Raw genomic sequence first — 102,902 nt, forward strand, 5'->3', positions numbered from 1 at the left:
AAGTGGGGCCTGGACTACATGAACTCCCGCTACGGCTCCCCCGTCGGCGCCTGGAACTTCTGGCAGGCCAACCACTGGTACTAAACACCGGTGACCCCGCGGCACACCCCACGCCGCACCACGACACACGCAGGCCCCGGCGGCCGGCCTCCCCAGGCCCGGCCACCGGGGCCTTCCGCATCCACGGCGGGCCATGCTTCGCACGTGCCGGCACGCCCCGTTCCGTACCCGACACAGGCCGGCCCCGCCCACCGCCCGCACCCCGGCCGCCTGCCTGCCCGGCTGCTGTGAAAGCCTGCCGGGACCAACGAGAGCGACGGGCAGGGGGCGGAGCACGGTGGCAGCAGCGGTCGTCGGGCCTGCACGGTACGCGGTACGGGCCGTCCGGGCCGCCATCGGGAGCACGGCCTTGGCGATGGCTCTCCTGGTGCCGACTCCGGCGTTCGGAGCCCAGGGCCGACCGTTCGCGTCCCCAGCCGCGTCCCCACCGAAGTCCCCGTCCGCGTTGCTGGAAGGCCGGCGAGCGGACCTCTTCGTACCGTTCGACGACCCCGCTGCCACCGTCGCCGGCGGCGGTGCCCTCTTCCAGGTCGTGTCTCCCCTCCCGGCCGGCCTGCCGCACCTGGGTCTGAGGGCCGACTACGACCTCTCCGAGGTCGCGGACAGCGTCTCGGTCACACGAACGGACGCGGCCTGCGGGCGCGAAGGGAACCGGATCACCTGCCACCCCGGTGCGAACGGCCTGCTGCCCGACGTACCGTTCCTGCTCGTGGCGCGCCCGTCGGCGACGCCCGGGTACGCCGGTGCGGTGACGGTGCGCTTCACCGGCCGCGCGCAGCTCCCGCCGCCGGCCCGGACGCGGATCCATCTCGGGGTGCCGTCCTTCCGTCTCCGGCCGTACCCGGGGGTCATGACGCTCCCGGAGGCGGACCGCGGTGCGCCGCCCGCATTGCGACCGGCCTTCGTCAACACCGGCGGGCCGACGCCCGGCACGGTGGTCCTGCGCGTCTCGGTGGTGAGCACCCTGCCCCGCGACGAGGGCCAGGACCTGGCCTTCGCGCGCGCCTTCGGCAACTGCCACTACGCAGAACCCGGGGACGCCGTCTCGTGCGAGTTCCCAGGGCCACTGAGCCCCGGCAAGGGGTACGCCGTGGACGGCGAGTTCCGGGCGGTGAACCGGAAGTGCTGCCGGGCCGAGGGCATGTACGACTACTCCGTACGGCCGATCGAGGAGCTGTCCGCGGCCGAGGTCGCCGAGTACCGCGCGCTGCCGACCGGTTCGGGGCGCGCGCTCGGTCTGCGCGAAACGGACGCGGCCGCGCTGACCGGCGGTGCCGTCGAACGCCTCCGTTTCAGGTCGGCGGGAGTGCCCGTGGGGGTGTACTTCTTCCGGCCCGAAGGCGCGACGGTCACCGGCCGGGTCGGAGGCGGCGCCACGATGGAAGTGCCGCTGCCCACGACCACGGACGGCTTTCCCGCGCCCCATGACGAGGTACGGGTGGAGCTGCCCGAGGGGGTGTCGCCGGCGGCTCCGCCCGAGCCGGGCAACTTCCCGTCGGAGGAGGGCTGGTGCACTCCCGACGACCTCACGGCGCGGACGGTCCGCTGCCCCTCGCAGGGTTTCCGCATCATGCTCGCCCTGCACATCGACCGCGCGGTGCCCGGTGCCCGGGGCCGGGTCTGGGTGCCGGTCCCACCGGGCGACACCGAGCCGTCGGACAACGAGGTGCCGATCAAGGTCCTGGTCACCGGCACCACCAAGCCGACCGCACCACCCGGCGCCGCGACACCGCTCCCGGTCGGGATGACGGCGGTCGCGGCGAGCATCGTCGTCGTTCTCGTCCTCGTCCTCGTCCTCGTCAGGGCCGGCTTCCTGATCCGACGCCGCCGCCGCACTCCCTGACCGCGCATCAGCGGTCCACGGGCGTTGCCGGCCCGGCCGGCCTGCGCGGCGCCGCCCCGGTGGACGCAGCGGGGACACCGGTCCACTCGGTCAACTCGACCGGGGCAAAGGCGAGGGCGTGCAGACCCGGTGGCGTCGCAGCTCAGGCAACCGGTTCGGCTTCGATCTCGATCACCTGGGCCGGCCCCGCCCTGAACGCCGGGCTGGCGGCGTCAGCGGCAACCATGTGCGCGGTGACATCGTGAGCGGCCAACGCATCCCGCGACGCCCAGAGTTCGACGAGGACGAACCGATCCGGATCGTCGGCCACCCGGTGCAGGTCGTACTGCAGGCACCCCTGCTCGGCCCGCACGATCGGCGCGAGTCGCTCATAGGCATCGACCTGTTCCTGGCCGCGGCCCGGAAGGGTGGTGATCAGTATGTGAAGCCTCACGGGTTGTGACATGCGTGCGAGCGTAGATCAGCAGCCGCGGCAGGGGAACCGGGGTCTCAGCAGGCAAGCATCAGCCACACGGCCCGCCCGAACCCGGCCGGCAGCAAGCCGGACGAGCCCGTCTCCGGAGCGGGCAACCATGGTCCCGATGGAGCCGGAGATCCCGAGCGCGACCCGTCAGCGGCATCGGCGGGCGTTGAGCCGGGCGGCCTGGCGTGTCAGATGGTCGCGTTCGGCGAGGTTGGTCGCCCGCTGCGCCGCCTCGGCGTACAGCCGGGCCGCTGCCGCCAGGTCGCCGTCGCGCTCGTGGAGGTACGCCGCCACCGCGGCGTGGCGGGGCAGTGAGTCGTCCAGCTCCGCGAGCGCCGCCAGGCCGGCGCGGGGCCCGTCGGCCTCACCGACGGCGACCGCGCGGTTGAGCCGGACGACCGGGCTGTCGGTGAGGCGCGCGAGTTCGTCGTACCACTCGACGATCTGCACCCAGTCGGTCTCCTCCGCGGTGGGCGCGTCCGCGTGGAGTGCCGCGATGGCGGCCTGGGCCTGGAACTCACCCAGCCGGTCGCGCGCGAGGGCAGCCTGCAGGATCCCGACACCCTCGGCGATCAACGTGGTGTCCCACCGGCCGCGGTCCTGCTCCGCGAGTGCCACGAGGCTGCCGTCGGACGCCGTCCGCGCGGCGCGCCGCGCGTGGTGCAGCAGCATCAGGGCGAGCAGCCCCGCCACCTCCGGGTGGTCGATCGCGGCCGCGAGCTGCCGGGTGAGCCGGATCGCCTCCGCGGCGAGGTCGACGTCGCCGGAGTAGCCCTCGTTGAAGACCAGGTAGAGGACGCGCAGCACGGTGGCCACGTCACCGGGCTGGTCGAACCGTACGCCGGAGACGGTGCGCTTGGCCCGGCTGATGCGCTGCGCCATGGTCGCCTCGGGCACCAGATAGGCCCGGGCGATCTGGCGGGTGGTCAGCCCGCCGACGGCGCGGAGCGTGAGCGCGACCGCGGACGAGGGCGTCAGCGAGGGGTGAGCGCACAGGAAGTAGAGCCGGAGCGTGTCGTCGGCCGACGGCGCGGGACCGGCGGCCGGTTCCGCGTCGACCAGGCCCTCACGCCGGAGGCGGGCGGCGTCCGCCCGCCTCGCGTCGAGGAACCGGCGCCAGGCCACGGTGACCAGCCACCCCTTCGGATCGCGCGGCGGCTCGGCCGGCCAGACGCGGACCGCCTCGACCAGCGCGTCCTGTACGGCGTCCTCGGCCGCCGCGAAATCCGCTCCGCGGCGGACGAGGATGCCGAGCACGCTCGGCGTGAGGCTCCTCAGCAGGGCCTCGTCCATGGGTGGGGTCACTCCGTGATGGTGGGCGGCGCGGCCAGGAAGGGGCGGACCTCCAGCCACTCGTGGATCGGCTTCCCGCCTGCCCCGGGAGCGGCCGACAATTCCCCGGCCAGCTCGACGGCGCGCTCGTGGCTGTCGACGTCGATCACCATCCAGCCGGCGATCAGGTCCTTGGTCTCGGCGAACGGCCCGTCGGTCACCGGCGGCCGCCCCTCACCGTCGTACCGGACCCACGATCCCTCGGGCGCGAGGGCCTGGCCGTCGACGAACTCGCCGGTCTTCTCGAGCCGGTCCGCGAAGTCCTGCATGTACTGCACGTGCGCCGAGATCTCCTCCGGCGTCCACTGGTCCATCGGCACGTCGTTGACCGCCGCCGGGGCGCCACGGTAGTGCTTGAGCAGCAAGTACTTGGCCATCGTGATCTCCTCGCTGGCGCGACCCCTTGTGGTCGCGTTCATGGCGGGGACGGAGCCGGTCACAGGTTCTCGACATCGCCGTCCGAAGTTTTTTCTCGGCTCCCGAGGCGGCGGGACTCCGTGCCCTGTGGTTCACGCAGGCGTACGGCGAGGGCGGCGATGTCGTCGTCGAGGCGCCCTCTGCTGTAGCGGAGGAGCTCGTGGTGAAGAGCCGTGAGCAGTTCGCGGGGCGGTGTCGGGGGCTGTCGCCCCATCCAGGCCGTCAGCGGGAAGAACTCGCCGTCACGGGCGCGGGCCTCGGCGATCCCGTCGGTGTAGAAGAGCAGCAGGTCGCCAGGGGCGAAGTCGAAGGTGTCGATGTTGTAATGATCGCCGATCAGCTCCGCGAGGCTGAGCAGTGGTGAGGGGGTCGCGGGTTCGAGGACACGGAGTTTCCCGCGGTTCAGGAGCAGTGGCGGGGGGTGTCCGCAATTGAGGATGTCGATACGCCCGCCCTCGTGCGGGATCTCGACGAGGAGGGCGGTGGCGAAGCGCTCCATCGGCCCCTCCGGAGGAAACGAGGCGTTGTAGCGGGTGCTGCTGGCGTCCAGCCGCCGTGCGACGGCGACCATGTCGGTCTCGCCGTAGGCGGCCTCCCGGAAGGCATTGACGATCGCCGCGGCCGCCCCCACTGCCGGTAGGCCCTTGCCCCGCACGTCCCCGATGAGCAGCCTGACCCCGTAGGGCGTGTCGACCACCTCGTAGAAGTCGCCGCCGATGCGGGCCTCCGCCGCGGCGGCGAGGTAGAGCGACTCGATCTCGATATCGCCGAAGCGGCGTGGCATGGGGCTCAGCACCACCTGCTGCGCCGCGTCGGCGACGAGCCGTACCTGGAAGAGGGTGCGCTCCCGCTGCAGCCGGACGTGGCTTCCGTACGCGGCGGCCACGGTGACCGCGATGATCCCCGCGACCGTCCACCACGTCCCCAGGTCGGGGAAGACGAGGCTGAGGCCGATCATCAGAAGGAGGCAGACCGTTCCGAGCAGGACGGTGGGGAGTACCGGCCACATGGCGGCGGCGAGGGCCGGCGCCGCGGGCAGGAGGCGGCTGAAAGCCATTTCCGGCGGGGTGCTGTACGCCAGGCTGGCGATGACGACGGTCAGGATGACCGGCGACAGCCGCACAAGTCTTCCCGGGCCGGGGCGCCGACGGTGCCGCGGCCGTCCAGACTCGATCACACTTCACAGAATATCGACTTAATGAAGGCGAAGCGCTCTGACGAATCGGAGTCGGCCGCCTGCCCCGGACCGGCTCCCCGGCCTGCGGCGCCCGGCAGAGCCGCCACCCCGGGGTCTTCCTGGGTCAAGGTCCGGCGACACGGCACACGCGGGACCGGCCGGAGCCGAAGGTGCCACCGGCACTTGTAATCGAACATACGGGCGTAAGTCTTGCCGAACGGTGCGCGCGGATACTGTGGCTTACATGATCACTGACGCGGGGGGCGCGACCATGCCGGAAAACACCGATCGGCCTGTGTCGATCATGATCGGGGGCGGGCCCGCGGCCCTGGCCCGCCCGGCTGGGGCCGTGCTGGTCGACGACTGCGGCGGCCTGTTCCACCGAGGTGTACTCGCTGATCTCGGCCACACGCCCGATCAGCTACGAGGCCTGATCAGCTGCGGCTTCGACCCCTACGCGTACGCCGCTCCCACGGAACGGGTGCCGACGACGGCCGTCCGTATGTGGCTGGACCGGCTGGCCACCTCCGGCCCGGTGGTCAACGGCACCGCCGAGCTGGCGCTGGACCGGGAACGCCGTCTGGTCGTGGCCATCCACCCCGCAGGGGCCGCCGACCGGGTCGTCGTCGACGTCGAGGGCGTACCGACGCTCGCCCCGGGCCTGCCCGCACAGCTCGTGCCCGGCACCGACCCCGCGCTGCACTCCTTCGACCGGGCCGCCGGTGTGCTGCTGGCCGACCTGGTCAGGATGGGGCCGGTGGCGAGTGGCCCGGCGGCAGCCCTCGTCGACGTGCTCGACCAGCGGGGCGGCCCGGCGGAGGTGCTGGCGTTGCTGGACCGCGTCGATCCGGCGCTGTCGGCCCCGGTCGCGGCGCCGATCGAGGCGATCCGGGCGTTCGCCGCCTTCCTGCGGGCCACCGAGGACGCCGCCGGACCGTTGTGCTTCGGGGACGCCCTGGTGTACGGGCGGCTCGCGGTGACGGCCGCCGACAGCTGGATCGTGGCCGGCGGCGGAGACCACGCGCTGGCCACGGCCGAGGCCCTCCTCACCGGGAACCCGGCCGCCCGGGTCACCGTGGTCGCCGCGGCCGTCGAAACGGCAGCGCTCAACACGGCCCGGTACATCGAGCTGCGGAACCGCCACACCGCGGACGGCGGTGGTGACGGACGGCTGGAGTTCCGTACCGGCGCCGAGCCCGGCCCGATCACCCTCACCCGCGCGGGCCGCTTCGCCGAGGGCGGGGTGGAGGCCGACGGATACGCGGCGTCGATCGGTCGGGCACGCAGGCTGCCGCTCGCCGTGGCCAGGCTGGCGCGCTGGGCACGGGAGGCCCGCGGACAGGTCACCGGCACCCTGCTGTTCGACACCGACCTGCAGTACCTCGGCTACCGGCTGCACTTCGCCGCCGAGGGCCTGCTGCACCGGGTGGACGTCACCGGCGCCGCCTCGTGGTTCCTGCCCGCCGACGTGTTCCCGGCGGAGCAGGCCCTTCGGGTGGAACTGATGGGGCAGCGTGCCGTGCCGCCGGAGTCGGGCGGCACTCCCACCGATGTGCTGCCGGTCGCGGAGCAGGGTGCCCGTCTGGCAGCCGCCCGACACCAGGGGGCGGTGCGGGAGGCGGAAACGGTGCCGGCGCGCTGGGTACCGTCCGCCTGACCCGCCCGCTCAGCCGGCCGGTCAGCCGTCCGCCTGTGCAGACCCTCACCCTCTTCTTCCAGGCCGCCACCGCGGGCATGCTGCTGACCTCGCCCCTCGCCGGGGAGGTGCACCACGTCGGATCGCGCGTGAGGTACGGCGCGTCGATGCTGTACGTGCTGGCCGCGATCCTGGCCTGGCGCCCGGGCGGTGGGTCACCCCGCCCCGTCCTGTACGCCACGGGCTTCCTTCTGCTCGCCTCGGCACAGGTCGTGCTGGGCATCGCCCACGTGCCCTCGCTCCATGTCCCGCTGGGCGTGGTGATGTTCGCCCTCAGCACCCTGGCCCTCGTTCAGATGCTGTCCCGGTGCCTGCTGCTCCGCCCCACCCCCGGCCGTAGCCGCCGAGCCCGACCGTCAGGTCGAAGCCCCGTCGGTCGGCGGAGGAACGGTGCACGGACGCAGGACCATGAGCGAGTCCTCCGATGCCGCCACCATGGCGAAGGGGAACCGGTCGAGCTCAAGACAGAGTGCGACGTCATCAGGATGGGCTCCTTGACGCACACCCGCCGCCAGCTCGGCGGCGGCTCGCGATTCGGCGGCGCGGCGGAGGAACCCGGCCGCATCCGTCGCGGCACCAGTGGCTCTCCGGGCGATGTACTGAGCGCACGCCAGATCTTCGTCGGCCTGCCCGTCTTCGCCCGTGACCACGAAGGTGACACGGTCACACGTGCGTGTCCGCAAGAGCCGGGCCGTTGCCTCCGCCACCACGAAGCCGGCGCACAGCACCAGAGACGCCTCCTTGACCGCGAGGGCGCCGACCGTTCCCGCCGTGGTCTTCTGCACAACGGTGCGTCCGCCGAGGTCGAGAGACCTCAGCAGGCCCGGGGAGTTGACCGTGTCGAACCCGGTCGCCGGCGAACCGTCCTTGAGCGCCACCCAATCCGGGTGGCGAGCCTTGAGCGCCAGGGCTTCGTCCAGCGACCCGGCAAGCACGATCTTTTCCGCCCCCTGGGCAAAGGACCAGGCAGCCACCGTGAAAGCACGCATGACGTCGACCACGACCGCCACGGACGGGACTTCGACCACCTCGGCGATGCTTACAAAACGAGCGTCCATCCGGCCATGATCGGCCATGTCCGATCCGAAGCGCCGAGCCAGTGACGCGCATCACGCCGGCCGGGGCGAGTCGGGCCGGGCGGGCGCGGAGCGCTGCCGAAACGGGGCTACGCTCCGGGGATGGAACGAGCTGAGATCCTCAAGCGAGTGATCGGCATCCTGACCGAAGCCCAAGAGATCCGTCGTGCCGCGGAAGCCGGTGAGGACGAAGGGGGATCCGAGCTCGAATCGCTCGTGGTCACGCAGATGCTGAACGAAATGCTGCCCGCCATCAGCGTGCCCGCCGATGCCGCCCCGCACGAGGTGGCCCGCCTCGTCGCCCACGCCCTCGGTCCCGCTCTGCAGACCATGATCTCGGGCTTCACCCTGGCCTACACCAGCCTGGCCATGGCACATGACGGGGGGCATACCGACGTCTCCTCGGTCGAGGTGTTGCAGACGCTGGCCCTCCAGGTGGAGGCCGGGATGTTCGACGAAGGCCCCTGACCGCGCTCGGTGTGCGGCGTGCGGCGCTCGGTGTGCGGTGCTCCGTGCCGGCGCCCCCCCGCCGGCTACCCCGACTTCAGCCGACGGACCATCTCGTCGCTCACGTGCTTCTGTAGTTCGGCCAGCTCCTCAATGGTGTACTGCGTGAGGTCGCCCGCACTGCGAGGGCCGTTCGCCTGGCCCTCCTCCTGTGGCTTCTGCTGCTTCTGCTGCTCGCGACGCTGGAGTTCCCGTTCCTCCGGGGATCCGGGCGCCGCGTACCCACACCGGATCAGCGCACCGTCGGCGGCCTTCAGGCAGGTCGCCTCGCGCCCGGCGACCAGGCCCCGCCCCTCCACCCGGTAGCGGATGTTCTGCTCGCTGCCGACCGTCGCCGTCCACGTACTGCCGCCGGTGGGTATCACCTCGAAGACCTGATCGTCGTTGTAGCAGCAGACGTCCCGGTACTCGGCTTTGATCAGGGCGACGAGCGCCTTCGGGGAGGACCACGTCGGGTCGAGGCGGTGGATGGTCATCGGCGCGAGCCCGCCACCCCGATGGCGGGTGGGCACCGTCGACACGGCCACGACCGAACTCGCCTCCCCCTGCGGGGTGAGCGGCGTGACGTACGCGCTGCCCCCGCCCTCGTCCCGGTACCGCAGGGTGAACTCGGACTCGTTGCCCTCGTTGGCACCGTCCTCGGAGGCGTCCCACCCACTGCGCTCGAACCACCAGTCGCTGAAGCCGCCCACGGCGGCCGTGCCCTCGCGCTGCCGGGCCGCGATGCTGATGGGGTAGGACGGCCCCGGGACCGCGGCGGTGTCGTCGGTGATCGAGAGCCGGCCCGTCCGACCGTCGTAGAGCGCGACCCCGGCGGGCCGCTCGGTCACCACGAAGAGACCCGTCTGCCGCTTGAGGGGGACGACCACCACCGGTGTGCCGCCCGAGCAGGTCACGTACGCGTCGTCGGCCTCGAAGCGGACCCAGCCACGAACCCGGCCCCGGCGATGCCCAGCCCCACCCGAATGACCCGACCGCCCACCAGCGCCCCCGCCCTCCGCTGCCGCATCCCGGTCCGGTTCGATTCTCCACCCCCGAACGGTCCGTGTCACCAGACCTGCGGGCGGCCGGACCCGGCGGTCAGGCGGGGAGGCCGCCGCGGGCGATGACGGCCGCGTACCAGTGGGCGCTGTTCTTGAACGTCCGGCGCTGGGTGGGGAAGTCGACGTGGACGATGCCGAACCGCTTGCTGTAGCCGTAGGCCCACTCGAAGTTGTCCAGCAAGGACCACAGGAAGTAGCCGCGCACGTCGGCGCCGTCCTCGATGGCCCGGTGCACGGCGGCCAGATGGGCCTGCAGATAGGCCACGCGCTCGGGGTCCTTCACCTGCCCCGAGGGGTCGGCGTAGTCCTCGTACGCCGCGCCGTTCTCGGTGACCACCAGCGGCACGCCCGGGAGGTCGTCCCGCAGCCGGAGCAGCAGCTCGTGCAGTCCGCCGGAGTCGACCGGCCAGTCCATGGCGGTGCGCGGCCCGGGCACGGGGACGAAGCGGACGTACCGTTCCGCGCCGGCCCAGGGTGAGGGTGACGGGGAGGTGCCGGCCGCGACCATGGTGGGGGAGTAGTAATTGACTCCCAGTGAGTCGATCGGGGCGGCCGCCGTCCGGAGGTCCCCGTCCCGCACGAAGGACCAGTCGGTGAGCGCAGCCGTGTCGCTGACGAGGTCCTCCGGGAGGCGTCCGCGGAAGACCGGGTCGAGGAAGATCCGGTTGCCGACCGCGTCGATCCGTCGGGCCGCGTCGAGGTCCTGGGGCGTTCGGGTACGGGCGCGCAGGGAGTGCAGGTTGAGGGTGAGCGACACCTCGGCCGTTTCGTTCACGGCGCCGCGCACCGCCCGGACGGCCAGCCCGTGGGCCAGGTTGAAATGGTGCGCCGCCCGCAGTGCGTCGACGGCGCTGGTGCGGCCCGGGGCGTGCACCCCGCTGCCGTAGCCGAGGAAGGCCGCGCACCAGGGCTCGTTGAGGGTGGTCCAGGTCGCCACCCGGTCGCCCAGCGCTTCCGCTACGAGGCCGGCGTACTCGGCGAAGCGGTACGCCGTCTCCCGGTTCGGCCACCCGCCGGCGTCCTCCAGTTCCTGGGGGAGGTCCCAGTGGTAGAGGGTGGCCACGGGCCGGATGCCTGCCCGGCACAGTTCGTCGGTGAGGCGCCGGTAGAAGTCCAGGCCCTTCTGTACGGCGGGTCCCCGGCCGGTCGGCTGGACCCGGGGCCAGGCGATGGAGAAGCGGTAGTCGGTCACGCCGAGCCGCAGCATGAGCGCGATGTCCTCGCCGACGCGGTGGTAGTGGTCGGCGGCGATGTCGCCGGTGTCGCCGTTGCGCACCTTGCCCGGGGTGCGGCTGAAGGTGTCCCAGATGGACGGGGTGCGGCCGTCCTCGTCCGCGGCTCCTTCGATCTGGTACGCGGCGGTGGCCGTGCCCCAGCGGAAGTGTGCGGGGAACCGGAGTGTCGTCCCCGTGCGGGGACGTGCGTCGAGCGTGGTCATGAGGGTGGATCTCCCAGAGGTGAGAAGGTTCTTGCGCGTGTGTGGAAGCAGCGCGGCGCGCGCGGAGGCGGCGGCGGGGCGCCGGGTCCGGGTGGTGCGGGCCCGCGTCGTGCGGGTCCGGGTCGTACGGGCCCCGGCCCTCGCGTGCTCAGCCCTTGACCGCGCCCTGCATGATGCCCCCGACGATCTGCCGGCCGAGCAGGCCGAAGACCAGCAGTACCGGCAGGGTGCCGAGCAGGGTGCCGGCCATGACGACGGACTGGTCGTTGACGTAGCCGCCGCCGAGCTGGCGCAGGGCGACCTGGACGGTCGGCTCGGAGGACGTGAGGGCGACGACGGGCCAGAAGAAGTCGTTCCAGGCGGCCATGAAGGTCAGCAGGCCGAGCACGGCCATGCCGGGCCGGGCGACGGGGACGACGATCGACCAGAAGATCCGGGCGGTGGAGGCGCCGTCGACCCGGGCCGCTTCGATCAGCTCGTCCGGCAGCGCCTGGGCCAGGTACTGCCGCATGAAGAACACGCCGAATGCGGAGACCAGTCCGGGCAGGATGACGGCCTGGAGCTGGTTGACCCACTGGAGCTCGGCCATCAGCATGAACAGCGGGATGACGCCCAGCTGCGGTGGGATCATCATGGTGCCGACCGTGACCGCGAGCAGGGCGCCGCGGCCGCGGAAGCGCAGTTTGGCGAAGGCGAACCCGGCGAGGGTGGAGCACAGGACCGTGCCGAGGGTGACCGACCCCGACACGATGAGGGAGTTGACCAGCGCCTTGCCGATGTCGGCCTCCTCCACCACCGCCTGGAAGTTGCGCATCAGGTTCGGCCCGGGCAGGAGCGTCGGCGGCACCTGCGCCAGTTCGGCGTTGGAGCGGCTGGCCGCGACGATCGTCCAGTAGAACGGGAAGGCCGAAACGAGCACGGCCAGGACCAGGATCACGTGGGCGAGCCGTCCGCCCCGCATCGTGCGCCCGGCCCGCGAACGGCGGCGGCCGCCCCGCCGGGCGGGCGTTGCGGCGGCCGGGCGTTTGACCGGCGGATCGGCGAGGGCGGTCATCGGCCCGCCTCCTTTCGGGAACGGTGCCGCCCGATCACGGCGTTCACGCCTACGACCAGCAGGATCAGCAGGAACATCACCCAGGCGATGGCCGCCGCCCGGCCGAGGTGGAAGAAGCCCCAGCCCTGTTCGTACAGGTAGAGGCCGAGCGTCTGGTACTGGTGGGAGATGCCGCCGGAGACGGATCCCTCGAACAGCAGCGGCTCGCCGAAGAGCTGGGTCGCCCCGATGGTGGAGACGACGACGGTGAAGAGGATGGTCGGCCGCAGCCCGGGCAGGGTGACGTGGAAGAACTGCCGCCACCGTGAGGCCCCGTCCATCTCGGCGGCCTCGTAGAGTTCGTGCGGGATGGACTGCATGCCGGCCAGGTAGATCAGCGCGTTGTATCCGGTCCAGCGCCAGATGACGATGGAGGAGACGGCGATCTGGGAGGCGACCGTACCGGTCTGCCAGTCGACCGGATCGATGCCGGCGAACCCGAGCACGTAGTTGACCAGACCGAAGTCCCGGCCGTAGAGCTGGGCGAAGACGAGTGTGGCGGCGGCGACCGAGGTCGCGTACGGAAGCAGCATGGCGGTGCGGAAGAACGTCCGGCCGCGCAGCCTGTGGTTGAGCAGGTGCGCGAGGCCGAGGGCCAGCACCAGTTGGGGGACGGTGGAGAGCACCCCGATGGTGAAGGTGTTGCGCAACGAGATCCAGAAGAACTCGTCGCCGAGGAGCGCGGTGTAGTTGCCGAGCCCGCGCCACTGCAGGTCGCCGGGTGTCTGGAGCTCGACGCGGTAGAAGGACACGTAAGCCGTGTAGAGCAGTGGGAAGAGCCCGAAGGCGGCGAACAGGGTGAAGAACGGGGCGATGTAGGCGTACGGGGCGGCCTTGTGCCACGTGTGCCGGATGGAGGACGGCCGGTGCGGGGACGGCCGGCGCGGTGCCGTCCGTGCGTCTGCTGTCAGGGTCATGATGCGGCCCTTCGGGAGGTGCCCGGGGGAGGGAGGAAGGAGAAAGGAGAAAGGGAGAAGGCGAAGCCTTTCGAAGCGGTCGGCGGCCGCCGCCTGCGGCCGGCGGGCCGGTTCAGCCGATGGTGTTCGCCACGCCCTTCCTGGCGTTGGCCCACGCCTGCTCCGGGGCCGTGCCCTTGCGCTCGACCTCGCCCAGGGCATTGGTGATCTGCTGGGCGATGTTCTGGTCGTGGACGCCGAGGACCTGGACCGGGGCTGCCTTCGCGGCCTCCCCGAAGATCCTGCCGATGGGGGCGTCGGAGAAGTAGGGGTCGGTCGCGTCGGAGATCTGCGCGATGGCGCCGGTGGCGGAAGGGAAGTTGCCCTGCTTCCGGAAGAGCTTGGCCTGCTGCTCGGGCGCCGTGAGCCAGGTGACCAGCTCGTACGCCTCCTTCTTGTGCTTGGCGGCCCGCGGAACGGCGAGGTACGAGCCGCCCCAGTTGCCCGCCCCGGCGGGCAGCTTCGCGACGTCCCACTTGCCCTTGCCGGCGTCACCCGCCTGACCCTTGATGTAGCCGAGCATCCAGGCGGGGCAGGGGAGTGTGGCGAAGGAACCGGCGGCGAACGCCTGGTTCCACTGCGGCGACCACTGGTCCAGCTTGGCGCTCAGCCCGCCCTGAGCAGCCGTCACCGACGCCTCCCAGGCTTCCTTGAGGGCCGGGTTGGTCTCCCAGACCAGCCTGCCGGAAGCGTCGTAGTAGCGCTCCTTCTGCTGGCCGATCATGACCGAGTAGAGGCTGCCCACGCTGTCGAGCCATGCACTCCTGTCGGGGGCGTTCGCCTTGTACTGCCGGCCGAGTTCCAGGTACCCCTCCCATGTCGACCACTTCCTGGAGAGCTCCTCGCGGTCGGTGGGCAGGCCGGCCCGGGCGAACAGGTCGGTGCGGTAGCACATCGCCTCGGGGCCCACGTCGGTGCCCAGGCCGAGGATCTCGCCGTTCTTCCCGGTGGCCGCCGCCCAGGTGGCATCGGCGAACCGGCCCTTGAGCGCGTCCGCCCCGTGCTTGCGCAGGTCCTCGAACCTGTCGCCCTGCTGCTGGGCGACCGAGGCGATCCGGCCCACCTCCACGGCCTGGACGTCGGCGAGACCGCCCCCGCCGGCCAACCGGGTCTGCAGCGACTTCCAGTAGTCGGCCTCGTCCTCGGTGTCGGTCTGCTTGATCTTCACGCCCGGGTGCAGGTTCTCGTACTCGGCGTAGAGCCCGGCCTCCTCGTACCCGAAGGACCCGAACAGGTCCACGGTGATCGTGACCTTGCCGTCCGCGCTGCCGGAGGCGCCGCCCTCCGGGGAGCTGCCGCAGGCGGCGAGCAGGGCCCCGGCGAGAACGACCACCCCCAGACGGACGGCTGCGGTGCCGGCTGGTGTGCCGGCGGTTCTGGCGACGGGTCGGGCAGTGGGCATGGGAAGCCTCCCTTGACTCCGGGGAACGAACGAGAACCAGCGAGAACCGACGTGAACCAGCGCGAACGAATGAGAACCAGCGAGAACCAGCGAGAACCAGCGAGAACCAGCGAGAACGAACGGGATGGAGCGGGATGGAGCGGGAACGAGCAGGGACGAGCGTGAGCGAAGCCTGAGAGCGCTCTCAGTCGGCGAGGGGAGCGTGCCCGCGGCGGACGTGATCCGTCAAGACTCGAAGCCGCAATGGCCCGGAATCAGCCCCAACTTCCCTTGTTACGCGCTCCCTTGACACCCACGTTTCGGGAGTCTTACGTTTCCGGCCAGCTGAGAGCGCTCTCAGATACGAGTCCCGGACATGACCCACCGCGATGACATGAGGTGTTCCCCATGCCCGTCCCCCACTCGCGCCGAGCCGCCCCCCTCGTCCTGGCCGCCGCTCTGGCGGCCGTCGGACTCGGACCGGCCGCGAGCCCCGTGGCAGCCGCCACCGTTCCCGTCGGCGCCGGAAGCCATTCGGACACCCGCCCCGCCGGAACCTCCGGCCCCACCACCAACACCGGTACGCCCGTCACCCCCAAGGTCACCCCCGCCGCCGCGGACAAACCGGTGCCCACCAACGACTGGTGGTCCTCGCTCGCCTTCCAGCGCTACGGCGACAACCCGTACTCCACCCCCATGTACGGCCACCCGCTCACCTACCAGGCAGGCGCAGGCGGGCTGGACATCGGCTACCCCACCCATCCCGCCGTGGTCGGGGACGGCCGCCAGTACGAGTTCCCCCACAAACGCGACCTCACCGTCGGCCTGGCCGGCCTGAACTCGCCCGACACCAAGGCCGACTCCTGGTCCGACTGGACCGTCACCCCCTACTGGTCCGACGGCACCCGCACCCTGCGCACCACCATCGGCCACGGCAGCCCGTTCGTGTACGCCCAGGGCACCGGCGGCGACGCCCGCGTCACCACCGCCGGCACCCCCACCGTCTTCGCCGACCAGGGCAACGTCCTCGGCATCACCGTCGCCGGCCACCACTACGCACTCTTCGCCCCGACCGGCACCGACTGGAACATCGCCGACACCACGATCAGCGCCCGGCTCGGCGGCCGGAACTACTTCTCCGTCGCCGTCCTGCCCTCCACCGACGCCCTCGCGACCTACAGGAAGTACGCCTTCAGCTTCGTCACCGGGTCCCGCGTCGACTGGAGCACCACCGCCGGCACCGTCCGCGCCACGTACACCCTGACCACCGAGGCCAAGGAGGGCACCGAACGCGGCACGCTCCAGGCCCTCTACCGCCATCAGTGGCTCCACACCACCGACCCCCTCACCCCCTACACCTACGTCTCACCGCGCGGCACCATGAAGGTCCGTGAGGGCACCGCCTTCACCACCACCCAGAGGGCCGCCCCGGTCCTCCCCGCCCTGCCCCGCACGAGCGACGTCGACGCCGCCAGACTGCGCGGCCACCTGAACGAGGTCGCGTACGCCGCCGACCCGTTCTCCGGGGCCGTCGACACCTACTGGACCGGAAAGGCACTCGGCCGGCTCGCCCAGCTCGTGCCGCTCGCCGAACAGATCGGCGAGACCGCCACCCGCGACCGGCTCCTCACCCTCCTCAAGGGCCGCCTCCAGGACTGGTTCACCGCGGGCGGCGCCAACGAGTTCTCCTACGACCGCACCTGGAAGACCCTCACCGGCTACCCCGCCTCCTACGGCAGCGACACCGAACTCAACGACCACCACTTCCACTACGGCTACTACGTGTACGCGGGCGCGATCGTCGCCCAGTACGATCCGGGCTGGGCAGCCGACTCCGCCTGGGGCGGCATGGTGAAAACCCTGATCCGCGACACCGCCAACCCCTCCCGCACCGACAGCGCCTTCCCCTTCCTCCGCGGCTTCGACGTCTACGCCGGCCACAGCTGGGCCTCCGGACACCAGGGCTTCGCCGCCGGCAACAACCAGGAGTCCTCCTCGGAATCCACCAACCTCAGCGCCGCCCTCGTGCTCTGGGGCTCGGCCACCGGCGACACCGGCCTGCGCGACCTCGGCTCCTACCTGCTCGCCACCGAGGGCGAGGCGATCGCCCAGTACTGGTTCGACGCCGACGGGCAGGTCTTCCCCGCCTCCTTCGGCCACGACACCGCCGGCATGGTCTGGGGCAGCGGCGCCGCCTACGCCACCTGGTGGACCGCCAACCCCGAGGAGATCCACGGCATCAACGTGCTCCCGGTGACCGGCGGATCGCTCCACCTGGGCGGCCACAAGGACGCCGTCCGGCGCAACATCGCCGAGATGGAACGCGAGAACGGCGGACCCGCGGCCGAATGGCGTGACATCCTCTGGGAGTTCCAGTCACTGGCCGACCCGGGGACAGCGAAGGCGAAATGGGACGCGGGCAACACCGGATACACCCCGGAGGCGGGCGAGTCCAAGGCCCACACCTACCACTGGATCACGTCACTGAACGCCCTCGGCGCCCCCGACCCGTCGGTGACCGGGGACATCCCCACCTCCGCGGTCTTCAGCAGGAACGGCACCCGCACCTACGCCGCCCACAACCACGGCTCCGCCACCCGCACGGTCACCTTCTCCGACGGCAGGACCCTCAGCGTGCCGCCCCGTTCCACCGCCACCGCCACCGGGACGGGCACCGACCCCGACCCGGACCCCGAGCCCTCCGGCGGCGACACCTACCGCCTCCGCTCCGGCGGGGTGCTCACCACGGCCGCCGGGGGCACGCCCGGCAGCGACACCATCCCCTCGGCCGACGGCACCAACCACGACGGCACCCCGTACAAGCCGCTGGTCTACGAGGCCAAGGGCGTGAACGGCACCCTCCGGGCGGGCGGCACGACCGCGTTCCGCCTGCCGGTGGACGCCGGCCCGGCCGTCGGCCTCGGCCAGCAGGCCCGGGTCAGCTACGACCTCACCGGCGACGGCACCTTCGACCGGACGGAGACCTACCACTACTTCGCCACCGACCCGGTCGCGGGCTGGGAGGAGTACAACCAGACCCGAGGCCTCAAGTCCGCCACCGGCACGCTCGGCGATCTGCGCGGCGGAACGATCCGGCTGGAGGTCTGGAGCGCGATCGGCAGCGCCGACTCCCGGCTCCGGACGGGCACGGACACCGCCGTGCTGGTCATCCCGCACGCATGACCAATGACCAATGACCAATGACCTATGACCGATGACAGCGGGCGCGGGGCACGAGCCCCCGCGCCCGCCGCCGTCATGCCCTCATGCCATCAACCCAACAACCCATCAAGCCGACACCCTCCGGACCAGGCTCGTCGGCGTGATCACTGACGCCGATGCCGCGTCGGCCGCCCCGTCCAGCACGCGCATCAGCAACCTGACCATGAGCCGTCCCATGCCCTCGATGTCCTGGCGCACCGTGGTGAGCGCCGGCTCGGTATCCCGGACCACGGCGTCCATGTCGTCGAACCCGACCACCGCCACCTCCTCCGGCACCCGGATCCCCCGTTCCCGCAGGGTGCGCAGTGCACCCGCGGCCATCAGGTCATTGGCGGCGAAGACGGCGTCGAGGTCCGGCCGCCGGTCCAGCAGCGCGGCCATGGCGCGAGCCCCGCTCTCCCGCGTGAAGTCGCCCTGGCACAGCAGCGCCGGATCGGCGTCGACCAGCACGTCCTGGTAGCCGGCGATCCGGTCCAGCGCGGACGTCTGGTTGCGGGGGCCGGCGATGTGCCCGATCCGGCGGCGCCCCAGGGACACCAGGTGCTGCACGGCCGCCCGGGCGCCGCCGCGGTTGTCGCAGTCGACGAACGGCACGGCAAGTCCCGGTTCGAGCGCCGGGCGGCCCCCGAACACGACGGGGACCCTGCTCCGCGCGATGAGCGCCGGCAACCGGTCGTCGCTGTGCAGGGAGAAGGCCAGCGCCCCGTCCACATGGCCCGCTTCCAGATAGCGCGCGATGCGCTCGTGGTCGCCGAGGCCCTCCACCCAGAGCAGCACCAGTTGCGTGTCCCGGGCGGTCAGCTCCCGGCTGATCCCGCGTACCTGCTTCTCGAAGAACGGGTCCGAGAAGATCCGGAACTCCGGCTCCGCGATGATCACGGCGACCGCACCGTGCCGCCGTGTGACCAGCGAGCGGGCCGCGTGGTTGGGCACGTAGCCGAGTTCCCGGACCGCCTGGCGCACCTTGTCCACCAGCGGCCGGCGCACGCCCGTACCGCCGTTGACGACCCGTGAGACCGTTGCCCGCGACACGCCGGCCCGCGCGGCGACGGCTTCCAGCGTGGGGCGGGGGGAGGGCCCCCCGGTCAGCTCGGGCAAGGCAGGCCCTCCAGTTTCCGTCCGCGGCCTACGCCGCACCACCGCTCCGACGCCGAACAGGATAGACGCTGCGCCCTGACTTCTGAGAGCGCTCCCAGAGGCAGGCCCCCCGGTGGTGCGGTGTGGCGGTGAGCCCGCGGGCTAACGCCGGGCGCAGGTCCAGGCCCCCATGCCCTGGATCGAGGCCAGCCTTCTGGCAACGGCGATCTGCTGCGGCTTCGAGGCCAGGTCGGCTCGCGCGGCGTACTTGCGGCCACCTGCCGCCCGCCAGCTCGACTGGGTGAACTGCAGGCCGCCGTAGTGCCCGTTGCCGGTGTTGGCACGCCAGTTGCCCCCGGACTCGCACCGGGCGATCGCATCCCAGTCGATGCCGGGTTTCGATCGGTGGGCGGCCGCGTGGGCCCCGGATCCGGTCAGCGCGGTCTGGCCCAGCAGCACCGCACAGAGCAGTGCCAGCAGGGTGCTCCCGGTTCGCAGGCCGTACTTGGAACGAGACATCAGTCCTCCTCGGCTCTCTGACGGACCGGCCCCACAGGCCGGGCCGGTCCCGATCACGGCCATGCGGCCGTGGAGGCAGGACAGCACGCCTCCACGCCCGCTCCGGCCCTTCTCGGCGGGCGAACGAGCGACATCACCCGTACGGCGCCCCGGCCGGTACGGTCCGGGCACGGGCCCGCTCGCAGCACCGCACGTCCCGCAGCCGGGTCACCCTGACCGCGCGAGTCGGCCGCTCCCGGGTTGCGGAGCGCGTCAGCGAGGCATCCGACCGGCCGGAGGCTGCTCGACGCCGGGCCCGCCGGCGCGGGGCTCCCGGACGTAGCCCTTCGCCGGCGCGGGCAGCGCGTCGATGCATGTCGTCGAGCAGGCGTTGACCCGCCCGCCGGTCCCTCGTTCGCAGAGGAGGGGGCTCTGCGGTCCTCGGCGTGCCTGTTTCGTCAGCCGCTCGGCGGCGGTCGCAGCCGGAATGCGGCAGGTGTGTTCGCGTCGATCAGGAACCTCAACCGGCTTGTGGTGCGCCGTAGGAGAACGCGTACCCGGCGAAGTCGGCGACGTGGACGTAGCCGATGCGCTGGTAGAGGGCGTTGCTGGTGGGGTTGTCCGGGTCCGTGAACAGGACGACGTCCGTCGCGCCCGCGGCCAGCGCGGCATTGCTCGCCTCGACCGTCACGGCTCCCGCGTAGCCGCGGCCGCGGAGGTGGGCCGGGGTGTAGACGGGGTCCACCCGGACCATGCCGCCGACGATCGAGGTCGAGGCCGCCATGGAGAGGGGAGCGCCATCCGGGGTCTCCCAGAACGTGAAGTGCCTGTCCCCGAAACGCGAGTCGTTCCAGGATCCGGCGTCGATCAGGTCGATGGAGGGCTGTTCTCCGACGTCGACACAGAACTCACGGCACCAGCGCACAACCTGCTCACGGTCCGCACTGTCTGTCAGGCGTCCCCGGCCCTCCGGGCGCGGCTGTGGTGGGGTGAGCGTACCGAGACGGTAAAGATGCGTCCGCCAGAAAGGCACCGACGTCGCGCCCGTTGTCCGCCGCCATGACTCGGCGAATGCGCCGGCGGTGTGGTGGTCCGCGATGACGCTGGAGGGGGAGTGACCGAGTCCGGCCAGGTGAGCGGCGAGGGTGTCGGTCTGTTCGGCGGAGAGGGCCGTCAGGCCCAGGCGTCCGCGCGGAAGGAGATGGAAGGCCGCACGGACCTCGCTTCCTGACTGCAGTCGGCCGAAAACGGCGGCCTCGGCTCCGTGATCGGCCGCCCGGCGCATCCGCAGCTTCTCGATGTCCGTCAGAGACAGGTTGTGCAGCGCGGGGCGCGAACACAGGAAGTCCCCGGCTCGGGCGAGGAAATCGTCGACGTCGGGGGTGAGGTGCCAGTCATCCGGGAGCATGCTCCATGATCCCGGATGACCTCGACTCGGGGGCGGCCCGCCCACCGCCATTCAGCCATGTGACCGGCTGCTCCCGATCGGCCACCACCGCCGTCAGGCGCGGACGCTGATGACGGTCTTGCCGCGGGCGCCGCCCCGTTCCACCTTCTGCAGGGCCTCGGAGGCCTCGTCGAGCGGGAAGACCCTCTCGACGATCGGCCGGAGCTGTCCGGACTCCACCAGGCCGGCGAGGTGGGCCAGCTGCTCGCCGTGCGGGCGCATGAAGAAGCTGCGGGCTTCGACGTTCCACCGGGCCTTCCTGGCTTCGGCGTCCGCGATGACGACGATCGACACCAGCGTTCCGCCGGGCTTCAGTACGCCGAAGGACCGCTCCTGGGTCTCGCCGCCGATGGTGTCCAGGACGACGTCGACGTCCGAGACGAGCTCGTCGAACTTCTCGGCCCGGTAGTCGATCACTCGGTCGGCACCGAGCTCGCGGACCAGTTCCACGCTCCCGGCACCGGCAGTGGCCACGACCTCGGCGCCGAGCTGCTTGGCGATCTGGACGGCGGCGGAGCCCACACCGCCGGCGGCGCCGTGGATGAGCACGCGGGACCCGGCCCGTACGTCGGCCTGCTCGGTCAGGGCCTGCAGGGCGGTGAGCGCGACCAGGGGCAGCGAGGCGGCCTCCTCGAACGTCAGGCCGGACGGCTTGGCGGCGACAAGTGACTCGTCCACGGCGACGTACTCGGCGAAGGCACCGCCCACCCGGGGGTCGACGCGGGAGAAGACCTCGTCGCCCACCGCGAAGCGGGTGACCTCGCGGCCGACCTCGGTCACCACACCGGCGAGCTCGTTGCCGATGACCAGCGGCTGCGTCGGCTCACCCGCGCTCAGGAAGCCCTTGACGATCAGGTGGTCCACCGGATTGACGCCGGCCGCGCGGACCTCGATGAGCACCTCGCGGGGGCCGACGCCGGGGACGGGCGCGTCGGTGACCCGCACGACGTCGCGGACCTGGCCGTACTGGTTGATGACTGCTGCCTTCATGGGGATCTCCTTGATGAAGTCTGTGCCGGGCCGCCGGGCAGCCGGGCCGGGTAAGAGGGGTGGGAGGTGAGGGCGTGCGATACCCGCGGGGGAGGTGCGGGCACCGGCGCGCCGGGGTGCCGGTGTGCGGTGGATCAGGAGGTGCCGGCGGGGCTGCGGTCGGCCGCGACCCTCTCCAGGGCTGCGAGCAGCACCTCGGGGCTCTGGGCACCCTGGAGCACCAAGGCGCCGTCGATGACGAAGGTGGGGACCGCCGTGACGCCGAGAGCGGCGGCTTCGGCGAGTTCGGCGCGGACTTCGTCGGCTCCCTCGGAGGAGGCGAGGAAGGCCAGCGCCGCGGCGCGGTCGAGGCCGGCCGTCTCGGCGAGCCCCGCGAGCGCCTCGCTGTCGCCGAGGTCTCCGCCGTCGGTGAAGTAGTGCGCCAGCAGGAGCTCCTTCACCTCGGCCTGGCGTCCGTGCCGCCGGGCGAACCAGAGCAGCCGGTGCGCCCGGAAGGTGTTGGTGGCCAGGGCGTCGTCCATCCGGAACGTGATGCCCTCGGCGGCCGCGGCCCTGGTCAGCGGTCCGAAGACGGCCGCGGCGGGGCGACCGAACTTGCGCTCGTAGACGTGTGCGGAGGGCTCCGCCGCCTCGGAGGCCGCGGGGTCGAGCTGGAACGGCCGGTAGACGACGTCGACTCCAGTGGCCTCGGGAAAGGCGGCCAGGGCCTTCTCGAAGCGGCGCTTGCCTATGTAGCACCACGGACACACCAGGTCCGAATAGATCTCGACCTTCACTGCGCTGGCTCCTGACGGGGCTGTCTCGGGGGTGGGTCCGGTTCCGCTTCCAGGGTTCCGGACCGCTCGTTCCATAACGTAGCCCATTCTGGAACGAGCGGTCAAATACATGCTGCCCCGGCCGCCGACCTTCGCTACCGTGGGACGCATGGCGAGACCGCGCACGTTCGACGAAGAAGCGATCCTGGACCGGGCGATGATCCTGTTCTGGCGCAAGGGCTACGAGGCGACCGCGATGAGCGACCTCGTGGCGGAGCTGGGGCTGGGCCGCGGATCGATCTACGCGGCGTTCGGGGACAAGCACCAGCTGTTCATCCGGGCCCTCGGCCGCTACCTGGACCACCAGACCCGGCTGCTCGGCACCGCGCTCGACGACCAAGGGCCGGCGCTTCCGCGGCTGCGGGACGTGCTGGGCCGGCTGCTCGCCGCCGACGCGGCCCCCGGCAGCGCCGGGTGCTTCAGCGTCAACAGCATCGCCGAGCTGCTGCCGCACGACGAGGAGGTCGCGAAGCTGGCCCGGCGCAACCTCCGGTACGCCGAGGAGGCGTTCACCGCGCAGTTGGAACGGGCCGCGCGGGACGGGGAACTCGCTCCGGCCGTCACCCCGCGGCAGGGCGCGCAGCTGCTGCTCAACCTGGTCCAGGGCCTGCAGATCATGCGCAAGGTCGACCCCGACCCGGCCGGCGCCGCAGCCTGCCTGGACTCCACCTTCGCACTCCTGGGCCGGCCGCCGGGCACCGTCGCGGCATCCGGCGACGGCCCGGTCATGGCCTCGACGGCGCCGTAGCGCGGAGCCGGGCTGCCGTTCCCGTGGGTGCGGGTCGCTCCCCGGGATCCGCGGGCAGGCATCGCGCCGTACGTTCTCCTTCCGGGGCCCGGGCGCCCGCCCGGAGGTCGGTGGCCGACGTCGAGGCTGAGGCCGCGCGGTTGCAGGACGCTGCTGCGCGTGCAGAACACGGGCATGGTGCCGGCCGTCGGGCCGAGCCGATGCCGGCCGAGGACGGTCGCGGTGGCGATGACCATCGCGACCGTGCCGAGATGAGCCCCCGGACAGGTCCGTGGCCCGCCGCCGAACGGCATGAAGGCGTACTTGGGCAGACCGGCGTCGGCGGACCGATTGATCCATCGGTCGGGGCGGAACGCCGTCTGTCTTCCTTTCGGGTACCGGTCGGCGGGTCCGACCGGCTCATGCCCCTCATTCCGCCGGTCCGGGCACGAGACGCATCCACGAGAGCCGGATCGGCCTGAGAAAGCCCTGGTCACAGCCGGCAGGTGCGCCGAGCGGCATCCTGCCCGTGCCCGTGCCCGTGCCCGTGCCCGCGCCCGTGCCCGTGCCCGTGCCCGTGCCCGCGCCTGAGCGACTGCAGACCGTTGACCGAAGCGGTGGCACGTCCACAGGGCCGACATCCCCGGCGGTGCCCCCGGTCCACTCCTCCTTGCCCTTCGGGCTGCCGCGCCTGCGCACACCCGGCAGCGCCCTGCGGAGGGCCGCCGGCGATCCGGCGATCCGGCGATCCGGCCACCGGGTCCGGCCGGCCGGACCCGCTCAGGCCAACAGCCGGTTCCTGACCGCGGCGAGGACGTCCGCGCGGCTGCGCGGGCCGTTGTCGGCGGCGATCAGGTGGTCGCCGATGCGGAGTGAGAAGGTGATCAGGCAGCGGGCCTCGACATCGCCCTCGTCGGGACAGAAGGCCCCGTAGAGCAGGCGCAGATAGTCCATGCGCCGGTTGTCGGCCCGGCGAAGGCAATCCGCCACGCCCTCGTCGCGACGGGCCCAGTCGCGGATGGCCAGCTCGACCCCGGCGCTGGTCACGGGGGACTCACCCGACCCCACGAAGTCGAAGAGACGCCCGAGCCGCTCGCGGGCGTCGCCCCCGTCACGCTCGATCCGCTCGATGACCTCCTCGGTGACCCCGCGTTCCCAGGTGGCGAGCATCTCCTCCAGCAGGGCGGCCCGGTTGCGGAAGTAGCCGTAGAAACCGCCCTTGCTGACGCCGAGCGCCTGAGCGAGGACCTCGATGCGGACGGCCTCGGGCCCGCCGGCGGCGAGTGCCCGCAGCCCTTCCTCGATCCACTTCTCCCGCGGCGTACGAATCGCGCCCATCCCGTGTCCCTCCTCACACCCCCGGGCAAGTATACGGACCCGTATGTACGGAGCCGTATACACGAGGCTATGCTCGATCTATACGTCGCCGTATAGACAGGGGTCTGCCAATGAACGACCTGCGCCTCCCCGCAACCGACCACACCTCCCGCCCCTGGCGGATCCACGAGATCGCCGGCGATTTCCGGCTGGAGGACCTGTGGGTGCTGCCGACACCGGGCGGCCCGGACGACCTGCACCACCTGGTCCGTCAGATGGCGGACGGCCAGGACGGCCCGGACGGCGGCAACCCCGTGGGCCGCTTCCTGTTCGCGGTGCGCTGGAAGCTCGGCGCCCTGCTCGGCTGGGACAGGCCGGAGTCGGGCGTCGGCGGCCGGGTCGCGACGCTGCGCGACCGGCTGCCGGACGACCTGCGCGACGGACCGCGGGGCCCGGACCTCGGCACCGCTCCCTTCACCTCGGTCTTCCAGACGCATCAGGAGTGGGCCGCCGAGTACGCGAACAAGACCATGCACGGGGTGATGCACATCGGCTGGGTCCCCGACGGAAACGGCGCCTACCGCGGCCAGATGGCCGTCCTGGTCAAGCCCAACGGCCGCCTCGGCTCCCTGTACATGCTCGGCATCAAACCCTTCCGGTACCTGGGCGTGTACCCGGCCCTGATGCGCTCGATCGGCAGGGAGTGGCGAAAGAACGCCGCCCGTCGGGCAGAGCCGACCGAACAGCCAGAGTGAGGACGCGCACGACTGGTCGCGTCGTCCCGCCCGTGGCCGTTGACCGGCCGTCCTTCCCGAGGGGCGGCCGGGCTCCGCCGTGCAGGACACCGCACAGCCACGGCCGGGCATCGGGGGCGGACTCCGCCGTCCGGCCGATCAAGAGCACCGGCCACGACGCCGAAAAGGATCAGGCGGAGTCGCCCCACCCCCGCGTTCCGGTATGCCCTCCGCGCCCCACGCCGCCCCGATGACGGCGGTCCCGCACCCCGGCCGCCGAGGCCCGGAGGAGATCCCGCATGCGCGCCTTCCCGCCCCTGCCCGCTGTCGCCACCGCCGCGCTCCTGCTCGCCGCGGTCACCGTTGCGACTCCCGCCGCGGCGGACCGGAGCCCCGACGGCGCACCGCTGGTCAAGGTCTCCCAGGGCGACCCGTACGCGAACTGCACCATCGGCGCGAGGTCCCCCGACAGCATCGTCTATCCGGGCACCGAGGTCGAACCGTACCTGTCCGCCGATCCGCGCGATCCCAAACGCGTGGTCACCGTGTTCCAGCAGGACCGCTGGAGCGATGGCGGGGCCCGAGGCCTGGCGGCCGCCTGGACCACGGACGGCCACACCTTCCACCGGAGCACCCTGCCGTTCAGCCTGTGCGCCCCGGGCGGCGCGGACTACGAACGGGCCTCCGACCCCTGGGTGAGCACCGGCCCGGACGGCACCGTCTACGCCGGCGGGGAGGGAGTCGACTTCACGAAGAGCACGCGCAGCGCCCTCCTGGCCGCCACCTCCCGCGACGGCGGCCGTACCTGGCAGAACCTCACCACCACGCACGTCGACGAGCAGCCGTTCTTCAACGACAAGCCCTCACTCACCGCCGATCCGATCCGCAAGGGCACCGCGTACCAGGTCTGGAACCGCCTCGACAACGATCCGCCCGGCCCCGGTTCACTCGACGGTCCGGGGTACATCTCCCTCACCCGCGACGGCGGCCGCACCTGGAGCGGGGCCCGGCCGTTCGTCGACACCGGCACCGTGCCCAACACCCAGACCATCGGCCATGTGATCGTCGTCGACCGGCACACCGGCACCCTCTACGACTTCTTCGACCGGATCACCTACTCCGACGACCTGAGCACCGTCCTCGAAGCCCACTACCAGGTGGTCACCTCGACCGACGCCGGTGAGACCTGGAGCGCCCCGACCACCGTGGCCCGCGACAGCTCCGTACCGGAAGTCGACCCGAACGACCCCGCCAAGCCGCTGCGCGCCGCGGCCACCCTGCCCAGCCCGGCCGTCGACCCGGAGTCGGGCACGCTGTACATGGCCTACGAGGGCTCGGACTTCTCCGGCGGCGGGTTCAACTCCGTCCAGCTGGTGCGGTCCACCGACGGCGGACGCACCTGGGGGCCCCCGGAGCTGATCAGCCCGGAGGGCGTGCCGGCCTTCTCCCCGTCGATCGCGGTCGACGAGCGGGGCACCGTCGCGCTCACCTACTACGACCTGCGCTTCCTCAAGCCGGGGGACACCACCACCCTGCCCACCGCCTACCAGCTGGCCACGCTGCCGCACGGAGACCCGAGGCTACGGACCGAACGACGGATCTCGCGGGTCTTCGACTGGCTGCAGGCGCCGTTCGCCGGCGGCTACTTCCTCGGCGACTACCAAGGCCTGGTGGCAGCCGGCAAGGGAGTACGGGCGGTGCTGACCGAGACCCACTCCGGCGCGCCGCAGAACCGTACGGACGTCTACAGCGGCACCCTCCCCACCCGGTGACCGTCCCGGGCCCGGCGGCCCCGCCGGACACGGTTTCACCGCGGGCCCGGCAGGCTGATGCCCCGGGCGACGGCGGTGGTTCCCGGCCGCAGTGTCCATGGCACGGGTGAGGTATCGGTCAGCCATCCGTCCGCCAGGAGCCCACCCAGGATGAGGGACCGCACCCTTCGGCGCACTTTCCATCCCAGGCCGGTGCACAGCTGGGTGTACGAGGGGCCGTGACCGTGTTCCGCGCGGAACGTGACGGTGAACCGCGCGACCTGCTCGCCGCGGTCGGGGTGCTTGTCCTTCCACACGTCGTAGGCGCGGAGCGCGGAGTGCGTCGGCGGGGTGGCGTCCTGGCGGGTCATGAAGGCGGTGGCCACCCTTTCGAGCGGCAGGGAACAGACGGTGCAGCTCTCGACGGCCTCGGCGTGCTTCCGCAGCCCGGGGCGGGCCTCGGCCTTCCACCGTGCCCAGTCGTCCGCGGTGATCTGCGGCGGGTCGACGCGGGCCGGCGCGGGCGGCGCGGGCGCGAGCGCTTCAGCGGGATCGGGGAGCCTTCCGGCGAGGTGCTGTACCCCGGCACCGAGGCGGTACTCCTCACCGGAGAGCTCGGTGAGGAAGCCCTTCTCCAGCAGTTCGGGCAGCACGGCGCGGCAGGCTTCGGGGAGGTCGCCGGGCAGCGTCCCCTGGAGTTCGGAAGAGCTGTGGGCGGCCAGGAACAGGGCTGCGAGCCGTACGGCCGCGGTGGTCTTCCTGAGCGGCTTCGCGGCCAGCGCGCGTGTGGTCCAGCCGGACACCCGGGAACGCACCTGCCTGCCGAGGGGCAGCGGATGGTCCGTCTCGGCGGCCAGGTCCGGCACCGTCACCGCGACCGGGGTCTCGGGAGCGCCGTCGAGCAGCTGGGCGGGAATCTGCCAGCCCAGGCCGCGCAGTGCGTCGAGAGCCTCGGCCGGGTCCTGCGGCCTCAGCGACCGCAGGTCCTGGCCCGTGAGGTTCCCGGTGCCGCCCCGGGCGGACCGGATGGCCATGACCACCGCGAGCAGTTGGGCGTCCGGGGAGGACAGCCGCAGCGCGGCCACGTAGGACAGGAGCAGCCGTGCCGCACGACCCTGCGACGTCGTCAGCAGGAAGGGCAACACGGGGGCGGTGGTGATGGCAGTCGTCGGCACAGCATGTAGAACGCACCCGGCCGCCCGGAGTCACGCGGTGCACGCACCCGATCGTGATCCGATGCCCGCCGCACGGCCGACCGGCCCTCGGCTCCTCGCCCCGGCGGTGAGGACCGGAACGGTCGTGCGTGAACGAGGGAGAGACGCCATCTCCCGAACGGGCTTTAAGGAAACGGCCGTTGACCGTCGGGGCATTGTTGCTGGATGTGGTCGATTCCATGCGTTCGCAAGGCGCTTTACGGCAGCGATCGATCAGTTTGGGTCGAGGTCGGTCGGCGCGGAGGTTCTCGTTCCAGCAAGGTCACATGGCGTACCCGAACTGACTATTCTCCCCTGCGTGTTGCGCTGCACTCACGGCGAGTGACCGTACGCCGTGTCGCGCAGGGACGGCGCCGGGCCGCAGGGAGGCGTGACACCGATGCGATCTCCCACCGAACCCTCGGAGGCATCCACCGCAACACGTGCGTCCGGCCGGGCGAAAGCCCGACCGTTCCTGTCGCCGCGCCGCACCACCCCCAGTCCACCCATTCCAGACTGTTTAGGGACCCCTCGATGGTTCGTACAGGTTCAACGCCTGGAGGCACGCCACGCGCAGTGGCTCCGGGATGGCTAGTCCCCCCTGGTGTCCTGGCCGGGGCCTGCGGCATAGCGCTGGTCTTCGTTCCCGCGCAGATACGCATGCCGGTTGCCTGGTGCGGCCTCGTCGCCGTCCTCCTGACGGCCATCAGCTCGGCCGAGGCGGCGCGCCGGGCGCGCTCGGCGGAGAAGGCCTGCCAAGCGTGGACGAATGCCCAGGCACAGCAGTACTACGCGCAACGCGAGGCCGCACTGCTCGGGCGCCTGGCCGATCAGCGGGCCACCACGGTATGGCTCGCCGAGGAACTGCTCCCCGCGGCCGTCGCCCGCATGCAGAAGGGTGACCCCGCCTCGGAGATCCTGCAGTCCGTCGCCTTCGGGGAACACCTCGACATCGAGTTCGCCGCAGCGCTCCGGCAGGCGCTGCGCACGCTCCTGGAAGCGGTGGAGGCCGAGGAGCACACGCGGGACTCCTCCCAGCGGGCACTGGTGGCGATCGCGCGCAGGGTCCAGGCGATCGTGCACCAGCTCGCCAAGGACCTCCACGACATGCAGATCCTTCACGGTACGGATCTCGTGGTATCCCACGGCCTGCAGGCCATCGACCATCGCAATGCCCTGATCGGGCGACTCGCGGCGAGCGTGGCGGTACTGGGGGATGCCCGGCCGGGGCGTCAGTGGTCCAAGGCGATCCCTCTCTACGACGTCGTACGGGGGGCCATGTCACGCATCGTGGACTACCCCCGCGTGAAGCTGCAGTCCGTGACGGAAGTGGCCGTGATCGGCCAGGGAGCCGAGCCGCTGATCCACCTGCTCGCCGAACTGCTCGACAACGCCACGACCTTCTCGCCGCCGCACACCCCGGTCGAGGTGAGCGCGAGCGAGGTGCCTTCCGGTATCGCCATCGAGATCGAGGACCGGGGGGTCGGGCTCACCGAAGAAGTCCGGCAGCGCATCGACCGCGTCATGGTGCGGGCGGCATCCGGCCTGGACCTGGCCGACCTGGGCGAGGCGACACAGCTCGGCCTGCCCGTCGTCAGCAGGCTGGCCCGCGAGAACGGCCTCGTCGTCGATCTGCGCACCTCCGCCTACGGCGGCGTACGGGCCGTGGTGCTCGTGCCGCGGAGCATGGTCACCACGGTGCAGCAGCCCGTCCAGAAGGTCCAGCCGTTCGCGCCGAAGCGTACAAGCGCACCGGTCAGGCCGAGACCGACGGCGACGCGCGCTGCCGCCGCCGATCCCGTCGAGGTCAAGCAGACCGTCAACGGGCTGCCGCAGCGACGACGGGAGTCGCCCGTTCCGACCCCGATCGTCCGCACCGCCCCCGCGGCCCCCACGGCCCCCACGGCCGGGGCCACCCTCCCGAGCACGGCCGGCGCCCCCCGGCAGCCGGGCCTGATGTGGGAGGCGTTCAGTGGCGAGAAGAGAACGGACTCCGCCCCTTCCCGCCAGACCAGCGAGCCTTCAGATGAGGATGAGTAACCGTGACGCCACTGCCAAACATGGACTGGATGCTCAAGGAGCTCGCGGCCAGCGTTCCGTACGTGCGACACGTGGTGGTGCTGTCATCGGACGGCTTGTGCATCGGTCAAGCGAACACGGAGACCGACACCGCTGACGCCATCGCCGCGGCCTGCTCCGGAATGCAGAGCCTGGCGAAGGCCATCGCGCAGAAGTTCCCCCACGGAGACGGCTCGACGCGCATGGTCGGGATCGAAGTCGACGGCGGCTACTTCTCCATGATGGCGGCCGGCCCCGGGGCCTATCTCGCCGTGCTCGCCGACGAGGAAGTGGACGCGGGACTGCTCGGCGACCGCATGCGTACGCTCGTGGTCCGGATCGGCCGGCACATGACCAGTCCGCCACGGGATGACGTCGGGCGGGCGATGTGACGTCAGAGCACCAGGACGCATGGGATGAGGGAAGTCCGGTACCGCTGTACGTCATCTCAGGTGGCCCGGGTTGCTCGGCAAAGGCCTTCAACCTGGTCACCCTCATCACTTCGAGGTCCGCACCCGAACCCGCGATGCAGCCCGAGCAGGCCGCGATCCTCGGCATGTGCCAGTACCCGCTGTCGGTGGCCGAGATATCCGCGTATCTCGACCTGCCGTTCAGCGTCCTCACGGCACTGCTCTCCAAGCTCGTCGAGGACGGGCGAGTCGAGGCCATCGCTCCCGTTCCCGTCGCTGCGGTCCCCGAACTCGACCTTCTGGAGGCGGTGATCCATGGACTACGCAAGCTCTGACGCACCCGCCCCCGGCCCCCGCGGCACGGACGTGCTGCTGCCGCACGGCGCCAGGGGAGTCAAGGTCGTGATCGTCGGCGGTTTCGGCGTCGGCAAGACGACCATGGTCGGGGCGGTGAGCGAGATCCCACCCCTGACCACCGAAGAAACCATGACTCAGGCCGGCGTCGGGATCGACCACAACCCCGGCGCGGTGGGCAAGGACACCACCACCGTCGCCATGGACTTCGGCCGCATCAGCATCAACGAGGAGCTGATCCTCTATCTCTTCGGGACGCCGGGGCAGGAGCGCTTCTGGTTCCTGTGGAACGGCATCTTCGAAGGCGCGCTCGGCGCCGTGGTCCTCGTCGACACCCGGAGGATCGAAGTCTGCTTCGAGATCATCACCCGTCTCGAAGACCGCCGGGTCCCCTTCGTCGTGGCCGTCAATTCCTTCCCGGAGGCCCCGGAGCACCCGATACCAGCCCTGCGCACCGCTCTGGCCCTCAACGAATCCGTGCCCATCATCACCTGTGACGCACGCGACCGGTCGTCCAGCCGTGACGCCCTGCTCTCGCTGATGGGTTACCTGTGCACCCTCGCCGCCGCTCAGGAGTCCGCATGACCGTTCCTCCCACTGACCACACCACCACCGAAGCGGGCCTCGTCCCGCCCCCGGGTTGCCCGGCCCACACCGCCACGGGGATCGAAGGAGTGACCCGTCTCCACGGCGTCGCCGCCGAGACCGATCCCATGGGCCTGTACGAGAAGTTGCGTGCCGCCCACGGTCCGGTGGCGCCCGTCTTGCTCGAAGGGGACGTGCGTGCCTGGCTCGTCCTGGGGTACCTCGAGAACCGGGATGTGGCCACCCGCTCCACCCAGTTCTCCCGCGACCCCCGCACCTGGCACGGCTGGAAGAGCGGTGAGATCGACCCGGAGACCTCACCGCTCGTACCCATGATCGGCTGGCGTCCCGACTGCGTGTGCGCGGACGGCGAGGAGCACCAGCGCCTGCGCGGCGCGGTCACGGCCAGCCTCAACCAGTTCGACCAGCGCGGAATCCGCCGCCACATCACCCGCTTCGCACACCAGCTGATCGACGACTTCTGCGAGAGCGGCAAGACGGAGCTGGTCGGCCAGTTCGCCGAGCCCCTGCCCATGCTCGTCCTCACCCATCTGCTCGGAATGCCGGACGAGGACGGTCCCGAGCTCGTGCACGCCGCCCGGGACCTCTTCAAGGCCACCGAGACGTCGCTGGCCAGCAACGACTACGTCCTGGAGACCCTCAAGAGGCTCGTCGCCACCAAGCGCGCGGTGCCCGGGCCGGACATCGCCTCCGTGCTGATGGCACACCCGGCGGGGCTCAGCGACGAGGAGGTGCAGCACCACCTGCGCCTCATCCTGCTCGCGGGCTATGAGACGACCGCCAACCTCATGGCCAACGTACTGCGGATGACGGTCACCGACCCGCGGTTCCGCGGCTCGTTGGCGGGCGGTCAGATGACCCTGCCCGAAGCCGTGGAACAGGTGCTCTGGGACGAGCCGCCGTTGATGGTGTGCCCGGGTCGCTGGGCCACCGGTGACACCTCGCTCGGCGGACAGGAGATCAAGGCGGGGGACATGCTCCTGCTCGGCCTGGCCGCCGGCAACGTCGATCAGGCCGTCCGCCGGGATCCCTCGACCCGGGTGCACCACAACCGTGCGCACCTGTCGTTCAGCGCCGGTGCCCATGAGTGCCCCGGCCAGGACATCGGCCGTGTCATCGTCGACACCGGCATCGACATCCTCCTCACCCGGCTTCCCGACATCACCCTGGCCATCTCCGAGTCCGGGCTCACCTGGCGTTCCTCCACCTGGGCCCGGCATCTGACCGCGCTGCCCGTGAAGTTCGCCTCCCGCGTGCCGGAAGCCCGCGAGAGGCTGGCACCGCTGCCGGCCCCGCCCCCGCCGAGCATCGGCACGCCGCCGGCACCCCGCATGCCGGTGTCCGAACCCCGCCTCTCCTGGCGGGCGCGGCTGAGGCGGCTGTTCCGGCTTCGATAGTTCTCGTCGGGCGCAGAGGGAACAGAGGGAACAGAGGGAGCCGACGGGTTGCCGAACCGCGCGGTCCGGCAACCCGTCAGGGCGGCGGGGCGGGCGACCTCATGACGGCGGGAGATTCCGTCCCAGGGCGGGAGCGGTGGCAGCCCGTGGCTCCGGGATCGGACCGCCGACGGAAGCGTAGCGGGGTGCCCTGGTGTACCAGCGTTGGAGACCGGCCAGGAAGCCGAGGGCTCCGCTGAGCCACGCCTCCAGCTGGATCCGTTCGCCGTGGTTCAGCTCGGCCCGGTGGACGAGCGCGGGCAGTTCGCTCTGTATGAGGTGCTCGAGGTGGCGGAGCCGGGCCGCCACCAGATCGGCGGCGGCGTGCATGGCTTCCTGGATGCTGATGCCCAGGGAGGTCCCGAGCACGACGACGAGGTTGTTGACGTCGTACTCCTCGTGCACTTCCCGCTGGTAGGAGGCGAGGTCGTTCGCCAGACCCATGTAGTCCATGAAGGCGTCGAGCAGGGCGCGGACGGTCCGGCTGTGCCGGATCCGCTCGGGGATCCGTGCGCCGGTGGAGAGTTCGACGGAGTACGGGGCGGTGTACGCGGCGAAACTCTCCCGGCGGAACTGGGCGTACTCGATGACGTCCGGAACACGGCCGGCGAGGCTGTTGGCCAGTTCCTGGACTCCCGCGTCCACGTACCGGGCCAGGGCCCGGTTGAGGTCCTCCCGCCAGTGCGCGAGCCCCGGGGGGAACAGGCGTTGCTGGAGGTCGGCCAATCCCCTCTCGACGGCATTGACCGGCTCCGGCAGCCGCACGCCCGGCTCCGGTGGCAGGAAGGCGTGCAGACGGGCGGTGAAGACCTGGGCGCCCGCGAGGTTGCCCGTCCGTTTGAAGGCGGAGGCGAAGTGGTCGTCCCAGGCCAGGGCCCAGAGGTTGAACCGGTGATTGAGCCGGAGGCCGGCGAGCGAGGCATCGGGAAGGGTCCAGGCCGTCAGCTGGTCGACGGCCATGGCGTGGAACCGGGACAGTGACCAGATCGCCCGGCCGGCGCCCGGGGCTTCGCCGCCGGCCAGCATGCCCATCTCGCGTGCCCACGTCTCGGCCTCCTCGCGGAGCGCCGGCAGACACGGGTTCACCCGCACCGGGTACGGCATCCGCGGCATCGGAAGCTCGATGTCCTGCACTGTCATGGGATCCCTACCTCCCTGTCGGCAACAAGCGACGACGTGACCGCGCTGCACTTCCGAGAGTCGTGTCGGCCGACCGGCTCGGTGCCGGAGCCCGACGATCCACTTGCCAAGGGGACGGAAGTCGAACGATTCCCGCCATCGAGCGCTCCAAACCTGCCCAACCTGGCCGATCCACAACCCCCGAGCTGCGGCCCACGGGCTTCAAGCAGAGTAGTTGTACAGGATGAAACGATCCTTCTGATCGCGTATGGCGCAAATTCGATCCCAAAACTGGCCATGATTGATCACCATCCGCCCAGTCGGCGCGCCTCGACAGCCGCGGCACCCCCGGCGGTCCGCCTCACTCCGGCGGCGGGAACACGGCCGAATCGGTGACTTGGCGCGTGCATGCCAATGCGGCAGTGTTGCGGTCCGTCCCCACACCGGCCCCCGTCCGCCTGGAGCGCCATGAGATCCGCATTCCTGCCAAGACCACGGCCCCTGTTCACCGCCTGTCTGGGCGCGGCCCTGGCCGTGCTCATCGGTGCCGGCACCGGCACGGCCGCCCCACTGCCCGAGCCGGCCTCCCCGGCCCGCCCCGCCCTTCCCGCCACCGGGACGGCGCCGGTCGACCTGGCGAACTGGATGGGGCAGCGGGGCGCTCAGCTGCACGACCGCCCGCTCAACGCCATCGCCATGCCCGGCAGCCACGACGCCGGCAGCTGGAGCATCCGCCCCGGCAGCGGCCTGTGCACCTCCGGGGACGCCTACGACGTCGCCCGGGCCTACCCGGCCGTGGCAGCGAGCATGGCACGCACCCAGAGCGGAAGCCTGACCGACCAGCTCGACGGCGGCTCCCGCGTGCTGGACCTGCGGCTGTGCAAGCAGGACGGCCGCTGGTACACGTATCACGGCTCGCCCCTGGGCCGGCAGTTCTTCGACGCCGACGGCCGCACGGGCGAAGTGGCCGGAGTGGCCGACTGGATCCGCCGTCATCCCGCCGAACTCGTGGTGCTGCGCGTCTCGGCCACGGCGCCGGCCGCGGAGCTGCCCGCCGCCCGGGGTGCCGCGGCGGACCTCCTGATGGACGCGGTCGGCCGGGACCGGATCGCCCCGCGGTCCGCGTACGACCCGCAGAGCCCCTTCGGGGCGTTCGTCGACGCCGGGCGCCACGTCATCGTCATGGGCGAGGGACGCGAGGACCAGCGGGGCCTGCTCTGGCCGGCCTCCGACTCCGCCGACCGCGGCAGCTACGCCTACGCCTCGCTGTCCTGGTACGACTACCTGGGCGCGCTCTTCGACAGCACCGGCGCGGCGGAGCGCACCTACGCCTCGGCCCTCACCCTCGACGACCTCGCCCTCAACTGGCCCCAGGCGGCGCGCCCGGCAGGGCTGTTCTCGCTCAGCGGCCTCGTCACCCCCGACATCACCGTCCCCGGAGCCGTGCTGGCGCAGTGGGGCGCGGCGATCGGGCTCGTACCCCGCGATGTGGCCGACGCCTACATGCTCAACCTCGCCCACGGCTTCAACGCGCGGTTCCTCGCTCTGCTGACCGGCCCGTGGCAGCTGCACCCGGCGGTGGACCAGTTCAACGTGGTGATGACGGACGACGTCAACCAGAACGGCGCGGGCGTTCCCGCAGGAGCCCTCCAACGGGCCGTGATCGCCCTCAACGACGTCGACCGGCAGAACGCCTGCGGGGACCCCGAGGCCACCCCGACGCAGCCCGGGCGCACCCTCCGCTACCAGGCACACCTGCGGGACGTCGGCTGGCAGACCGGCACCGGAGCGGACGGCGCGGGCGTCGGGACCGCGGGCCAGGGAAGGCCGGTGGAAGCACTGCGCCTCTCGGCCACCGGGACCGGCGGCCTGTGGGCCCGCGCCCACGTGCAGAACATCGGCTGGCAGCCGTGGGTCAGGATCCCCGACGGCGGCACGGCGGAGGTCGGCACCACCGGCCGGGCCCTGCGCCTGGAGGCCCTGGAGGTGCGGACCGACCGGGGTACCCTCACCGGCCGGGCGCACGTACAGGGCCTCGGCTGGCAGCCCAGGACCCGCGGGCAGGAGATCCACCTGGGCACCACCGGCCACGGCCTGGCCATCGAGGCCCTGGCGCTGGCCGCCTGCGACTGACGGCGGGTGCCTCCTCGTCAGGCCCGCGCCGCGGTCGCCGGGCGCTCGACGGTGGAGACGACCCGCACCAGTGACGGCGTGGCGGGCGCCGATCCGAAGCCGAACCGTACCGGAGGGACGAGCGGAGCCATCGCACCGAGATCCCCGCCCTCGAAGGAGGCGGCGGCGGAACTGATCGGTCTCAGGTCGCGGGCCGCGTACCACTGCCGGTACCCGGGGCGCGAGCTGCCCCGGGTCCGCACACCGGGCAACAGCCGCGCGGGCACGTAGGCCAGGGTGGCCCAGGCCGGCCGCCGGGCGAAAGCCCGGGGGACGGCCTGGAGCGCCAGTCCCAGTGCCCGCCGCCCGCCGACGGTGAAGCCGAGGCGCAGACTCTCCGCCTCGACCTCCCAGGCTGCGCCCTGGCTCCGGACCCGCACCGGTTCCTCACGGACCTCGTCGAAGTGGTAGATGCCCGCGACGCACTCCGCGATGGGCGCGGTGGGCGCCAGCAGGATGCGACGCCCGTCGGCACGCTCCACCATGACGTCGCTGAACGGCCCGAAGGGCGTGTTCAGCCAGTGGCCCAGCACCACACGGGTGCCGGAGCCCGTCCCGACGGCGGCGATCCAACCGTCGAAGGTCAACCGTTCGAGCCGCACGGCCCGCGCCTACCCGTGTCGCCCCGGTGCATGCCGACAGCGAGTCGTCTCCACGCCGCCGGCACTGTCATCCAGGTCCAGGTCCAGGTCCACGTCCACGTCCAGGTCCGGCGCGCGTGGCGTGCAGGCTGCCGAGGAGGACGAGGCCCCGGTCGCTGGGGCTCCCCGGTTCCGCGTGGTAGATCACGAGCTGTTGCCCCGGTGCACCGCGTACGTCGAAGGACTCGTAGGCGAGCGACAGGGCTCCGACATCGGGGTGGACGAGCTCCTTGACCTCGTGGGACTTGCCGCGGACGGTGTGCGCGGACCAGAGCGCGCCGAACTCCTCGCTCGCCCCGATCAGGCCGTCCACCACCTCGCGCAGGCGCGGGTAGTGCGGTTCGAGACCGGCCGCGCGCCGCAGCGCGGCGACGACCGCCCCGGCCGCCCGGTGCCACTGCGCGTGGAAGCCGCGGCCCGCCGGATCGAGGAAGGTCATGCGGGCGAGGTTGTCCGCCGCCCCGAACGGCGAGAAGAGCGCCTCGGCCAGACCGTTGGCGGCCAGCAGGTCCAGCGCCGGGTTGAGGACGAACGCGGGCGTGTGCGCGTACCCGTCCAGCAGCCGGCGCAACATCGGTGCGACCGTCTCCCTCGGCCGCGCCCGGTCGCGCTCCGGCCCGCTGCCCGCCAGCCGGTACAGATGGGCGAGCCCTTCGGGGTCCAGGCGCAGGGCCACCCCGATCGCGTCGAGGATCTGCGGCGAGGGGCCGCGCTCGCGGCCCTGTTCCAGACGGGCGTAGTAGTCGCCGTTCATCCCGGCCAGGACCGCGACCTCCTCCCGTCGCAGCCCCGCCACCCGGCGGCGCCCGTAGGAGGCCAGCCCCACGTCGTCCGGCGTCAGTTGGGCGCGGCGGGCCCGGAGGAAGTCACCGAGGTCATTGCTGCTCATCTCCCCAGGCTAGATCCGGGCCGGGCCGCGAACCTGGGTGCGCCGTACCCAGGCACGGACCGTCCTGGCCCGCCCCCGGCCACCGCACCAGACTCCGGAGCACGAAACCGTACGGCTCCGGGCTCCAGGGGCTTCGGGGCTGGGGGCCATGAGCCCTTCGCCCCCCTCGACTCCGGTGCGCGGTAAGGGACTTCCCCGGGAGGAACAGGCATGACAGACACCACCGCCACCCGCAGGGCCGCGGCCGTGGCCGTCACCGGTGCCAGCAGCGGCATCGGCGAGGCCACCGCACGTCGCCTGGCTGCGGACGGGCACCGCGTCCTGCTCGGTGCTCGGCGGACCGACCGGCTCGAACGGATCACGGCGGAGATCCGCGAGGCGGGTGGCGAGGCCGCCTTCCGGAGGCTGGACGTCACGGACGCGGCGGACACCCGCGCCTTCGTCGACGCGGCACTCGGTGCCTACGGCCGGCTCGACGTACTGGTGAACAACGCGGGCCTGATGCCGCTGTCCCCGCTCGACGCCCTGAGGACCGACGACTGGGACCGCATGATCGACGTGAACATCCGGGGTGTCCTGCACGGCATCGCCGCCGCCCTTCCCCCGATGCGCACCCAGGGCGGCGGGCACATCGTGAACATCGCCTCCGTGGGCGCCTACGAGGTGTCACCCACCGCCGCGGTCTACTGCGCCACCAAGTTCGCCGTCCGCGCGATCTCCGAAGGCCTGCGCCAGGAATCCGCCGGCGGCATTCGGGTCACCCTGGTGTCCCCGGGTGTCACCGAGTCCGAGCTCGCCGACACCATCACCGACCCGGCGGCCAGGGAAGCGATGAAGGCCTACCGCGCCGTCGCGCTGCCCGCCTCGGCGGTCGCGGAGGCCATCGCCTACGCGATCAACCAGCCCGCGGAGGTGGACGTGAACGAGATCGTCGTGCGCCCCGCAGCGAGCGCCCGGTGACCGCCCCCGAAGCGCGCGACCTCGATCGGCGACTGCGGGAGCTGGAGGACAAGGAAGCGTTGCGCGGTCTGCTGATCCGCGGGTGGCGGGCACTGGACCGGAAGGACTGGCAGACCTGGTCCGCCTGTTGGGCCGAGGACGCGGTGCTGGAGTTCGGGCCGTGGGGCACGACCCGCGGGCGGGAGGCGATCCGCGCGACGGTGGAGGAGGCCGAGTCGGCCCTCCCGAGCATGCAGCACCACATCCTCAACCTGCACGTCGAGGTGGACGGCGACCGGGCGAGCGGCATCGGCTACATGTGGTTCGTCGCCGTCACCGCCCCCGGCGGGGAGTCCTCGCCGTCCTCCATGGGCGGCCCGTACGCATGGGAGTTCCGCCGGGGCCCGGACAGCTGGCTACTGGTCCGCCAACGGCTCGACGTCGCCTGGACCTCGGGCGGGGACGCCCTCGGCAGTCCCGCCGGCCGGAGCCCCCGTCAGGGCAGCTTCTTGAGCATCTCGGCTGCGGCGGGTCCGGCGGAGGCCGGGTTCTGACCGGTGACCAGGTTGCGGTCGACGACCACGTGCGGGCCCCACGGTTCGCCCTCCCGGTAGTCCACGCCCGCCTCGACCAGGCGGTCCTGGAGCAGCCACTTGGCCTTGGCCGCCAGGCCGGCCTGAGTCTCCTCGGTGTTGCTGAAGCCGGTGACCCGGTAGCCGGCGAAGGCATTGCCGCCGTCGGCCCCGGTGGCGGCCAGCAGCGCGGCCGGGCCGTGGCAGACCACGCCGAGCGGCTTGTGTGAGGAGAGCGTTTCGCTGAGGACCCTGCCGGAGGCGGCGTGGACGGCCAGGTCCTCCATCGGGCCATGGCCTCCCGGATAGAAGACGGCGTCGTAGTCGTCCAGGTCCACGTCCTCGAGAGCGATCGGGTGCCGCAGCTCGCCGATGGCCTCAAGAGCGGAGGCCACCTTCTCGGCGCCTTCCCGACCCCCGTTGAACTCGGGAGCCAGGCTGGCCTTGTCCACGGTCGGGACGACACCGCCCGGGGTCGCGACGGTGATCCGGTGACCGGCCGTCGTGAACGCAGCGTACGGGGCCACCACTTCCTCGGCCCAGAAGCCGGTGGGATGCCGGGTACCGTCCGCGAGGGTCCAGTGGGTGGCGCCGGTGACGACGAAGAGAATGTTCGACATGCTGAGGGCTCTCCTCCGAAGGCGGGCCGCATAGGACCGCGGGGGACTGGACTCGGCCTGCGGTGCGCCCTCGCCACCGGAAGTCAGTCGCGGAACGCACCCCGCGCCCGGTTCGTCCCATGGCGAGGACCACCTGCGCACTCACATCATGGACCGACGGCAGAACCCCTCGCAGCACCACCGAGTCCGGCGTAAGCCAGTCGGCCCAGTGCCGTCGTCAGCGGGACGCCGAACGCGAGCCCACGCCGCGCCTCTCCTCGCCGGCCCGTCCGTCCTTGCCCGGACGCGATCAGCCGCTCTGCGCAAGGGGCCAGTTGGGGCTGTAGGCGCGGTAGCCGGGCTCCTGGGACACGCCGGTCTCCTCGTCGGTGCCCGCGATCCATATCCAGTCGGGGGCGTTGCCGGTCCGCCATGCGGCGGTGTAGCCCTCGGGGCCGGTGAGGCGGACATCGGTGCGTACCGCCCAGGCGTCGGCGCCGCTCTTCCACAGTTCCAGGGAGGCGGGCTTGCCGAAACCCGCCGGGGCGGCGAGGGGATAGGTGGTGGTCTGCCCGGCCTCGAAGTCGTCACTGCCGTAGGTGTCGAGGACCGTCCAGGGGGTGGTGCGGCCGCCGGTGTCGGTCACGCGCACCTGTACGTCGCTGTCGGTCCCCGCCCCGGTGACGGGCGCGGTGGTCAGGGTCACCTGGTAGGAGATCGGTCCATGTACGGCCGTCGGTGTGACCGCGGGGGTGGCGGGAGGTGCAGGCGCCGGTTCGGTGGTACGGGCGGGCGCGGCGGCGGTGGTGTCGCCGGTGGCCGCGCCGATCGCGACCCCGGCGCCGGCCAGACCGACCAGCAGGGCACCCGCCCAGGCACCGGCCGGCACCCGGCGGGACTCCCGCCCCGCCTCGCCCGGACACGGCCGGGGGCGGCGCGGCGGGTGCGCGGGCCGCGCCGGGCATGCGGTCCGCGTGGGTCGCCGACCGCCGATGCCGGGCCCGGCCTGCGGACGTCACCGGCGGTGCGTAGCGCGGCCTCGATCCGGGGCAGCGGCCGGGTGGAGGCCAACGGCTCCGCACCGGACCCCGCCGGATGCGGCCCGTACGAGGTTCTCCGCTGATCGAGCCCGTCGCGCCCATCGGGTCCCTCGGATCCGCCGGGGCCCGAACCGCCGGCGCGCGGCAGCAACTCGGTCGCGTCCTCGTCCCACCCCGGCCCCGCGCCCCTGTGGCCCGCCTGCCCCCAGCTCACCGCCGCCGCCTCCCGGCTCGTATGTGTGCGGGCTCCGCGCCCGCCGGACGCCGTGCACGATAGTCCCCATCCCGTCACGAACGATCTTGACAACCAGCATGCGGACACCACTCCGCAGAACCGGGGCGGGCAGCGCGACGATCCGCTGATCCGCGGACCCCACCGGCGGCAACGGCTGATGAAGGGGCCCACCGGCCGGGTACGTCCCCGCCGGTTCAGTTGGCCGGCGAGACCGGGGACGGGCCGTGCGGATCCCCGGACGCCGCATACGACGGACGCAGCCGTACCAGCCCGGGCGCGTAGCGGGCGATGAGCTCGCGGTCGCGGTCGCCCTGGACGCGGGCGGAGAGCGGCACACGGACGCGGAGGCCGTCCGGACGGGCCGTCGCACGCAGCCCCGCCGGTGCCGCAACGCCCGGTCGCAGCACGAGGTACAGCTCGTACCCGCGGCCGATCCACACCACCCGGGCCTGACGGATGTCGGCCCACCGGAGCAGTGCGGCCACCCGGCGCGTGCTCCGGCGCCGGCCCTGCACGCGGATACCGCGGCTGGACACGCTCACCCGCCAAGGGCGTGCGGGCACCGCCCAGATGAGCGTCGCCCATGCCGCGGCGATCGCCCAGAGCGCGCCCTCCGGCGGGGACGCGAACGACACGCCCGTGAGGTGTCCGGCTCCCGCAAGGGCGGTGAACGCCGTGGCCGCCGATCGGCGCCGCTCGAACAGCACGTACAGGCTGAGGCCTCCCGCGTCCGGCTTCAGGGGCCGGACGGGCAGATCGGGCGCGAACGCGGCCACGGCGGCCGCGAGCAGGTGCCTCGGCGGGCTGGTGATGTCGGGCATGTTCCCGGAGGCGGAGACCTCGAAGTCGGCGGGCAGGACGAAATGGTGGACCGGGATGTGCATCCCCAGGTCGATCTTCTCGACCGGCGTCACCACGCGGATCGGGTCCAGGGTGATCCGGAGTTTGCCGCGCCCCCGGGGGTCGAGCTCGAGCGTGCGGATCTGCCGCCAGGTCCTCTGGTACGTGAACGGGACCACTACGCCCGCCCGCTCGCGGATCCCGGACCGGTCGATCCTCGTCTCGACCGGCCGGTGGTGGGCGGCGAAGGCCGCCAACAGGACGAACGGGAGGCAGATCAGGCCCGTGGGGAACAGGTCGGCCAAGGTGATGAGTACCGCAAGAGGGACGGCCAGCACCATGGTCGCGAACACCGCCGCACGAACCCGGGCGGCCCGACCGATGCGGAACGTGAGGTGCGCGCCCGTCGGAGCGGTGATCCTCACCTTGCTCGCGTGCGCGGGCCCCCGCGAAGGCCGGGACGAGGGGCGCGGCGCGGGCCGGGACGAAGGAGCGGGCGCGGACTGGGTCACGGCCTCGGGATCGGGCCGCGGCCGCCCACGACCCCCCGGACCAGGGGCGGGGCCACCGCCCCGTCCGTCCGGGGACATAGGTGGTGCGGCTGCGGGTGGTGGGGCGCCGGAGCCGGCCGGCCCCGGCCGGGGCTGCCCCGAGGCCCACGCCGCGACCAGGTCCGCCGGAGTGGGGCGCTGTCCCGGCTCCGCTGCCAGACAGGCGGAGACCAGCTGCCGCAGCTTCGGCGGGACGGCGGAGACGTCCGGCAGATCTGCGAGTACGCGTTCGGTGATCTCGCCTCCGTCCGGCCCGCCGAACGCCCGTCCCCCGGCGGCGTGCACCAGTACGGCACCCAGGGCGAAGACGTCGCAGCCGGGGCCGACTTCATGACCCCGAAGTCGTTCCGGAGACATGAAGCCCGGCGTACCGATGCGGAGGGCCCCGCCGTCCCCGTCCCCGTCCCCGTCCCCGTGCCCGTCCCCGGAGCCTGCGCCGCCGCCGACGTCCACGATGCCGAAATCGATGATCACCGGCCCGGTCGGGCCCATCACGATGTTCGACGGCTTGAGGTCACGGTGCACCATCCCCCTGCGGTGGACGGCCATCAGCGACTCCGCGATCCCGGCGCCGAGCCGGCGCAGCCCGTCCTCACCCATCGGCCCGTCCTCGCGCAGCAGCGCGTCCAGGTTCGGGCCCGGCACGTACGCGGTGACCAACCAGGGCGGATCGTCCTCCAGGGAGGCGTCCACGAAGGCCGCCGCGAAGAATCCGCCGAGGCGGCGGGCGGCCTCGGCCTCGGCCCGGAACAGCGCACGGAACGTGGCCTCCCGGGCTAGCCCGGGCCAGGCCACCTTCACCGCCACCCGCCGACCGCCGGGCGTGCTGCCCAGGTAGACGCGGCCCATGCCGCCCTGGCCCAGTACGGCCTCCAGCGCATATCCGCCGATGACCGGCGGGTCCTCCGGCCCGAGTTCTTCCATCCCCAGCCCCCACCCCGTCAAGCCCGCAGCTCCGGTCTGCTCCTCTGCTTCCTTCCTGCTCCTTCCCGTTCTCCCCTACTCCGCGACCTCGTACCGGATCCACAGCAGCACGTCCCGCACAAAGGCGAGGCGGCCCGCACCCGCCACGCGGTTCAGAACACCCGGGCGATCAGCTCGGCCCACCGAGCGCGCCATCCAGATGCCGACGGCACCTCCGGCCACCGCTGCCACGCATGCGAAGAGGCCGATACCGAGAGCCGAGACGACGCGTCCTCGGCCTCGACGGTGAGGCCCCGCGCGCGGAGGACCCACGTCGCCTTCCCACGGCTTCGGCCGAACCGCCCCGCACCCCGGATCATCAGCCCCGGAGTGATCCAACCACCTTGGAGATCATTTCGTTAGGAGTTCCAAGTGTCCTCGGCCGGCCGGCTGAGCACCACCACAAGCTCCCGTTCGGCGGCGGCCGGAAGGTCCACGCGCTCGATCGCGGCCAGGGGTATGTGCCGGTCTCGCGCCGGGAGCGCAGCACCAGCGCCCCGTCGGCGATGCGGGCCGTGCGTCCGCGCCGCCCCACCAGAACGACCGACGAAGAAGTGTTCGACGACGTCACGGTGACACCGTAGGGCACGACATCCCCGTGGCGACGGGCCGCACGCTGCGTCGACGTTTTCCGTCAGGTGTCGAAGGTGCGGCGGGCAGCCTCGATGTGGGCGAGGTAGCGGTGGGTCCAGTCGCACATTCCGGCGATCGTCACCCGCAGGGCCCGGCCCGGTTCGGTCAGGGTGTACTCGACCCGAGGCGGCACGGTGGGGTGGACCGTCCGTTCGACCAGGCCGTTGCGTTCCAGCATGCGCAGGTTCTGGGTGAGCATCTTGTGGCTGATCCCTTCGATCCCGTCCCGCAACTCGCTGAACCGCAGGGTCTGATCACCGAGGCATTCGATGATCAGAAGTGCCCACTTGTTCGCGATGTCAGAGAAGATCTCCCGCGCGAACGAGTCCGCCCGCGTCAGATCCGTGTCCTCGGGCAAGCCCCTGAACTGCTTGGTCACCATCTGGTTCCCCAGTCACCGAAAAGTGCGTTCTTCCACGTCAGTGACCACTCTCCTACGGTGCCTGAGTAACCACAAGAGACCACCGGAGCCCCTGGCCGTCACCGGACCCACGGGCTTTCCCCGAGAGGAGACCATCCCCATGGCCATCACCCTGACGAATCCCACCGGTCTGCCTCGCGTGGCCCCCTACCGACAGGTCTCCGTAGCGACGGGGTCCAGGCTCGTATGCGTCGCCGGGCAGGTCGCCTGGGATGCCGACGGCGTCACGGTCGGTGCAGGCGACCTCGCCGCCCAGGTCGAGCAGTGTTACCTGAACGTCGCCACCGCACTGTCCGGGGTCGGCGCCTCCTTCGAGGACGTGGCCAAGCTGACGGTGTACGTCGTCGACTGGACCCCCGAGAAGATGCCGCTGCTCCTGGACGGGATCGCCCGGGCGGCCGAGCAGCTGGGGGTCACACCGGTACCCCCGGCCACACTGCTGGGCGTGGCGGCGCTCGACGTACCCGATCACCTCGTCGAGATCGAGGCCACCGCCGTGCTCGACTGAACGACAGCGCCGCCGACCTGCCGACCGGCCGCCTCGGCCGGAGCGGATAACCACCCGCTCGTCGCGGAGGAGGTCATGTCCTGGGCGCCGATGACGGCGAGGAGTTCCAGCTGGGCGGCTCCGGGAGAGCCGGGGGGTGCGGTGAACCAGCGGTTGACGAATCCGGCCGCGGCACCGCGGCCGTGTGGGGGAGGGCCGACGAGCGCGGTCGCCATCTCGTTCTGCGCGAGCGTCTCGTGCAGCGAGGTGATCACCATGGCCGGAGTGGTGCTCAGGGGGCGGACGCGGCCGCGGCGGGACTTGAGGAACACGGCGAGTTCGGGCAGATCCACGTGGCCCATCCTGCCCCGGCGCGAGGGCGTCATCCAGGGGGTGCCAACCCCCGGGTCGCCCCAGCCCTGGCCGCAGGCCGGGCAGCCGCCCAAAGTGATGCCCGCACCACCACCATCACGGTCAAGGCTTCTCAACCTCGGAAGGACACACCGCCATTCCGTTCGCGAACTTCAAGGTCCCCGCCGGGACCCTCACCGCCGAACAGATGGAGCAGATCGTCACAGCAGCCACACAGCTCTACGTGGACGTCTACGGCGAACGCGCCCGCGCCACGACGATGGTGCTCGTTGAAGAGGTCCCCGACGGCGGATGGGGCATCGGCGGCGAGGTACTCACCCTGGCCACCCTCCAGGGCACACCCGTCGACGGCCACCCGGACCACTGAAGGGAAGTGCCTCTCCCGGGCTCGGGCATGGCCGCCGGCCGGCCGGAACGGCCGGTGCTGCGGCGCCGACCCGGCCACGGCCGGCGGTCCACCGTCCTCGGGCAACCGATCGAACGGAACCACCGTGAGGGTGCCCGGGACCTTCTGGCCGTTGGCGTGCCGGCCGCCCCTTCCCGCTTGCCGTCAGTCCGCCCGGCGGGTCAGGCTGGACATGGGGGAGCGGAGGGTCCAGCCCAGAGCCTCGTACAGGGCCCTGCCGTCGGGGGTGCCCACCAGTACCCCGTCCCGCGCTCCCGCCTCCCACGCGGAGTTCTGCAGTGTGCGCATCACCAGGGCGCCCAGGCCCCGGCGCCGCTGGTCCGGGGCGGTCTCGATCTGGTCCGCGACCGCGGTGCGGCCGGCCAGGCCCATCTGGCCCCTCGCGGCCAGCCGCCCGTCCCCGGCGCGGACCAGGGCCTTGATCACCCCGCCCCGGCTCCAGGACGTCACGGTGTACCCGGCCGGCGGCGGGCCGGCCGGCGCCGGGCCGAGCGGCAGGGTCATCAGGTAGCCGGCGACGTCCGCCTCCCACTCGTCCCCCACCCAGGGCCGCACCGCTTCGTCCGTGGCGAAGAGCTTGAGCCAGGTGGCCGGCGGGGCGGTGGCGGCCAGTTCGCGGACGTCGGCCTCCGCGGGCACGGGCACCACGTGCCGGGCGACCTCCTTCGGCAGCCCCACGGCAATGGTCCACCCCCACGGTTCCTCGACCGGGTCGGCCGCGCCGCGCGAGACGGTCCACCCGTCGATCCACTGCTTCACCCAGTCGGCGAGTCGGTCCTCGGACATGATTCCCCCTACGTGTAATGCGCTGCATGTAATGAGCACTTTGCTGCAAAGGTCATTACATCATCCGGGTCCGACATCGCCGCGCCGAGCGTTCAACTCCGCCCCTACCCGCAGCGGTTCCCTCAGGCCGAGCGACCGGGACACTCGGCGATCAGGACGTTTCGACGATCCGGTCTTCGTCAGCTGCCCGGCGAGCTTCCACGATCCGGTGTTCCGTGCCCCGTCGCCCGACGAGATTCTGAAGGTCACTCGTCGCCTTGGTGGAGGACCGCCCGTCGTGGTCGCCGTCGAGGCCGACGCCGGCGGGCAAGAGCCCGTCTCGTGCCTCATAGCCGCCGAGGAACTCGAGATCGTCCATGAGACAGTTCTGAGGTACTGGCGCGAGGACGCGGCACCTGGCCAACGCTTCGCTCCCTGGGTGCGGTCGCCGGGCCAGTAGATGCGCCCGCTTGTGCCGCTGCCGTGCGGATCTCGTCGGGCGGGGCCGGAAAGGCGACTTCCTCGTCGTATCGCCGGCTCTGCTGTTCGAACGCCCCAAGGTCTCTCCTGCTCGCCTGGACCGCCCTTGCACGGGGATTAGGGTGTGGGCATGGGCTGGAACGGCGAGGCGATCGAGGGCGGTCGGGACATCGGGCCTGAGCCCGGGGATGTCCTTCGGGAGTGGGAGCGGATCGTCCGCTGGACGGAGCGGCACGCGCCCGAGACCTTCGCCGCGCTCGACGGCCCGGCGGACCCGGCGGCCATCTCCGGGGCCGAGCGCCGCATGGGCGTGGCCTTCCCGCCGGACCTGCGGGCGTGGCTGGGAGCGAGCCGCCTCGGCAGGGATCGGGCGGCCACCGGTCGGAACACTCTGGTGGCGTTCGGATGCGACGGGATCATGCCGGGTGGAGGCCTGTTGCTGGGGCTCGCGGACATCGAGCGGGTCCACACGGCCCGGCTGTCCTTCGAGGAGTCCTCTCCGCCCGAGGACGAGGAACGTGTCCTCTGGCGCCGTTGGTGGGTGCCGATCGTCGCCGAGAGCGACGGCTTCTACGGGCGTTTCCTCGACACCCGCACCGGCATGATCGGCACGTGGACCGAAGGGGAGTTCCCCTCGACAGGCCTGTACCCGTCACTGGTCGCGTTCTTCCACGTGGCCGCGAACGCGCTGGAAGGAATCTCCTCGGCGCCGGAGTTCGGTCCGCGGATCCGAGGCGGGCAGGGGCCTGAGGCCGATTCGATCCGGGCCTGGGCCCGGGCGAACGGCTACAGGGTCAATGAGCGGGGCCGGATCCCCGCGGGCATCCGCGAGGCCTGGGAAGCCGCACGGTCGACCGACTGAGCCCACCTGTCATCGGCAGCGTGCGAAGGAGCCGGCCGTCGCCTGCGACCGGGCCGACGCACCGTCACCTGCTGTGGCAGGAGGGAGCACTTCTGCCAGGGAACGTCTGAGATCCGTCCCGCTCGCGTGTGCCGCCGGAGTTTCGCCCGCCGGAGGCGGGGCAGCCGCGTCTGCAGTGCGGAGGAAGGAGACCCTGGCATGGAAGTCAATGCGAACGACCGTACGGAGCGGCGGACGGTGTTCGGCGCGTTCGATACCGACGACGACTGGATGCTCGACGTCCACGAGTTCGGCCGGGCCCTCGCGCGGCTGACGTGGCACGGCAGGAGCCCCGAGGAGGTGGAGCGGCTGTTCCTCAGGGCAGACGTGGACGGTGACGGCCTGCTGTCCCTCCCCGAGTTCGAGGACTGTGTGGCCGGACTGCAGCGCTCGTGACCGCCACGCCTCCAGCCGCACCGCACGAACCGCGCCGCGCCCGAGCGCCGGGTGGTCCGTCGAACGCCTCGCCCGGGCCCGGGCGTCCCCGCGAGGCGTTCCGATGCCGGCCCCCGTCCTTTGTTCGTCGGCGGCGCGACAGAGAAAAGGAGGGCCATCGGCTCCGGGGTCAGGGACCGGCACGAGCGGCTCGGACCCGTCGGGCCAGAGCCTGCCGGAAACTCTCCAATGGCGCGCGGCGTGCCGGGTTGATCTCCGCGGCTGTCATTCCTTACAGGACCCTGACCACACCCGGTGGTCCCGTGTCACTTCCGCCAGAACAGGTGGTGTGTCACGCCGCTCGAGCTGGGAACGACGTCCAGGTGAAAGCGGTCCAGCAGTTCGTCGGGGGAATCCCAGAGGCGCAGTCCCGATCCGAGTTCCACCGGCGAGACCGCCACGTGCATGGTGTCGACGAGGTCGGCGTCAAGGAACTCCCGGATGGTGGTGACCCCGCCCCCGAGTCGGACGTCCTTGCCTTGCGCCGCTTCCAGCGCCAGGGCGAGGACCGATGCGGGGTCGCCGTCGACGAAGTGGAACGTCGTGTCGGACAGCGTGAACGAAGGCCGTTCGTGGTGGGTCATGACGAACACCGGGGTGCGGAACGGGGGCTCGTCACCCCACCAGCCGCGCCACTCGTGATCCTTCCAGGGTCCGCGCTGGGGCCCGAACTTGTTCCGGCCCATGATCTCCGCGCCGATGTTGCGTGCGTAGTCGCGTGTGAAGTAGTCGTCGAGGCCCCTGGTGCCGCCGGGATCGGTGCGCATGGGCCAGCTCGCCGTGGCGCCCGCCCAGGCGAACAGCCTGCCGGGATCGACGTGCCCGAAGGGGCGTTCGAAGCTCTGGTCCGCTCCGGCACCGATTCCATCACTCGAGATGCAGAAGTTCTGGACTCGCAGTAGTGGGGCCACCTGTTCCTCCTGTGTCGACAACAGCCATGGTGAGACCTCCAGAGCCGAAAAACCCATCGCCGTGGCCGTGTCGGTGTCCGTGTCCGTGTCCCGCCATTCACCGGGGTCTTGCCCGGTGCTCCGATCCGAGGAGGCCTTCTCGCGAAGGGCTCCGGATCAGGGCCGCCCGGGTGGCCGGCCGGTTCGGCGGGGAGCACTTGGCGTGCGCCCTTCGGCACCCGGCGAGGACACTCCCGGAGCAGTGATCAGCTGTCCCGCACTGAGATCTTGGACCGTGTGCCCAGGCACATCCGGCCGGCTGACAGGGGAACAGCGCCCCGACCCTCAGAGCCGGTGCACGGTGTGCAGCGTCCTGTCGTAGGTGCCGCCCCCGTCGAGGAGTGAGGCGCCGGCGACATCGGCCATCGTGGGCCCGTTGACCGTCTTGCGGCTGGAGAGGAAGCGGGCCTTGCCCAGAGCGTCGGTGCCCAGGTGGATGCCCACGTGGTCCACCTTCCCGTCCTCGTCGGCGTCCCAGAACAGCAGATCACCGGGCTGGAGCAGGGCGAGGACACCGGCTGTGGCACCGGTGGTGCGGGCGAGGCGGACGCCGGGGGCGCGATCGGCCATCTGCGCCGACGTACGCGGCAGCCGGGCGGGCGAGGCGTCGTCCACGTCGGCAACCGGGACGCCCAGGTGGTAGCCGTACACCATGCGCGTGTAACCGGAGCAGTCGAGCGAGCCCACGAAGGCCTCGTCCGCCACCTTGACCTTGCCGTTCGGGAACGTCCAGGTCACCCCCATGAACTCGTGGAAGTCGGCGCCGACCGCGCGGTCGCCGCGGAGGTCGGGGGGACTGTACGTCGCCTTGCCGAGGACCTTCCTGCCGGCGGCCGGCCCGCCACCGCTGATCACCGTCTGCGCACCGGGCAGGAACATGGCCGCGTACGCGAGAACGTCCGGTGCGGGGGAGCCGATCCACCCGCGTACGGTCTGCTCCAGGGCCGGGGTCCACGTGCCGTCGAACGGCTCGGGCAGAACCCGTACCCAGTCGCCGTGGGTGACGCTCGGCGGGGCCGCCCACACGGCATCGGTGACCCGGAAGCCGGTCGCGCACAGCGTGACGGGCAGGTTCGAGCAGCCCTGGTTGGCGAGTGCCCGCAGGCCGACGCGGCCCTTGGCCACGGTGCCGTCGGTGACGTCGACGGTCCACGGGCCGGGCTGTCCCGCCGACGCGCGCCACGCCTTGACCCGGATGCGGGACCCTTCCCGCAGGACCCGTATGCCCCACGCCGTTCCGGCGGGCACACCCGTGGCGAGGGTGAGGGCCGGCACGAGCGGGGTGGCAGTGCCACCGCTCACCTTCTCGACCCGCAGTTCGACGGCCCCCGTGGTGAGGAAGGAGAGCCGGGCCCGGTGGTGGCTGTCCGGCGAGGCGTAGCCGAAGACCAGGGCGTACGAACAGGCATCACCCGTCGGCACCTTGTCGAAGCTTGCGACCGCCTCGACATCGACGTCCGTGACTTCGTCGTCCTTCACGGTGGCGTAGCGGCTCGCACCGTCGGTGGTGAGTGCGATGAGACCGCGGCCCGGCGTCACCGAGAAGTCGCTCTTGGCGGGCCCCTCGGTCTCCCACGTGCCGCCGCCCGGGGAGTTGCCCCAGTAGGGACGCTTCGCCGGGTCCAGGGCGGGATCGGGCAGGGTACGGTCGAAATCCTCGGTGAACGGCTGCTTGTTCTCGGTGAACGTGCGCCGCGGGCCGGGCACGAGGACGGTGCGGGCGCCGTGGGTGAGCAGGGCGACCCGGCGGCCTCCGGAGGTGATCTCGGTACGGGCCGGTGTCCCCGCCAGGACGGTGGCGGTGAGCGTGGACGCCAGCGCGACATGTGTGAACCAGGAGGCGTCCAGGGGCGCCACGGTCACGGACGACGCGGGCCCGGCGAGCCCGGCCGGGAGAGCGTTCGCAGGGCCGGCCTCGGCAGCTCGGGCAGCGGGCGCGGCGGCGAGAGCGGAGAGGGGGACGGTGGCGGAGGCGGCGATCGCCGACAGCAGAACGCGCCGAGAGGTGTGCGTCATGCGTACATCATCCACACGGCGATCAGGCCGGCCGCGACCACCCCTGAGTGGCGTTGCCCTCCCTGCGCACCTCGGCCGCCCGGACTGCCCGTTCGAGCTGCGGGCGTTGCAGGGAAAGGCCGCCTCGGCGGCAACCACCTTGGCCGCCGCACCATGCAGGCCTGCGCGTACCGGGGCCGCGGCGCAGCCGGTCGACCCGGACGGGCACGAACATGCGGCCGGTCGGCCGGGTGCGAGACCCGGCGACCGGCCCGCCGACCGGCCCGGCGTGGTCAGGCCGGGGGCCCCTCCCCCCGGCGCAATCCTTCGGCGTAGGCCCGGGCGGCGGCCAGGTCCCCGGCGTGAGGCCGCCGTTTGCGGATGCCGCCGACCAGCTTGAAGGGCGTCCACGTGTCGAACGCCCGGCACGAGAAGCTGCCGCACACCTGGAAGCCCTTGGCGTGGAGGAGCCGGCTCAGTGGGCGGGTGAAAGGTGCCGGCGGCAGCTCGGGAAGACCGCTGGTCGCGAACACGAAAGCCCGGCCCTGCCCGGGGGCGAGCGTGGTGACGAAGTCGGTGAGGCTGGGGTGGAGCCTGCCGAGGAAGACGCCCGAGCCGAACCCCACGAGCTCGGCGGCGGCCACTTCCACCGGGTCGGCCTCCTCGGGAGTGACGACTTTCGCGTCCAGTACCCCCGCGATGGTGTCGGCGACGCGACGGGTGTTCCCGTGCGACACGGAGACGCAGACGATGATGGCGTTCATCCTGACGGTCCTTTCTCTCGCTTCCGTAGAGAGGACCGGGCCGCGCCTCCGGATGTGACACCTCGCCGGTGGTGACGCCGGAACGGGCAGGGAGGACCGGGCAGGGAGGACCGGGCAGGGCGCGACGCGCACCGCATCGTGTGAGGCCGGTTTCCTCCGGCCCGAGCCACCGACGCGCTCGGCGGCGGGAACTACGGCGACGCGGGCCGGGCCAGGAAGCGTGCCACGCGCCCGCCCCACGTGCCGAGGTCCGTGCGCGTGCGGGAGATCTGAAGCTCGGCGTTCGGTAGCCAGTCGGCCAGGGTCTTCGCGGTCGAGACGGGGTGGCCCGGGTCTCCTGCCCAGGCCAGGATCAGGACCGGGCAGCGGAGCGAGGCGATCTCGACGGGCGCGGGCAGGTCCGACTTCGCGAGGCCGCGGAGCACGGACGGCAGGAGACCGGGCGGCGGTGTGGGCGGCAGTTCGGGTACGTCGGCCACGACCGCGGGGCGGGGCCGGTCCCTTCTGACGGCGAGCCATGCCGCCACCCCCTCCCGTTCGATGGTGTCGGCGGACGCCCGGTTGGCCTCGGCGTAGGCAGGACGGGACGCCCAGTCCGTCGGCGGGATGAGGAGGACGAGCCGGGCGAACCGTGCGGGGGCGCGTACCGCGGCGTGCAGCACGGTACCGCAGCCCATCGACGCCCCGATGGCGTCGACGGGGCCGGTGGCGTCGACGGGGCCGGTGGCACGGAGGTGGTCGAGCAGGGCCAGGAGGTCGTCGGCGAGCGAGGCGTAGGTGTAGTCGGCGTCGACCGGTCCGCCGGTGGAGCCGCCGTGAGCCCGTGCGTCGTAGCGCACGAGGCATCGTCCGCTCTCCAGGAGGGGCGTCCAGTGGAACAGGCCCATGCGGTCCTCGACGGAGCGGCTGACCAGCCCGCCGTGCGCGTACACGGCCAGCGGACCGCGGCCTGCCACCTCGTAGGCGATCTCTGCCCCCCGGTGCCGGAAGCGTTCCTGCTCGGCCGGATGGATCTCCATGGTCCTCACCTGCGCGCGCCGCTCCCGGTACCAACGTCGTGCGATCGAGGCTAAGCCCGGCAGCCGCCGCCCGCCCGCCGACGATGCCCGGGCAGGAGGACGAGGAGCACCGTGCGGTCCGCCGGATCAGTAGCGGTGACCGGGCCAGCTCGGGTCCTCCCAGCGGTCGGCTCCGGTGACGCCCAGCAGTCGTATCCGGTCGAGCAGATCCTCGGATGCGCCATGGGCACGAAGCCGGACAGGCGCGTGACGCAGGAGCCAGGCCGTCAGCTCGTTGCGCATCTCTTCCTCGCTCTCCGACTCCCAAGGGTCCCAGGGAAGCTGGTCACCGAGCAGGTCGTACTCCCAGTGCGCTGCTGCTTCGGCCAGGTGCCGATCGGCCACAGGGTCCCTCAGCGCTTCCCAGGTGTCGAGCCACGGGCTCAGCGAGCCCGTGGCCTCGGCGCTCAGGACGAGGAGGTCATACACAGGCACGGCGGGATCAGGATCGGTGAGCGTGTACTCCCACCAGGCATTCAGGAATTCCTCGACTGCGGCGGCCTGCTCGGTGGGCCACCGCTGCCAGTGACCGAGAGCGAACGAACGACCGACCCGCGCCATACCCAGGAAGGGCTCGATGAGGCCACTGACGAGGGCCGAGGCGAACTGGGGGAGGATCCGGCGGAGCACGGATGCGTGATCGCTCCAGTCGATGGCCTGCCATGTGCGCTGCAGGAGATCAAGGTCGAGCTCCGCGTCCGCCACCTTGAGCTGCGCGAGGTCCTCCGCGCTGCCCCAGTGGCATTCGCAGTTGGACTCGTCGGGGTGAGCGGTCATCCCGCGGAAGGTGACGGCCAGGCCGTCCAGAGCGGCGTCCAGGCGGCGTCGGGAGCGGGGCTGATCGAGGTTCATTCCGGGTGATCACCTTGGGGGACTCCGGAAGCTCGCGCCGCCGAAGATCGCCAATCTACCGTGCCGGGGTCCCGGCCGCCATCAGCAGGACCTCATCTCGGCTCCGGCAGAGCTCGCGAGTGTCCGGAGACAGGACGAGCCCGCGAGTTGATCACCGCGTGGTCGCCGCCGACCGAAAACCGGTGGAGCCGTGCTCCCGTGTGCCGTTAGCGTGCTCCCGCCCGCAGTCACCCCGTGAAGGACGAGCCGTTGTACACCCAGTGAGCCCCCTCGAGCGCTGATCCGTCGCGCGTCGCACCCGGTGCGCCGTGCTCCATTCCGCTGCGGTCCTCTCACTGGAACCGGTGTAACTCTGTGACCAAGATCCGGGTGGTCATGCCCACCTGCCTGCCGATCGTCCTCTGCCGCTGCCCCAGGTGCATCTCCTGGTGCGCCGTGCGGCCCGCGCTCCCGAACCTCCTGTACGACACCGGCCGCGCTGCGGCAGCCGCACCGCTCCGGCCCCCGGTCGTACGCCCCCGCGACGGGGGCGTGCCGAGCCGCGGCGGGCGGCCGGCCTGGCAGTCGCCGTACGGTCCACCGCCGCGCCGGGCACGCAGCGGCCGGTGGTCGCCCGCGCCGCAACCGGTCAGGTCGCGGCCACCCCTGAGGCACGGTCACCTCTGCGACCGGTGCGACTGATCGCCGAGTAGCGGTACCGGACTGGCGACGGCGCCAGGACGGGTGTGTCGTCGCCGCTACCGAAGGGCGCGTCGGCGCGGGCTGGGCGCCCCTTCCGAGCCCGTCGGCCCGGCGCGCCCGTACCGGCGGGCGACCGGGAAGGACGGGACCAGTGCCTCGCGGCGATCCGCGACGGCGACTGAGACGCCCCCTGACGCGGTCAGGCCGTTACGCCGGTCGGCGCCGGGATCGTGAGGTCGGCCGGCCGGCAGAGAGCACGGGCGCCCCGTGGCGTCGACGGACCGACGTCACGGGGCGCCCTTGGACCGCCCGGCCGGACAGCTGTCGGCAACCGGTCAGCCGAAAGCCGGCCCCCGGCTGCGGACTACCGGCTACCGGCTGAGCGACTTGAGCGCCGCCGCGTCGTACGGCTTCAGCTCGTCGAAGCGGTTGCCGAGGACCTTCGCCGCCCACTGCGGGTCCTGGAGCAGCGCCCGGCCGACGGCGACCATGTCGAACTCGTCACGCTCCATGCGGTCCAGGAGGTTGTCGATGTCGCCGAGGGCCGCACCCTCGCCGGCGAAGGCGCGGATGAAGTCGCCGTCGAGGCCGACCGAGCCGACGGTGATGGTCGGCCGGCCGGTGAGCTTCTTGGTCCAGCCGGCCAGGTTCAGGTCCGAGCCCTCGAACTCCGGGATCCAGTAGCGCCGGGTGGAGGCGTGGAACGCGTCGACGCCCGCCGCCGCCAGCGGGGCCAGGACCGCCTCCAGCTCCTCGGGGGTCTGGGCGAGCCGCGCGTCGTAGGCCTCCTGCTTCCACTGCGAATAGCGGAAGATCACCGGGAAGTCGGCCGGGACGCGCTCGCGGACCGCCGCCACGATCTCCGCGGCGAACTTGGTACGGGCCACCGCGTCGCCGCCGTACGCGTCGGTGCGGCGGTTGGTCCGCTCCCACAGGAACTGGTCGAGCAGGTAGCCGTGGGCGCCGTGCAGTTCGACGCCGTCGAAGCCGATCCGCTCGGCCTCCGCGGCGGCGTCGGCGAACGCGCCGATGACGTCGTCGAGGTCGGCGCGGGTCATCGCCTTGCCGGTCCCCTCGGTGCCGTCGACGCGGATGCCGGAGGGGCCGACGGCGGGGGCATCGGCGTACGGCGCCTCGCCCTGCTTGCGCACCATGCCTATGTGCCACAGCTGGGGCACGATCGTGCCGCCCGCCTCGTGCACGGCCGCGGCGACCTTCGCCCACCCCGCCAGCTGCTCCTCGCCGTGGAACCGCGGCACCCGGTCGCTCTGCCCGGCGGACTCGTGACCGACGTAGGTGCCCTCGGTGACGATCAAGCCCACACCCGCACCGGCCCGGCTGGCGTAATAGGCCTGCACGTCCTCGCCGGGCACGCCGTCGGGGGAGAACATCCGCGTCATCGGCGCCATCGCGATGCGGTTGGGGACGGTCAGGCCGTTCAGGGTGACCGGCCGGGACAGGATCTCGGCGGCGCGGGAGGCGGTGGACGTGGTGACGGTCATGGGGGTCCTCCTGGTTGAGGCTGTGGCTCGTCGGGGTAACACCGAGGAATGCATAGTACACACACTATGTACGATGCATATTGCCCGATCCGGGCCTCGCGCGGATCCGTCGGCAGACCACCCGTGAGGGGTCCGCCGGCCCACGGGTTCGCGATAATGGAGCGACGGAAGGAGCGGGAGGCGCAGTGCTGGAGAAACTGGAACGGGAGCTGATGCTGCTCTCGCGGCACCAGGTGCTGGCCCGGCGCGAACGCGACCCCGAACGCCTGGAGCGGTCGGCGTACCTGCTGCTCAGCCGGATCGACACCCAGGGCCCGATGTCCATCGGACAGCTGGCCGAGGCCTTCGGGCTCGACACCTCGACCGTGAACCGCCAGACGGCCGCACTGCTGCGCTGCGGACTGGCCGAGCGCGTGGCGGACCCGGACGGCGGCATGGCCCGCAAGCTGCGCATCACCGCCGAAGGCGGGCGCCGGCTCGCCGGGGACCGTGAGGCCAACCGGTCCTGCCTGGCCGAGGTCGTCGCCGGCTGGTCCCCGGAGGAGATACAGCAGCTGGAGGACGTCCTGGTCCGGCTCAACCGCAGCGTCGAGGCCCACGAAGGACGGCACTGGCCGCGCACGGAGGAAGACGACGCCCGCACCGCCTGCCAAGGGCCGGCCCCGCAGGAATCCGCAGCGCGAGCCTCGCAGGAACCCGCGACCCCCGCCCCGTAGGAACGCCCTCGGTCGGCGCGCCTGCGGGGATGCGCGGGCGGCGTTGCGGGCCCGGTCGGCATCGGGGCGGCAGACGGAGGCCTTGGGGGTGCCGTTGCGGGGTGTCGGCCGCGGGCGACCGGTTCGGCGCTCGGCCACAGCCCGCGGCGGCCTGCTGCTCCCGCTCGGCGGGACGTCGAGCTCCCCGACGTGCACTCGGACCGGATGGCCGACCTGGCCTGCTGCCGGGCTCTCCCGGCCTCGCTGCGTCCTACGGCAGGGGCTGCGGGTGGACTCTGGTGAGGTCGCGTAGTCCTTGGGCGGCGAAGGCGTGGGTGTGGGTGGGGTAGTGGACGAGGAAGGGGCGCGGGCCGGCCATGACGGGCGTGCCGGGCCGGGTTCCGGTCTCGTCCTGGGTGGCGGCGAGGTGGGCGACCGCGCGGGCGAGTGCGTCGGGCGGCCTGCCACTGTCGGGCGCGGGCGGTGTCCACGCCCGCGTGGTGGGCGGCGAGACCGGTGATCGTGCGCCGCCGCGACGGGCGACGGGGTGCCCTCACGGCGCCAGGGCAGCGAGTCCTCGCCTTCCGGACCGCATGGCGAGGGCGTGGTTGAGGTGGAAGAGCGGTCGGGCGATGGGCATCCAGCGCCGGAGGGCCGCCTTGTGGACGGTGACGCGTTCGGTGAAGTGCGCCACGCTGCCGTGCGGTTCACCTCGCTCCACCTTCCAGTGCACGGCGCCGGTGATGTCGCCGTCCAGTGCCGCCTCCAGGACGCCTGCGGCCGGATCTTCCCGGACGGCGGTCAGCCGGGTGGTCAGCGTGTACGGCAGGACGGACCGGATGACGACGACGCATGCGCGCCCGTCCACGGGTTCGACCGTGCGGAAGTCGCGCCACCAGGTGGGGTAGGCGCCGAGGTCGGCGAGCGCGGTGTATGCCGCATCCGGGGACAGCGGGGTCCGCCAGGTGCCGGTGAAGAGCATCTCGTCACGGTTCACGCGATGGTTCCTGCTCGTGCGGGGGCGGCGGAGCCGGGCAGATGGTTGCGGGTGCGGGCAAGGAAGGCGGCCGTACCGAGCGCCCACGTGGCGAGGAACCAGGCCGGCCCGAGGAACAGGTAGGCGTCCGGGACGCGCGTGGGCGTGAATCCCCCGGTGAAGCCGAGTTGCGTGGGGCCGTAGGCGGGGAGGAACTGCAGCCCGTCCCTGTCCGCCTCCCGATTGCTGACCGGGTTCTGCATCATGGCCTCGAAGAGACTGGCCATGATGATGACGAAGAGCCCGGCCAGTTCGCTCCGCAGGAACGCCCCCAGCAGGATGCCGATGCCCCCGTAGCTCAGGGCGGCGGTGAACAACCCCAGCGCCAGGACAGCGGGCTGGACCGGATCCCAGTACCACCGCACCACGGCGGTCGTGTAGGCGGCGATCAGCGCGCAGGCCACCGTCATCGCGACGACCTTCGACACCAGGAGAGGGCCGCGGGGATACCCCGCCAGGACGAGCCGGCGGTCGAACGCGAGGGCCTTGAAGGTCGTCATGAACATCATGAACCCGACCACCAGCGTGACCGTGTTCACGGCCCCCGACACCATGGTGAGGTGGTTGGCGTCGACGGTCACCCGCTCCCCGGTGGCGCGCAGCAGGAACGGCACCCGATCGGGGGCGACGAACCAGTGCCCCAGACTCAGCCACAGCGGGATGAACACCACGACCAGGACGAGAGCCAGACGATTACGGGCGTGTTCCAGGAACGCGAATCCGGCCCCGGTCCGCAGCGTCTCCCACCACCGGCTCACCCCGCGTCCTTCCCGGAGGCGAGCACACGGCCCTCCTCGCGCCGTGGCGCGGTCACCCCGTCCCGCAGCCGGTGCACCACGTCGAGGCGCTCGGCGTCGTGCACGACGTGGGAGACCACCAGGATGCAGCGGCCCCGGTCCCGCAGCCGGCAGGCGACGTCCCAGAACCGGAGGTAGGTTTCCCAGTCGAAACCCTGGTACGGCTCGTCGAGCAGCAGCACCTGCGGATCGTGCATGAGCGACAGGGTCAGATTGAGTTTCTGCCGGGTGCCGCCGCTGAGCTGTGCCACCCGGGTGTGCCGGTACTCGGCGAAACGCAGTTCCTCCAGGAGCTCCTCGGCACGAGCGGTCCGGGGAAGGCCGTACGCCCTGCGGAACCAGCTCAGGTGCTGGTCGACGGTCAGCGCGTCGTTGAGGACCGCCTCCTGCGGGCAGTACCCCAGCGAACCGTGGTGCTCCACCTCGCCGGCGTCGGCGGCCAGCTGCCCGCAGAGCACCTTCAGCAGGGTGCTCTTGCCCGACCCGTTCTCACCCACGACTCCCGCGAGCGTGCCCGGCTCGAGGCGGAACGAGACGCCCCTGAGCACGCGTCGGGACCGGTAGGACTTGTGGACGTCGCGCACGCGCAGGGCGTACGGACCGGACAGCACCATGGATCTCCTCCTCGCACACGGAACCTGACACCAGCTCATTCACGGGCCGTGTCCTCTCAGCGCCGACGACGCGAGAGGCAGGCCGCCAGCGTCCGCCACTGCCGCATGGCCTCCTCGGGTACGACGCCCTCCAGCCCGGCGAGGGCCGATGCGACGTACCGGCCGGCCGCTTCCTCTGCCCGTTCCCGGCAGCCGGCGGCACTGAGCAGGCCCATCACCTCGCAGACGCGGGCTTCGGGCAGCGGCCCCGTGGCCAGCAGATCAGCGGCTCTGCGGCCTTCGGCGGTGGTGGAGGAGGCGGCCAGCACCAGCGGCAGCGTCTTCTTCCCCCGCACCAGATCGGCCCCGACGGGCTTGCCGGTGAGTGCGCCATCACCCCACAGCCCCAGTACGTCGTCCAGGACCTGGAACGCCACCCCCAGATCGCTGCCGGCCGCGCGGAGCGCCCGCACCACCGGCGCCGGGGCCTGCGCCAGTACGGCCCCCAGCGCCGCCGCACAGCCGAAGAGCGCGCCCGTCTTGCCGCGCACCATGCGCACGTACCGTTCCACGGACACCTCGCCCAGCGGGCGTTCTTCCAGGGCGAGGTCCTCCGCCTGCCCGTGCACCATCTGCTCCACGGCTGCCACGAGGTCCTCGGTGGCCGTGCGGGCGCCCGGAGCATGCGCCCGCACGAGCGTGGCGACGGCCTGGACGACCAGTGCGTCCCCCGCCAGCACCGCCGCGCCGACGCCGAACTTCGCCCAGGCGGCCGTCTTCCCCCGCCGTTCGGTGTCGCCGTCCATGATGTCGTCGTGGAGCAGCGACAGCTGGTGCACCAGCTCCACGGCCGTACCGGCCACCGCGGCCAGCCCTTCGGGAGCGCCGGCCGAACGTACCGACAGCAGCGCCAGCGCCGCCCGCACCCGCTTGCCCACCCGGAAGCCGGCGTCCGGGGTTCCGTTCGTGTCCCACCCGAAGTGGTAGTCGCACACCGCAGCGACGGACGGATGCAGCCGTTGCACGGCCGCGCGCAGCGAAGGCTCGACGAGCTCCGTCCCGCGCCGGAGCAGCTCCTCACCACCGGCCCCGGCCTCACGCACGCCCAGCGGGCCGACACCCTGCGCTGATGTGTCCGTCATCCGTCGCGCACTCCCGACTCGTCCCGTCTTCCCCTCCTCTAACGACGACGACCGTCACGGGTTGTGACCGGCTCGATCACCACCAGGCGCCGATGGGACCGATGCCGGTCCCGGACACCACCGGCATGCAGGACAGGCAGCCGAGACGAGGTCGCCGAATCCGCCGACCGACATTCCGTGGGTCCGCGAGCATTCCCCAGCCGGCAGAGGCCGGACGCGGACACATCCGCTGATGTGCGCGGCCACCGTGAGGTGGATGGCGGCGGCTCGGCGCCGGGGCGGTCGTGGAGCAGCCAGGTCCCCGCTCGGCGGGCGCCGCCGCCGTCGCGGGACGGCGTTGCTTGGAAACGGCGTCCGGATGGACGCCGGGGATCGGACGCAGCGGCGCGGAGGTCACCCATGCCACGCACTCCACCGGTTGGGCCGCTGTGTCTCGCCGCGGGGCGGCCGGGCTCTGCCGGCGCCGGGGACCATGGGTTGCCGCCGGCCATTGGGCCGACCGGTCGACGGGCGGCTGATTCGCAGCCGGTCGGGAGTCGGCGAGGCAGATGTGGGGAATCCACCCGTCATGACCGATGACGTCGCAGACGCCGCACCTGCTCCTGACCATGAGGCGTCCACCCGCCTCTACTACGACACCGGCGACGTGGACGCGTTCTACGACGCCGTCTGGGGCGGTGAGGACATCCACATCGGCATGTACGCCCACACAGGGGAGGTGATCGCGGGCGCCTCCCGCCGCACGGTGCAGCACGCCGCGGACCGCATCGCGGACCTGCTGGGCCCGGATGCCACGGTCCTCGACCTCGGTTCGGGGTACGGCGGCTCGTCCCGCGCACTCGCCGAGCGCTTCGGCTGCCGGGTCGTTGCCCTCGACCTCAGCGAGGAGCACAACCGCCGCCATCGCGCGGCCAACGCCCGACACGGGCTTGACCGTCTGATCGAGGTCGAGACCGGCTCCCTGAGCCACCTCCCCTACGAGAACACACACTTCGACGTGGTCTGGTCGCTGGAAGTCCTGTGCCACGTAGCCGACCGGGCCGGCGCGCTCCAGGAGGCAGTGCGGGTCCTCAAGCCGGGCGGAGCCCTGGTGTTCTCCGACATCATGGCCGCCGAAACGACCCCGGCCCAGGCCCTGCGGCCCGCACTCTCCCGGCTCGGCGTCACAACCCTGGCCACCCCGTCGTTCTACCAGGACCACCTGTCCCGCCTCGGCCTGAAGGCCGACTTCGAGGACCACACCGAACACCTGATCACCCACTACGCACGCCTCGAACAGGAGGTACGCCGCCGCAGCGGCGAACTGCGCAAGGTCATCAGCGCCGCCTACCTCGACGAACTTCTGGACAACCTCCCCCTCTGGGCGGACATCACCCGCCGTCACCTGCTGCGCTGGGGCCTCTTCCACGCCCGCAGCTCCACGGACTGAACCGAGTCAGGTCGCACCGGGTCTCGCCGTCGACCCCGCCCCGCTCCAGCTCGGTGACCTGCAGCCGCGGCGTCCTGGGACCTCGGCGGATGCCTTCCCAAGGCCCTGATGGCACCGGAGCCGCCGTGGCCGGCCTCAGGTGGTGGCCGGCTCGGCGAGCATGTCGTCCACGATCTCCATACGGATCTCCGGGAAACCCTCGGCCACCGCTTCCCGCATCATGGCCAGGCCCTCCGGGTCGGGCGTGGCGCACTTGGCGCGGGTCTCCTCGTCGGGCCAGCGAGCGTAGGCCACCCAGGTGCCGTCGTCCGCTCGGTGCAGTCTGGACCCGTAACTCCCGCACTGTGCGTGAATGGCCGCGGTCACCCGGTGCCATCCGTCGATGAATCCCTGCTCCTTGCCGGGCTGAAGCCGCCAACGGTAGATCACTGCGAACATGTCCGTACCCCTTTCACGTTCTCCGGCCTTACAGGTCCGGGAGCCGCCGGCTGCCCGGTGACGCCGGATGATCAACCAACTTTCCCGTTTCCGAGCAGGGGTTCAAGTGGCGGTTTGCACAACAGCACCGCGGTTCGGGTTTCCGAGTGCCCAGTGGCTCAAGGCCTGATTCTGCCGATGTGAAGGCAGGTCGGCGTGTGCTGCCACCGCTACGGGTTGCCGAGCCCCCCGGGCGTACACGGTCGCGTGGGGTGGCGTCTGCCCGAGCGCTCTTACGGGGTCTGGGCGACGAGGACTTCGCGGGCGCGTTCGAGGAGGGAGCACAGGGTGGCGTGCTCGGCGGGGGTGAACGCGTTGGAGAGGGCCCGTTCGAGAACGATCACCTCCTGGTAGGCGCGGTCGAGGAGCTCCGCGCCAGGCCCGGTGAGCGAGGCGATGAGGACTTTGGCGTGCACGGGCGAGGGCTGCCGCTCGATGAGGGTCTTCTTCTGCAGGCCGGTCAGTACCTGCGCCATGGTCTGCTGGGTGACGCCGCATGCGCGCGCCAGCTGTGCCCCGGACATTCCCTCCGCCGCGCGGGAGAGCGCCAGCAGGACGGTGTACTGGGTCATGGTCAGGCCGTAGCCCCGCAGGACCGCCTCGTGATGCCCCATCAACGCCTGTTCCGTGCGCCGGATGCGGGTGCACAGGTATTCCTCCGCAGGGCCCTCGGTCATCACGCCCACTCCAAACTCAGGATCCTTCCTTGACTCAGGAACCTGATAGTCGTTACGTTCTCTCGGTATCAGGATACTGATTCCACCCAGGGAGCTTGCTCATGAAGGCCATCCTCCTCGATTCCGACGACCGCCTCGTGCTCTCCACCGCCGAGGTGCCCGTCCCCGGCCCGGGCGAGGTCGCGATCCGTGTCGCCTACGCCGGCCTGCAGTGGGGCGATCTCCTCACCCGCAACGGCCACTTCCCCACGCCGCGCCCCTTCATCCCCGGCTTCGAGGCCGCCGGACACATCACCGCCGTCGGAGAGGGCGTCGACCCCGCCCGCATCGGCGAACCGGTCACCGCGCTGACCACCTCCGGCGCCTTCGCCGAGATCGCCACAGCCCCAGCCCAACTCGCCTTCCCCGCTGCGGACATCGACCTGCGCACCGCGGCGGCGTTCGGCTGGGCCACCCCCACGGCCCACGACCTGATCAACACCGTCACCCGTGTCAGCCCCGGCGACCGCGTGCTTATCCATGCGGCGCTCGGCGGCGTCGGATCACTCGCCGCCCAGTTCGCCAAGGCCGCAGGAGCCGCCCGAATCGTCGGTGTCGGCGGCACCGCCTCCCAGACCGACTATGCGGCCCGGATCGGCTACCACCGTTTGGTGCCCCGCACCGACTTTCCCCACGCGCTCGCCGACGAGCGGTTCGACGTCATCCTCGACCCCATCGGCGGCCCCACCCGCCTGGCCAACCTCGAGCGCCTGGACCGGTACGGACGCCTCGCCGTCTACGGCAACATGGCCACCTTCGAGCCCGTGCAGATCGACGCCAACAACCTGCTCATGAACGGTACGTCAGTCCTGACCTACAACAGCGCCCTGCTCAGCCAGACCCACCCCGAGCGCCTCGCCGCCACCGCGGCCGAAGCCCTGCGCCTGCTGGCCGACGGACGGATCAACATCGACATCACCGCCGAGTACGAACTCGCCGACGTCGACACCGCGCTCAAGCGCCTCGCCACGGGAGGCAGTCGGGGCAAGGCCATCGTCCGCATCGGATGACGCGAGCCGGGCGAGCCCGGTGCCGCAAAGGCCACGCTGCTGTTTGGCGACATCGGATGAACTCTGCGATCCGTTCGGGGGACGGGTCTGGCCAGGCACCGAGGATCCGCCATAGGAACTCCTGACGCCGCTCGGTGGCGACTCGAGACAGGACGCACAGATGAGGGAGGAAGAACACCCTGGGAAGCACATGGGGAGGCAGCGCCCCCGACAACCCGGCAGGACTCAACCGCTCGCCCACGTTCTCCCTGTACGGCTGGAACTCCCAGGTCGCGGGGCAGCTGACGACGCCGTCGCTCGTCATCCACGGCACGGACGACGTGGTGGCTGACCCGGCATGGGGCCCCGCCATTCACAACAGCCTCGGGACGTCCGCCAAGGTGCTGGTACAGGTGCAGTGCGGCAGCCACCTGCTCCACCTCGCCGGCTGTTCGGGCCCGCGCTGCACGCCGGCGAGCGGCGTTCCCTACGGGGGACGCCGAGGTGAAGCCTGGGCCGGCCCCTACTCCACCTACCAGGCGGCCCTGATCGAGTGGATCACGAGGGGAAGGTTCGACGGCGCCAGGCGCGGCCACTTCGTGGTCGATGAAAGCGGCATCCCGTACCGGGTCTCGGCGAGCACCGCGAGGAGCCGCGCCGGGCACTGACTCGGGTGCCGGGGCGGGGGAAGAGTTCTTCGCCCGCCCCCGGGCGACCTGCGTCAGACCGGCGTGCAGGAGAGAAAGCGCCGAGTCGATCGTGCAAGGACCGTCGCGGTGTCAGCGGGTGTCGAAGCGGTCCTGGGAGGCCAGGACGGTGTCCGCGTAGCGGGCGGCCCAGGTGCCCATCGCGCGGATGGGAAACAGCAGGGCCGTGCCGGCCTCGGTGAGGGCGTAGTCGACGCGAGGTGGCGCCTCCGCGTAACGGCGGCGCTCCACCAGCCCGTTGTACTCCAGCCGCCGCAACGCATCGTTGAGCACCTTGGGGCTGATCCCGCCGATCCGGTCCAGCAGGGCGCGCGGGCGCATCGGACCGCCCTCGCCGATGACGAACACCACCACGCTGTCCCACCGGTTCGCCAGCACCTCGAAGGCGACCCGGGCCCGGCAGTCCGCCGCGAACCCGTCCCCCGCCAGTTCCTCGCGTTCTCCCATGCGCCCATCCTGCCCGGCCGATGCACACCACGCGGTATGCATCGGCCCCCTTAGCGTCCGGGTCATGACATCCCACGAGGCAAGAGCAAAGGGGAGCAGCACCATGCGCATCGGCATTCTCGGCACGGGTTCCATGGCCACGGCCCTGGGCGGTGCCTGGGTCCGGGCAGGTCACCAGGTCCTGGTGGGCGGGCGGAACGGGGCGGCCGCGGCCACGGCGGCGGCAAGGATCGGAGCTGCCGGGGCCGGCAGCCTCACCGAGGCGGCTGCTTACGGCGAGGCGGTCCTGATGGCCCTACCGGCGGACAGCGCACCGCAGTTGGCCAAGGAACTCGCTCCCGTCCTGACCGGGCGGACGGTACTCGACTGCACGGTCCCGATGGCGCCCGGCCCGGACGGACCCGACCTGACCACCACGGGCGGCACGGACTCCGTCGCCGCGCGCATCGCGGCCGCCGCGCCGGGCGCCGGTGTCGCCAAGGTCTTCGGCATCTGCCACGAGAGCATCTGGACCCTGCCGCGGCCCGCCTTCGAGGGCGCGCCCCTGGCCGTTCCCTTCTGTGCCAACACCCCCGCCGCAGCCGCCCTCACGGCGGAGCTGATCACTTCGATGAGCTGCTCGCCGCTTCCCTGCGGCGGACTGCCCCGGGCGGCGCTGCTGGAGTCGGCTGCGGTCCTCGCCATCGGCGTGTGGTGGTCCGGCGGTGAGGCACGCCATATCCTTCCTTCCCCCGCCCTGTCTCCCGGCGCCGTCGACGACGTTCCTTAGCCCTGGCGCACGCCTCAGCCCGGTCGTTTGATGCTCTCGAAGATTCGGGCGAAGCCCTCCTCACCGTGGCCCGCGTCGATCTGGCGTCGGATGAGTCGCTGCACCATGGCGACGGCGTCGGTGCCGATGCCCTGGTCGGCGCTGGCGGCGAGGATGTCACCAAGGTCGGAGAAGTGAAGGCTCTGCTGGCCTTCTACGGTGTAGTCGCCGCCGTCGATGACTTCGGCGAATCCCTGGAAGGCAGCGGTCATGGCGGTCAGCCACGGTGCGGCCCGGGTGGCGAACTCGCCCGCCGTGACGCCGGCCGGTGCGACCATCGCGGCGCCGTGCATGAATCCGGCGAACATGACGTACATGCCGGCGAGCAGGGCGAGGTCGTAGAGGGACGCGAGCCCGGCGTCCTCACCGAGATAGGTACTCGTCGCCCACAGGTCGAACACTGGCTTGTATGCGTCGAACACCTCGGCCGATCCGCTGTAGAGGATCGACGCCCCCGGTCCGCCGATCACGGGCGGCACGGCCATCACACCGCCGTCCAGGTAGGCGATCCCCGCCCGGGCCGCCCAGTCGGCCAGCTCCCGTGACTGGGCGGGTGCCGTCGTCGTCACGTTGACCAGGGTTCGGCCCGCCAGCTCACCGGCGATCGGGCCGAGCACCTCGTGCACGGACGCGTGGTCCAGCAGGCACACGATCACCAGCCGGCCGGCCCGGACCGCTTCGCCCGCCGTACCGGCGGCCGTGGCCCCCAGTGCGACGAGCTCGCCCGCCCTCTCCGGCGAGCGGTTCCACACCGTGGTCGCGTATCCGCCCTTCACCAGGGCGCCCGCGAGGGCACTGCCCATCGCCCCCAGCCCGAGCACACTCACCCGGACGCTGTTGTCAGTTGTCATTCCCAGCACTCCTGCGGTCGTTGTCGTTCACCTCGATCCTCCGCTCCAGCCAGTACGGTTGACCAGTACGGACTAATTAGTGAGGTACTCACCTGTGAGTAAGTAGCTCGTGGAGGACGGATGGCACCGACAGCACGGCGCGGCCCCTATTTCTGCGGCATCGACGCGGCGATGGACGTGGTCGCCGGCAAGTGGAAATCCCTCATCCTCTGGGAACTGCACCACTACGGGACCCGCCGGTTCGCGGAACTTCGGCGCGGCCTGCCCGGGGTCAGCGAGAAGATGCTGGTTCAGCACCTGCGGGAGATGGAAGAAGACGGGCTCGTGCACCGTGAGGTGTATCGAGAGGTACCGCCGAAGGTCGAGTACTCCTTGACGGAACACGGTGTGTCCCTCAACGAGGCCCTGGCCGCCCTGGGGCAATGGGGCCATGAACGCATGGCACGGATCGGGGCCGAAAGGGTCTCCGGCGACTCTGCTGCGCAGGTCCAGCGATAGCTGCCCGATCGTCAGGTACACGACCGCCGTCGCCCACTCGGTCGCCAAGGACACTTCGCACGCCCCGTGAACCGGCGCGTGCATCTCGGTTGCCCAGCCTGCGACCGGTGGGTCCACGTCGGCGACCGGGCCGATTCCGACGGCTCAGCGCTCAGTAGATGCCTCTGAGACCCCCGAAGCCCCCGGTGATCTGCACGGTGGCGCCGAATCCGCCCTTGCCGTCGCCGTCGTTGCGGACCAGGTCATCGGCTGCCGTACGGGAGACGGGATCGGCCCTACCGTCCTTGTTCAGGTCCCCGACGCCGACGAGGGAGTTCCGGCCCTGCGACCAGCCGTCCGCGGTCACCCGCACCCGCGCCTTGACGGTGCCGGTCGCCTCACCGTCATACCGCCACAGCGCGTCGTTGCCGTCGATCGCCACCAGGTCCCCGACCCCGTCGCCGTTCAGGTCACCGGCGCCCGCGATCGTCCCGTACAGCTTCCAGTTCAGCATGATCCGGGGTAAGGGTAGGTTCGGATCCTTGCGGCGTTCCAGGTCGTGGACGGACACGTGCAGAGGCCCCCGCCAACGGCAGGACGGCGGCTACGAGAGGCGAGCTGAGTACGGCCGCCGGCACGGATCGACGGAGCACGTCGGATTCCCCCGAAATCACGAAAGCGGCCCGCACGACAGCCGGAAGGTCGATTCCGGGAGCGGTGTACAGACCGGGTGAGTAGCCTGCCGGTGATCACCGCCAGGTGTGAGGCCGGCGGATAACCCGCCCCGATCCGCGCCTGCACCACCCCCCGGCGGAGGGGGCGTGCAGTCGGCGCGGTTCGGCCGCTGTGTTCGGGCTGGGTGTGTGCGGATCGCGCAGCCGAGGGGGCCTCGGTTGCCGGCGCCGGGGCCCCCTGCGGGACTTGTGATCACCTGTCGACGGCGTCGGTGACGCGATTCCAGTCGTCCAGGTCTGAGGTGCGGGCCTTCAGGGCGGTGCGCATTCCGGTGGCGCTGGAGGTGCCGAGGGCCAGGCGCAGCGGGGGGTTGGGGCTGTCGACCGCAGTTCGGATGCCTTCGGCGATCCGGGCTGCGGAGGAGAACGCGGATGCGGGCAGTTCTCCGATGCCCTTCTGGACCTGGCGGACGGTCCGGTCGTAGTCGTCGAGGCCGGCAGCGACGTCGAGGTTGGACAGGAAGGGGGTGGCGGTCAGTCCGGGCTGGATGATCGTGACCTTGATGCCGAGCGGTGCAACCTCGGCCACCAGTGCGTCCGACAGTCCCTCGACCGCGTGCTTGGTCGCGGCCAGCAGACCCACGCCGGGGTGGGCGGACTGCCCGTAGACCGACGAGCCCTGGAGGATGTGTCCGGACCGCTGGGAGCGGAGTACCGGCAGCGTCGCGCGGAGCACGTTGAGCACTCCGAAGACGTTGGTGTCGAACACGGCGCGGACCTGCGTGTCGGAGGCTTCCTCGACGGCTCCGAAGAGTCCGTAGCCGGCGTTGTTGGCCACCACGTCGATGCGGCCGAACCGCGAGAGCGTGCGCTCCACCGCTTCCCGGACGGCCTGCTCGTCACGCACGTCTGCCCGGACGAGGAGCAGGCGGTTGCCATGCGCTTCGGTCAGTTCGTCCAGGGAAGCGGTGTCGCGGGCGATCGCCGAGACGAGATCGCCGTTTCTCCAGTGCCTGGAGGGTCAGTTCGCGGCCGATGCCGGAGGTCGCTCCGGTGATGAGCCACGTGCGGGGGACGGTCTGCTGGTTTGATGTTCCGTTCATGTTGCGACCGTAGGCAGTTAGCTAGCAACGAGTCAAGCCAAGTGGCGCTACATGTTGCCCATTAGGCGACTTAGTGCCTCTTCCTGCTGGTGTAGGATGGGGTGATGAGCGATGCTGCAGCCGGATCTGCGAAACCCAGCCCGCGCACCGTCATGCCGGTGGTGGAAACCGTGCTCGCGTTCGTGAACACGCGCGCGGACGGAGCCGGCCGGCGAGAGCTGTTCGGGGACGGGCACTCGTTCGCGGCATGGCTCGCGGAGCACGACGAGTTCGGCGGCGACACCGTGGCGACCGATGCCGATGCCGCGGCCGCGCGCGAGCTGCGTGACGCTCTGGTGACCCTGCTGCTCGCGCACTCGGGCGACGAGGAGAGCCTGGGCGAGCCGCTCCGGCACGCCGAGCAACACCTCAGGCGCGCAGGTGCGCTCTATCCGCTGGCGACGGTGGTCACAGCCGGTGGCGTCGAGCTGGCGTCGCCGCAGGCAGGGGTGCCGCGCGTGTTCGGGACCGTTCTGGCCGCGGTGACGACCTTCGCACAGACCGGCGACTGGGGGCGCATCAAGGCGTGCCGCAACCCCCCGTGCCATTTCGGATTCTTCGACCGCACTCGCAACGGGGCAGGGCTTTACTGCAGTACCGGCTGTGGCTCCCAGGTATCCATGCGCAATTACCGCCGGCGGCAGCGCCGGGAGAGTGAGGCACCGCCCCAGGCGTGAGGCCGCGGCCGACTGCCTGATCGCAGCGCCGTGCTGTCCCCGGGTGCCGTCACCTCCCGATGGGGTCGAAGCCCGCTGGTTGTCACATAGGCAGGCTTCTTGGCACCTGCGAGGCTTGACGCCGGCAGGTCTTCCCTCTCAATTCTTGACGGCCTCTGCGATCTGGAGGGCGGCCTGGGTGGGTGTGAGGTGTGTGGTGTCGACGACCTCGGCCTCGGCGTGCAGCCAGGTGCGGGCCGCCTCGGCGTAGGGCTCAAGGTATTGGAGACGGAACGGGGAGTCGGGGCCAAGAACGGTGTCGCCCGCGATGCGCCTGCGGAGGGTGTCCTGGTCGGCGTGGAGGACGAAGTGCCGGACCGGAATGGCGTGCTGAGCAAGGCCCGAGCTGATCTCGCGCCAGTACTGCTCGACCAGGACAGTCATGGGCATCACCAGAGTGCCGCCGGTGTAGTCGAGAACGCGTCGGGCGGTCTCGACCACGAGCGGCCGCCATGGCGGCCAGTGCTGGAAGTTGCCCGTAGCGGGCAACCCCGGCGTGATGTCCATGAGTGTCTCGCCGACCTTCTCGGCGTCGAACACCCGTGAATCGGGGATCAGCTGCTGCACGAGCGCACTGGTCGTCGTCTTGCCCGCGCCATGGGTGCCGTTGAGCCATACGATCATGAGGCTCGACGCTAGCGTCGTGCGGGCCGCGGGAACAGGGACAGCAGAAATCAGGCCACTGATGAGGCTGGAGTGGGGCTGCTTGTCGCGGTGCTCGGCGGCTATTGCTTCCTGGTGAAGCCGCCGACGTCGACCTCGGTGAGGATGTCGCGCTTGACCAGGCGCTTGAGCTTGGCGCGGGTGCCCTTCGCGCTCTTCGGCGGCAAGTCGTGCGGGAGGCAGGCCCACTGACAGCCGGTCCGGCCCTGGTAGAGGATCGCGTTGACGAGCTCCCGCATGGCGTACGCGCCCTGGTGGCCGCTGACCGAACGGTGCCGGTGCCTCCACGCCGTGATCACCGGCTCCATCAACGACCACTGCTCGTCCAATGAGTCGCTCGGGTGCGACTTGCGTTCACTCGCCCCGCCACCCCAACCGACCACCGGCAGGGACCAGCTGTCCCGCCTATTCCGTGGTGGTGTCGCTGTGCTCAGCGAGTTCCGCGGCCAGACCGGCCATGTCGATGAGTCCGGCTGCGTAGGCGGAGAGCATGGTCTCGATGGCGTGGCTGATGGAAATCTCGTCTTGGCCGGCCTGGGCTTTTCCTGCTTCCCAGATTTGGCCGTTGACGCTGAGCGTGCGGACGACTTTCTTCTCTTTGGGGAGGGGTTTTGTCGACGGCCGTCCGGTGCCGGAGGTGTAGCGCCTGGGGGTGGACTGGGGGAGCGGCTGCTCCTGGTTGTCGGCCATGTGCCGTGCGCCTTTCGGGAGAGGACCTGGCCTGAGAAGCCGGCGTGGGCGGCCACCCTCTCACGCGACTTACGCCTGTCGATCTTGACCGTACCCGGTGCACGAGAGCCGCGGGCCGCTTTCTAGGCTGACCCCATGTCCGACGAGTCACCTCTCATCCGTAGCCTGCGGGCCGCTGTCGCAGCCGCTCCCGAAGACGTGCCCCTGCGGCTGCACTTCACCGAACTGCTCCTCGCGGAGGGGAGGCACGACGAGGCCGTCACGCAAGCCGCGGTCGCGCTGCAGCACGCGCCGGGCGACGAAGCCGTACGGGACCTGATGGTCCGCGCCATGCAACTGCCCACGGTCGGCACGCCCCCGCCCGCGGCCACCGCAACGCCGCCCCCGCCCGCGCCCGCCACGGCTCCGCCCCAGGCCTCCGCGTCCGCCGCCCCCTCACCCGCCGCGGACGGCACACGACCCCGCGCCTTCGACTGGACGGCCGCCGAGCAGGAAGTCGCCGACGTCGTCGGCCCCCGCTTCGCCGGTGACCCCGCCGACCCCGCCGACCCGGCCGACCCCGCCGACGCAGGCGATACCACCGAGGCCCCCCTGACCGCGGACGGCAGCGGTGACCCGGCCGACGCGTCCGCCTGGGACATCGACGCCCCCGGCGACGTACGCCTCGCCGACGTCGGCGGCATGCAGCAGGTCAAGGACCGGCTCGAAGCCGCCTTCCTCGCCCCGATGCGCAACCCCGAACTCCGCAAGCTGTACGGCAAGTCGCTCCGCGGCGGCCTGCTCCTCTACGGCCCGCCCGGCTGCGGCAAGACGTTCATCGCGCGGGCCGTCGCAGGCGAACTCGGTGCCGGCTTCATGTCGGTCTCGCTCTCCGACATCCTCGACATGTACATCGGCACCTCGGAGAGGAACCTCCACGACATCTTCGAGGCCGCCCGCCGCCAGGCGCCCTGCGTGGTCTTCCTCGACGAGCTGGACGCGCTCGGCGCCAAGCGCTCGCGCACGTACCACAGCGGTCTGCGCAATGTCGTCAACCAGCTCCTCACCGAGCTCGACGGCATCAACGCCGCGCAGAACGAGGGCGTCTTCGTGCTCGCCGCGACCAACGTCCCCTGGGACGTGGACCTCGCCCTGCGCCGTCCCGGCCGCCTGGACCGCACCCTGCTCGTGCTGCCGCCCGACGCCCCGGCCCGGGAGGCGATCCTCCGCTACCACCTGCGCGAGCGCCCCATCGAGTCCGTCGATCTCGGCAGGATCGTCAAGGCCACCGAGGACTTCTCGGGCGCCGATCTCGCCCATGTCTGCGAGAGCGCGGCCGAGTACGCGCTCCTGGACTCCGCCCGTTCCGGCACCGTCCGCATGATCGGCACCAAGGACCTCCTGAACGCGGCCAAGCAGATCAAGCCGTCCAGCGAATCCTGGTTCGCCTCCGCCCGCAACGTCGCCATGTTCGCCAACGACGGCGGTGTGTACGACGACCTGGTCGCCTACCTGAAGAAGAAGCGCAAACTGTGAGTGGAACCTCCCTGCACCCACGGGTCGAACAGGCCCTCCATCTCCACGGCATGAAGCGGCACGAGGAGGCCCTCGACCTCCTCGACCGGCGTCTCGCCGAGGCACCCGACGACCACGAGGCGTGGACCGCGCGCGCCCGCTGTCTCACCGGTCTCGGTCGCAACGAGGAGGGGCTCGACGCCGCCGACCAGGCGCTGAAGCTCCAACCCCAGCTCGCCGACGGGCACTTCATGCGTGGATTCGCCCTGCGCAAGATGAGCCGACTGCCCGAGGCCGAGCAGTCGCAGCGCGAGGCCATCCGCCTGGCGCCGGAACGCTGGGGCCCGCGTGCCCAGCGCGCCGAGATGCTGATCTTCGTGGGGACGAAGGAGGAGGCACTCCAGGAGGCCCAGGAGGCCGTACGGCTCGGCCCCGACGTCGTCGACACGTGGCACACCATGTACAAGGTCGCCCGCTTCAACAGCCGCCCCGACCTGGTGCAGGAGTCCGTACGGCAGCTCCTGCGCATCGACCCGACCGACCAGCTCGCCGTCACCGACGTCACCTGGCACGAGGCCCGCAAGCCCGGCACGTCCGCCGCCCGGGCCGCCGACCTCTACGCCGGCGCACTCGCCGCCGCCCCCGACTCCGAGTCGCTCCGCTCCGACCTCGACAGGGCCGTCTACCGGATGCTGCGCGGCACCCGATGGCTCGCCCTGCTCTGCCTGGTCATGGCCGCCGTCACCGTCGACGTCTTCCCCACCGGGGGCGAGGCGAAGGAGCTGCCCGTCCATCCCGGCACCCGGCTGTGGGCGCTCACCCTGATGGCCGCGGTGTGGGGCTTCGGCGCCTGGCGCCGCTACCGGCGGCTGCGGACCGGGGCACAGCTCACCGTGTTCGCGCTCGTGCGCCGCTCGTTCTGGCCCAGGGTCGTGCTCGGCCAGGCCACCTGGGCCACCCTGTGCGCGCTGCTGCTCGTGGCCCTTCCGTGGAGCGAGCGCACCGTTCCTCAGGTCCTGTTCTGGCTGGCGCTCGTACCGAACCTGCTCAGCATCACCCACGACCGGGACAAGGTCTGATGAGCCGGGCCCTGCAACAGGCCGACGCCCTCTTCGACCTGGGACGCCACGAGCAGGCCGCCGCGCTCGCCGCCCAGCACCTCGCCGGCCACCCCGACGACGCCACCGCACTCGTGCTGCTCGCCCGCTGCCGGCACCGCCTCGGCGACGCGCAGCAGGCGCTCACCACCGTCGAACACGCCCTGCGCGTCGCACCCGACTCGGTGAGCGCCCGGCTGATCCACACCCACGTCCTGCTCGCCCTGAAGCGGTACAAGCAGGCCGAGGCCTCCGCGCGGCGCGCCGTCGAACTCGCCCCACAGCACTGGGCGAGCCACTACAACCTCGGCATCGTCCTACACGGCGACGCCGTCCGCAGGAAACGCAAGCGGGCCGCGTACGAGTCGGCCCGCACGGCCGCCGCCCTCGCCCCCGAGGAGAGCGACGCGCACGTCCTCGTCGGCCTGACCGCCTTCCGCACGGGCGACCACAGAGCCGCCAGACAGGCCTACGAGACGGCGCTGCGCCTCGACCCGGACAGCAGCGCGGCCCACAACAGCCTCTCGCTGCTCCATCTGCACCGCCGCTGGTTCCGTCCCGGCTCGTGGACCCGGGCCGCCGAGGGCTTCGTCCAGGCCGCCGCCCTCGACCTGAACGACCACCGGGCCCGCCACCACCTGGAGAACATGGCCTGGGGAACGGCCATGGGCTCCCGCTGGGTGGCCCTCGCCGGAACCGTCGCGGTGGCGTCCGGCTCCGCCCACCTGCGTGCGGGCGCCACCGGCACCGACGCCCTCGTCACCCACCTGGTGTGCGCGGCCGTACTCGTCGGCAGCTGGGGAGGCTGGCTGCTGTGGCAGACCCGGCGGATCCCGCCCCACCTGCGCCGCCCCCTCCTGCTGGTCTCGCGCGGCTGCCGGCCGGTCCTCGGGATGGCGTTCGCCATCGCGCTGCTCATCGTCCACTCGGCCCTGGCTCTGGTGCTGTGGCGCAGCGCCGTGTTCGGCGCGCTCGCGATCCCGCTGTTCTTCTTCGCGCTCGTCACGTCCGTGGCCGGCCATACCGCCCTCCAGCAGCGCGCGCAGAAGCCGTAGGAGACAGGGGAGCAGCGCCCAGTAGTGCATTGCCGGCTGGTGTCGTAGGGCTGTCACAACAAAGCACCATTAGCCGTCGCCCGGTCGCAGCACACGGGCGACCGCCTCCAGGACCGCCGCCCCAACCGCTGTGCTTGGCCCGTCCATGCGCCGGTGGTACTCGATGCTGCCGCCGGCCGGCATCGCTGCCCCCCCCCGCAGCGCAGGCCCGTCGTACGTCGGCGTCCCGAGGTGATCGGAAGCCCGGCCTGCTCGGGGCGACCCCGGTCCGCCGCGTCCGCAGGACTCTTCCGGCCCGGGTGCCTTGTCGATCTCCGACCCATCGAGTGTGACGATCACCCCGGCGTGCGAGACGGCCCCGGCGAGGGCCCCTCCTGGACGGGTGTCCCGGAGGGGGTTCCGTTCGCGCAGACTGGGACCGACCCGGCGCCGCACAGGCGGACGAGCCGGGGCATTATCGTGCGCAAACGGATGAAAGGAATCGCGACATGGCGAACGTGGCGGTGGTGGGCCTCGGCATCATGGGCCAGGGCATGGCGGAGAACCTTCTGAAGCACGGTCACACCGTGACGGTGTGGAACCGGAGCCCGCAGAAGGCGGCCGGACTCGCCGACCGTGGCGCCGTCGTGGCAGCGACCCCGGCCGAGGCCGCGGCCGGCGCCGACGTCGTCTTCGAAGTGACCGCCGACGACGATTCGTCCCGTGCCGTATGGCTGGGACCGGACGGCATCCTGGCGGGCGCCGCCCGCGACACGGTGCTCATCGCCTCCGCCACCCTCTCGGTCGGCTGGATCGAGGACCTGGCCACCGACTGCGCACAGCGGGGACTGGCCTTCTACGACATGCCACTCACCGGCGGAGCCGCAGCAGCCAGGACCGGGAACCTGGTACTGCTCGCGGGCGGCGACGCGAGCGGCCTGCCGGCCCTGGAGCCGGTGCTCGACGCGATCGCCCGCGAGGTTAAGCAGTTCGGTCCGGCGGGCGCGGGGACCCGCTTCAAGTTGGTCCTCAACGCCTTGCAGGCCATGCACCTGGCGGGCTTCGGCGAGGCGCTCCGGATCGCCGAGGCGGCGGGCCTGGACACGCGCCAGGTCGGAGAGGCCCTGCTCGACCGCCCCGGAGGCGTGGTCACCCGGCTCGCCTGGGACAGCTACCTGACCCCGCCCGAGCCGGTGAACTTCTCCGCCGCATGGGCCCACAAGGACCTCACCTACGCGGCCCGCATGGCCGAGGAGGCCGGGCAGAACAGTCACCCGCTCCTCGACGGGGTCCTCTCGCTCTTCGCCGCCGCGCTCGCCGACGGGAGGGGCGGGGAGGACTGGAGCACAGTGAACCCGACCGCGCAGGCGTAGCCGGCCGCTCGCGCGCTCGGCCGGGAATGCCACCGCGCTTCCCCTGCCCAACCCAACGCCCACGGTGGCCACGCCCGGCCGGTCGCCGGCCGGGCCGGCCCGCGCTCGTGCCGCGGCGTCGGCCGCGTCCTCCCGCCGGGAGGAAGCCGTCGGGGCGCTGACCACGGGTCTTGGCAGGCCTCTGGCGGCTGATGGCCGTTCCGCAGGTCAGGGGCCGCCTACGAAGCTGGTAGTCACCCCCTCTTGTGAGAGGCCATGCCGGTGATCATCATTGGAACGGCGGTCTCGCCCGTCCTGCTGATCGCGTCGGTGCCCCGGATCCTACGGGCCTGAACGGAGCGGTCGACGAGCAGGAATCCATGGAACGAGACGTCGTTTCCCATGGCGGTTCCTTGGGCCATGGGCTATGCGGGGATACTGCTGCGGTGCTGTTGACGTGGATCGCTGAGGTGGCGGACGAGCCCCTGGTACTGGAGCCGGCTGACCGTCGGGTGGAGTGGGAGACCAACACCTGGTGGTTGAGTGCAGGGGAGGAGGACAGGAGGTCGGTGTCCGTCTCCGCGGTGGTGGCCGCCTTCGAGCGGACAGCCTCAGCCATCCAGGTCCGTATCCGCGAGCTGGGCTTTCCGGGGGTTGCGACGTTCTACGTGTGGCATGACCAGCAGGCCGGTCAGCTCCGGTGCTCGACGGGATCGGTGCCTTCGGAGGCATTGCCGTTCGGCGGCGCCTACGCACTTTCCGACCGCCTCGGGCCGGTCATCGAGAGGTTCCTGGCCGACAGCGAGGCGGAGGCGGCGGAGCCGGAAGCGGCGCCCGGGGCCGATCAGGGCATCCGGGGCCTCCCCCTGTCGGCGGATGCTCGCGTCCCAGTCGGAGCAGATCAGGTGGTAGTCGTCGGCGGGTTCGTCGTAGAAGTGCCCTACAGGTATCTCCGCCATGGCCCGAGATTACCGATCCCCGACCTCGCACGGACGGCGGCGATGCTCCAGGAGGACCTGCTGCCCAAGTGGGCGGTGAGCCCCCTACGGGGTGACCGCGCTGGGTATCCCCGCCGAGCGACCCACCCGACCGCCCCTGACCGGAAACCCTCCGGCCGGGGGCGGTCGCGTTCACCGCAGAGGGGCTGCGCCCGCCGAGATCGTGTGGCTGGTCCGGCACGCCGTCCACCACGGCCTGCGGGCAAGCGGCCTGTGAGATCACGCTCATGGACCGGTGGACCGGTGGGCCGGGTTCGGCCGCTCACCGCGGACAGGGGGTGTGTTCAAGTGGTCGGGCTGCGGGTCGCGGACAGGGTCAGGGAGTGGACCCAGTGCTGCTCGGAAAGGGTTTCAACATCCTCCCGGGAGAGGGTTCCCGTCATGACGGTGCGGTCGGGTGCGGCGGCACTGTCCACGCCCCGGCTCTGCAGGTGCGCGAGCTGCGCCGGTGAGGGGGGTTCGGTCAGCCGTACGAGCACCAGCATGTCCCGGGCCCGGGGGGCGCGGTCCTGGGTGTCGACGGCCATGGCGAGCGGGGCGTCGAGTTTCCGGTAGTCCACGGGGCGATTCTCAGAGGTTGGCGGCGTTGATGAGGCCGTGGCCCCACTTGGGGTCGAAACTGCCCGCGCCGGCGCCGGGGACGGCCGCGTTCTCCCGGAGGAGTTCCATCAGCTTCCGCGGGTCGCAGCCGCGATCACGCTCCAGGATCAGGGCGGCGAGCCCCGCGACGAAGGGGGAGGCCATGCTGGTGCCCTGGAGCGCCACGTGCTGATCGTCCGTGACGAAGGCCGGCTCCATGTCGAGGGCGTCCCGGGACAGGGTTGAGACGATCATGGCGCCGGGGGCGGTGATGTCGGGCTTCTGCGCCCCGTCTCGGCGCGGGCCCTCGCTGCTGAAGCTCGCGATGTCGCCGAGTTCCAGCCAGGTGGCCTCCCGGTCGACGCCGTCGATGTCCGTCCACTCGGTACGGGTGGTGAATGCGGCGACGGTGATCGCCGACGTGGCGGCGCCGGGCGAACCGACTTTGAAGGCGTCGTGCACGGCAGGTCCGCTGAACTGCGGTTGCGGCCGGGCATCGGCACGGCCGAGCATCCAGACGTCGACCTTGCCGCTGGTGACGTTCGCTCCTCGGAGCAGCAGCCTCCACTTGCCGGGGCCGGCGTTGGCGGGACCGTGGGTGATCTCCGGCTCAACCTGGATGAGGAAGTTGATGTCGCCGTTGGCCGCGTTGGGGCCCGGCGTGGTGATTTGGACCTTGCCCCCCGGGAGGTCGAAGACCTCGCTCGGCCGCTCCGTGTTCCGTACGGGCTGGAAGGGTGTCGTTGCGCCGGTCGGGGAGGCCATGGCGATCTCGAGCCGGTCACTGCCCGCGTACCAGCCGTTGAGCAGGAACACGTCCGGTTCGCCGCGGAAGACGCCGGGGTGACAGGGGATCTGGCGGGTGGCGCCCTGCGGGACGGTGATCCGGGCGTGAATGTCGTCGTCGCCCTCGTTGCCGGCGGCGCAGACCACGATGCGGCCGGGGCCGCACTCCTCCTCGATCGACTGGGACATCGTGTCGGTGCCGTCGTGGGCGTCGAAGTGGCCGCCGAGGCTGAGGTTGACGACCGCCGGCATGTCCAGGTCGCGGGCGACGCGGAAGACGTACTGGATGCCGTCGATGATGTGGGCGTCGTCGAAGTCCGTCTTGACGATCACCAGGCGCGCCTCGGGGGCGATGCCCTCCGCACCGGCGGCGATGCCGGCGACGTGGGTTCCGTGGCCCTCGTCGTCGCGGGACAGGGAGGCCATGGCCATGCCGGCGTTGGCGAACTCCGCTCCGTAGCGGCCCTCCGGTACCCCGGTGCCGCTGCGCACGGTCTGGTCCCAGATCCGTTCGATGCGCCCGGTGAAGGCGGGGTGCTGCGGGTCGATGCCGGTGTCGACGATGCCGATGATGACGCCCTTGCCGGTCAGTTCGGAGTTCGTCCGGAACTGAGACACGCCGACCTTCTGCTGGGCGAGGTTCATGTACGGGCGCAGCCGGTTGGCGGGCACGATGCGCTTGATGCCCTGGTGCTCGCTCAGTCGTTCGAGCGCATCGATGTCGACGATGGCGGTCCGTACCTTCCTGCCGCCCTCATTGAGAACGATGCCGTCGCCGAGACCGCCGTCGAGGATGGCGTCCGGGTCGCATTCGAGGGTGACTACGACGCGCAGGGGCTTGGCTCGCTCCCGGACGGAGACGAGGCCGAGCATCGGGGCCTGCCGAAGCAGGGTCTCGCGCCTGCCGCCCTCCCGCTGGTAACGCTCGTACGTCGCTGCCAACGGAGGCGCCAGCTTGGTGTAGTCCATGGCCGCTCTTCCTTCAGGGCTCGTCGAGGTGGTGGTCCCCAGCCTTGACCGCGGGCGGGTGCCGGTGCATGGCCGACATGCCCTCGCCTGCGGACGTCACTCGATTGGTTGCGCAGGCGGGGCGGGACGTGGCGGCACCCGCACACCTTCCTTTGCCCACAGCACGATCCACCGCCCATGTCCCCTCGAAAGCCGTCCCTGGGCCCGCCGAGGATGTGCGCCGGAACCAACGGATGAAGGCGGCGAGTGGGGGATCCGGACTCCACCGAGATGCGTCGGCGCCGGCGTGCCATCGATGAGGCCGTTTCGGGCCTGCTACGTCATGCTGAACACTGCTTCGCTGGACTACCACTCCGAGCTGAACGATCTCTGGTACGCGCTCCGGGCCGGCCGGGTCACGGACGACCCGAGGTCACGTCTGGACGACGGCCGGCGCGAGCATCGTGCGCGGTACTCCGAAGCGCAGATGCGGGTCCCGGACGAGGTTCCGGCCACCGCCGACGAGATCTCGCCGGGGGAGCGGTGGGTCACCGCCGGCTCGGCACCCGTACGGTCACCGTCTTCGGCCGCTGGTACTCGTGGAGCGCCAGGACGCTCAGGTCGGTGCCGTGGCCGGACGTCCCCCGCCCCCCGTGCGGGAGTTCGGCCGTCTGCACCAGGTGGCAGTTGAGCCAGGTCTCGCCGGCGTTCAGCCGGCCGACCAGGTCGAGGCCCGTGGTCAGATCTGCGGTCCACACGCTTGCCCCGAGGGCCTGCGGGACGCCGTTCGCCAGGGCCAGGGCCCCTTCCACGTCCGGTGCCTGCTGGACGGTGAGGAGGGGCCCGAACACCTCCTCGGTGACGGCCGGGTCGTCGTGCGGAAGATCCGCCAGCAGGCGGGCCGGGCGCCAGTGGCCCCGCTCCTCGTCGGCATCGGGGGAGAGGCCGGCCGCGAAGTTCCGCTTGGCGGCGGAGGCGGTGACCAGCGCGTCGTAACGGGCCGTCTGGTCCGCATTGTTCAGCGGACCGAAGTCACGGCCGGCCAGCCGCTTTCCCATCGCCGCCGCGAGCCCGGTGACGGTCTCCTCGTAGTTCTCCGCGAGGGTGATCACCCGGGCGGGTGCGGCGCAGCTCTGGCCCGCGTTGTACGTGGCTGCCTCCGCCAGGGCGTCGTAGGAGTCGGCGGGTGCGTCCGGGAGAACGATCGCGGGTGCGTTGCCGCCCAGTTCCAGGCTGACGCGGCGGATCCCCGCCCGCGCCGCGACGTCGGCTCCGGCCCGGCCGCTGCCGGTGAACGCGACCATGTCCACCCCGGACTCCACGAGCAGCCGGCCCGTCCGCCGGTCGCCCGGGAGGTACTGCAGCACCGCCGCACCCAGAGCCAGAGCCGCGTGCTCCGCGAGCAGCTCCAGGCTGTCGGGGGTGGTCTCGGCTGGCTTCGCCACCACCGTGTTGCCCGCCGCGAGGGCCGGCGCGCAACGCCAGGCGGCCATCAGGAGGGGGTAGTTCCACGGCACGATCACCCCGACCACGCCGACCGGCTCCCAGCGGACCCAGCTCTCGTGGCCCGCCGCCAGATGCCCCGAGGCAGGGGCGGTCCGGGCGCGCGCGGCCGAAGCGTAGAACCGGAACAGGTCCGCCACCTGCTCGATCTCCCCCGCCGTCTCCGTCCCGGGCTTGCCCGTGCCCGCCCGCTCGCGGGCCGAGTACTGATCGGCGTGCTCCTCGATCAGGGCGGCGAGACGGTCCAGCCGGCGGGCCCGGTCCTTCGGAGTCAGCGCGCTCCAGCCGGGGAGGGCGCCCCGGGCCGCCCCGACGGCGGCCGCCACCTCCCCTTCCCGGGACAGGACGGCCGTACCGCGCACCCGCCCGGTGCGGGGGTCGGTCAGCTCGGACGGTTCGGTGGGTGCGGCGGTCATGGGTGCCTTTCGCGGATCGGGGTGTGCACGGAACTCATACGTCGTAAGACCTCAGCCACAGCTCCAGCGTGAGCACCAGCCACAGCTTGCCGCCCTGCCTGGGCAGCAGCGTGCCCTCGCCCTTCAGCCAGGTGCGGATGGTCTCCGGCCGGAACAGGCCCCGCTGCCGGGACCGGCGGCCGAGGAGCAGCTCGTGGCCGAGATCGCGCAGCGGGCCGGTCAGCCACTGCTGGACCGGCACCCGCATCCCGCTCTTCGGACGGTCGACGACCGTCGCCGGGAGCAGATCCCGTACGGCCTCCTTGAGGATCCACTTCTCCGCCGTGCCCCGGAGCTTGTACCCCGGCGGCGTCGCGAAGGCGTGGTCGATGACCGACCGGTCGAAGAGCGGGGAGCGGCCCTCCACGCCCTGGGAGGAGGTCAGGCGTTCCACCTTCGTCAGGATGTGGTGCGCCCCCTTCGTCCGCAGGTTGCAGTGGAGCAGCCGGTTGAGGAGGTGCTCCATGGCGTGCGGGCCGGGGTCCTGCGGGGTCAGGTACGGCTCCACGTGCCGCTCCAGGCGCGGGGCGTCCCGCAGGGCTTCGAGCACCGGCGCGGTCAGCAGCACCGGGAGGTCCGTCCAGCATTTGCGGTACGAACGCAGGTACGCGGTCGCCCGGTCCTCGTCCCAGGGCGCGCCCGGCGTCCGGTGCATCTCCTGCACCAGCATGGGGAGGTTCTTCGGCCCGCCGAAGACGGGGTCGCCGCCCTCGCCGTTGAGGACCACGGAAGCACCGTCCGCGGCCACGGCCTCGGCCAGCATCAGGTTCGGCACCGTGAGCGGATCCCCGACCGGGCTGTCCAGCAGCGCCGCGGCCTCGGCGAGCCGCGCCGCCACCGCCGCGCCCGAGACGTTCAGGATCCGGTGCCTGGTGTGGCAGTGCGAGGCCACGAGGCCCGAGTAGGCCAGTTCGTTCGGCAGGTCGTCGCCGAAGCTGATCGAGTACGTGTGTACGGGGTGGCCGTGGAGCTTCGACGCCAGGGCAGTGACCAGGGAGCTGTCGATGCCACCGGAGAGCAGCACCGCGGCGGGCTCCGCCGCCGGCAGCCGGCTCGCCGTGGCCCGCTCCAACAGGCCGCGCAGGGCGAGGACATGACCGGTCGGGTCGGAGGGGCGCGGGTCCTCCATGTGCTCCCGGGGCTCCCAGTGGACCGTTTCGGCGACCCCGCCGTCGCGGGCCAGCCGCAGGATCCTGCCGGGCAGCACCTCGCGGACCCCGCTGAGGAGGGTCTCCTCGCCAGGCAGGTACGCGAAGGTGAGGAAGGAGCGGACGGCCGACAGGTTCATGGACGTGCCGAGCGACGGCCAGCGGCGCAGCGCCCGCAGGGAGGTCGAGGCGGCCCAGGCGCCGTCGGCCCGCGCGTAGAAGAGGGTACGGGCGCCGACGTGGTCGCGGATCAGGACCAGGTCCGGGCCGTCGAGCACGGACAGTACGAACATTCCCTCGGCCAGCGCCACTCCGGCCGCGCCGAGCAACGCCCAGCAGTGGAGCAGGAGTTCACCGTCGGAGCAGTCGGCCGGCGGCGGGGGCGCGTCGGCGCGGGCCGCGAGGGCGGCGAACAGCACCGGGCGGTTGTGGAGGGTGACTTCGCCGACCGCGGTGCGTCCGTACGCCGTGAACGGGCCCGTGGCACGGCCCGGTTCGCCGGGGATCAGGCTCAGCTCCGCACCGGGAACACCGGCGGGGACGTGGCCCGGCCCGGCGGCGCCCATCGCCTCCAGATGGGCGCGGGCCCGCCCGGTGGTCTCGGCCAGGCAGGCGCTGAGACGTGCCACGGACGGCTCCTTTCCTTCGTGCTGTTCTTCGTGCTCTGTACGCGGTGTCCCGGTGTCCCGGTGCCCCGGTGCACCGGCTCCGGCTCAGCCGAAGTCGTCGTCGCTCCAGGCATCCTCGTCGCCGTCCCAGCCGTCCTCCCAGCTGTCGTCGCCGGAGTCACCTCCGGCGGCACCGCCGCCCCCGTCGCCTCCGGAGGACGAGGAGGCGGCCTGGCTCTGTTCCTGCTGGCGGCGCAGGGCCTCTTCCTCCGCCGGGGTCATGGTCAGTGGCGGCAGATGGGCGGCCGTGACGGCCAGGGCAGCGACCCCCAGTCCGGTGAGCAGTGCACCCATCCGGCCGCCGAAGGAGCTGCGGTTGACGGTGACGCGCTCGCCGCGCGGCCACACCGTCCGGCCGTAGCCGATGTCCCGGGCGTAGAGCGCGCTGCCGTCCGCGAGGGTGCGCTTGATGACGCGGTCGCCGAGCAGTTCATCGGTCCCCGAACCGCCCCGGTTGTCGCGCCAGCTCACCAGGTGGGGCCGGGCGGGGGTACGGCTGCGCCACTCCTCCAGGCCGTCCTCGTACCTGCGGTGGACCGTGCCGTCGGCGAGGAGTTCGTCTGCGTAGCCGATCTCTTGAGGCCGGATCATCGTATGCGTACCTCGGGTCTGTGGAAGGGGTCTCGGGGGCCGATCACGCGGTGGGCCAGGTCATGAAGCCGGCCGTGCGCAGACCGCTCAGCTCGCCCCACATGGAGTCGCGGGGCGGCCGCGGCCCTCGGGTCAGGCGCAGCACCGTCCGTACGAGCCTGGCCGGCGGGACCGCGGCCACCTCGGCGAACCGGCCCCTGGCCAGCCACGCCGCCTCACGCGGCCGCAGCGCGGCGGGCCAGTCTCGGCCCGCCGCCGGGTCGAGGGCGGGACCGCGGCCCGTGGGCAGCCGCAGGGTGGAGACGTGTCGCGGTACGAGACCCAGGGAGCCGACCCGCACCCCGGCTACGGGGCCGAGCGCGGCTCGTACCCGCGCCGGGAGCGTCACGCCCTCGGGGCTCGCGTCGTGCAGGACGTGCACCGTGGCGCCCTCCGCCCGCTCCAGGGCCGCGACGAGGCGCGGATCCACCGGCAGCGCGTCGGCCGCCGAGAGGATCGGGCAGGCCGCCTCCAGGTGGACGTGGTTGGCGAGCAGCATCGCGGCGATCGAACGGTCCTGGCACAGCAGCAGGCGCGGGAGGCCGTAGTCGTACAGGTCGGGCTCGGACTGCCGGGCACCGGAACCCTCCGCCGGAGGGACCGCGGCCGGCAGCAGGCCCGGTACGTTGTCCCGCCCGTGTGCGTCGAGGGCGCGGGTGTACGAGGGCAGGCGCAGCGTCGGCGCCGGGGTGCCCGGGACGCGGCGCAGGAGTCGCGAGGCCGGGCTGAGGACCCGGCAGGTCTCGTAATAGAGCTGACGTTCCGTGAACCGGAGCCCGCCGGGATCCGCCGTGCGGGCCGCGGCGCGCCCGATCGCCAGGTCCAGGAGCCGGTCCCCGAAACCGGGCGTTCCGGGGCGGGCGGCGGAGCCGGAGTGGGGCAGGTCCGTACCCGCGCCCGCATCCGTACCAGGGGTCGTGCTGGTGCTCATGCGGGGGACGTGCCTTTCATCGTGGGGGCGTCCGGCCAGGTCAGGAAACCGTGCTCCGGTGCGGGGCCGGGCGGGGCCGAGGCGGCCGCCACGGCCCGTTCCACCGCCTCCTCGACGACGGTGAGGAGCAGCGCCGGGGGCACGGCCGCGATCGGGCTCCAGAACCCCGCGGCCAGCCAGGCGGCGTCCTCCTCGGACAGGCCCGCGACCGCCCGCAGCGCGTCCGCGTCCACGGCCGGAGCCGGTGAGAAGCGGTGGACGGCACCGCGCCGATTCCGGACCGCGGCCACCGGCAGCCCGGCGTCCACCACGGCCCTGTCCGGATGGGCGATGCGCAGGAGCGGCGCCAGCAGCACCCCCAAAGCACTCGCGTCGTGGAGCACCACGACCGGGAGCTCGCCCGCGGTTTCGACGAGGCCTTCGCGGGCGGAGTCCGGCTCCGCCTCCAGCAGCACCGCCTCCAGCCGCGCGGGCACGCCGTTCACTTCCAGGAAGACCGCGACGGAGTGGTCGGCGCACAGGATCACGGCCCTGGGCCGGCGCGGCCGCTGGGTGGCGCGTCCGGGGGTGCGCCCCGCGTCGTCCACGACACCCGGCGGCAGCCCTCCGTACGTCCTGCACCAGTTGCCGGTCATCAGCGGTCGGAAGCGCTCCTCGGTAGGGCTGATGGACGACCCCGCGGGCCGGGCCCGCTCATAGGGGACCAGCTTGGGCACCACGAGGACCAGGAGGGCGCCGGCCCCGGCCCAGAAGGCCCCGGCACCCCCGGTGCGGGCCGCGTAGGCGACCAGCCCGGCGCATACCGTCAGGGCCACCAGCCGGCTGATGCCGCGCCGGATCCCCCGCGCCTCCTGCGCGGGCCATGACGAGCTCTGCGTACGGGACCGGTACCAGAGCTGGGTGACCGTCACTTTGAGCCGGCCGTGATCGGTGAGGGACTCCGCGCAGCGACGGATCCGCAGGTCGTGCATGCCGGTGCCGTGCATCTGGGGGTCCAGGGCGAACCTGCGGTGGCAGTGTGAGCACACCTGGCCGGTGCGCTCCGTGCGCTTGAGGCTGGCCGAGCAGTTCGGGCAGATCACCTCGACGCGTCCTCCGGATCCGTGCCGTCCGGGGCAGCCCCGGGCCAGGTCATGAAGCCGACTTCGGTGGCGTGGCGCCGCTCGGCGTCACCGGCGCGGGCGGCCTGTCCGGCGAGCCGGTCGACCACGGCGAGCAGCTTGACCGGGGGAACGCCGACGAGCGGGAACCGCCAGCCCCGCGCCAGCCACTTCAGCTCCTCTTGGGTGAACTCGCCGAGGGCGGTGAGCCGTTGCATCTCCTCCGGCGAGGGCTTGTGCAGGGGATCGCGGTACGCCACCGCCTTCGGCAGGGCCCGGACCTGGCGCAGCGACAGACCCGCGTCGACCACCGGGCGGCCGGGGAGGTTCGCGCGGAGGTGCCGCAGCAGCAGCTCACCGCGCGCGTCGGCGTCGTGGAGTACCAGGACCGGGCCGCGTGGCGGTAGCGCGGAGAGCAGGGACGCCCCGACGTGCTCGGGGCCCTCCACCATGGCGATGCCGTGGCGTTCGGGCAGCCCGTCGGCGGTGAGGAAGGCGGCGATGGAGGGGTCGGGGCAGACGAGTACGGCGTTCGGCGGCGGCGCGTCGGCCGCCCTTTGGGGCCAGGGGTGGCCGACGTCGTCGACCACGCCGGGCGGCAGGTTCTTGTACACCCTCAGCCACGGGAGGAGCGCGGCGTCGCGGAAGGCCGAGCGGGGCATGGGCGCGAGGCCCTTGTTGAATCCCATCGACTGGGCGATCAGGATGCCGACCCCAAGGGCCAGCAGGGCTCCGCAGACGTACCGCATGAACGGCAGCTCGCCGAAGGCGGCCAGGAGACCGGTGATCAGGGCACCGACGAGGGCGGCGCCCGCGCAGCCGGGATCGGACTCGCGGTCCCTGATCCGCTTGCGCGACAGCGCGTACCACAGCTGGTCCGGGGTGACATGGATCCGTCCGCCGTCCGACAGCCCTGTGGCGATCCGTCGCACCCGGAGGTCGTTCAGCTTCAGCTGGTTGGTCTTCGGGTCCAGCGCGTAAGCGCGCCTGCAGTGGCTGCAGACGTTGCCGGTGCGTTCCTTGCGGAGCAGGTTGCGTTCACAGTGCGGGCAGATCACCTGGGCACCTCCAGCGCGGCGGCCACGCGGCGCAGGCGGGCGGCAAGCCGCTCGCGCACGGTGGTTCCCGCGATGCCGTGGACCCGCTGGGCACGCTCGATGTCGCGCAGCGCGGCGGCGAGGCCCCGGTAGTCGGTGGTCGCGGTCGTCGCGGTGACGGCCGTCGGGGCGGCGAGCCCGGACGGGCCGGGCAGCCCGGCGCCGACGGCGGCCCGGCGCTCGGCTTCCGCGGCGGTGATCGCGTAGTCCTCGTGGTCGATCCCGTACCCCGTGTTGGCGGCGAGGATGGTCAGCGGGGCGTCACCGCGGTTCGCGAAGGAATGCGGCATCATCTCGGGGATGCGGATCAGCATGCCCGGTGCGAGTGGTACCTGGGCGACGCGACCGCGGTCCGCGTCGTAGAGTCCGCACGCGGCGTGACCCAGGCTGAGTACGAAGTGCTCACCGCCGTGCGAGTGCGGCGTGAATGCGCTGCGCGGTCCCACGACCCCCAGTTTCACCGTGGCGTTGGAGGGCCGATCCGGCGAGGTGGCAGCGTCGCCCACGAGGTAGCGCGCGAACTGCCCGTCGTCGATGAACCGCAGGAACTCCCGCTCGGGCCCGAGCTCCCGGGACCCCTCACGGTCGGCGAGCACGATGCGGCCGTCCGGCCCGAGGTGGTACAGCTCCACCCCGCCCGGCAGGTCGTGCCCGTCCATTTCGCGCGGCCCGCGCATGCGGTCGTACGGTCGTGCTGTCATCGCGCCTCCCCCTGACGCCCGCGGTACGCTCCACGCGCCCCGCACGCGCATGCTACGGCCCGAATGATGAACAGCGGGAGAACTGGTCACATCCGGACCTCCCGCCGCGGACGGATCGTGCCGAGAGCCGTGCGCCGGCGGGTGAGCCGAGCGGCCTGTGCGGGGCGTCGTCACCAGGAGCGCTCACCGCGACCCTCCCACGACAGAACACCGGAACCCATACCTCGGGAACAATCGCCGCCGATGCAATTTTTTGATCTTTCCCGGGCAACCGGTCGGCTCCCGTGGCGGTCGTACAGGGGTCGGGCGCAATTCGAACGCCTGACCCACAAGACCGAGGGGCTCTCTGAAGATGTTGAACCGCACGCGCACCACGGCCACGCAGCGGACCGCCGCGGCGCTGGCTGCCGGCGCACTGGTGCTGGGCGCCGCGGCCGTTGCCCAGGCAGCGCCGTCGCCCGGCCCGGTGATCCCGGACACAGCTCCCGGAAGGCAGGGCCAAGACGCGGTGAAGGGCAGCCCGGACCCGTTCCACGGCCTCGCCACCTCCGAGGAACTCCTCGACACCACCGTCGAGAACGGCCAGGAGCAGAGCCTCCGCCTCGGCTTCACGGTCATCGGCGACAAGCCCGTACAGGGGGCGGAGCTGGGTATCCACCTGCCGCCGGGCCTGGAACTGAATCCTCAGGAGCGCCCGTCGAACTGCGAGCACTTCAAGGTCGATCCGGTGCGGGAGTACCGCGACGAGTACCTGTTCTGCAGCTTCACCGGCACCTTCGAGCCCGGCCGGTACTACCGGATCGACACGGGGCTGAACATCACCGCGACCCCCGAACTGTGGCGGGACCTCTTCTACGTCACTTGGACCCCGGGCGGCAGGCCGGTCTACAAGCCGGAGCACGGAGGGTCCAGGGGCACCGCCGCACCGATCAAGATCGTGCCGTCGGAGCCGTTCAAGTCGTGGCACTTCTGGGGCCGTGAGGTGACGGTCGGAAACCCGGCGAACCAGCCCGACTTCACGGTGCACGGCGCCACCGGCAGTGGCCCGGCCGGCGGTCAGGTGCTGCTCGATCCGGGCTGGCAGATCAAGGGCACCGGTTCGGTCGCCACCATGGCTCTCGAAGGCAAGGTGGCGGAGACCGAGTTCGTACTGCCGCCCGGCATCAGCTTCGTCAGCGGCCGCCCGGGTCCGGAGGGGCGCCGGGTGTTCGGCGGGACCGGTGGCTCGGTGAAGGGGGTCTTCAAGATCGAGCCGTGGGTCAAGCCGGGCACCTACCTGGGCGAGTACCGGTACAAGGCCGAACGCGGTCCCGGCGAGCTCAGGATCGCCGATATCGACCGGGACCTCGGCAACAACGCGGCCAAGCTCACCATCAAGGTCACACCGGCAGCCAAACCGCAGCCGAGCCCGTCGACGTCCACCTCGGCCTCCCCGAGCCCGTCGGCCTCGGCCACGGCATCGCCCACGGCCTCGGCGAGCACCACCCCCGACCCCGGAACCACCACGCCCGGCAACACCCCGGGCCCGCAGGGCGGTACGGGCGGCAACCTGGCCAACACCGGATCCGGCGCGTTGACCGCGGGCGGGCTCGCTGCCGGGGCCGTGACGCTCGGAGCAGCGCTGTACGCCGTGGCCCGGCGCCGTCGTCACGCGTAGGCGTCGCCACGCCGTGAGCGACGTCGGCAGGTGACAGTCGTGGGCCGGTCCGCCCGTACCGGTACCGGCCCACTCCACTCCGCCTCCTCGGTCCGGGCGCCGCACAGGGTAGTGTCCGCGTGTTTGAACAAGCCCAGGTCAGAGGCATAGCCGGGGGAGGACATCATGAGCGGTGCGGGACTGGTCGACAGCGGGCGGAAGCTGAGCGACAAGGAGGGCGCAACCCTTTCGGGGCGGTGGTGGCGATGGGCCATGTCCGTGCCCGAGGACCGCTCCCCGGTCGGTGACACGACCGGCGAACACGCCGGCTGGAACCAACCGGACGACCTCTGGTTCCTCGCCGGCACCTACGGTGGCCGCGTCGTGCGGCGCTGCGCGGTTCCGTCGGACCGCGCCCTCTTCTTCCCCGTGCTCAACATGCAGCACAACCGGTCCTACTCGAAGACCCCGCAGACCATGGGAGTGCTGAAGGCGGTGGCCGCCCTCAACGGCGTTCCGCTCCCCCTGCAGGAGTTCTCGGGGCAGTTCCGCACCAGGTGGCTGACCCGCCGGTTCACCTGGGGCCTCTGGTCCGGCGTCGCACCACTGGCGCCCGGCCACTACGTGCTGGAGATCAAGGCGACGGCCGACAACGGCTTCTGCGTCGACACGACGTACCACCTGGAGTCGACCGCCGCGACGCCCGTTCCTTGAGCAGGGCGCCGGCCGGCTGCATGCGCTGTTCTCAGGGTGCTTCCCGGCCGGGGTTGTTGCCCAACAACCCCGGCCGGGAAGCCGCGGGGGAGACTGTGCTGACGGGCGATCCTGTGAGCAGTTGGGTCGGGTCATCGCCCGAGTTGCTGGACCAGTGGCCCGTCGGCGAACCGCCCGACTTCGTGGCACGCCTGGCGGTTCCGCTGCCGTCATCGTGATCTGCCGGCTGCTCGGAGTGCCGGAGGCCGACCGGCCCGCGGACCAGCGCCGACCCGAGGTACGAGCCGGGCGCCGGCCCCGCCCTCAGGCGCCGCCGGTCAGCTGTAGCACTGCGATCCCCGCCAGGACGGCGGCGCTCGCGGTGATGCGCCGGTGGCCGAGGCGTTCACGGAAGACGACCGCACCGATCAGTGCTCCGAAGACGATGCTGGTCTCCCGCAGGGCGGCGATGGTGGAGAGGTCGCCACGCGCCTGCGCCCATACGACGAGCCCGTACGCCAGCAGCGAGATCAGTCCGCCGGCCAGGCCGCGGCCGCACAGCGGGCGCAGCGCGGTGAGCAGGGAGGGCCCCCGGCGGGCCCAGGCGATGAGCGGGAGGACGAGTCCCTGGCAGAGGTAGAGCCAGGCGATGTAGCCGAAGACGCTGCCGGAGACGCGGACGCCGCTGCCGTCGACGAGGGTGTACGAGGCGATCATCACGCCGGTGCCGAGAGCGGCGGCCAGCGCGGGCAGTTGGGCCCGGCCCGGGATTCCGTCGGCGAGGGCGAGACCGGCCAGTCCGCAGGAGATCACCGCGATGCCGAGGGCCTGCCCGGCGGGCAGGGAGTGGCCGAGGAGCGTGGCGGAGACCAGGGCCACCACGAGGGGCGAGGTGCCCCGGGCCGTCGGGTACATCTGGCCGAAGTCGCCAAGCTGGTAGGCGCGCAGGAGCAAGAGTTGGTACGCCACCTGGAGCGCGGCGGAGGTTGCGATGTACGGCCATGCCGCCGGGTCGGGCAGCGGGGCCAGGCAGACGAGAACGGCCCCGCAGCCGGCGGAGGCCAGGCTGATGAGCGTGAAGCCGGCGAGCTTGTCGCGCAGGCCGTGGGTGAGGCCGTTCCAGACGGCGTGCAGCATCGCCGAGGCGAGCACGACGAGGGGCACGGCGGCCGATCCCGATACGGACGGCATGATTCCGGGCACGTTCGCTCCCACGGCAGACCGGCTCTGGAATGGAATTCCTTGCTAGGATAGCCGCATGGAAATTGATTCCACGACGCGCAGGGCGGCCCCGGCCGGCGTCGGAGGGCTCGCCGCCCACATCCGCGCCCATCTGTCCGACCTGCGTGACACCGAGGCGCGGGTGGCCCAGGTCGTCGTGGAGAAGGGCGCCGAGCTGGTCCACCTCAGCGTCAGCGACGTAGCGGCGCTGGCCGGCACCGCGCCGTCCTCGGTCGTGAGGGCCTGCCAGCGGCTGGGGTTCCGCGGGTACCAGGAGCTGAAGCTCGCCGCCGCCCGGCAGGCGCCTGCCCGGGAGCCCTCCCGGGACCGCGACCCCGCCGCCCGCGCCCTGGCCGACACGCTCCATGCCGCCCGGGAGGCCCTGGACGGGGTGGCGGCGACGGTGACCCCGGAGCGACTGAGTGCGGCGGCCGCACTGCTCGACGCGGCCCCCCGGGTGCTGGTGGTGGGCGCGGGACTGTCCGGCGCGGTCGCACTCGACACCGCCTACCGGCTGCGCGCGCTCGGCTTCGCCGTCGACGCGCCGGCCGACCAGCTGACCGCGCAACTGGCCGCCTCGCAACTGGCGCCCTCCGATGCCTGCCTGGCCATCAGCCATACGGGCGCCACCCGCAGCACGGTGGACGCCGCCCGCGGCGCGCGTCAGGCCGGGGCCCGCGTCGTCGCCCTCACGAGCTACGCCCGCTCGCCGCTCAGCGAGTCCAGCGACTGCACACTCGTGGCCGGCGGCCAGGACCTGGTCTTCGGACTCGAAACCGTCGCCAGCCGACTCGCCCACCTCGCCGTGATCGACGCCCTCACCCTCACCCTGCTGCACCTGCGCGGCGCGCCGGCCGAAGCGGCGCTGCGCCTTTCGGCGGACGTAACGGTCGACCACTCGTACTGACGCCCGACCGGAGCCAGGTCGTGGCGGCGGCGAAGAGAGTGCACCGAGGTGCCCGGCCGACTTCCTCTTCCGCAGGCCGTTCATCACCTGCGACAGCCCGACAGGCCACCTCGACGGTCTCGACGGTCACATGGGCATCGTCACCGGAGTAGAGCTGATCAGCGAGCTGTACGGCGAAACCGAAGCCACCCTGGTCTACGACATCCACACTTTCCGTTCCTTCCCCGCCGTGATCATCGCGTAGTTTCAGGACATAGCAGTAAATTTCTTGCTGTGGTTTCGGGATGTCACTGGCAGACGGGGCAAAGGGTGAGGACGGACGACCGCGTCCCGGTGACGACCGGGATCGTGCGACTGTGTGCGTCGCCGGGACTCGCCGGGCCCGGTCGGCTCGGGCTGGTGACCAACCACACGGGCGTTCTGCCGGACCTGCGCCCGGCAGCACCGGCGCTGATGGAAGCCGGCGCGCGCCTTGTCGCCCTGTTCGGCCCCGAGCATGGTCTTCACGGTGCCGGTCAGGCCGGCGAGAGCGCGGCCGCTCACGCGGACCCCATCACCGGCCTGCCGGTTCACGACACGTACCGGTGCAGCGGCGAGCTCCTCGACGAACTGCTGCTCGACAGTGGTATCGATGCCTTGGTGTACGACCTGCAGGACATCGGGGCCAGGTTCTACACCTACGTGTGGACCATGTTCGACCTGATGGTCTCCGCAGCCCGTACGGGCGTACGGTTCGTGGTCACCGACCGGCCCAATCCCCTCGGTGGACTCGTGAGCGAGGGCCCGCTGCTCGACCCGGCATGGGCGAGCTTCGTCGGGCGGGCCGCGGTACCCGTCCGGCACGGGCTCACCTGCGGCGAGCTCGCCCGGTATCTGAACACGTCATCGGTGCCCCAAGCGGCGGGCACTGCCGTTGACTTGACCGTCATCGACGTCGCCGGCTGGCGGCGCGCCATGAGCGCGGAGGCGACCGCCCTGCCGTGGGTCGCGCCCTCGCCGAACATCCCGACGCCCGCTACGGCCACCGTCTACCCCGGCACGTGCCTGTTCGAGGGTACGAACCTCTCGGAGGGCCGGGGGACCACACAGCCCTTCGAGATCGTCGGGGCCCCGTACCTCGACGCGCGGTTCGCGCCCTCGCTCGCCGAACTCGGCCTGCCGGGTGTGCACTTCCGTGATCTGCGGTTCGTGCCGACGTTCCACAAACACGCCGGACGGCTGCTGCGCGGGGTCCAGCTCCATGTCACCGACCGCGAGGCATTCGCTCCCGTACGCACCGCCGTGGCCATGATCGGTATGCTGCGGCGGCTGTACCCGGACCACTTCGCTTGGCACACCGCTGACAGCGGCATGGAAGGCAGCGACCAGCGTCCCTTCATCGACCTGCTATGGGGGTCCGACCGGCTGCGGCGTGCCGTCGACGCGGGCGACGATCCCCTGCAACTCTGCGATCCGCCGGCGCCGCCCGGCCGATGGGCTGGTGACGACGTGCTGCTCTACCCCTGAGACCAGACCCGCTGCCGCACCGCGACCTGCTGCTGTTCCTGTTCCCCCGACGGAAGCGGATGCCGGCACAGAACCGACAGCCACCACGGACGCCCCCCACACACACGCCACCGGACCGGAGCATCCCCGGGGGGCGACGCCCGAGGCCGTCCCCGACCTGCATAGGGAAGGACAACCCCGCCGATGACCAATCGCACAGCGACATCCCGGGCCGACATCCGTGGCTTTCGCGCGGGCGACGGACCGCACGTGGTGGAGGTGTGGCGGCGCAGTGCGCCGGCCGACCCCATCACTGCCGACCGCTTCCGTTCCCTGCTGCTGCTCGACACCAACTTCGATCCGGAGGGACTCAGGATCGCCGTCGAGGGCGACCGTGTCGTCGGAGCGGCCTACGCAGTACGGCGTCTGACGCCGATGACCGGCACAGACCTCGAGCCGGAGCAGGGCTGGATCCCGTTCTTCTTCGTCGACCCGGCCGCCCGCGGGCGCGGCCTCGGCCGCCGGCTGCTGGCCGAGGCCCTCGACTGGCTGCACGGACACGGCCGCACCCGGGTGGACTTCTCCTCGTACACCCCGAACTACGTCCTCCCGGGCCTGGACGCCGAGACATACCCGGAAGCGGCCCGGCTCCTGGAGTCCCTGGGCTTTCGCCCCCTGTACGAAGCGGCGGCGATGGACCGTGGCCTGGTGGGCTATCGCTGCCCGGAGGACGTCACGCGCCGCGTGGAGGAACTGACCGCGCAGGGCTACCGGTTCGGCACGCCGTCCGACGACGACCTGGTGGACCTCTTCGCGCTCGCCGGGAGCCACTTCGGTCCGGACTGGGCGTGCACGATCCGGGCGTCTGTGGCAGCCGGCACGCCGCTCGACCGGATCGTCGTCGTCCGGGACCCTTCGGACCGCATGGTCGGCTGGGCGATGCACGGCGCGTTCGACGCGGTGGACGAGCGGTTCGGCCCGATCGGAGTGCTGGAGGAGATGCGCGGCACCGGGCTCGGCGAGGTCCTCCTGCACCTGGTCCTGCAGAGGATGCGGGCGCGCCGCGCGCACTCCGCATGGTTCCTGTGGACCGGCGCGCAGTCTCCGGCAGGCCACTTGTACCGCAAGACCGGTTTCACCACGACCCGCGTGTTCCGCGTGATGCGCCGGGACGTCATCGGATGATGCGGGCATCCCGAGCCGACGGCCTGAGCCGCCGTCACTTCGCGCTTGCGCTCCCCTCGGCGCTGCTCGCCGCCGGATGCTCCGCGCCGCACCGGGGGACCGGACGGCCCGGGGATCCGATCGTCCTCACCCTGCTCTCCCACTACGCGAGCGGGGTGCTCAAGGAGGCCCTGCACGGCCCGGTCGACGAATGGAACGCCACCCACGACCGGGTCAAGGTGCAGACCCTGGCGGTCGAGTTCGCGGACCTGCTGACCACGTTCATGGTCCGGCAGGCGGCGGGCCAGGGCACCGACATCCTCCACCCCTACTGCTTGTGGAACGGCCAGCTGGTCCAGGCCGGCGTCCTGCGGCCCGCCCCGTCCGAGCACGCCGAGGAGATCACACGCGGCTACAGCGAAGCCGCGGTCGACGCCGCCTCGGTGGGCGGCCGGGTCTACGGCTACCCCACCGAGGTGCAGACGTACGCCCTGTACTACAACAAGCGGCTGCTGCGCGAAGCCGGCATCGCCGGCCCGCCGCGCACCTGGCGGGAGCTGGAGGAGACCGCCTACCGCACCGCCAGGCGCGACCGGTACGGCAACCCACTGGTCCAGGGCTTCGGGCTGTCGACCGCTGACGACTCCACCACCGTCGGCCAGACACTCGCCCTGCTCAACGCCGCCGGCGGCAGGTTCGTCTCCAAGGACGGCAGGAGCACCGCCATCGACTCGCAAGCCGGACGGACCGTGTTCGATCTGGAGCACCGTCTGGTCACCGGCGGTGCGAGTGCCCCCGGTGTCAACGTCTACAGGGCGTTCCGGTCCGGGCAGGTGGCCATGGTGATCAGCGCCGGCTGGTGGACCGGGACCCTGAAGGCCCTCATGGGCAAGGACTACCGCGACGTCGGCGTCGCACCGCTGCCCCTCCCCGAGAGGAACGGCAGGCGTGCCACGCTCTCCACCGGCTTCATGCTGGGGGTCAACGCGGCCAGCAGGCACCCGCACGCGGCCTGGGAGTTCCTGCGCTGGCTCAACGCCGAGAAAGTGAACGTGAAGAGCGCGCGGGCAGCTGGGAAAGCGACCCGGATGAGCTCCCTGCAAGTATCCGCCGGCTCCCTCACGGGTCGCGCCGACGACATGCGGACGCTCCTGGGCGCGCACAGCGATGCGAACCTGCACCCCTTCCTGGACGCGCTGGCGTACTCGGTGCCGGAGCCGAACGTGCCCGGCGCGCAACAGGCCAAGTCGCTGTTGCGCAAGAACATCGAGGCGCTGTGGACCGGTCAGCAGTCGGTCGACCAGGCACTGCGCACCACCCGCCGCCAGGTCGACCGAGAGGTGTCGCGCTCATGGTGAGCACGCTGACGCCGGCGACGGCCGAGCGGCCGGCGCCCGGCACGCACTCCGCCGGGCCCGCTGCCGACGGCCGCGCCCGGGCCCGGGCCCGGCGCCGCCAGGCCATCGCCGCCTACCTCTTCCTGGCGCCGACGTTGCTGTTCTTCGCCGTCTTCCTGATCCTGCCGCTCGGCCTCGCGGTGCTGCTGTCGATGTCCCACTGGGCAGGCTTCGATCTCGGCGGCATCCAGCCGGTCGGCATGGACAACTTCACCGGCCTCTTCGCGGACGGCTCGACGTTCCTGGCGCCGATCCTCACCAACACGCTGCTGTTCGCCGCGGGCACCGTGGTCCTCGCGCTCGCCGCCTCCGTGGTCGTCGCCACCTGCATCGACAACCTGCGGTTCCAGGGTCTGTGGCGCACCTTCTACTTCCTGCCGGTCGTGACGACCGTCGTCGCCGTCGGCAACCTGTGGAAGTACATGTACGAGCCGGGCGGCCTCGTCAACGGCGTACTCAACGCCCTCGGGCTCGGCTCGGTGGCCTTCCTCCAGGACCCTGACACCGCGCTGCCCTCGGTCGTCGTCGTTCAGGCATGGGCGTCGGTCGGCTCGGCGATCCTCGTCCTGACTGCGGGGCTGAAGTCCATCCCCGGCTCGTACTACGAGGCCGCAGCGCTCGACGGCGCCGGGCCGGTCACGGTCTTCCGGAAGATCACACTGCCGCTTCTGAGGCCGTCCCTGCTGCTGGTGTGCATCACCCAGCTCATCAGCGGTCTGCAGTCCTTCGCGCTGATCACCGTGATGACCGGGGGAGGGCCGGGGGACGCGACCGACGTGGCTGCCCTGGAGATGTACCGGCAGGCATTCTCCTACGGCCGGTGGGGCCCTGCGAGTGCCGCCGCCTTCGTACTGTTCGTGGTGGTCCTCGTGGTCACCCTGGTGCAGTTGTGGATCTTCCGGCGCACAGGGGAGGACGCATGATCCGCCGCCGGTTCCCGTGGTTCTCGTATCTGGTGGTCGTGACCGGCGCCGTGCTCACGGTGGTGCCGTTCCTCGACATGGTGATGACGTCGTTCAAGGGGGCCGGCGAGGCCGGAACGCTGCCGTACCGGTTCATGCCCGAGGCGTTCGACCTGTCGAACTACCGGGCGGCGGTCGACCAGCTCAATCTGCCGCTGCTCTTCCGCAACAGCGTCATCGCAACCGCCGTGATCACCGGTTCGGTGCTGTTCACGTCATCACTCGCCGGCTACGCGCTCGCCAAACTACGCTTCCCCGGCCGGAACCTGATCTTCCGGCTCGTGCTGTCGACGATGATGTTCCCTCCGTTCCTCTTCTTCATCCCGCACTTCCTGATCCTGGTGCACTGGCCGCTGGCGGGCGGCAACGACCTGTTCGGACGCGGGGGTGCGGGCCTGACCCTGAGCATCGCGGCGCTCGCCATGCCGTTCCTCGTCAACGGCTTCGGAATCTTCCTGATGCGCCAGTTCATGGTCTCGATCCCGGACGAGGTCCTTGAGGCCGCGCGCATCGACGGTGCCGGAGAGTTCGCCGTGTGGTGGCGGATCATCCTGCCGCAGACCAGGCCGGTCGTGCTGACGCTCGGTCTGCTGACCTTCGTCCACGCGTGGAACGAGTACATCTGGGCGCTGCTCATCTCGACCGCCAACCCGGACGTGATGACCCTGCCCGTCGGCATCCAGCTCCTGCAGGACCACGTGGACCCGACCCGCACGATGCCGATCGTCATGGCCGGTCTCGTCCTGAGCACCACGCCGATCCTGATCGTCTTCCTGCTGCTGCAGAAGTACTACATCCGCGGCGCCATGCTCAGCGGCCTCAAGTGAGAAGCCCCGGCACGCGCCCGGTGCCGTCACTGCCGCACCGTCAGCTCGTCTCCCGCAAGGGTGCCCCGAACATCTTGGGCCTGGGCAAGCTCTGCTCCGTCATGGAACAGACCTTTCGCCCTGCTCCGTCAGTTCAAACGAACCCTGAGCACGGTCCCAAGCTCGCCGCCCTTCCGTGCGAGGTGGTCTGGCAACGACGTGGACCACGACGCGAACGAGTGCGTCGTTCCGGTGATCGGTCTCCCTCAGCTGGCCGTGGGTGTCTGGCCAGAGCCGTCTGATGTCGATGAGCAGGACGAACGCGACGGACCGCACTGGAAGTCCCGTGCCCTGGTCGAATGGGCGGCAGGGCGACCGTTCGTCTGGGTCGATGACGAGCTTACGGACACGGATCGGGCGTGGGTCATCGCCCACCATCCGGGGACACGCTCTGCTCCACCGAGTGGAGGCCCGCCCGGGCCTGACTGACGGTGACTACGCAGCTCTCGACGTGCGACGGCCCGCGTGCGGGCCGTCACCGCGGCGACCGCCCTCACCCCGCCCGCCATCACCGTGCACGCGCACGCCGCGGAGCACGGGCTGGAAGCAGCCGGATTCACCGACACCACCAGCAGCCGGCCGTGGCCGGTGAGTGCTGCGGCGTCACCGCCTGCTGCATGCCGGACGAGCAGCCGACCGACCCATCGACGACGGTCGCCGAAGCGAGAGCCGCCGGCGGTTGCGGCTGTGCGGCCCGCCTTCTGATCAGCGGGGCGGCGAGGCGAGTCTGGGGTCCTGCTCGATCAGCTCGCGGTCGCTGCGGAACGCCGCTCTGCCCGCAACGCCGGCGACGGCCTCCTTCAGGCTGAGCTCGCTCGCGCCGATGTCGCTGAGCTTGCAGAAGTTGATGTAGCCCAGCCTGCGGAAGTCGCTCCCGCCCTTGCGGTACAGCCAGTCGGGCAGGAGCTGCGGCCTCGTCAGGGTGTCCAGGTACTCGAGAACGTGGGGGCGCAGGCGGACCAGCACGATGTGTGTCTGTTCCGTGTACCGGGGGTCGTGGCCCAGGATCCCGACGTACTCGATGTCCTGCCACGGGACGTGGTGAGTCTGCGCCCCGTCCCGCATCGTCAGTCCCGAGCCGTTGACGGTCAGCGCGAAGTCGTACCGTCGCGTCCGCCCGATCAGGATGAGCGCCGGCAGGAGATGGACGGCAAGAAGGTCGGCGTTGACGAGCCAGGTGACGGGGGCCGACAAGACCGCCAGCCAGAGCAGGCCCAGTCCCGCGCGCTGCACCGGGCTTCGGCGCGGATGGGCGAGTATGTACTCGTCGCCGGCCGTCGGCGCCGGAACCGCCGGCGGGCCGTCGACCATGGCTGGTCCGGTGACGAGGCCGAGGTCGCCGGCGGCGTTGACGGAGCGGCGTTGCGGCCGGGGCAGGCCCAGCCCTGCCAGTTCGCGGTCCACGTACCGGTAGATTCCGTCGAGCGTGAGCGGTTTCTCCTGTGCGAGCGCGTCGAGCAGGGCCGCGGTGAAGGCGGTGTGGCGGGCGCCGGGCGGTGCGTGCGACGGGGCGGTCGAGGTGGTGGAGGTCAGTGTGTAGGTGCCGGTCAGGTCGAGCTGGCCGGCGACGGCGGCGGTATGCGGTCCGGCCATGGCGGCCACCGCGCGTCCCGAGAAACAGCAGTCCAGCAGCAGGACGCGTGCACGGGCGCGGGCCCGGGCCAGGTCCCGTTGGACGAGTTCCAGCGGTACCGAGGTGAAACCCGGCCGGTCCGGATCGGTTCCGGTCAGCGCCAGGTGCAGCCGGCCGTCCTCATCGAGGAGACCGTGGCCCGCGTAGTAGACCAGCAGCATGTCGCCCGCCTCACGGGCCGCCCGCTCCAGTGCCGCACCGACGGCGCGCTGCTCGCCGGGATCGGACAGGACGCGGCAATGCCCGGGTGCGAGCAGCCCGTGGCGCGGGTGGGTGAGGGCACGGTGCAGAGCGTCCAGGTCGTTCCGCACGGCAGGGATCGCCGGGAGGCCGCCGTCGGCGAACCGGCTCGCCCCGATGAGCACCGCCCGGCTGGACGGACCGTGCGGATACCGTGGCGCGGTCACTCCTCACCGGACGCGGGAGGCTCGACGAGGGCGCCGATCTCCCGGACGACCGCCTCAACGTCACGGGCACGGCGCACGTCAACGCTCAACCGTCGGCCGCCCGAGGTCGTGATGGTCACCTTCACGTCTGCCCGACGTTGTGTCAGCCAGGTGGTCAGCGATCTGGCGAGCACCGCCCCGGCGCTTCCGGAACCCAGGGCGACGACGAGGATGTCGGCCAGCGCTCCCATGTGCCCGGGCTCGGGGGACGGCCGCAGCAGGGACACCTTGCCCCGCAGGGAGTCCTCGGCCGCGAGCCAGTCACGGAGCGGGAGCAGGTGGGTGTCGGAGTCCGTGACGGTCAGCCGCAGCTCGCCCGAGGCGACGACGGTTAACGCCGCGTCTTCGCTGAATTCAGCCATGCGCCCCATCGTGCCAGGGCCCGCCCGTTCATGTCATGGCCGCGGCGTCAGACTCGGATCCGAGGAGCGGGCGCCCGCGGCCGGAGCACAGCTCCAGCTGATCCCCTTGGAAGCGTGCGCGAAGTCGCGTTCGCGCTGCACCACGACCACCGCTCCCGGCTACTCAACCCCGCCTGGCAGCACGGCCCGCTCTCCGGACCCGTGGGCGGCATGGTCGACGCGACGCTGCGCGCCCTGACCGCCCCGCCCGGCCCCGGTTCTCGATATCCCCCGGTGTCGGAGCCTTGCTTCACAGCGCCGCAGACGGGGACGCCGGACGGGGGCGAGGACATGGGCGGCCGCGAACGCAAACCCGGACGCGCAGCCGCTGCTTCCGGGGTGTCAGGGTGCGAAGCGGCGGGCTCTGGTTGGCGACCAGACGGCCGCGGTGCGGCCGTTGCTGGTCGCCAAGAGGTCGATGCCGCTCTTGGTGACGGGAGAGCCCGCGCCGTCGGTGTACGTGGCGATCCAGCGGGCGGCTACTGGTGGGGGACCTGGGCCAATCGCACCCCAGCCCCCACAGGGATCCGAACCGGGAACCGTGGCGAGCGGGGCCGCATGGCCGCTGTCCCACCGGCCCTGGTGTTTGAGGTCACAGCACTAGTAGTGCTTGGTCAGGTTCAGTCTTTGGTGGCGTGTCCGGATGATTGGCTGCCCCGTTGACCGGTTGTGATGCCTGAGGAGTTGGCTGCGGTCCGGTGTGATCTGGAGGATTTCGCGGCGGAGGTGTTCGAGCCGTTCGCGCGTGCGGATCAGCGTCGGTGGGGGTCGGTCTACCTGCGCGGGCTGCTGACGGACGGCGGGCGCAAGTCGGTGGAGCCGATGGCCGCCCGGCTGGGTGAGGACGGGAACCGGCAGGCCCTGGCCCACTTCATCACCTCCAGTCCGTGGGACCCGGCCCACGTGCGGGCCCGACTCGCGTGGAGGATGCAGTCGGCGATCAAGCCGACCACGCTGGTCATCGATGACACCGGGTTCCTCAAGGACGGCGATGCCTCGGCCTGTGTGACGCGGCAGTACACCGGCACCGCGGGCAAGGTCACCAACTGCCAGGCAGGGGTCTCGCTGCACCTGGCAGGTGACCATGCCTCGGCGGCGGTCGACTGGCGGCTGTTCCTCCCCGAGACATGGGACCCTGTATCGCCGAAGGCCGATCCCGCGAAGGTGGCCCGCCGGGCGAAGTGCGGCATCCCCGAGGGACTCGGGCATGTCGAGAAGTGGCAGCTGGCCCTGGACATGGTCGACGAGACACGGTCGTGGGGCCTGGAGATCCCCCTCGCCGTCGCTGATGGGGGATACGGGGACACCGCTGCCTTCCGCCTCGGCCTTCAGGAACGCGGCCTGCACTACGTGGTGGGCATCTCCACCACCGTGACCGCCCAGCCCGGCGACGCGGTGCCCTCAACTCCGCCCTACAGCGGCACCGGACGCAGGCCGGTGGCGAGGTATCCCGAGCCGGCCCGGAGCGTGAAAAGCCTGGTCATCGAGGCCGGGAAGCGGGCGGCCAGGCCGGTGCAATGGCGCGAGGGCTCCCGTCCCGGAACGGGCCGCAGCGGCTTCAAGCGGATGTACTCACGATTCGTTGTCCTGCGGGTCCGGCCCGCCGGCCGCGAGGTCCGCAAGGCCGTCGACGGGCCGGAACTGCCGGCGTGCTGGCTGCTGGCCGAATGGCCTGCCGGCCAGGCCGAGCCGGTCCAGTTCTGGTTCTCGAACCTGCCCGCGGACACCCTGCTGACCACACTCGTGCGGCTGGCGAAGCTCCGCTGGCGCATCGAGCACGACTACCGCGAGATGAAGCAGGCCCTGGGCCTGGCCCACTTCGAGGGCCGCACCTGGAACGGCTGGCACCACCACGTCACCCTCGTCTCCGCCGCCCACGCCTTCTGCACCCTCCAGCGACTGGCCAGAGCCCCAAAAGAAACGGCGCCGGCCTGACCCTCTACCGGATCGTCCGCGAGTTACAGACCCTCCTGGCAGTCTGGACCGGCGCCTGCCCCACCTGTCACCGCGACATACCAGCAGCAACACAAACCTGACCAAGCACTACTAGGTGTGCATCTGCCGGAGCTTGGTTACATCCGTGTCTGGGTCTTCTGCTTGAGGCGTTCGTAGGGTGTCTGGCCGCCGAGAGCGCCGTGTGGG

The 102,902-nt window shown here is 71.7% G+C and carries 97 protein-coding genes and 5 pseudogenes; 42 read left to right on the plus strand and 60 right to left on the minus strand.

The annotated features are described in order from the left end of the window. Together AC067U_RS35585 and AC067U_RS35590 are read left to right on the plus strand one after the other, a co-directional pair. Window positions 1-84, plus strand: an 84-nt coding sequence (locus AC067U_RS35585) for an aggregation-promoting factor C-terminal-like domain-containing protein (RefSeq protein WP_478833639.1), incomplete at its 5' end; no start/stop codon positions are given. A 325-nt stretch (window positions 85-409) separates the two neighbouring features. After that, window positions 410-1,903, plus strand: a complete 1,494-nt coding sequence (locus tag AC067U_RS35590; protein ID WP_478833993.1) for a hypothetical protein — start codon at window positions 410-412, stop codon at window positions 1,901-1,903. Window positions 1,904-2,045: 142 nt separating this feature from the next. Here AC067U_RS35590 and AC067U_RS35595 read toward each other — a convergent pair whose 3' ends face one another. From AC067U_RS35595 to AC067U_RS35610, 4 genes are all read right to left on the minus strand, one after another. Then, window positions 2,046-2,348, minus strand: coding sequence for a putative quinol monooxygenase (locus AC067U_RS35595; protein WP_478833994.1), 303 nt, complete (start codon window positions 2,346-2,348; stop codon window positions 2,046-2,048). A 165-nt stretch (window positions 2,349-2,513) separates the two neighbouring features. Further along, window positions 2,514-3,659, minus strand: coding sequence for an RNA polymerase sigma factor (locus tag AC067U_RS35600; protein ID WP_478834083.1), 1,146 nt, complete (start codon window positions 3,657-3,659; stop codon window positions 2,514-2,516). 8 nt (window positions 3,660-3,667) lie between these two features. After that, a complete protein-coding gene (locus AC067U_RS35605; protein WP_478833995.1) occupies window positions 3,668-4,075 on the minus strand; it encodes a YciI family protein in 408 nt (135 codons plus the stop codon). 59 nt (window positions 4,076-4,134) lie between these two features. Then, window positions 4,135-5,238 carry a PP2C family protein-serine/threonine phosphatase gene (locus tag AC067U_RS35610; RefSeq protein WP_478833996.1) on the minus strand — a complete coding sequence of 368 codons (1,104 nt, stop codon included), beginning with the start codon at window positions 5,236-5,238 and terminating at the stop codon, window positions 4,135-4,137. 298 nt (window positions 5,239-5,536) lie between these two features. Between AC067U_RS35610 and AC067U_RS35615 the strand changes: the two genes are divergently transcribed. Both AC067U_RS35615 and AC067U_RS35620 read left to right on the plus strand, forming a co-directional pair. Beyond that, window positions 5,537-6,949, plus strand: coding sequence for a hypothetical protein (locus AC067U_RS35615; RefSeq protein WP_478833997.1), 1,413 nt, complete (start codon window positions 5,537-5,539; stop codon window positions 6,947-6,949). Continuing rightward, a pseudogene (locus AC067U_RS35620) lies at window positions 6,931-7,284 on the plus strand (hypothetical protein); the annotation flags it as partial. The gene AC067U_RS35615 and the pseudogene AC067U_RS35620, both read left to right, overlap by 19 nt. Before the next feature lie 60 nt (window positions 7,285-7,344). On the opposite strand, the gene AC067U_RS35625 reads toward AC067U_RS35620, so the two are convergent. Beyond that, entirely contained in the window at window positions 7,345-8,046 is a 702-nt protein-coding gene (locus AC067U_RS35625; RefSeq protein WP_478834084.1) for a 2-phosphosulfolactate phosphatase, read from the minus strand. Between the two features lie 120 nt (window positions 8,047-8,166). Here AC067U_RS35625 and AC067U_RS35630 point away from each other — a divergent pair, with 120 nt between their 5' ends. Beyond that, on the plus strand, window positions 8,167-8,532 hold the full coding sequence (locus AC067U_RS35630) for a hypothetical protein (protein ID WP_478833998.1): 366 nt from the start codon (window positions 8,167-8,169) through the stop codon (window positions 8,530-8,532). Between the two features lie 65 nt (window positions 8,533-8,597). On the opposite strand, the gene AC067U_RS35635 is transcribed toward AC067U_RS35630, so the two are convergent. The 5 genes from AC067U_RS35635 to AC067U_RS35655 form a co-directional block, all read right to left on the minus strand. Next, complete coding sequence (locus AC067U_RS35635; protein ID WP_478833999.1) at window positions 8,598-9,467, minus strand: hypothetical protein; 870 nt, start codon at window positions 9,465-9,467, stop codon at window positions 8,598-8,600. 184 nt (window positions 9,468-9,651) lie between these two features. Beyond that, window positions 9,652-11,052, minus strand: coding sequence for a GH1 family beta-glucosidase (locus AC067U_RS35640; RefSeq protein WP_478834000.1), 1,401 nt, complete (start codon window positions 11,050-11,052; stop codon window positions 9,652-9,654). Between the two features lie 148 nt (window positions 11,053-11,200). Beyond that, the gene (locus tag AC067U_RS35645; protein WP_478834001.1) at window positions 11,201-12,106 is read right to left on the minus strand and encodes a carbohydrate ABC transporter permease; all 906 of its coding nucleotides are present in this window, start codon (window positions 12,104-12,106) and stop codon (window positions 11,201-11,203) included. Further along, window positions 12,103-13,062 (minus strand): carbohydrate ABC transporter permease, encoded by a 960-nt coding sequence (locus AC067U_RS35650; protein ID WP_478834002.1) that lies wholly within the window; start codon window positions 13,060-13,062, stop codon window positions 12,103-12,105. Before AC067U_RS35650 ends, AC067U_RS35645 begins: the two co-directional genes overlap by 4 nt. 112 nt (window positions 13,063-13,174) lie before the next feature. Continuing rightward, window positions 13,175-14,503 carry an ABC transporter substrate-binding protein gene (locus tag AC067U_RS35655; protein ID WP_478834003.1) on the minus strand — a complete coding sequence of 443 codons (1,329 nt, stop codon included), beginning with the start codon at window positions 14,501-14,503 and terminating at the stop codon, window positions 13,175-13,177. A 387-nt stretch (window positions 14,504-14,890) separates the two neighbouring features. Between AC067U_RS35655 and AC067U_RS35660 the strand changes: the two genes are divergently transcribed. After that, complete coding sequence (locus tag AC067U_RS35660; protein ID WP_478834004.1) at window positions 14,891-17,665, plus strand: glycosyl hydrolase; 2,775 nt, start codon at window positions 14,891-14,893, stop codon at window positions 17,663-17,665. 105 nt (window positions 17,666-17,770) lie between these two features. On the opposite strand, the gene AC067U_RS35665 is transcribed toward AC067U_RS35660, so the two are convergent. From AC067U_RS35665 to AC067U_RS35685, 5 genes are all read right to left on the minus strand, one after another. Then, window positions 17,771-18,802, minus strand: coding sequence for a LacI family DNA-binding transcriptional regulator (locus tag AC067U_RS35665; protein ID WP_478834005.1), 1,032 nt, complete (start codon window positions 18,800-18,802; stop codon window positions 17,771-17,773). A gap of 141 nt (window positions 18,803-18,943) precedes the next feature. Then, window positions 18,944-19,300, minus strand: coding sequence for a transglycosylase family protein (locus AC067U_RS35670; protein WP_478834006.1), 357 nt, complete (start codon window positions 19,298-19,300; stop codon window positions 18,944-18,946). A gap of 499 nt (window positions 19,301-19,799) precedes the next feature. Continuing rightward, window positions 19,800-20,687, minus strand: a complete 888-nt coding sequence (locus AC067U_RS35675) for a GNAT family N-acetyltransferase (RefSeq protein ID WP_478834007.1) — start codon at window positions 20,685-20,687, stop codon at window positions 19,800-19,802. Window positions 20,688-20,780: 93 nt separating this feature from the next. Then, entirely contained in the window at window positions 20,781-21,716 is a 936-nt protein-coding gene (locus AC067U_RS35680; protein WP_478834008.1) for an NADP-dependent oxidoreductase, read from the minus strand. A 134-nt stretch (window positions 21,717-21,850) separates the two neighbouring features. Next, window positions 21,851-22,492 (minus strand): DsbA family oxidoreductase, encoded by a 642-nt coding sequence (locus AC067U_RS35685; protein WP_478834009.1) that lies wholly within the window; start codon window positions 22,490-22,492, stop codon window positions 21,851-21,853. A gap of 148 nt (window positions 22,493-22,640) precedes the next feature. On the opposite strand from AC067U_RS35685, the gene AC067U_RS35690 reads away from it, so the two are divergent. Beyond that, on the plus strand, window positions 22,641-23,279 hold the full coding sequence (locus tag AC067U_RS35690) for a TetR/AcrR family transcriptional regulator (protein ID WP_478834010.1): 639 nt from the start codon (window positions 22,641-22,643) through the stop codon (window positions 23,277-23,279). A 143-nt stretch (window positions 23,280-23,422) separates the two neighbouring features. Here AC067U_RS35690 and AC067U_RS35695 read toward each other — a convergent pair. Then, window positions 23,423-23,899, minus strand: a pseudogene (locus AC067U_RS35695) (cytochrome P450); the annotation flags it as partial. A gap of 139 nt (window positions 23,900-24,038) precedes the next feature. Further along, window positions 24,039-24,596, minus strand: a complete 558-nt coding sequence (locus tag AC067U_RS35700) for a TetR/AcrR family transcriptional regulator (protein WP_478834011.1) — start codon at window positions 24,594-24,596, stop codon at window positions 24,039-24,041. Window positions 24,597-24,706: 110 nt separating this feature from the next. Here AC067U_RS35700 and AC067U_RS35705 point away from each other — a divergent pair, with 110 nt between their 5' ends. Then, entirely contained in the window at window positions 24,707-25,330 is a 624-nt protein-coding gene (locus tag AC067U_RS35705) for a DUF2867 domain-containing protein (RefSeq protein WP_478834012.1), read from the plus strand. A gap of 278 nt (window positions 25,331-25,608) precedes the next feature. Further along, complete coding sequence (locus AC067U_RS35710) at window positions 25,609-27,081, plus strand: sialidase family protein (protein ID WP_478834013.1); 1,473 nt, start codon at window positions 25,609-25,611, stop codon at window positions 27,079-27,081. A gap of 35 nt (window positions 27,082-27,116) precedes the next feature. Here the strand turns inward: AC067U_RS35710 and AC067U_RS35715 are convergent, their stop codons facing one another. Beyond that, on the minus strand, window positions 27,117-28,235 hold the full coding sequence (locus AC067U_RS35715) for a hypothetical protein (protein ID WP_478834014.1): 1,119 nt from the start codon (window positions 28,233-28,235) through the stop codon (window positions 27,117-27,119). A 678-nt stretch (window positions 28,236-28,913) separates the two neighbouring features. Here AC067U_RS35715 and AC067U_RS35720 point away from each other — a divergent pair. The 5 genes from AC067U_RS35720 to AC067U_RS35740 are packed head-to-tail and all read left to right on the plus strand — an operon-like array spanning window position 28,914 to window position 33,078. After that, window positions 28,914-30,293: an ATP-binding protein gene (locus tag AC067U_RS35720; RefSeq protein ID WP_478834015.1), complete on the plus strand. Its 1,380-nt coding sequence runs from the start codon at window positions 28,914-28,916 to the stop codon at window positions 30,291-30,293. A 20-nt stretch (window positions 30,294-30,313) separates the two neighbouring features. After that, window positions 30,314-30,703, plus strand: a complete 390-nt coding sequence (locus tag AC067U_RS35725) for a roadblock/LC7 domain-containing protein (protein WP_478834016.1) — start codon at window positions 30,314-30,316, stop codon at window positions 30,701-30,703. Further along, window positions 30,700-31,056 carry a DUF742 domain-containing protein gene (locus AC067U_RS35730; protein WP_478834017.1) on the plus strand — a complete coding sequence of 119 codons (357 nt, stop codon included), beginning with the start codon at window positions 30,700-30,702 and terminating at the stop codon, window positions 31,054-31,056. Before AC067U_RS35725 ends, AC067U_RS35730 begins: the two co-directional genes overlap by 4 nt. Then, window positions 31,037-31,660: a GTP-binding protein gene (locus tag AC067U_RS35735; protein WP_478834018.1), complete on the plus strand. Its 624-nt coding sequence runs from the start codon at window positions 31,037-31,039 to the stop codon at window positions 31,658-31,660. The genes AC067U_RS35730 and AC067U_RS35735 overlap by 20 nt, the downstream gene beginning before the upstream one ends. Next, the gene (locus tag AC067U_RS35740; protein ID WP_478834019.1) at window positions 31,657-33,078 is read left to right on the plus strand and encodes a cytochrome P450; all 1,422 of its coding nucleotides are present in this window, start codon (window positions 31,657-31,659) and stop codon (window positions 33,076-33,078) included. Before AC067U_RS35735 ends, AC067U_RS35740 begins: the two co-directional genes overlap by 4 nt. Before the next feature lie 99 nt (window positions 33,079-33,177). On the opposite strand, the gene AC067U_RS35745 is transcribed toward AC067U_RS35740, so the two are convergent. Continuing rightward, entirely contained in the window at window positions 33,178-34,257 is a 1,080-nt protein-coding gene (locus AC067U_RS35745; RefSeq protein WP_478834020.1) for a terpene synthase family protein, read from the minus strand. Between the two features lie 447 nt (window positions 34,258-34,704). On the opposite strand from AC067U_RS35745, the gene AC067U_RS35750 reads away from it, so the two are divergent. Then, on the plus strand, window positions 34,705-36,369 hold the full coding sequence (locus AC067U_RS35750) for a hypothetical protein (protein ID WP_478834021.1): 1,665 nt from the start codon (window positions 34,705-34,707) through the stop codon (window positions 36,367-36,369). A gap of 17 nt (window positions 36,370-36,386) precedes the next feature. On the opposite strand, the gene AC067U_RS35755 is transcribed toward AC067U_RS35750, so the two are convergent. Further along, window positions 36,387-37,010, minus strand: a complete 624-nt coding sequence (locus tag AC067U_RS35755; protein WP_478834022.1) for a hypothetical protein — start codon at window positions 37,008-37,010, stop codon at window positions 36,387-36,389. A gap of 67 nt (window positions 37,011-37,077) precedes the next feature. Next, window positions 37,078-37,938: a helix-turn-helix transcriptional regulator gene (locus AC067U_RS35760; protein ID WP_478834023.1), complete on the minus strand. Its 861-nt coding sequence runs from the start codon at window positions 37,936-37,938 to the stop codon at window positions 37,078-37,080. Between the two features lie 210 nt (window positions 37,939-38,148). On the opposite strand from AC067U_RS35760, the gene AC067U_RS35765 reads away from it, so the two are divergent. After that, window positions 38,149-38,898, plus strand: a complete 750-nt coding sequence (locus AC067U_RS35765; protein ID WP_478834024.1) for an SDR family oxidoreductase — start codon at window positions 38,149-38,151, stop codon at window positions 38,896-38,898. Next, the gene (locus AC067U_RS35770) at window positions 38,895-39,431 is read left to right on the plus strand and encodes a nuclear transport factor 2 family protein (RefSeq protein ID WP_478834025.1); all 537 of its coding nucleotides are present in this window, start codon (window positions 38,895-38,897) and stop codon (window positions 39,429-39,431) included. The genes AC067U_RS35765 and AC067U_RS35770 overlap by 4 nt, the downstream gene beginning before the upstream one ends. On the opposite strand, the gene AC067U_RS35775 is transcribed toward AC067U_RS35770, so the two are convergent. The 4 genes from AC067U_RS35775 to AC067U_RS35790 form a co-directional block, all read right to left on the minus strand. Continuing rightward, window positions 39,374-40,069: a type 1 glutamine amidotransferase domain-containing protein gene (locus AC067U_RS35775; protein WP_478834026.1), complete on the minus strand. Its 696-nt coding sequence runs from the start codon at window positions 40,067-40,069 to the stop codon at window positions 39,374-39,376. The genes AC067U_RS35770 and AC067U_RS35775 overlap by 58 nt on opposite strands. A gap of 289 nt (window positions 40,070-40,358) precedes the next feature. After that, window positions 40,359-40,937 carry a PLAT/LH2 domain-containing protein gene (locus AC067U_RS35780; protein ID WP_478834027.1) on the minus strand — a complete coding sequence of 193 codons (579 nt, stop codon included), beginning with the start codon at window positions 40,935-40,937 and terminating at the stop codon, window positions 40,359-40,361. A 580-nt stretch (window positions 40,938-41,517) separates the two neighbouring features. Further along, window positions 41,518-43,638, minus strand: a complete 2,121-nt coding sequence (locus tag AC067U_RS35785) for a serine/threonine-protein kinase (RefSeq protein ID WP_478834028.1) — start codon at window positions 43,636-43,638, stop codon at window positions 41,518-41,520. Window positions 43,639-44,311: 673 nt separating this feature from the next. Then, a complete protein-coding gene (locus AC067U_RS35790; RefSeq protein ID WP_478834029.1) occupies window positions 44,312-44,692 on the minus strand; it encodes a winged helix-turn-helix transcriptional regulator in 381 nt (126 codons plus the stop codon). 139 nt (window positions 44,693-44,831) lie between these two features. Between AC067U_RS35790 and AC067U_RS35795 the strand changes: the two genes are divergently transcribed. After that, complete coding sequence (locus AC067U_RS35795) at window positions 44,832-45,239, plus strand: RidA family protein (protein ID WP_478834030.1); 408 nt, start codon at window positions 44,832-44,834, stop codon at window positions 45,237-45,239. Here AC067U_RS35795 and AC067U_RS35800 read toward each other — a convergent pair. After that, window positions 45,200-45,571: an MmyB family transcriptional regulator gene (locus tag AC067U_RS35800; protein WP_478834031.1), complete on the minus strand. Its 372-nt coding sequence runs from the start codon at window positions 45,569-45,571 to the stop codon at window positions 45,200-45,202. The genes AC067U_RS35795 and AC067U_RS35800 overlap by 40 nt on opposite strands. 155 nt (window positions 45,572-45,726) lie before the next feature. Here AC067U_RS35800 and AC067U_RS35805 point away from each other — a divergent pair, with 155 nt between their 5' ends. After that, the gene (locus AC067U_RS35805) at window positions 45,727-45,957 is read left to right on the plus strand and encodes a tautomerase family protein (protein ID WP_478834085.1); all 231 of its coding nucleotides are present in this window, start codon (window positions 45,727-45,729) and stop codon (window positions 45,955-45,957) included. A gap of 183 nt (window positions 45,958-46,140) precedes the next feature. Here AC067U_RS35805 and AC067U_RS35810 read toward each other — a convergent pair whose 3' ends face one another. Both AC067U_RS35810 and AC067U_RS35815 read right to left on the minus strand, forming a co-directional pair. After that, window positions 46,141-46,782, minus strand: a complete 642-nt coding sequence (locus tag AC067U_RS35810) for a GNAT family N-acetyltransferase (RefSeq protein ID WP_478834032.1) — start codon at window positions 46,780-46,782, stop codon at window positions 46,141-46,143. A 151-nt stretch (window positions 46,783-46,933) separates the two neighbouring features. Further along, window positions 46,934-47,140 (minus strand): hypothetical protein, encoded by a 207-nt coding sequence (locus AC067U_RS35815; RefSeq protein WP_478834033.1) that lies wholly within the window; start codon window positions 47,138-47,140, stop codon window positions 46,934-46,936. Between the two features lie 858 nt (window positions 47,141-47,998). Between AC067U_RS35815 and AC067U_RS35820 the strand changes: the two are divergent. Beyond that, window positions 47,999-48,103: pseudogene (locus AC067U_RS35820) on the plus strand (Lsr2 family DNA-binding protein); the annotation flags it as partial. A 198-nt stretch (window positions 48,104-48,301) separates the two neighbouring features. Further along, window positions 48,302-48,538, plus strand: a complete 237-nt coding sequence (locus tag AC067U_RS35825; RefSeq protein WP_478834034.1) for an EF-hand domain-containing protein — start codon at window positions 48,302-48,304, stop codon at window positions 48,536-48,538. A 305-nt stretch (window positions 48,539-48,843) separates the two neighbouring features. Here the strand turns inward: AC067U_RS35825 and AC067U_RS35830 are convergent, their stop codons facing one another. The 6 genes from AC067U_RS35830 to AC067U_RS35855 all read right to left on the minus strand — a co-directional run bounded on the left by AC067U_RS35830 (window position 48,844) and on the right by AC067U_RS35855 (window position 56,379). Continuing rightward, a complete protein-coding gene (locus AC067U_RS35830; RefSeq protein WP_478834035.1) occupies window positions 48,844-49,488 on the minus strand; it encodes a dihydrofolate reductase family protein in 645 nt (214 codons plus the stop codon). Between the two features lie 324 nt (window positions 49,489-49,812). Next, window positions 49,813-51,543 (minus strand): NlpC/P60 family protein, encoded by a 1,731-nt coding sequence (locus tag AC067U_RS35835; protein ID WP_478834036.1) that lies wholly within the window; start codon window positions 51,541-51,543, stop codon window positions 49,813-49,815. 272 nt (window positions 51,544-51,815) lie between these two features. Next, window positions 51,816-52,286 (minus strand): flavodoxin family protein, encoded by a 471-nt coding sequence (locus AC067U_RS35840; RefSeq protein WP_478834037.1) that lies wholly within the window; start codon window positions 52,284-52,286, stop codon window positions 51,816-51,818. A gap of 191 nt (window positions 52,287-52,477) precedes the next feature. Beyond that, a complete protein-coding gene (locus AC067U_RS35845) occupies window positions 52,478-53,305 on the minus strand; it encodes an alpha/beta fold hydrolase (protein ID WP_478834038.1) in 828 nt (275 codons plus the stop codon). 126 nt (window positions 53,306-53,431) lie between these two features. Then, entirely contained in the window at window positions 53,432-54,196 is a 765-nt protein-coding gene (locus AC067U_RS35850) for a hypothetical protein (protein ID WP_478834039.1), read from the minus strand. 1,052 nt (window positions 54,197-55,248) lie between these two features. Continuing rightward, entirely contained in the window at window positions 55,249-56,379 is a 1,131-nt protein-coding gene (locus AC067U_RS35855; RefSeq protein ID WP_478834040.1) for an NADH:flavin oxidoreductase, read from the minus strand. A 212-nt stretch (window positions 56,380-56,591) separates the two neighbouring features. Here AC067U_RS35855 and AC067U_RS35860 point away from each other — a divergent pair, with 212 nt between their 5' ends. Continuing rightward, window positions 56,592-57,095, plus strand: a complete 504-nt coding sequence (locus AC067U_RS35860; protein ID WP_478834086.1) for a MarR family winged helix-turn-helix transcriptional regulator — start codon at window positions 56,592-56,594, stop codon at window positions 57,093-57,095. 532 nt (window positions 57,096-57,627) lie between these two features. Here AC067U_RS35860 and AC067U_RS35865 read toward each other — a convergent pair. From AC067U_RS35865 to AC067U_RS35880, 4 genes are read right to left on the minus strand one after another with little or no spacing between them, the layout of a single operon-like run. Beyond that, complete coding sequence (locus tag AC067U_RS35865; RefSeq protein WP_478834041.1) at window positions 57,628-58,071, minus strand: SRPBCC family protein; 444 nt, start codon at window positions 58,069-58,071, stop codon at window positions 57,628-57,630. Beyond that, entirely contained in the window at window positions 58,068-58,868 is an 801-nt protein-coding gene (locus AC067U_RS35870) for an ABC transporter permease (protein ID WP_478834042.1), read from the minus strand. The genes AC067U_RS35865 and AC067U_RS35870 overlap by 4 nt, the downstream gene beginning before the upstream one ends. Further along, entirely contained in the window at window positions 58,865-59,521 is a 657-nt protein-coding gene (locus tag AC067U_RS35875) for an ABC transporter ATP-binding protein (RefSeq protein WP_478834043.1), read from the minus strand. Before AC067U_RS35875 ends, AC067U_RS35870 begins: the two co-directional genes overlap by 4 nt. A gap of 56 nt (window positions 59,522-59,577) precedes the next feature. Continuing rightward, entirely contained in the window at window positions 59,578-60,642 is a 1,065-nt protein-coding gene (locus AC067U_RS35880) for a polyprenyl synthetase family protein (protein ID WP_478834044.1), read from the minus strand. 568 nt (window positions 60,643-61,210) lie between these two features. Here AC067U_RS35880 and AC067U_RS35885 point away from each other — a divergent pair. Continuing rightward, the gene (locus tag AC067U_RS35885; RefSeq protein WP_478834045.1) at window positions 61,211-62,071 is read left to right on the plus strand and encodes an SAM-dependent methyltransferase; all 861 of its coding nucleotides are present in this window, start codon (window positions 61,211-61,213) and stop codon (window positions 62,069-62,071) included. Between the two features lie 135 nt (window positions 62,072-62,206). Here AC067U_RS35885 and AC067U_RS35890 read toward each other — a convergent pair whose 3' ends face one another. Both AC067U_RS35890 and AC067U_RS35895 read right to left on the minus strand, forming a co-directional pair. After that, window positions 62,207-62,509 (minus strand): antibiotic biosynthesis monooxygenase family protein, encoded by a 303-nt coding sequence (locus tag AC067U_RS35890; RefSeq protein ID WP_478834046.1) that lies wholly within the window; start codon window positions 62,507-62,509, stop codon window positions 62,207-62,209. Between the two features lie 272 nt (window positions 62,510-62,781). Continuing rightward, entirely contained in the window at window positions 62,782-63,225 is a 444-nt protein-coding gene (locus tag AC067U_RS35895) for a MarR family winged helix-turn-helix transcriptional regulator (RefSeq protein ID WP_478834047.1), read from the minus strand. Between the two features lie 101 nt (window positions 63,226-63,326). On the opposite strand from AC067U_RS35895, the gene AC067U_RS35900 reads away from it, so the two are divergent. Beyond that, window positions 63,327-64,274, plus strand: coding sequence for a quinone oxidoreductase family protein (locus tag AC067U_RS35900; RefSeq protein WP_478834048.1), 948 nt, complete (start codon window positions 63,327-63,329; stop codon window positions 64,272-64,274). 323 nt (window positions 64,275-64,597) lie between these two features. Next, window positions 64,598-64,921 carry a hypothetical protein gene (locus tag AC067U_RS35905; RefSeq protein WP_478834049.1) on the plus strand — a complete coding sequence of 108 codons (324 nt, stop codon included), beginning with the start codon at window positions 64,598-64,600 and terminating at the stop codon, window positions 64,919-64,921. A 111-nt stretch (window positions 64,922-65,032) separates the two neighbouring features. On the opposite strand, the gene AC067U_RS35910 is transcribed toward AC067U_RS35905, so the two are convergent. Beyond that, window positions 65,033-65,407 (minus strand): winged helix-turn-helix transcriptional regulator, encoded by a 375-nt coding sequence (locus AC067U_RS35910; protein WP_478834050.1) that lies wholly within the window; start codon window positions 65,405-65,407, stop codon window positions 65,033-65,035. Between the two features lie 103 nt (window positions 65,408-65,510). On the opposite strand from AC067U_RS35910, the gene AC067U_RS35915 reads away from it, so the two are divergent. Further along, a complete protein-coding gene (locus AC067U_RS35915; protein ID WP_478834051.1) occupies window positions 65,511-66,176 on the plus strand; it encodes an NADPH-dependent F420 reductase in 666 nt (221 codons plus the stop codon). Window positions 66,177-66,190: 14 nt separating this feature from the next. On the opposite strand, the gene AC067U_RS35920 is transcribed toward AC067U_RS35915, so the two are convergent. Next, window positions 66,191-67,066 (minus strand): NAD(P)-dependent oxidoreductase, encoded by an 876-nt coding sequence (locus AC067U_RS35920; RefSeq protein ID WP_478834052.1) that lies wholly within the window; start codon window positions 67,064-67,066, stop codon window positions 66,191-66,193. Between the two features lie 120 nt (window positions 67,067-67,186). Here AC067U_RS35920 and AC067U_RS35925 point away from each other — a divergent pair, with 120 nt between their 5' ends. After that, on the plus strand, window positions 67,187-67,564 hold the full coding sequence (locus tag AC067U_RS35925) for a winged helix-turn-helix transcriptional regulator (protein WP_478834053.1): 378 nt from the start codon (window positions 67,187-67,189) through the stop codon (window positions 67,562-67,564). Between the two features lie 151 nt (window positions 67,565-67,715). Here the strand turns inward: AC067U_RS35925 and AC067U_RS35930 are convergent, their stop codons facing one another. After that, complete coding sequence (locus AC067U_RS35930) at window positions 67,716-68,057, minus strand: FG-GAP repeat domain-containing protein (RefSeq protein WP_478834054.1); 342 nt, start codon at window positions 68,055-68,057, stop codon at window positions 67,716-67,718. Between the two features lie 413 nt (window positions 68,058-68,470). Beyond that, window positions 68,471-69,199 carry an SDR family NAD(P)-dependent oxidoreductase gene (locus AC067U_RS35935; RefSeq protein WP_478834087.1) on the minus strand — a complete coding sequence of 243 codons (729 nt, stop codon included), beginning with the start codon at window positions 69,197-69,199 and terminating at the stop codon, window positions 68,471-68,473. 225 nt (window positions 69,200-69,424) lie between these two features. Here AC067U_RS35935 and AC067U_RS35940 point away from each other — a divergent pair, with 225 nt between their 5' ends. After that, window positions 69,425-70,036, plus strand: a complete 612-nt coding sequence (locus AC067U_RS35940; RefSeq protein ID WP_478834055.1) for a CGNR zinc finger domain-containing protein — start codon at window positions 69,425-69,427, stop codon at window positions 70,034-70,036. A gap of 138 nt (window positions 70,037-70,174) precedes the next feature. Here the strand turns inward: AC067U_RS35940 and AC067U_RS35945 are convergent, their stop codons facing one another. The 3 genes and pseudogenes from AC067U_RS35945 to AC067U_RS35955 form a co-directional block, all read right to left on the minus strand. After that, a complete protein-coding gene (locus tag AC067U_RS35945) occupies window positions 70,175-70,699 on the minus strand; it encodes an AAA family ATPase (RefSeq protein WP_478834056.1) in 525 nt (174 codons plus the stop codon). Between the two features lie 188 nt (window positions 70,700-70,887). Beyond that, window positions 70,888-71,121 (minus strand): annotated as a pseudogene (locus AC067U_RS35950) (transposase); the annotation flags it as partial. Window positions 71,122-71,143: 22 nt separating this feature from the next. Next, window positions 71,144-71,428, minus strand: coding sequence for a hypothetical protein (locus AC067U_RS35955; RefSeq protein WP_478834057.1), 285 nt, complete (start codon window positions 71,426-71,428; stop codon window positions 71,144-71,146). 135 nt (window positions 71,429-71,563) lie between these two features. Here AC067U_RS35955 and AC067U_RS35960 point away from each other — a divergent pair, with 135 nt between their 5' ends. The 4 genes from AC067U_RS35960 (at window position 71,564) to AC067U_RS35975 (ending at window position 76,426) form a co-directional block, all read left to right on the plus strand. After that, the gene (locus AC067U_RS35960) at window positions 71,564-72,943 is read left to right on the plus strand and encodes an AAA family ATPase (RefSeq protein ID WP_478834058.1); all 1,380 of its coding nucleotides are present in this window, start codon (window positions 71,564-71,566) and stop codon (window positions 72,941-72,943) included. Then, window positions 72,940-74,001, plus strand: coding sequence for a tetratricopeptide repeat protein (locus AC067U_RS35965; RefSeq protein WP_478834059.1), 1,062 nt, complete (start codon window positions 72,940-72,942; stop codon window positions 73,999-74,001). The genes AC067U_RS35960 and AC067U_RS35965 overlap by 4 nt, the downstream gene beginning before the upstream one ends. Next, a complete protein-coding gene (locus AC067U_RS35970) occupies window positions 74,001-75,074 on the plus strand; it encodes a tetratricopeptide repeat protein (protein ID WP_478834060.1) in 1,074 nt (357 codons plus the stop codon). Before AC067U_RS35965 ends, AC067U_RS35970 begins: the two co-directional genes overlap by 1 nt. A gap of 488 nt (window positions 75,075-75,562) precedes the next feature. Next, window positions 75,563-76,426 (plus strand): NAD(P)-dependent oxidoreductase, encoded by an 864-nt coding sequence (locus AC067U_RS35975; RefSeq protein WP_478834061.1) that lies wholly within the window; start codon window positions 75,563-75,565, stop codon window positions 76,424-76,426. Between the two features lie 233 nt (window positions 76,427-76,659). On the opposite strand, the gene AC067U_RS35980 is transcribed toward AC067U_RS35975, so the two are convergent. The 10 genes from AC067U_RS35980 to AC067U_RS36025 form a co-directional block, all read right to left on the minus strand. Next, the gene (locus AC067U_RS35980; RefSeq protein ID WP_478834062.1) at window positions 76,660-76,809 is read right to left on the minus strand and encodes a hypothetical protein; all 150 of its coding nucleotides are present in this window, start codon (window positions 76,807-76,809) and stop codon (window positions 76,660-76,662) included. Window positions 76,810-77,687: 878 nt separating this feature from the next. Further along, window positions 77,688-77,963: a hypothetical protein gene (locus AC067U_RS35985; protein ID WP_478834063.1), complete on the minus strand. Its 276-nt coding sequence runs from the start codon at window positions 77,961-77,963 to the stop codon at window positions 77,688-77,690. A 10-nt stretch (window positions 77,964-77,973) separates the two neighbouring features. After that, window positions 77,974-79,737, minus strand: a complete 1,764-nt coding sequence (locus AC067U_RS35990) for a S8 family peptidase (protein ID WP_478834064.1) — start codon at window positions 79,735-79,737, stop codon at window positions 77,974-77,976. Window positions 79,738-80,264: 527 nt separating this feature from the next. Continuing rightward, window positions 80,265-81,635 carry an aldehyde dehydrogenase family protein gene (locus AC067U_RS35995; RefSeq protein ID WP_478834065.1) on the minus strand — a complete coding sequence of 457 codons (1,371 nt, stop codon included), beginning with the start codon at window positions 81,633-81,635 and terminating at the stop codon, window positions 80,265-80,267. A 34-nt stretch (window positions 81,636-81,669) separates the two neighbouring features. Then, a complete protein-coding gene (locus AC067U_RS36000) occupies window positions 81,670-83,451 on the minus strand; it encodes an asparagine synthetase B family protein (RefSeq protein ID WP_478834066.1) in 1,782 nt (593 codons plus the stop codon). Window positions 83,452-83,535: 84 nt separating this feature from the next. Beyond that, window positions 83,536-84,081 (minus strand): hypothetical protein, encoded by a 546-nt coding sequence (locus tag AC067U_RS36005; protein ID WP_478834067.1) that lies wholly within the window; start codon window positions 84,079-84,081, stop codon window positions 83,536-83,538. Window positions 84,082-84,124: 43 nt separating this feature from the next. Beyond that, window positions 84,125-85,051, minus strand: a complete 927-nt coding sequence (locus tag AC067U_RS36010) for a hypothetical protein (protein WP_478834068.1) — start codon at window positions 85,049-85,051, stop codon at window positions 84,125-84,127. Next, a complete protein-coding gene (locus AC067U_RS36015) occupies window positions 85,048-86,133 on the minus strand; it encodes a hypothetical protein (protein WP_478834069.1) in 1,086 nt (361 codons plus the stop codon). Before AC067U_RS36015 ends, AC067U_RS36010 begins: the two co-directional genes overlap by 4 nt. Next, window positions 86,130-87,209: a hypothetical protein gene (locus AC067U_RS36020; protein ID WP_478834070.1), complete on the minus strand. Its 1,080-nt coding sequence runs from the start codon at window positions 87,207-87,209 to the stop codon at window positions 86,130-86,132. The genes AC067U_RS36015 and AC067U_RS36020 overlap by 4 nt, the downstream gene beginning before the upstream one ends. Then, the gene (locus AC067U_RS36025; protein ID WP_478834071.1) at window positions 87,206-87,949 is read right to left on the minus strand and encodes a cupin domain-containing protein; all 744 of its coding nucleotides are present in this window, start codon (window positions 87,947-87,949) and stop codon (window positions 87,206-87,208) included. Before AC067U_RS36025 ends, AC067U_RS36020 begins: the two co-directional genes overlap by 4 nt. A 352-nt stretch (window positions 87,950-88,301) precedes the next feature. Here AC067U_RS36025 and AC067U_RS36030 point away from each other — a divergent pair, with 352 nt between their 5' ends. Both AC067U_RS36030 and AC067U_RS36035 read left to right on the plus strand, forming a co-directional pair. Continuing rightward, on the plus strand, window positions 88,302-89,606 hold the full coding sequence (locus AC067U_RS36030; protein ID WP_478834072.1) for a hypothetical protein: 1,305 nt from the start codon (window positions 88,302-88,304) through the stop codon (window positions 89,604-89,606). 165 nt (window positions 89,607-89,771) lie between these two features. Continuing rightward, entirely contained in the window at window positions 89,772-90,299 is a 528-nt protein-coding gene (locus AC067U_RS36035; RefSeq protein WP_478834073.1) for a hypothetical protein, read from the plus strand. A gap of 303 nt (window positions 90,300-90,602) precedes the next feature. Here AC067U_RS36035 and AC067U_RS36040 read toward each other — a convergent pair whose 3' ends face one another. After that, complete coding sequence (locus AC067U_RS36040) at window positions 90,603-91,469, minus strand: EamA family transporter (RefSeq protein ID WP_478834088.1); 867 nt, start codon at window positions 91,467-91,469, stop codon at window positions 90,603-90,605. A 67-nt stretch (window positions 91,470-91,536) separates the two neighbouring features. On the opposite strand from AC067U_RS36040, the gene AC067U_RS36045 reads away from it, so the two are divergent. The 7 genes and pseudogenes from AC067U_RS36045 to AC067U_RS36075 all read left to right on the plus strand — a co-directional run. After that, window positions 91,537-92,406, plus strand: coding sequence for a MurR/RpiR family transcriptional regulator (locus AC067U_RS36045; RefSeq protein WP_478834074.1), 870 nt, complete (start codon window positions 91,537-91,539; stop codon window positions 92,404-92,406). A 399-nt stretch (window positions 92,407-92,805) separates the two neighbouring features. Further along, complete coding sequence (locus AC067U_RS36050) at window positions 92,806-93,912, plus strand: exo-beta-N-acetylmuramidase NamZ family protein (protein ID WP_478834075.1); 1,107 nt, start codon at window positions 92,806-92,808, stop codon at window positions 93,910-93,912. Window positions 93,913-94,095: 183 nt separating this feature from the next. Next, window positions 94,096-95,076 (plus strand): GNAT family N-acetyltransferase, encoded by a 981-nt coding sequence (locus tag AC067U_RS36055; RefSeq protein WP_478834076.1) that lies wholly within the window; start codon window positions 94,096-94,098, stop codon window positions 95,074-95,076. Further along, on the plus strand, window positions 95,076-96,413 hold the full coding sequence (locus AC067U_RS36060) for an ABC transporter substrate-binding protein (protein WP_478834077.1): 1,338 nt from the start codon (window positions 95,076-95,078) through the stop codon (window positions 96,411-96,413). The genes AC067U_RS36055 and AC067U_RS36060 overlap by 1 nt, the downstream gene beginning before the upstream one ends. Next, a complete protein-coding gene (locus AC067U_RS36065; protein WP_478834078.1) occupies window positions 96,407-97,375 on the plus strand; it encodes a carbohydrate ABC transporter permease in 969 nt (322 codons plus the stop codon). Before AC067U_RS36060 ends, AC067U_RS36065 begins: the two co-directional genes overlap by 7 nt. Beyond that, a complete protein-coding gene (locus AC067U_RS36070) occupies window positions 97,372-98,241 on the plus strand; it encodes a carbohydrate ABC transporter permease (protein WP_478834079.1) in 870 nt (289 codons plus the stop codon). Before AC067U_RS36065 ends, AC067U_RS36070 begins: the two co-directional genes overlap by 4 nt. 80 nt (window positions 98,242-98,321) lie before the next feature. Next, window positions 98,322-98,731: pseudogene (locus AC067U_RS36075) on the plus strand (hypothetical protein); the annotation flags it as partial. A 254-nt stretch (window positions 98,732-98,985) separates the two neighbouring features. Here AC067U_RS36075 and AC067U_RS36080 read toward each other — a convergent pair. Together AC067U_RS36080 and AC067U_RS36085 are read right to left on the minus strand one after the other, a co-directional pair. Beyond that, the gene (locus AC067U_RS36080) at window positions 98,986-100,320 is read right to left on the minus strand and encodes a caspase, EACC1-associated type (RefSeq protein WP_478834080.1); all 1,335 of its coding nucleotides are present in this window, start codon (window positions 100,318-100,320) and stop codon (window positions 98,986-98,988) included. Continuing rightward, on the minus strand, window positions 100,317-100,721 hold the full coding sequence (locus AC067U_RS36085; protein WP_478834081.1) for an effector-associated constant component EACC1: 405 nt from the start codon (window positions 100,719-100,721) through the stop codon (window positions 100,317-100,319). Before AC067U_RS36085 ends, AC067U_RS36080 begins: the two co-directional genes overlap by 4 nt. A 708-nt stretch (window positions 100,722-101,429) precedes the next feature. Between AC067U_RS36085 and AC067U_RS36090 the strand changes: the two genes are divergently transcribed. After that, window positions 101,430-102,695, plus strand: a complete 1,266-nt coding sequence (locus AC067U_RS36090) for an IS701 family transposase (protein ID WP_478834082.1) — start codon at window positions 101,430-101,432, stop codon at window positions 102,693-102,695. Window positions 102,696-102,902 lie beyond the last annotated feature (207 nt).

This window comes from Streptomyces sp. NPDC043853 (genome assembly GCF_056436025.1).

Bases quoted from the DNA above. Each gene is read 5' to 3' on its own strand.
- AC067U_RS35595 (WP_478833994.1), bottom strand. From the start codon at position 2,348: ATGTCACAACCCGTGAGGCTTCACATACTGATCACCACCCTTCCGGGC.
- AC067U_RS35980 (WP_478834062.1), bottom strand. From the start codon at position 76,809: ATGGGAAACGACGTCTCGTTCCATGGATTCCTGCTCGTCGACCGCTCC.
- AC067U_RS35600 (WP_478834083.1), bottom strand. From the start codon at position 3,659: ATGGACGAGGCCCTGCTGAGGAGCCTCACGCCGAGCGTGCTCGGCATC.
- AC067U_RS35645 (WP_478834001.1), bottom strand. From the start codon at position 12,106: ATGACCGCCCTCGCCGATCCGCCGGTCAAACGCCCGGCCGCCGCAACG.
- AC067U_RS35725 (WP_478834016.1), top strand. From the start codon at position 30,314: ATGGACTGGATGCTCAAGGAGCTCGCGGCCAGCGTTCCGTACGTGCGA.
- AC067U_RS35835 (WP_478834036.1), bottom strand. From the start codon at position 51,543: ATGACGCACACCTCTCGGCGCGTTCTGCTGTCGGCGATCGCCGCCTCC.
- AC067U_RS35655 (WP_478834003.1), bottom strand. From the start codon at position 14,503: ATGCCCACTGCCCGACCCGTCGCCAGAACCGCCGGCACACCAGCCGGC.
- AC067U_RS35890 (WP_478834046.1), bottom strand. From the start codon at position 62,509: ATGTTCGCAGTGATCTACCGTTGGCGGCTTCAGCCCGGCAAGGAGCAG.
- AC067U_RS35660 (WP_478834004.1), top strand. From the start codon at position 14,891: ATGCCCGTCCCCCACTCGCGCCGAGCCGCCCCCCTCGTCCTGGCCGCC.
- AC067U_RS35795 (WP_478834030.1), top strand. From the start codon at position 44,832: ATGGCCATCACCCTGACGAATCCCACCGGTCTGCCTCGCGTGGCCCCC.
- AC067U_RS35920 (WP_478834052.1), bottom strand. From the start codon at position 67,066: ATGACAACTGACAACAGCGTCCGGGTGAGTGTGCTCGGGCTGGGGGCG.
- AC067U_RS35825 (WP_478834034.1), top strand. From the start codon at position 48,302: ATGGAAGTCAATGCGAACGACCGTACGGAGCGGCGGACGGTGTTCGGC.
- AC067U_RS35910 (WP_478834050.1), bottom strand. From the start codon at position 65,407: ATGGGAGAACGCGAGGAACTGGCGGGGGACGGGTTCGCGGCGGACTGC.
- AC067U_RS35895 (WP_478834047.1), bottom strand. From the start codon at position 63,225: ATGACCGAGGGCCCTGCGGAGGAATACCTGTGCACCCGCATCCGGCGC.
- AC067U_RS35630 (WP_478833998.1), top strand. From the start codon at position 8,167: ATGGAACGAGCTGAGATCCTCAAGCGAGTGATCGGCATCCTGACCGAA.
- AC067U_RS36055 (WP_478834076.1), top strand. From the start codon at position 94,096: ATGACCAATCGCACAGCGACATCCCGGGCCGACATCCGTGGCTTTCGC.
- AC067U_RS36025 (WP_478834071.1), bottom strand. From the start codon at position 87,949: ATGACAGCACGACCGTACGACCGCATGCGCGGGCCGCGCGAAATGGAC.
- AC067U_RS35750 (WP_478834021.1), top strand. From the start codon at position 34,705: ATGAGATCCGCATTCCTGCCAAGACCACGGCCCCTGTTCACCGCCTGT.
- AC067U_RS35605 (WP_478833995.1), bottom strand. From the start codon at position 4,075: ATGGCCAAGTACTTGCTGCTCAAGCACTACCGTGGCGCCCCGGCGGCG.
- AC067U_RS35945 (WP_478834056.1), bottom strand. From the start codon at position 70,699: ATGATCGTATGGCTCAACGGCACCCATGGCGCGGGCAAGACGACGACC.
- AC067U_RS35915 (WP_478834051.1), top strand. From the start codon at position 65,511: ATGCGCATCGGCATTCTCGGCACGGGTTCCATGGCCACGGCCCTGGGC.
- AC067U_RS35745 (WP_478834020.1), bottom strand. From the start codon at position 34,257: ATGACAGTGCAGGACATCGAGCTTCCGATGCCGCGGATGCCGTACCCG.
- AC067U_RS35625 (WP_478834084.1), bottom strand. From the start codon at position 8,046: ATGGACGCTCGTTTTGTAAGCATCGCCGAGGTGGTCGAAGTCCCGTCC.
- AC067U_RS35680 (WP_478834008.1), bottom strand. From the start codon at position 21,716: ATGAAGGCAGCAGTCATCAACCAGTACGGCCAGGTCCGCGACGTCGTG.
- AC067U_RS36045 (WP_478834074.1), top strand. From the start codon at position 91,537: ATGGAAATTGATTCCACGACGCGCAGGGCGGCCCCGGCCGGCGTCGGA.
- AC067U_RS35815 (WP_478834033.1), bottom strand. From the start codon at position 47,140: ATGGACGATCTCGAGTTCCTCGGCGGCTATGAGGCACGAGACGGGCTC.
- AC067U_RS35710 (WP_478834013.1), top strand. From the start codon at position 25,609: ATGCGCGCCTTCCCGCCCCTGCCCGCTGTCGCCACCGCCGCGCTCCTG.
- AC067U_RS35790 (WP_478834029.1), bottom strand. From the start codon at position 44,692: ATGGTGACCAAGCAGTTCAGGGGCTTGCCCGAGGACACGGATCTGACG.
- AC067U_RS35640 (WP_478834000.1), bottom strand. From the start codon at position 11,052: ATGACCACGCTCGACGCACGTCCCCGCACGGGGACGACACTCCGGTTC.
- AC067U_RS36040 (WP_478834088.1), bottom strand. From the start codon at position 91,469: ATGCCGTCCGTATCGGGATCGGCCGCCGTGCCCCTCGTCGTGCTCGCC.
- AC067U_RS36005 (WP_478834067.1), bottom strand. From the start codon at position 84,081: ATGATCCGGCCTCAAGAGATCGGCTACGCAGACGAACTCCTCGCCGAC.
- AC067U_RS35760 (WP_478834023.1), bottom strand. From the start codon at position 37,938: ATGAGCAGCAATGACCTCGGTGACTTCCTCCGGGCCCGCCGCGCCCAA.
- AC067U_RS36065 (WP_478834078.1), top strand. From the start codon at position 96,407: ATGGTGAGCACGCTGACGCCGGCGACGGCCGAGCGGCCGGCGCCCGGC.
- AC067U_RS36030 (WP_478834072.1), top strand. From the start codon at position 88,302: ATGTTGAACCGCACGCGCACCACGGCCACGCAGCGGACCGCCGCGGCG.
- AC067U_RS35735 (WP_478834018.1), top strand. From the start codon at position 31,037: ATGGACTACGCAAGCTCTGACGCACCCGCCCCCGGCCCCCGCGGCACG.
- AC067U_RS35690 (WP_478834010.1), top strand. From the start codon at position 22,641: ATGGCGAGACCGCGCACGTTCGACGAAGAAGCGATCCTGGACCGGGCG.
- AC067U_RS35925 (WP_478834053.1), top strand. From the start codon at position 67,187: ATGGCACCGACAGCACGGCGCGGCCCCTATTTCTGCGGCATCGACGCG.
- AC067U_RS35740 (WP_478834019.1), top strand. From the start codon at position 31,657: ATGACCGTTCCTCCCACTGACCACACCACCACCGAAGCGGGCCTCGTC.
- AC067U_RS35955 (WP_478834057.1), bottom strand. From the start codon at position 71,428: ATGGCCGACAACCAGGAGCAGCCGCTCCCCCAGTCCACCCCCAGGCGC.
- AC067U_RS35900 (WP_478834048.1), top strand. From the start codon at position 63,327: ATGAAGGCCATCCTCCTCGATTCCGACGACCGCCTCGTGCTCTCCACC.
- AC067U_RS35880 (WP_478834044.1), bottom strand. From the start codon at position 60,642: ATGACGGACACATCAGCGCAGGGTGTCGGCCCGCTGGGCGTGCGTGAG.
- AC067U_RS35845 (WP_478834038.1), bottom strand. From the start codon at position 53,305: ATGGAGATCCATCCGGCCGAGCAGGAACGCTTCCGGCACCGGGGGGCA.
- AC067U_RS36010 (WP_478834068.1), bottom strand. From the start codon at position 85,051: ATGAGCACCAGCACGACCCCTGGTACGGATGCGGGCGCGGGTACGGAC.
- AC067U_RS35775 (WP_478834026.1), bottom strand. From the start codon at position 40,069: ATGTCGAACATTCTCTTCGTCGTCACCGGCGCCACCCACTGGACCCTC.
- AC067U_RS35940 (WP_478834055.1), top strand. From the start codon at position 69,425: ATGAGCGATGCTGCAGCCGGATCTGCGAAACCCAGCCCGCGCACCGTC.
- AC067U_RS35765 (WP_478834024.1), top strand. From the start codon at position 38,149: ATGACAGACACCACCGCCACCCGCAGGGCCGCGGCCGTGGCCGTCACC.
- AC067U_RS35975 (WP_478834061.1), top strand. From the start codon at position 75,563: ATGGCGAACGTGGCGGTGGTGGGCCTCGGCATCATGGGCCAGGGCATG.
- AC067U_RS35990 (WP_478834064.1), bottom strand. From the start codon at position 79,737: ATGGACTACACCAAGCTGGCGCCTCCGTTGGCAGCGACGTACGAGCGT.
- AC067U_RS35930 (WP_478834054.1), bottom strand. From the start codon at position 68,057: ATGCTGAACTGGAAGCTGTACGGGACGATCGCGGGCGCCGGTGACCTG.
- AC067U_RS35615 (WP_478833997.1), top strand. From the start codon at position 5,537: ATGATCACTGACGCGGGGGGCGCGACCATGCCGGAAAACACCGATCGG.
- AC067U_RS35670 (WP_478834006.1), bottom strand. From the start codon at position 19,300: ATGTCTCGTTCCAAGTACGGCCTGCGAACCGGGAGCACCCTGCTGGCA.
- AC067U_RS35860 (WP_478834086.1), top strand. From the start codon at position 56,592: ATGCTGCTCTCGCGGCACCAGGTGCTGGCCCGGCGCGAACGCGACCCC.
- AC067U_RS35885 (WP_478834045.1), top strand. From the start codon at position 61,211: ATGACCGATGACGTCGCAGACGCCGCACCTGCTCCTGACCATGAGGCG.
- AC067U_RS35705 (WP_478834012.1), top strand. From the start codon at position 24,707: ATGAACGACCTGCGCCTCCCCGCAACCGACCACACCTCCCGCCCCTGG.
- AC067U_RS35720 (WP_478834015.1), top strand. From the start codon at position 28,914: ATGCCGGTTGCCTGGTGCGGCCTCGTCGCCGTCCTCCTGACGGCCATC.
- AC067U_RS35875 (WP_478834043.1), bottom strand. From the start codon at position 59,521: ATGGTGCTGTCCGGTCCGTACGCCCTGCGCGTGCGCGACGTCCACAAG.
- AC067U_RS35960 (WP_478834058.1), top strand. From the start codon at position 71,564: ATGTCCGACGAGTCACCTCTCATCCGTAGCCTGCGGGCCGCTGTCGCA.
- AC067U_RS35855 (WP_478834040.1), bottom strand. From the start codon at position 56,379: ATGACCGTCACCACGTCCACCGCCTCCCGCGCCGCCGAGATCCTGTCC.
- AC067U_RS35675 (WP_478834007.1), bottom strand. From the start codon at position 20,687: ATGCTCCCGGATGACTGGCACCTCACCCCCGACGTCGACGATTTCCTC.
- AC067U_RS35850 (WP_478834039.1), bottom strand. From the start codon at position 54,196: ATGAACCTCGATCAGCCCCGCTCCCGACGCCGCCTGGACGCCGCTCTG.
- AC067U_RS35995 (WP_478834065.1), bottom strand. From the start codon at position 81,635: ATGACCGCCGCACCCACCGAACCGTCCGAGCTGACCGACCCCCGCACC.
- AC067U_RS35700 (WP_478834011.1), bottom strand. From the start codon at position 24,596: ATGGGCGCGATTCGTACGCCGCGGGAGAAGTGGATCGAGGAAGGGCTG.
- AC067U_RS35810 (WP_478834032.1), bottom strand. From the start codon at position 46,782: ATGTCCGAGGACCGACTCGCCGACTGGGTGAAGCAGTGGATCGACGGG.
- AC067U_RS35970 (WP_478834060.1), top strand. From the start codon at position 74,001: ATGAGCCGGGCCCTGCAACAGGCCGACGCCCTCTTCGACCTGGGACGC.
- AC067U_RS36060 (WP_478834077.1), top strand. From the start codon at position 95,076: ATGCGGGCATCCCGAGCCGACGGCCTGAGCCGCCGTCACTTCGCGCTT.
- AC067U_RS35785 (WP_478834028.1), bottom strand. From the start codon at position 43,638: ATGGAAGAACTCGGGCCGGAGGACCCGCCGGTCATCGGCGGATATGCG.
- AC067U_RS36035 (WP_478834073.1), top strand. From the start codon at position 89,772: ATGAGCGGTGCGGGACTGGTCGACAGCGGGCGGAAGCTGAGCGACAAG.
- AC067U_RS36085 (WP_478834081.1), bottom strand. From the start codon at position 100,721: ATGGCTGAATTCAGCGAAGACGCGGCGTTAACCGTCGTCGCCTCGGGC.
- AC067U_RS36070 (WP_478834079.1), top strand. From the start codon at position 97,372: ATGATCCGCCGCCGGTTCCCGTGGTTCTCGTATCTGGTGGTCGTGACC.
- AC067U_RS35650 (WP_478834002.1), bottom strand. From the start codon at position 13,062: ATGACCCTGACAGCAGACGCACGGACGGCACCGCGCCGGCCGTCCCCG.
- AC067U_RS35840 (WP_478834037.1), bottom strand. From the start codon at position 52,286: ATGAACGCCATCATCGTCTGCGTCTCCGTGTCGCACGGGAACACCCGT.